The organism is Rhodospirillum sp. A1_3_36, assembly GCF_047263945.1.
GTDB lineage: Bacteria > Pseudomonadota > Alphaproteobacteria > Rhodospirillales > Rhodospirillaceae > Rhodospirillum.
Map to the genome: position 1 here is coordinate 460,410 of NZ_JBLAVB010000001.1, position 115,343 is coordinate 575,752.

A 115,343-nucleotide genomic window follows, 5' to 3' on the forward strand; every position below is an offset into this window, starting at 1 on the left:
GACACCAACCGGGAAGACCGCGCCGGGCGCGCGTTCTGGTTTGGAGAGGATCCTGGTCCAGGCCGAGTATCCCCTTGCCCCCGGTTCCGGGGGGCATCCGGCCCCAAGCGTGGTGTTTCGCCCGCTCCCATCCCCATAGACGGGGTGCGTGGCGCGCCCGATTCAGTGGAAGCGTTCCGAGTTGAGCAACAACACCCCTAAGCCTATGGATTCCGATATTTCTCTCGTCTCTATCGAAGACGAAATGAAGCGTAGCTATCTCGATTACGCCATGAGCGTGATTGTCAGCCGCGCCCTTCCCGATGTGCGGGATGGTTTGAAACCGGTGCACCGGCGGATTTTGTTCTCCATGAAGGAGAATGGCTACGACTACAACCGGCCCTACCGCAAATCGGCGCGCATTGTCGGTGACGTCATGGGTAAATATCACCCCCATGGCGATTCGGCGATTTATGATGCCATGGTGCGCATGGCGCAGAACTTCTCCATGCGTCTGCCGTTGATCGACGGCCAGGGCAACTTCGGGTCCATGGACGGCGATAAGGCCGCCGCCATGCGGTATACCGAGGCTCGGCTGGCCAAGGCGGCGCATAGTCTGCTGGATGACATCGACAAGGAAACCGTCGATTTCCAGGCCAACTATGACGAGACGACCCGGGAACCCATTGTCGTTCCGGCCCGCTATCCGAACCTGTTGGTGAACGGCGCGGGCGGTATTGCCGTGGGTATGGCCACGAATATCCCTCCCCATAATCTGGGGGAGGTGATCGACGCCTGTTGTGCATTGATTGATGATCCAACCATAACCGACGAGGCCATCCACCAGATTGTGCCGGGTCCAGATTTCCCCACGGGCGGAACGATCCTGGGGCGGTCCGGCATCCGTGCGGCTTTCATGACCGGTCGCGGATCCGTGGTCATGCGCGGGAAATGTCACTTTGAGGACATTTCCCGGGAGCGCCAAGCCATTGTGGTGACAGAGGTCCCTTACCAGGTCAATAAGGCCTCCATGGTGGAGAAGATCGCCGAACTGGTCCGTGACAAAAAGCTGGAAGGCATTTCCGACATCCGCGACGAATCCGACCGTCAGGGTGTTCGTGTGGTTGTCGAGTGCAAGCGCGACGCCATGGCCGAGGTGGTCCTCAATCAGTTGTATCGGTACACCCCGTTGCAGACCAGCTTCGGTGTCAACATGCTGGCCTTGAATGGCGGCAAGCCCCTGCTGATGAACCTGCGGGAGGTCCTCGAGGCCTTCATCGCGTTCCGTGAAGAGGTGATCCGCCGTCGCACGATCTACGAACTGGGCAAGGCTCGGGACCGGGCGCACGTCTTGGTCGGCTTGGCCATCGCCGTGGCCAACCTGGACGCGGTGATCAAGATGATCCGCTCGGCCCCCGATCCCCAAACCGCTCGAGAGCGGTTAATGGCCGAGAACTGGCCGGCTGCGGATGTCGAACCGCTGATCATGCTGATCGACGAGCCGGGTCGAACCGTGGTGGAGGGGCATTATCGCCTGTCTGAGACCCAGGCTAAGGCTATCCTGGACCTGCGTCTGCACCGCTTGACCGGGTTGGAGCGGGACAAGATCCACAGCGAATTATCTGAGATTGGCTCCCAGATCGAGGAATACCTGCATATTCTGCGCTCCCGGGAGCGGCTTTACGAGATCATGCGCGCCGAACTGGTGGAGATGAGGGAGGCCTATGCCACCCCCCGCCGGACGGTGATTGAGGAAAACGAGTTCGAACACGACATTGAAGACCTGATCCAGCGCGAGGACATGGTCGTCACCGTTACCAGCACCGGATATATCAAACGGGTGCCGCTCACCACTTACCGGGCCCAGCGCCGGGGTGGCAAGGGGCGGGCCGGCATGTCCATGCGCGATGAGGATTTTGTCACCACCATTTTCGTGGCGAATACCCATACCCCGCTGCTGTTTTTCAGTTCGACGGGCATGGTTTACAAAATGAAGGTCTATCGTCTGCCTTTGGGGACTCCCCAGGCGCGGGGCAAGGCCATGATCAATATTCTGCCCCTGGCCGAGGAAGAGCGCATCACCACCGTGATGCCCCTGCCCGAAGACGAGGAAACCTGGGGCGAGCTGGATGTGATGTTCGCCACGGAAACGGGCAACGTGCGGCGGAACCGTCTTTCGGACTTCACCAATGTGATGACCAACGGCAAGATCGCCATGAAGCTGGATCCCGGTGATCATCTGGTGGGCGTGCGCACCTGCACCGAAGCTCAGGATGTTCTGCTGACAACCAACATGGGCAAGGCGATCCGTTTCTCCGTGACAGAAGTCCGGGTCTTCGCAGGCCGGACCTCCACGGGTGTTCGCGGCGTACGTCTGGCAGAGGGTGACAAGGTTAACTATTTGTCGATCCTCTCCCATGTGACCGCCGATGCGGAGACCCGATCGGCCTACCTGAAACAGGCCAGCGCTCTGCGGCGGGCTGCCGGTGAGGGCGAGGAGGACATCACACTCGACGCCGAACCCAGCGGCACCCTGACTCAGGACCAGTTCGAAGTCCTGCAGGAGGCGGAGGAATTTATTCTGACCGTCACCTCGCGGGGCTTTGGCAAGCGCAGCTCTGCCTACGAATACCGGACTGCGGGTCGGGGCGGGCAGGGCATTGCCAATATCGAAATGAGTGAACGCAATGGCTCCGTCGTGGCCTCTTTCCCCATTGGGCAGAAGGACCAAGTGATGTTGATCACCGACGGGGGCCAGTTGATCCGCATGCCCGTTTATGACGTTCGCATTGCCGGACGGAAAACCCAGGGTGTGACCCTGTTCCGCCTATCCGAAGGGGAACGGGTCGTGTCGGTCGCCCATTTGTCAGACATGAATGGGGACGACGAGGACGTGGATGGATTGGAAGATGGGGGGGATCTTCCAGCTATCACCGAAGGCGGAACAGACGGGGATGTCAAATCCCCCGGTTCCGACGATACAGCCCCCGAACGGACGGATGGTGATGACGACTAGACGCCTAGCCGTATATCCGGGAACCTTTGACCCTGTGACCAATGGGCATTTGGATATTATCGGGCGCGCGGCCCGCATGGTGGACCATTTGACCATTGGCGTGGCTGTCAATGCGGGGAAAGGCCCCCTGTTTTCCCTGGAGGAACGGGTGGATATGGTGGCCGAAACCACCCGTCCCCTGACCAAGGAGAGGGGCATTGAAATTGATGTCGTGCCCTTTTCCAATCTGTTGATGGATTTCGCCGTTGAGCGGAACGCCACGATGATCATACGGGGGCTTCGCGCTATCTCGGATTTTGAATACGAATTCCAGATGTGTGGCATGAATGCCCGCTTGAATACCACTGTGGAAACCGTCTTTCTAATGGCGTCGGAGCGGTGTCAGTTCATATCCTCGCGCTTCGTTAAGGAAATCGGGCGCCTGGACGGGGATATATCGGGTTTTGTCTCTCCCTTGGTCCGGGAACGCCTGTTGGATAAATTCCGGGAGTTGGATGGAAACAGCTCAGCTTAGCTCTTTTCGCCCAATCGTTTAAACCGAGGTTCAAGGAAAAGCCTTATGCGCCGAATCCTGCTCGCCTTTTTTGCTTTACTCGCATACATGGGAGTCGTCATGACCGAAACGAAGGCCGCCGATCCTGAAAACACCCTCTACATGGACCTCAAGGACGGCCGCGTTGTCATCGCGTTGCGCCCAGACTTGGCACCCAAGCATGTGGAGCGCATCAAAAAATTAACCCGAGAAGGTTTCTACGACGGCACTCCGTTCCATCGGGTGATCGACGGGTTTATGGTGCAGGGTGGGGACCCCACTGGCACGGGTCGGGGAGGTTCCGAACTGCCGGACCTTCCTGCGGAGTTCAGCCCGCCGTCGAAGGCACGCCATTTGGAAGGTGTGCTGTCCATGGCTCGCACTGCGGATCCGGACAGTGCCAACAGCCAGTTTTTCATCATGTTAGCCCCATCTCCTCACCTGGATGGCCAGTACACCATCTGGGGCCAAGTGGTCGAAGGCATGGAATACGTTCATATGATTAAAAAGGGTGACAAGCGCGCCAACGGGTCCGTTGAGGATCCCGACCGCATTATCAAGATGCAGGTTGCGGCGGACGCCGACAAGTAAGCTTTTGCCAGCCATACCTGAAAATGGACGCCGCGCGCTAGATCACGATGAATTTAGGTCTGTTCGGCCTAAATTCATAAACGTGATCTAAATTATATAGTTAGAGCGGAATGAGACGGAAAACCGCACACACTTTTCCTCATTCCGCTCTAGGACGAGACTTGGCGCGCGGTGTCGTCCGTTTGATGGGAGACCTGGGTCGGGCGGCTCTGCTGGAGGTTCCCCTTGCCAATGGCCGTAGGGCCGATGTTATGGCGGTGGATGCCAAGGGCATGGTTACGATTGTCGAGGTCAAGTCCTGCCTTGCCGATTTTCAGTCGGACCACAAGTGGGAAGACTATCGTTCTTTTTGCGACGTCTTTTTTTTCGCTGTCCCCGAAGACTTTCCTCAGGACTACATCGCTGGCGATTGTGGTTTAATCATCGCTGATCGCCATGGCGGTGACCTCCTCCGCGAGGGCGTTCCTCACCCCCTGAGCGGTGCTCGGCGTAAGGCCATTCTCATTCGATTCGCCCGCATGGCTGCGCTGCGCTTAACACGGCTGGAAGATCCCTGAGGGACGCACTCCCCTCCTATCCCGCCATGGGGCCGGTTGTGCAGTTCTGCCGTTTCCCTTGGGGGCGCTTTTCGAAAACAACCACACTATCGTAAAAGGTCATGGAATCCGTTCCCGTCGTAAAAGGGGTCACGGGAACTTCGCCATTGGTGTAAAGGGCGTTCATTTCATCGATGAGTCCCTTGCACAATTCGATGAAAGTCCCTGGTTTTCCCACTCCTCCTTCGTAGTCAGGCAGATAGGCGGTATGCATGTCTTCGACCAAATACACCCCATTGGGGCTGATCGCAGGATAGAGGGCGCTGAAGGTTTCTGTGACATGACTCATCATATGGCTTCCATCATCGATGACGATATCCGGTCGGCCAAACTCTCCTAGAACACGGCCCAGGAACGCAGCGTCTTGTTGCTCCCCAATTCGAACGGAAATGGTCCGGTCCCCCAGCGTCGCGCATTTGGGATCATTGTCGATTCCCAAGATGCGGCAACCCGGGCCGAAATACTCCTTCCACATACCGAGGGACCCCCCTTTCGATACGCCTATTTCAAGGACTAAAGGAGATTTTCCTCGGAATCTCTCGAAATGTCTTTCGTAAATATCAAAATAATGAAACCATTTATACAAATCTTTATTTGAATTATTAAGGTAGTATCGATGTAGAAATCCATCCATTTTGGCGAAGCCTTTTAAGTACACGCTAATTTCAAAGGAAGTCTGGGTCTTTGAGGGGTGATGGTAAGAGGGATGACGGCAAGGGGGAGCGAGGAGCGGGGCGAGACCACTGGACTTGGGCAACAGTATCGAAAAGGCGGCGGACAGGGAACAGGGAAGGGCGGAAAAACATGTTTCCTGGCAACTCCCCTATCCAAATGGGCATTGGAAGGCTTATATCGGAATCGCGCCGTGTCGAAGCCAAGCCCAAGCCCACCTTCCACAAGCGGCCCCAATCTTTCGCGAGGTTTTGATGTCAGGGATTCCCAATCCGGGACGACGTTCCATCCTGTCCCTTATGGCGGCCGCGACGGCCTGTGGCCTTCTGCCCGCATTTCCTGCCAGTCTCCTGGCTGCCCAGGACGAGATCGTTCCCCTTGGCCCCGCCGAGCCCTTTTCCTTCGAGGGATTGATTACCCGGGCCAAAGAAATGGCCGGGCAGCCCTATGCACCCACACCCGTCAACCCGGCCTTGGAAAAGGCCCTGAAGGGAATCGACTACGACGCCTACCAAAAGATCGTCTTCCGTCCCGAGAAAGCCCTTTGGAAAGATCGGATTGGCGCGCCCGCCATTGCCCCCTTTCACATGCATGAATTTGCCCGGGAGCCGGTGGGTTTGCATCTGGTGGATGGGGACAGCGCCCGCTCTGTTCCCTATGATCCCAAAGTCTTCCGCTTTGGCGACATTGTCCCGCCCGAGGTCGAGGGGATGGGATGGGCTGGCTTCCGGGTACTCCACGCGAAAAACCCCGCCTCGGATTGGTTGGCCTTCATGGGCGCGACCTATTTCCGCTCCGCCGGCCCCCTGGACCAATATGGGCAATCGGCCCGGGCGGTGGCCGTCGACACCGCGATGGCCGATCGGGCCGAACGCTTCCCCCGGTTCACGGATATCTGGCTGGAACCCCTGGGCGAAGGGGGGTTGACCATCTGGGCGTTGATTGATGGAGAAAGCCTGACCGGCGTCTACAAGGCCCAATGCGCGGCGCCGGGGGCGGAAAGTGTCGACATGGATATCTCTGTCCGCTTTTTCACCCGGACCCCCATTGGTCGCTTGGGAATCGCTCCCATGACCAGCATGTTCTGGTTTTCGGAAACCAACCGCCACGAAGCCACCGACTGGAGGCCAGAGATCCACGATACCGATGGCTTGGCCCTTTGGACGGGGACCGGCGAGCGCCTTTGGCGCCCCCTGGACAATCCGAAGGCCATGCGGGTTTCCACCTTCACCGATAAAAACCCCAAGGGCTTTGGTCTCCTCCAACGGGACCGGGACTTTACCCACTACGAGGATGATGGCGTTTTCTATGACCGTCGCGCGGGGATCTGGATTGAACCCAAGGGGGATTGGGGAGAAGGGGGGGTCCAACTGGTGGAGATCCCCACCAATGATGAGATCCACGATAACATCGTTGCCTATTGGACGACGGACAAGCCGATCGAGGCCGGGACGGAGTTGAGCTACGATTACATTTTGCGTTGGGTGGCCGCGCCTGTCCTGGGACCCATGGGAGTAGGACATGTGGTGGCGACCCGACAGGGGCGACCTGGGGTTCCGGGCCAACCTCGACCCAGCCAGGGCGGGGCCAAATACGCCATTGATTTCGAAGGCGGCGACCTTGCGGCTTATACCAGCCAAGATGGCCGGGTGAAGGCCGACGTCAGCGCAGGAAACGCCCGAGTAGACAATCCCTATGCCCTACGGGTGGTGGGAACGGACCGTTGGCGTCTGGTGGTCGATATTTATCCTCACGGTTTGGGGGCGGTGGATATCCGCGCTTTCCTAAGGGACGGGGACAAACCCCTGACGGAAACCTGGATTTACCGGTATCGGGAGCCGCGGTTTATCTGACCGAAAGGCCCGGACAGCGCGGCTCAACCGATTGGCCTGACTTTTTTGCTAGAAAATCTTGACAGGGAGCACCTAAACGGATTTTATGCCGCCTCCCGAGGGGGCGTGATTCGCCGAAACGACAGATCGCAAGCCTTCGGGATCCATGACGTCATGGATCTTTTGGGCCCGTAGCTCAGTTGGTAGAGCAGCTGACTTTTAATCAGCGGGTCACAGGTTCGAATCCTGTCGGGCTCACCATGAAAAGCCGTTCACCTCACAGAGGTGGACGGCTTCTTGGTTTGTGTCCTTTCGTTGAGGGCTTGAAATTTCTCCGGATACCCGCATCTTCCTTTCAAAGGATTCCGCATTGCGGAAGACCGGCCGGTAGTTTGGTTGCGACCGGTCGACTTGTGGGATATGACACGTTTGGGAGATTGGTCTGGCCCAGGGTCCCCCTAATCGAAAAATGGGGGGAGAGGGTCATACCCAAAGGCCTGACACACGACGCGCCCCGTCGAAAAGGCGTGAGTCTGGAGGAAAGTCATGAAGAAAGTTTACGCATCTGCGGCTGACGCCCTGGATGGGCTTCTGTTCGATGGGATGTTCATCGCTGCAGGTGGGTTCGGCCTCTGCGGGATCCCCGAATTGCTGCTTGGTGCCATCAAGGACGCAGGAACCAAGGACCTGACCTTCGCGTCGAATAATGCCGGCGTTGATGATTTTGGCATCGGCATCCTGCTGCAAACCAAGCAGGTGAAGAAGATGATCTCCTCCTATGTGGGCGAGAATGCCGAGTTCATGCGCCAGTACCTGTCCGGTGAGCTGGAGCTGGAGTTCAATCCCCAGGGCACCTTGGCCGAGCGCATGCGTGCCGGTGGCTGCGGCATCCCCGGTTTCTATACCAAGACCGGCGTGGGCACCGTCATTGCCGAGGGCAAGGAACACAAGGATTTCGACGGCCAAACCTACATCATGGAAAAGGGGATCTTTGCCGATCTGTCCATCGTGAAAGCCTGGAAAGCCGATACGACCGGAAATCTGGTCTTCCGCAAGACCGCCCGTAACTTCAACCCGCCTGCGGCCATGTGCGGCAAAGTTTGCGTGGTTGAGGTCGAGGAGCTTGTTCAGCCGGGCGAGCTGGATCCGGACACGATCCATCTCCCGGGTATTTACGTGCATCGCATCATCAAGGGTGAGCACGAGAAGCGGATCGAACAGCGCACCACGCGCAAGACGGCGTAAGGGAGGACACGGATATGGCTTGGGACCGCAATCAGATGGCCGCTCGCGCGGCACAGGAGCTTCAGGACGGATGGTACGTCAACCTGGGCATTGGCATCCCCACCCTGGTGTCCAACTACATCCCCGAGGGGGTGAACGTCACCCTGCAGTCGGAAAACGGCATGCTCGGCATGGGGCCCTTCCCCTATGAGGGCGAGGAAGACGCCGACCTGATCAACGCTGGCAAGCAGACCATCACCGAACTGCCTCATTCCGCCTATTTCGATAGCGCCACCTCCTTCGGCATGATCCGGGGTGGTAAGATCGCCATGGCCATCCTGGGAGCCATGGAAGTGGCCGAGAATGGTGATTTGGCGAACTGGATGATCCCGGGCAAGCTGGTCAAAGGCATGGGCGGAGCCATGGATCTGGTGGCTGGTGTGGGTCGCGTGGTCGTCGTCATGGACCACACCAACAAGCAAGGGGACTCCAAGGTCTTGAAGGAATGCACCCTGCCGCTGACCGGCCAGGGCGTGGTCGATCGAATCATCACCAACTTGGGCGTGCTCGACGTGGTCGATGGTGGTCTGAAGATCGTTGAAACCGCCGAAGGCGTGACCGAGGATGAACTGAGGGCTGCCACACAGGCGACCCTCGTCGACTAGAGTGAAACTGGGCCAGCTTGACTCAAGCTGGCCCAGTTTCACTCTAATTATACACCGTTTCCTCGAAAATCCGGAAACGGCGCTCCCAGTTTCTGGGCTCTGCCCAGGCCCGCAAAGGGTCTGCGGACCCTTTGTTGATACCAAATGGGGATCCGTGGCCTCAGGCCCCGCGTTTTTCGGTTTTTCAAGGAGACAGAGTATATAGTGATTTTAGAGTGCTCCGTCTCCACCAAGCCTCTCAGGAAGGGCGGTTGATTGACCGCCCTTTTTCAATTTTCCCTTAGGTCATATGGTTAGAGCATTATGGAAGCCGGATCCATGGAAAAAACCATCCTGCGTGCCAGGGTTCTGACCTTTCACCGGGCCCCCTTTGGCCTGGAGGACGGGGTGTTGAAAGAGGGGGGCGCCTTCACCTACCTGGAGGATGGAGGGATCACCCTATCAGGCGGGCATGTGACCGCTCTGGGGGATTTCTCGACAATGGAGACTTCTGGGGAGACTTCTGGAGCGCAGGTGATTGACCACCGGCCCCATCTGATCCTTCCGGGCTTCATCGATACCCATATCCACTATGTGCAAAGCCAAATCCTCGCATCCTATGCCGGGTCGCTTCTGGAATGGTTGGAAACCTATACGTTTCTCGAGGAACAAAAGTTTGCCAGTCCCGACCATGCAGCCCGAATCTCGTCGTGTTTTTTCGATGAACTGGTGCGCCACGGTACCACAACGGCGGTGGCTTATGGTTCCGTTCACGCGGCCTCTGTCGATGCCTTCTTCGCCGAGGCCGAGCGACGCAATCTGCGTATGATCTGCGGTAAGGTCATGATGGACCGGGAAGCGCCCGACGCCTTGCGGGACACGGCCCAATCTTCCTACGACGACAGCAAGTCGTTGATTGACCGATGGCACGGGCGGGGCAGGGGGCTCTACGCCATCACGCCCCGATTCGCCATCACCTCCACTCCGGCCCAGCTCGAGGCCGCAGGCGCCCTTCTCGCCGCCCATCCGGATTGCTACCTGCAAACCCACCTGGGAGAAAACGCTGAGGAGATCCGCTATTCGCAAGACCTGTATCCCGAAGCGCCGGACTATACGGGTATCTACGAGGCCTTTGGCCTGCTCGGCCCGCGGAGCTTGCTGGGACATTGCATTCACTTGACAGACCGGGAGATCGGCGTCCTCGCGGAGACCAAGTCTGTTGCCGTTTTTTGTCCCACCTCCAACCTCTTCCTGGGCAGCGGGCTTTTTGACCGGGCTGGGCTTCAGGCTCAGGGGGTCCGTATCGGAATTGCAACGGATGTGGGGGGCGGAACGAACTTCGGACTCCTGCGCACCTTGGACGAGGGATACAAGGTCCTGCAGCTTCGGGGGGAGCGTATGGATCCCTTCCAGTCCTTCCACATGGCGACGCGGGGCAATGCGGAAGCCCTGGGGCTGTCGGATAGGGTCGGCTCCATCGCGCCAGGGATGGAAGCCGATTTGGTTGTTTTGGACGCCCGGGCCACTCCGGCTATGGCCCTGCGCATGGAAACGGTTTCGACCCTGGCCGAGGAGCTGTTTCTGTTGCAGACCATGGGCGACGACCGGGCCGTGGTGGAAACCTATGGCGGCGGTCGGCCCCTCAAAAGCGGTAGGACGCGGCCCTAGGCGTCCCGATAGAATTCCATCAAAACCCGTGGCCTGTTCTTCCCAGGAGTGCGTTCCGAAGCGCCAGTGGCCTGTCCAGGCCAAAGCGTCCGGATTCCAAGTCAGATCTCCGGCCAGGACGGACGAATCAGGGGCTTCTGATACCCTCGCCTCCCTGGATTTTGGCAGGGCAACGCCGAGCCCCCGTTTCCAAGTGGCATCCAGGATTGCCTCCCGGTGACTTTGACCGGTGGTGCCATCCCTGCTCACGGGATAGTGCCGCTCGCCAAAATGCACCTCCACGGTTAGGAACAGGGTTGGGCCCGTTTGAAGCCAAGGGGTGTAGCCGAAGTGGGTAATGGCCGCATTCACCTGAGTCGGATCAAAATGAACCGTTAAATCATTGGGACGATCGACACTTTCACCAGACCATCTTCCAAACAGGGAGAGAGGGCGGGATCCCGGGTTTCTGCCCGGCGTCCGGTTACGATGATTCTGCCCGCATACGCATCGAAGGACTCCGGTGACACAACGGATCCGTCTTCGACAGCGAATGCCGGAATAGTGGGACAGAAGACAAACCCTTCCATCATCAAGCCAACAAGGGTCGACAAGATGGCGCTCGTCCCTTGCCCCAGTTTAACCTTTGTCTTCCTCGATGCCATGTTTCCCTCTCTCAATTTCAGGACGGTGAGCCAAAGTTATCAAGCCCCCCTTCTTGGGCTGCAGAAAAAGCCAACGAAGGTCCGTTCCTTTTGCTCCTGGGCAATGGTACTGTTGCCGATAGGAACAAACCGGCAAGGGTGGGTAATTCCGCCGGTTTTTTTAATCGGTTACGATAGGGTGAGGAAAATCGGCATGGCAACGGATCGCCCCCGCAGGACATTTGCGATCGAAAGATACATGCAGCGGCAAGCCGCGACCCAATCCCTGGCTATGGACGAAGCCGCCTTGGAAGCGGCCGGTGTCGGTGAGGGCGGTGGATCAGGCGTTTCGGCTGCAGCTCTTGCGTTGATAATGAATGAAATCAAGGCATTACGTGCTGACGTTAAAACTCTGAAGGCCAGTCGGGGTGGTCAGCAACAACCGCCTGGGGATGCCGACGAAGCGCAATTGCTGCGCATTGAAATCGCCCGCATGATCCGATCTCTGGCCTCGGCCAAACGTGAGATCGCCGAGATCAAGCACCCCATGTCCGACGAGGATCGGGTCCAACAGGCCACAAGCGAACTGGACGCCATCGTGGGGGCCACGGAAAAGGCGACCCACACGATTCTCGATGCGGCTGAACGTATCAGTGAACTGGCCAACAAAGTTCTGGAAGTCCTAGGGGAAGACGACGACCTTTCCCCCTACGCTCACAGCATCAATAATGAAGTCTACACGATCTTTGAATCCTGCAACTTCCAGGACATCACGGGGCAGCGCGTCACCCGTGTGGTCAAAACCTTGAATTTTATCGAGGACCGGATCAAGAAGATCATTGCCGATTGGGGGATTGAGGCGTTCTCCGAACTGCCCATTCCGACGACGGAATTGGAAATCCACGCCACAGATGATTTGGTCAACGGCCCTCAGGTCGAGCAGGTGGCCTTGTCCCAGGATGATATCGATGCCCTCTTTGGCTGATCCATTGCGCTCAAGAAAATCAGAGAAGGGCCAAGCCATGGAGAGAAGTTTGACGCATCGCCAAGTCCGTCGTCTCTTGGGTGGGGTGGCTCTTCTGTCCTTGGGAGGGGTGGGGGGCTGCTCCTATGTCAGTGCCTACGCTGCCGTCCAGGACCTGATGGGCGGGATCGCGACGGAGGGAGATCGGACCCAGGAGGCTTGTGCCCGGGCTCGAACGAATATGATCAACGCCGCCGATCCCATTGAATCTCGTCAATGGGCTATCCTCATGGAAGATCTCGATTGCCCCACGCAGAGGGAACTGATCGAACGGAATTAGGGGTATTTGATCCTTGGCGAGATAAACAGAGAAATTGGTAACCTCTTGTTTACTCGTATGGGTGATCTTCACTGAAAAGGGGGTCGTTCCCTTATCGACATAAGTATGAAAAAGCCGGGAAAGACAAGACCATGAACCGAGATCTTCACGGAATTCGCGATGGGAAGCGACGTCTGGCCGGTGGTTTGGCCGCCCTCTTGCTGACCTCTTCCATATTGGGTGCTTGCGCCGATGGCGGAGGCGGGACGTCGCCAGGAGCGTCGGTCGATGCGCCGACAGGGACGGCAACCATGGCGCCTGCGTCCCTGCCCATTTATGCCGTGGGGGATACCTACACCTTCGACAATCCCCAGGAAACCTGGACGGTTGCCGGTTTCGACGAGAAGGGGCGGCTGGTTTGGCGCAGTTCTTTGGGGGCCGAACGGGTTTCCAGTATCGATCCCATCTTGCCGAGCCTGAAACATGTTGCTGCCGATGGCAGGGGCATTACACGGATCATCAACCGTGACAACGAACTCTTTCCCCTGCGGTTGGGATCCGCAACCAAATTCTCCGAATCCGCGGGCATGGATGAGCCCCCTTACAGCAAATCCTATGAATGGTCCTGTAACGTCGATCAGGAGGAGCGGGTCCAGGTTCCCGCCGGATCCTTTGACGCCTACCGTGTCGCTTGTATGAGGGATGACGGCCTGAACGTCATTTCCCATTACGCGCCAGAGGTTGGGTATGTGGTCAAACGGGAAATCGCCATGCAAGGCCAGCCAACGGAGGTAAGATCGTTGGTGTCGAGTTCGCGGGGGAATGGCAGCAGTACCGCTCCGGCTTCCCTTCCCAGCGACCAAGGGACCGGTAAGGGGGTGGAGATGACCTCACACCCCCTCCCTGCACCAACGGCGAATCCGGCCAGGGCTTCCTCTCCGGTGCCCTCCATGGCTCCAGCACATGCACCGGCACCTGTCGCTGCGTCGACGACTCCCATGGCGGCTCCAGCCGGTGCCGTCGGCCTACAACTGGCCGCCTATAAGAGTGAGGCGATGGCCAAAGTCGGATGGGGGAAGTTTATGAAGTCGGATGGGGCTACCCTCAATGGCCTCAGTCCCGCCATCAAACGCGTGAATATCCCAGGCAAAGGGGTGTTTTATCGCCTTTTCGCCGCGCCCATGACGCCAGATCAGGCCAAGGCCCTTTGCGCCCGCCTTCCGGCCTTAAAAGGACACTGCAGTATCGCCCCGCTGAATTGAACCGGTCCGGTTCCGCTCCCCCGGTGGACCTTCGGGTAACGGGGAGGCGGAACCGGAGCTCCTTCGGAGTGAAGGTCCCCATGCGTGCCCCCGCCGTACTGGCTTTCTCTATTGTGGTTCTGGTGTCCAGTTTGGTTATCGGCTCCCTTTGGGCATACCAAAGACTCGCCGAAAAGGACCGCATGGTGGATTATCTGCTGTCCGATCTGGATCGGATGCGAACCGATAAGGAACAGTTGAGCAAAGAGAACGCCCAACTGAGTCAGGATATCGAAACCCTTTCCGAGCAATTGGATGGCTTGAAGACGGAAGTCGCCTCCGCCAAAAAGGACGCGGAGGATTTTCTGGTCCCCCAGGAAATTGGAGGCACGGCCGATTTCCCCATCGAGCGGGGCATGGCCAAAGGCAGCGAAAGTGTCGCGACCTTTGCCAAGCGGGAAGGGACCACTATTGAGGTTTTGAAAGCCCTCAATCCGTGGCTCGATCCCAACCAACCTCTCAAGAAATTCCAAACTCTTTGGATACCCGTCAAGTGACCATGGCTTGATCCGTCGGACTTGATCCCGTCGGATTCGCTTTGCTTTTCGCGGTTGCGGAACAAGATACCGCACTGCACGGAATGGCAGAAACCTGCGGGTCTTAGGACTCGTCTGGTTTTTGTCGCACGCGCGCCCTACTCTATGAGAGGATTTGGCGAACCAACTGCATGACAGATCATCTGTCCTGGTCCGTAAAACCCCTTCGAAAAGAACGTGAGGCGGGAGGGCTGATCATGCCAAACAGACGTCTGCGAGATGTCTTGAGCGACCATCCGATTGTGCGCCTGGACTCGGATGCCAGCGTTCGCCTAGCGGCGGCTGCCATGGCCGAACATCATGTTGGGTCCGTCCTGGTCGTCGAAGGCGATTGCTTGGCCGGAATCTTCACGGAACGGGATGTGATTGAACGGGTGGTCGCCAAAGGCCTGGACTCCGACGCGGTGACCCTGGCGGAGGTGATGACCCCGGATCCCGTATCGGTGACCGATGGGGCCACGGTGATGCGCGCCCTTCACGCCATGCGGGATGGCGGTTTGCGGCACTTGCCGGTGACCGACGAACAGCATCACATTCTGGGCATTGTTTCCATGCGCGACTTCGTTGATGACGAGGTCAAAGCCTACGATCAAGAGTTGGAATTTCGTCAGTCTCTCACCGAGCGGATCGGATAGAGCGGGGCAGAGAAACGCGTCCCTATCGATATTCAGGTCGGCTGGCCAAACCTTGTCGCAGGTGGCGGATCATCATACGCACCTTCGCCGGAACATGGCCCGCCTGGGGATACACCGCCCAGACCTCTGTGTTCGGGGGGCGGTGGTCGGGGAGGAGCGACACCAACCGCCCCTCCCGAATGGGTTCTCTCACATAGTAGTCGGGCAATTGGCAGAGCCCGAACCCACGCAAGGCGGCATCAAGAACGGCGTGACCGCTGTTGCATTGAAACCGACCCCGGGGCCGGAAGTGCCAGTCGGTCCCGCCACCCTCACCCCGATCATCAAAGGTCCAAAGCTCCGAGGTGCCAATCACGCAGTCGTGGTTGGCCAGATCGCCCAGGGTGAGGGGGGTGCCCCTGCGTTCGAGGTAGGCGGGGGCGGCGCAGAGGTGCAGGACCCGGGGAGCGATGCGGGTGGCGACTTGCCCGCTATCGGCCATGCGGCCCAAACGCACGGCCAGATCCACGCCGTCTCGGACCAGATCCAGCATGTGATTGCTCAAGGTCATCTCCACCCGCAGATCCGGGTGACGCTCCAGGAAGTCATTGACCAAGGGGACCACGAACAGGTCGCCATAGGCCGTTGGGCAGGTCATGCGCAGCAGCCCTCGGGGAACGTCGTCCCGCTCCCCCACGGCGCGGAGGGCTTCGTCCCGCTCTTCGGCCAACCCCCGGAACCGTTCGAGCAGCAAACGTCCGGCCTCTGTCAGCGCGACCCGACGGGTGGTTCGGTAGAACAGGCGCGCCTTCAGCCTGTCTTCCAGCCGGGCAACCTGACGGCTCACCCGGCTGGAGGACACCCGCAGATGCTCCGCCGCCGTCGAAAACCCTCCGGTTTCCGCCACGGCGACGAACTCGTCGATGCCATCCCAACCCGACACAAGCCTCTCCGTCAATTATCCCATATTTGCAATAATGCTCTGCGAGAACGTTGTTTTGTCAAGAGAGAGGAATTTGATAGCCTTCGGGAAACCTCGGGGAGCCCTTTCCCGAGGGATGATGGATTTCTTCTCCAAGGAGCATTTGCATGATCAAGTCCCGCGCCGCCGTCGCCTGGGAAGCCCAAAAGCCCCTGAGCATCGAAGAGGTGGAGGTCGCCGCTCCCAAGGCCGGGGAGGCTTTGGTGCGTATCGTTGCCACGGGCGTTTGCCACACGGACGCCTACACCCTTTCGGGCAAGGATTCCGAGGGCAAGTTCCCCTGCATCCTGGGGCACGAGGGCGCGGGTATCGTCGAGGAGGTCGGACCGGGTGTGACCAGTGTCGCCGTGGGCGACCATGTGATCCCCCTTTACACCCCGGAATGTGGCCAGTGTGAGTACTGCCTGTCGGGCAAGACGAACCTGTGTCAGGCGATCCGGGCCACCCAGGGTCAAGGCCTGATGCCCGATGGCACCAGCCGGTTCTCCCTGGGCGGGAAGGAGATCTTCCACTACATGGGCACCTCGACCTTCTCCGAATACACCGTGGTGCCGGAGATCGCCCTGGCCAAGATCAACAAGGATGCCCCGCTGGAAAAGGTCTGCCTGTTGGGCTGCGGTGTCACCACTGGCATGGGTGCGGTGCGGAATACAGCCAAGGTGGAGCCCGGCTCGACCGTGGCCGTCTTCGGCCTGGGCGGTATCGGTCTGTCAGCGATCATCGGCGCCGTCATGGCCAAGGCCGGACGGATCATCGGCGTGGACATCAACCCGGAGAAATTCGAGATCGCCCGCCAGCTCGGCTGCACCGACGTGGTGAACCCGAAGGATTATGACCGGCCCATCCAGGAGGTCCTGGTGGACATGACCAACGGTGGCGTGGATTACTCCTTCGAATGCATCGGCAATGTGAACATCATGCGCTCCGCCCTGGAATGCTGTCACAAGGGCTGGGGCGAGTCGGTGATCATCGGCGTTGCGGGCGCGGGCGAGGAAATCAGCACCCGTCCCTTCCAGTTGGTCACCGGTCGGGTCTGGCGGGGATCTGCCTTCGGGGGCGTGCGCGGTCGCTCGGAACTGCCCGATTACGTGGAGCGCTACCTGAAGGGTGAGTTCGAGCTCGACACCTTTATCACCCATACCATGGGCCTGGACAAAATCAATGAGGCCTTCGACCTGATGCACGACGGGAAAAGCATTCGCTCCGTCATCCTGTACTGAGTACTGATCCCTCTTGAAGGAGACGGCCCCATGTTGACCCAGGTTTCCCAAACCCTCGCCTTTGGCGGCACACAAACCCGCTATAAGCACCAGAGCGCGGTTCTGAACTGCGACATGGTCTTCGCGGTCTTCCTGCCGCCCCAGGCCACGCCGGAAACGCCGGTTCCGGTGCTCTATTGGCTGTCGGGGCTGACCTGTACGGACGAGAACTTCACCCAGAAGGCGGGCGCCCAGCGCATGGCCGCCGAACTGGGGATCGCCATCGTTGCCCCGGACACCAGTCCCCGGGGCGACGACGTCCCCGGGGACCCCGAGGGAGGGTGGGACTTCGGCCATGGGGCCGGATTCTATGTCAATGCCACGCAGGCGCCCTACGACCGCCATTACCAGATGCATGATTATGTGGTCCGGGAACTGCCCGCCCTGGTGGAGGCCAGCTTCCCGGTCACCGACCAGCGGAGCATCGCGGGTCATTCCATGGGCGGGCATGGCGCCTTGGTCTGCGCCCTGCGCAACCCGGGACGCTACCTGTCCATCTCAGCCTTCGCGCCCATTGCCAATCCCATGGACTGCCCCTGGGGGCATAAGGCCCTGGGCAACTATCTGGGGGATGACCGGGAGGCCTGGGCCGAATGGGACAGCTGCGCCCTGCTGGCCAAGGCCGAGGAGAAGCTTCCCTTGCTGGTGGACCAGGGGCAAGCCGATGGCTTCCTGGTGGAGCAACTCAAGCCCTGGGCCCTGGATCAGGCCGCGCGGGAGGCAGGATATCCCCTGACTCTGCGCCTGCAAGCCGGATACGACCACAGCTACCATTTCATCGCCACCTTCATTGAGGATCACCTCCGCTTCCATGCGGCGGCGTTGGGATAAGTTTTACGGGGGGATAAGTTTTACGGCTCCCGTTTCCTCTCCCTTCACCTTTCCATCCCTATAATTGCCCCTATGATTGGCTCCCCTCCCGAAGCGAGGGGGGGAGTCAGCCGGGAAGAAGGGATAAAGGTGGGTTATGGATGACTTCGAAACCTATTGCCGAGACTACTTGAACGGATGGGAAGAGCGATCCACCGTCCGCGCCATGACCCGCTATCGCCCCAGTCCGGAGGAGGCCCATGTTCTCCTGTTACCCGAGGGGTTTGTTCCCCTGGTCGATGAACCCGAAGTTCGGGCCATGGGACCGGAGGTCAAAGCCTATCTGGTGACCCAGGCCTGCTATCGGATCATGGACGGGATTGCCCTGATCGAAACGGACATGGTCTGTGAAGGCTGCCGTGATTTGGCTCATCGGAGCCAAATCGTCGATGTCTCCACCTTGGCCCGGCAAGTGGCCCTGACGATCCATACGGACGAGGGGTACCATTCCTTCGCCGCCCGGGAGTTCATGGACGGTTTGACGGAGATCACAGGCATTCGTCCGGACGGCCGTTTGGAGGAGTGTTATTCGCGTCAAGGGTTGGATTTGGCCCTGGAACGCCTGCCTTCCGAACTGCATGGTGCCTTTCGCATGGTCGCCCTCTCCTTGACCGAAAACCTCGTCACCGAAGAGGTCATCGGACTGGTCAAGGAAACGGAACTCACCAGCCCATTCCACTTGAACCTGCGGGAACATTTGGTGGACGAGGCCCGTCATCAGGCCTTTTTCCGCCGTCTGTTACGCCGGATTTGGGCCGATTTCGATCCGGAGGTTCGAGCGTCGTTGGCCCAAGTCCTGCCGCTTTTCCTGGACTACCTGCTCGAACAGCCCATGCGGGCGGATGCGCGGGCGCGATTGGACAGCGTCCGGCGCCTGGGCCTGGGGGGGGAAGATCTGGAGCGCCTGCGCGTGAAGGAGGAGGCGCGTCTGGTGGCCAAGACCGAAAACCCCACTTGGCTGAACGTGCGTCGGGCCATGGGCGATGCGGGCCTGTTAAGCGCGCCCGAGATCCAGACTGCCCTTTATGACGGGGGATGGCTCGCCGCGTAATCCATGACAGATGGACGGTGCCCTAAGGATTTCACTTGAAAGCCCGGGCAAAGTCCCAATTCTAAGGGGACTCATCTGTTACGGGGAAGGCAGTGACCATGCGGGTACTCACCATCGGCGGCGCCATGATCGATACGATCGCCATTATTGACAGCGATCGGATCGAACGCATGTCCATGTTCAACGCCGAAAGCTCCTACCTGCTGCTGGAGGAAGGCGGCAAGACCGAAGCCCAGGAGGTCTCCACCCATACGGGCGGTGGAGCCGTCAACTGTGCCATCTCCATGGCGCGCTTGGGGCTTGACGTGTCCACCCTGGTCAAACTGGGGCAGGACGAACGGGCCGAGACCGTCATGGCCCGTTTGATGGACGAGGGCGTCTCCACCCGCTGGATCTCCCGGGATGGTCGGGCGCCGACGGGGGCCTCGGTGCTGATTTCCTCCCACGACCGCAATGCGGCGATTTTCACCTTTCGGGGCGCCAATTCCTTCATGGAGCCCGTTGACCTGCGCGACGATGCCTTCGCCGTCGATGTGGTCTATATCGCCAGTTTGACCAACAAATCCGCCGAATGCTTCCCTCTGATCATCGAAAAGGCCAAGGCTCAGGGCGCCAAGGTCGCCGCCAACCCGGGGATCCGCCAACTCTCCGCCTATGGACCCGCCTTTCAAGAGTGTCTGAAGGGCATTGATATCCTCTCCATCAACCGCAAGGAAGCCGGCGCCCTGGTGCCCCATCTGGTCGCCCGGGTGGGCGAGGGCGGCCCCAGCCTTCCCATGGGGCAGGACGAGGATCCCCCCTTGATGGCCGCGCGCGGCCTGAATGGGGGGGGATTCGACATGAGCCTCTCCCGCTTCTGCCAGGCTGTGACCGCCATGGGGCCAAGCCATGTGGTCTTGACCGACGGGGGGCGGGGCGCCTTCGTGGCAACGGAAGAGGAAATCCTCCATTGCCCGGCCATGAAAGGGGATGTCGTGGGGACGGCAGGCGCGGGGGATGCCTTCGCCTCGACCTTCACCGCCTTCCTGGCCTTGGGCCATGACACCGAACTGGCCTTGCGGGCGGCCACCTACAACGCCGCCTCCGTGGTGGGCCATATCGACACCCAGACGGGCCTGCACCGGAAAGAGGATATCCTCAACGCCTTGGAAGGAACCAGCGCGGTCCCCCGGGCACGGCGATGGGCGCTTTGATCTAGGAGGAGCGCTGGCCGTTTGGGGGCGACTGCCCCCAAGCCCCCGTTCGGGAGGCATGCCTCCCGAACCCTCCTTTTTCTCCTTCCCAGTGTTGACGGGGATGGGAGATGACTTCAAAGTGTTTCATCGGTTTCACACCTGTGGGAGTGTCCCGCGATGGAAGAGCTTTGGACATTCCTTGGCAATGCCCAGAATCAGGCCACTCTGGAATGGGTGGGCGCTGCGGTGGTCGCCATGGGGGGCGCGGTCTGGACTGCCTTAAAGGTTCTTGGCAATCGGAACGAAGGGGGAGAGGAAGGAGAGCAGGGGACCGGGACTCCGGTCCCTTTGAGTATTGTCCTGGTCCTGGGAATCCTGGCATTGGGGCTGGTCGGTCTGGGATTGTTCTCGAAGGGCGACACAATAACGGTTACCGATCACGGGGTCGCCGCACGCCATATCAACGGTAGCACTGTGACCATCCAAGGGACCACGCCCGCCCAAGGGACCACCCAATGAGGAGCCGTTCGAACTCTCTCCGACGGCTCGCGGCATTCGGTCTGGTTTGGCTGGCGGCCGTGCCCCTTGGGGCGGAACCAGCCCGGGCCCTGGGGGACAGCGTCTCTGCAGAGGGCTGCGCCCTGGCGGTGGGAGGAGACATTTCCGAGAGTGATATCAAGGTCGTCTGCGGCATTCCTGCCGAACGTCTCAAAGAGCTCGTCGCACCATGGTTCCAGGATCTGAGGGATCTTTCCGACAGCCAGAAGGAGCTTTTGGGTCTTCTGCGCGAAAAACTCCGGATCAACGAGGCGCAAATCCGGTCAGCCCTGGAAGCAGCCGGCGAAACATCCGTGCCGCCGGAGCGGATCGCCGCCCGTCTGGTGGAAATCGCCCAACGCTACCGGGATCTTCAAGCGCAACTGGCCGCCTCCCCGGGTGACGCCCCCGAAACGGAAAAGCTGAAGGCAGCCGCCCGGGACGCGGTCGAAGCGGGAGACCTGGATCGGGCCGACCGCCTGCTCGAGGCCCTGGTCGACGTCGAGGACGCCCTGCTGGACAAGCGGGCTCTGGCTGCCGCTGCGGCGCGGTCCAAAAGGGCGGAGGTCGCCCTCCTGCGTCTGCGCTATCTGGACGCTGCGGATCTCTATGGGGCCGCTGCCGAGCGAGTCCCACCCGGCCATGACGCGGAGCGGAGAGACTACCTGTGGAAGCGGGCGGATGCGCTCTATCGCCAGGGCAGGGAATTTGGAGACAACGAGGCGCTCGCCCAATCCATCCAAGGGTGGCAAAAGCTTTTGCTGGAAACCGACAGAGCCTCGGCACCCGATTCCTGGGCCATGACCCAGAACAACCTCGGGAATGCGCTCTGGGCCCTCGGCGCGCGGGAAAAGGGGACGGCGCGCCTTGAGGAGGCGATTTTGGCCTACCGGTCCGCCCTTGAGGAACGGACACGGGACCGCGTGCCCTTGTACTGGGCGACGACTCATAACAACCTTGGGAATGCGCTCCGGGCCCTCGGCGCGTGGGAAAAGGGGACGGCGCGCCTTGACGAGGCGGTTTTGGCCTACCGATCCTCCCTTGAGGAATACACTCGGGACCGCGTGCCCCTGAACTGGGCGGCGACCCAGAACAACCTCGGGAATGCGCTCCAAACCCTCGGGGAGCGGGAAGAGGGGACGGCGCGCCTTGAGGAGGCGGTTTTGGCCTACCGGTCTGCCCTTGAGGAACGGACACGGGACCGCGTGCCCCTGGGTTGGGCGGCGACCCAGAACAACCTCGGGAATGCGCTCCAAACCCTCGGCGTGCGAGAAAACGGGATGGCGCGCCTTGAGGAGGCGGTTTTGGCCTACCGGTCCGCCCTTGAGGAATACACTCGGGACCGCGTGCCCCTGTACTGGGCGACGACCCAGAACAACCTCGGGAATGCGCTCCGGACCCTCGGTGAGCGGGAAAGCGGGACGGCGCGCCTTGAGGAGGCGGTTTTGGCCTACCGGTCTGCCCTTGAGGAACGAACCCGGGACAGCGTGCCCCGGGACTGGGCGCGGACTCAGAAAAACTTAGGGCTGGCTTTGATGGCCTTGGGAACGCGGACCCAGTCGATCGATCGTCTTCACAATGCGCGGGACGCCTTGGAAAAGGGGCGGGCGGTCTATCGCGAGGCCTATGGGGAGCGCTATGACGCGTATTTCACCAATAAATTGGCGGAGCTGGACAAAGTGATCGCCGGGCTCTCGGATTAGCAGTGACGGCGGGGGGGTGATTCCCTTCAAACCAATGGGATCAAAGGGTCCGTGACCCTTTGCGGGTCTGGGCGGAGCCCAGATCTCCAACCTGTCCGAACCATGGCTCCCGCTTTTGGAGCATCGAGCGGAAAACACCTTTTCCGTCGTCCCCGCGCAGGCGGGGATCCAGGGTTAATTTCGGAGGCGTCAGTGAAGTGCGCTCCTGTTGCGTCAACCGCATAGGTCCGTTGTCCCCACCCTGGATTCCCGCGTGCGCGGGAATGACGAGTAAAAACAAAACGTTACGTCCGCACAACAGTGTACTCGGGAAACGGGCATCCCTTAGCGCCTGTGCGGGAATGACGACTCAGCTATTGACATAATGAGAGTCATTCCGCTCAAATCACGGACCATCCAGAGCCCCCTTTCCCCTTATTCGTCCTTGTCATGTTGGGCCCGCCAGAGGGAGGGGCGTTCGAAACGTCCCTGCCACAGGCCCAACTTCTTGTCCCGGGCGTGCTCCACTTCGGCAGCGTAGGGGCCGCCGTCGCCAACGATGGGCAAGGCCCAGCCCAGGTCCACCATGGTCCGGTTCAACTCAAGGCCATTTGCATAGCAGACAGCAACCAGATCCCCGTTCATATCGGTCGCGTTGCCTTGGCAGGTGACGGTCTGCTTCTTGGTCAGCTCCAGGAGGACATAGGCCGCCCAGCGTCCACAGTCCCAGGGTTTCCCCTTCGGGTCCTGGCAGGTTTGTTTGATGGTCGGCGCGTCGATATTGACCAGAACCGTCGGAGTTCCTCCGGAACACAGGCCATAGGACCGATGTCCATTGATGGTGAGATGGCCGCCATCGGTTACACAAGCGGGGCCGGACACATCGGCCTTGGCGAGAGGTGCCCCCAACAGAACGGCCCCCATCATGGACAAAGCGAAACAAAGGGTGCGGTCTACGCTGCGGTGATGGAAAGGATTGGCGCTCATTGTCATCTTCTCCCTGTTTCGGCTTGATTGGGGAGAGTATATCATGTCCCTGCCGCCAAATCCCTTGGCGGGCGGGGATAAACGGGAGACTTCATGAACGCCGCGCACTCATCGGACCCCACAAAGGGCGGGCCGTCCATCCACATGACCTTCGCGGCCCGATTGCGCGCCTATTTCTTCGCGGGCGTCCTGGTTACGGCACCGATTGGCATTACCTTTTTCGTCGCCTGGACCTTTATCGAGGTGGTCGACGGCTGGGTGATGAGCCTGCTGCCTGCGGCTTACCGCCTGGATTTGCCCCTTCCCGGGGCGGGCCTCCTCTTGCTGGTGGTGATTCTGATCGCCATTGGTGCCTTTGCGGCGGGCGTTTTGGGCCGTCTGATGGTGCGCGCCGGGGAGAATCTGTTGCAGCGGGTTCCCGTGGTCCGGAATATCTATGGGGCACTCAAGCAGATCATCGAAACCATTCTCGCCCAACAGTCTTCGGCCTTCCGGCAGGTGGTGCTGGTCGAATATCCCCGGCGGAACATGTGGGCCATCGCCTTTATTACCGGCGTGACCGAAGGGGAGGTGCAGAACCTGACGGAAAGCGAGACGATCAACGTTTTCCTGCCAACAACACCCAATCCCACCAGCGGCTTTCTCCTGTTCGTTCCCAAGGAGGATTTGATCGTTATGGATATGACGGTGGAGGAGGGGATCAAGATGGTGATCTCTGGCGGCATTGTCACGCCCCCGGATCGGCGGGCCGAGGAGGTGCGCAAGATGCCCCTCGTGACCGGTGGCACGGATGTGCCCGAGGTCTCCAAGCGCCGTAAGGTGGCCCCCAAGGCGGAAAAAGGCAGCGCCCCTATCCGGATCGAAGAGTCCGAACCGCCGCATCCCGCTCGAACAGATAGAGAAGAAGCTTGAGGGCCTCGCCTCGGGGGGAGGACAGCTCCGGATCCCGGGCAACGATGACTTCGGCGTCCTTGCGGGCCATTTCGATCAGGTCCTGAACGGCCAAGGGGTCCGGGCACAGGCGGAAATTGGGCATACCGCTCTGGCGGGTGCCCAAAACCTCGCCTGCTCCCCGGAGCCGAAGGTCTTCCTCGGCAATCTCGAATCCATCATCGGTTCGGCGCATGGTTTCCAGTCGGGACCGCGCCGTCTCCCCCAGCGGGCTGGCGTAAAGCAGCAGGCAGGAGGACTTTCCGCCGCCGCGACCAATTCGCCCGCGCAACTGATGGAGCTGGGCGAGACCGAACCGTTCCGCATGCTCGATGACCATGACCCGGGCGGTGGGAACGTTGACGCCCACCTCGATCACGGTCGTCGCCACCAGAACATCCAGGTCGTCACCGGAAAAGGCAGCCATAACAGCGTCTTTTTCGGCCCCTTTCATACGACCGTGAACCAGTCCCACCCGGGGACCGAGCAGCTCTGTCAGCAGCAGATGCCGCTCCTCAGCTGCGGCCATATCGCCGGTTTCGGATTCCTCCACCAAGGGGCAGACCCAATAAACCTTGGAGCCTGAGGAAATGGCCCGCCGGAGTCCGGCAATCACATCCTCCAATCGCTCAATGGGCAGGGCGCGGGTATCGGCGGGCTCCCGCCCCGGTGGTTTCTCGTCCAGGCGGGAGACATCCATGTCCCCATAATGGGTCAATGTGAGGGTCCGGGGGATGGGCGTCGCGGTCATGACAAGCACGTCCACCGCACGGCCTTTGGCAGACAGGGCAAGACGCTGGTGCACGCCGAATCGGTGCTGTTCATCGACCACCGCAACGGCCAGGTCATGAAAGATCACGTCCTCTTGGAAGAGGGCATGGGTCCCCACCAGAAGATCGATCTCCCCCGCCGCGAGTGCCGCCAGAATGGCCGCCCGGGGCTTGCCCTTATCCCGACCCGTCAGCAGCCCCAGACGCACCCCCGCCGCCGTGCAGAGGGGCGTGAGGGTCTCCAGGTGTTGGCGGGCGAGGATTTCCGTCGGCGCCATGATGGCGGCCTGGGCGCCGATCTCCACGGCATTGAGGACGGCAAGCAGGGCAACCACCGTCTTGCCCGACCCCACATCCCCCTGGAGCAGGCGGAGCATCCGCGCGTCCGCTGCCATATCGCCGTCGATTTCGGCGATGGATCGCTTTTGGGCGCCGGTGAGCTCGAAGGGCAGGGCATCGAGCACTTGTCGGCGGAGCCTCCCCGTTCCCTTGATGGCCCGCCCCTTGATTGAGCGGGCCGCTCGACGCACCAGCAGAAGGGCCAGTTGGCTGGACAGCAATTCGTCATAGGCCAGCCGACGGCGGTTGGGGTTTTCCGGAGCCAGATCCTCCGCTTCAAGGGGCGCGTGGACCGCAGAAAGGGCTGCGTTGAAGGGGGGCCAGCCCTCCCGTGCGACCAGGGGGCCGTCCTGCCATTCGGGGAGCGCAGGGACGGCGGCCAGGGCCTGTTCCACCAACCTCACCAACATTTTCCCGGAAACCCCTTGGGCCATGGGGTAGACGGGCTCCACGCGGCGGACGGTCTCTTCCTCCGCCAGGGGGACCATATGTGTCGGGTGGACGATCTGGGGCGTGCCGCCGTAGCGCTCCATCTTGCCCGAGACCACGCGGATCTCGCCGATGGGCAGCATATCCTGGATATATTTGCTCCGGGCCCGGAAGAAAACCAGGGTAACGAACCCGGTCTCATCCCGGCAGATGACCCGATAGGGCGCCGGGGAGCGGGGCGCGGGCTCCTGGTGCGCCTCCACCGTGACCGTCAGCGTCACCAGGGCGCCGTCCGGGGCCTCGTCGATGGGCGGGGAGAACCGCCGGTCCACCCGGTTGGAGGGAAGGTGCCACAGCAGATCCGCCACCTTGTCCCCGCCAATCAGCTTTTCCACGAGGGGCGCCACGGCCTTGCCCACCCCTTTCAGGGCGGAGAGGGGACGAAAGAGAGCGTTTAGGGAGTCCGGGCGCATGATTTGGTTGCCTTGACGGCTGACAGAAGGGGGACGGAGGCTTTATATATCAGCAGGGCGATCCTACCAAAAGTCCTCGCCCTAAAGTCACTGTGTACTTCTTTCGTTCTTTTTTCTATCCTTCTCGCCTTGCCAAAGGCCCCAGCATCGGTTCCCGTCCCATGGATCTCGCTTCCCTCGACCCTCGCCGCAAGCGCACCCTCTACCGGGCCCAGCACCGGGGGATGAAGGAGGCCGATATCTTCATCGGTGCCTTCGCCGAAGCCAAGATCGCCACCATGGAAGAGGACCAACTCGTCCGCTTCGAGGCCCTTTTGGAAGAGTTAGACGCGGATATCATGGACTGGATCATGGGGCGACAGCCGACTCCGGCTCCCTACCAGACCGATGTCATGGACCTGTTGAAAAACTTCAAACTGCACCCTTGATCCCTTGAAAACGCTCCTGAAATCCCTGCGCGAGGGCAAACGCGTTCAGGCCGCTGGCCTGCCCGACGGTCTCGATGCCCTGGCCCTTGGCGGGCTCGCCATCGAAGGCGGTCCAACGGTCTTGCATGTGGCCCGGGACGACGTTCGACTCGCTCGCCTGGCTGAGGCCGTGGGCTTCTTCCATCCCCAGGTGGAGATCCTCGAATTTCCCTCCTGGGACTGCGTGCCCTATGACCGGGTCTCTCCCAACGTGGAGGTTGTCGCCAAGCGTCTCGATACCCTGTCGCGACTCGCCGAACCAACACCGAAGGGAATCCGCCCCGGTCGGCTGGTGCTGACCACAGCGTCGGCGATCCTGCAACGGGTCCCCCCCCGGGAGGTCTTGGCGGCGGGCGTCTTCACGGCGAAGGTGGGGGAACCGCTCGACCTGGACGCCCTGATGGAGCACCTGGCCCACCATGGCTATGGCCGGGCCGAACAGGTCATGGAGCCCGGGGAATATGCGGTGCGCGGCGGCATCGTCGATATTTTCCCACCCGGAGCCGCAGAACCGGTCCGTCTGGACCTGTTCGGAGACGAGTTGGACTCCCTGCGTGGATTCGATGCGATCACCCAACGGACAACGGGAACCCTCAAGGAATTGATCCTCCGCCCCATGAGCGAGGCGGTCCTGGACAAGGAGTCCATCAGCCGCTTCCGCTCGGGCTATCGCGAGCTGTTCGGGACGCCCTCCCGCGATGACGCCCTCTACGAGGCCATTTCGGCGGGCCAGAGTTTCCTGGGGATGGAGCATTGGCTTCCCCTGTTCCATGACGGCATGGATACCCTGTTTGCCTATGTGCCCGAAGGGCCGGTGACTCTGGACCATGGGATTGAAGCCTCCATCAGCGGTCGGGTCGAGCAGATCTGGGAGTATTTCGAGGCCCGGCGTCAGGTGGACGAATCCGCCGAAGCCCAGAAGCGGGGCGGAGAAGGGGGCATGGTCTACCACCCCCTTCCGCCGGACCGCCTGTTCCTGGAAGAAGCGGAATTCGCCCGCCATTGCGCCGCCCGGCCCGGTGGTGCCTTCAGCGCCTATGCCGCCGTGGATGTGGACAGCACCGCGGGAAGCGCCCTCGATTTTGAGGGAAAGCCTGGGCATGACTTCGCCGATGCGCGAGCGCGGGCGGGCGACAACGTTTATGATGCCGTACGTCAGCAGGTAGAGGCACTCCGCGCTGAAAACAGGACGGTTGTCCTGACCACGGCCACCCTGGGCAGCCGGGAGCGGATGACCGGCGTCTTGCGGGAACATGGGGTGACGCCGATTGTCACCGCCGAATCCTGGTCCGAAGCCCTAAAAAAAGGGCAAAAGGCGGCGGTTGTGGTCGCTCTGCCCCTGGAACGGGGGTTCGAAAGCCCCAATTTGGCGGTCATCACCGAATCCGATATCCTCGGAGACCGTCTGTCCCGTCCGGTCCGCAAGAAAAAGCTGGGCGCAAAGTTCATTCCCGATGTTTCGGCCCTCTCCGAGGGGGATCTTGTTGTTCATGTGGAACACGGCATTGGCCAGTATGACGGCCTGGAAACGGTCACTGCGGGCGGGGCCCCCCACGACTGTCTCCGGGTGCTCTATGCCGACAACAACAAGCTCTTCGTTCCCGTTGAGAATATTGAGGTTCTCAGCCGTTACGGCTCCGAACAGGCGGGGGTGCAGCTCGATAAACTGGGTGGGGTGGCCTGGCAGGCCCGGAAAGCCAAGCTCAAGCAGCGCATCCGGGACATGGCCGAGCAACTCATCAAGGTTGCCGCAGCCCGCCATCTGAAAGCCGGAGAGGTGGTCACGGCGCCAGAAGGACTCTACGACGAGTTCGCCGCCCGCTTCCCCTATGCCGAGACCGACGACCAACTCCGCGCCATCATCGAGACTTTGGACGATCTGGCCTCTGGCCGCCCGATGGACCGGTTGATCTGCGGAGACGTTGGCTTTGGCAAGACCGAGGTCGCTTTACGTGCCGCCTTTGCCGTGGCCATGAGCGGCAAGCAGGTGGCGGTGGTCGTGCCGACAACCCTGCTTGCCCGACAGCATTACCGGAACCTCAAGGAGCGGTTCGAGGGTCTGCCCGTGCGCATCGGTCAGCTCTCCCGTCTGGTCACCCCCAAGGACGCCAAGGCGGTGAAGGAGGAGATGGCCCAGGGCACCATGGATATCGTCGTTGGCACCCATGCTCTGGTTGCGAAAAGCATCAAGTTCAGGGACTTGGGCCTGCTCATTATCGACGAGGAACAGCATTTTGGAGTGGCCCACAAGGAACGCTTGAAGCAGCTCCGCGCCGATGTGCATGTGCTGACCCTGACGGCGACTCCCATCCCCCGGACCCTGCAACTGGCCCTGACCGGCGTGCGGGAGATGTCGATCATCGCCACGCCGCCCGTCGATCGCTTGGCGGTGCGGACCTTCGTCCTGCCCTTCGATCCGGTGGTGGTGCGCGAGGCGATCCTGCGGGAACGCTATCGGAATGGTCAGTGTTTCTACGTCTGTCCGCGCCTGACGGACATTGACCGGGTGGTGGAACGACTGACGACCCTGGTTCCGGACCTGCGGGTGGTGGTGGCCCATGGCCAGATGGCCCCCTCGCGGCTGGAGGAGGTGATGACCGCCTTCGCCGACGGCCAGTATGACGTTTTGGTGGCGACGAACATCATCGAAAGCGGCCTCGACATGCCGCGCGTCAACACCATGATCATCCACCGGGCGGATATGTTCGGCTTGGGGCAGCTCTACCAGTTGCGGGGCCGTGTGGGCCGGGGCCGGGCGCGGGGCTATGCCTATCTGACTCTGCCGCCGGGACGAACCCTGTCGAAGGCCGCCGAAAAGCGCCTGGATGTCATGCAGACCCTGGACACACTGGGAGCGGGCTTCACCCTGGCCAGCCATGACCTGGACATCCGAGGCGCGGGCAACCTGCTGGGCGACGAGCAAAGCGGCCACATCAAGGAAGTGGGGATCGAGCTGTACCAGCAATTGCTGGAGGAGGCCGTTGCCGCCGCCAAGGAAGGCCAGGGCCTGGAGGAGGGCGAAGGTGAATGGTCGCCGCAGATCCAGATGGGCACGCCGATCCTGATCCCGGAGACCTATGTGAAGGACCTGGGTCTGCGTTTGGGCCTCTACCGCCGCATCGCCTCCGTCGAAAACGAAGCGGAGATCGAGGATATGGCGGCGGAGATGATCGACCGCTTTGGCAAACTGCCGTTGGAGGTCGAGAATCTGCTGAAGGTGGTGACCATCAAGGTCCTCTGCCGTCGGGCCAATGCGGAGAAAGTGGACGCCGGCCCCAAGGGGGCGGTGGTGACCTTCCGCGACAATCAGTTCCCAAATCCCGGTGGGTTGGTCCAGTTCATCAGCCGCAACGTGGCCACGGTGAAACTGCGCCCGGACCATAAACTGGTCTATCGCCGGGATTGGGAAGTGCCCAAGGACCGGATCGCGGGCTTGGACAAGCTGATGCGCCAACTGGCCACCTTGGCCGACGAGGGGAGGGCGGCTTCCGCTTGATGGAAACGCGGCGGTCGCCCCCTGCGGTCCAGGGCCTTGCTTGGGGGCTGTGACTTAAACCGGAGAGGGGCCTGGAGACACGGTAGACGACAGGGGGGCCAGTCACGGGGCTTTGCCCCGTCCCCCACTGGGGCCGAAAGGCCCCAGACCCCAAGCTGTTATTTGTAAAAGAAAAAGACCATTTGGGAGCATATGCCCCAAATGGTCTTTGGCAATCGCCCCAAAAAGACGAGACACTGTCGTGTACTGTAGCCTGGAGGACGAATAGACCTCTTATTCCTTGTTTTTTCTGGAGAAGAATTTCTTGAGGAAGACAATCGGTCCGAGAAGCAAGATCCACGCTTTCTTCAGAAAGGCGAGAATGATCGCCATGACCCCCAGGCCAGCCGCCTTGCCATATTTCACGCCCACCAATGTCGCTAAAACGCCCAAGGCGCCCCCGGCTGCGACCTTGTCACCCGCGGTGAAGGAGGCATAGGTCTCGATTTTTTTTGGTGCATACAACCGGGTAACATCGGTGACTAAATGAGCTAGGGAAGAGCCACTTGCTGTGCTATCTTCTGGAATAATACGAAATGCAACATACCCCTTTCTGTCGAACAAAGATGCTTTTATGTTAACCACCTCATTGCCGTCCCAATTCAGCAATATGGCGTAATATAAGATAGAATTCTCTTTATCAAGGGTAGGATAGGTTACCCATTTAACGGCTTCAATTTTTTGATTTAATCGTTTGCTTTGATCTTTGACGGCGTCCTCCATGCTACTCCATATTTCATCGATACTGTCTTTCAAATGTGGTGAATCCCAATCCTCTAATTCGACATGGCCTTCGGAATTCGGTTTATCGATGATCACGGAATTGACACCTGGCACCGGTGACAAAATAACATTTTCTATGTAGTCGCACTCCGACCGGTTCCAGGCCATTTCCTCGACCAGAACAGTACACGAGTCCGCATGGTCGAAATATCCAGCATATTGATCCGTCGCAAAAAATGTTCCCCTAGACAACGAAAGTGGTTCGATAAAATTTCGCGTTTCATACGTTGGCTTCTCCTCCACCGCCAAAGCCGGGTCCACGTTAAAGAAGCAAAATGATACGATAAGAAAGGCTATATTGTCGCGAATGTGTCTGTTTTTCATAAAATACATCATTTTCTCCGTTGCAATTGAGGCACTTTGGATAGCCCTGAATAAAACAGGGGTGTCCTTTAATCAGGTTCTTTAGATAATGCAATTAGGGGATTCCCTCGATAGATCTGCCGAAAGGGGAGTGTGGAGAACAAGGTGGGGACCCATGGCGGAGCCATGATAGAATAACGCACCCACGTGGCTGAACGGAGCCCCCCTCATGACCACCCTCATCGTGATCCTCGCGCTGATCGTTGCCCTCGTTCTCTATGCCATTACCCTCTACAACAGCTTGGTGAAGGCCCGGCAGATGGTGGAGGAGGGATGGTCTGGCATCGACGTTCAACTCAAACGTCGTGCCGACCTGATCCCCAACCTCGTGGAAACGGTCAAAGGCTACGCCAGCCACGAGAAATCCACCTTCGAGGAGGTGGTTAACCTGCGCAATAAGGCCCAGTCCGTTGCTAGCGGCGATGTGGAGGGCCGGGCCAAGGCGGAAGGGGAGCTGACCCAGGCCCTGGGCCGACTCTTCGCCCTGACCGAGGCCTATCCGGACCTGAAGGCCAACCAGAATTTCGCCGACCTCCAGGACTCCCTGGAAACCATCGAGGGCGAAATTCAGATGGCCCGCCGCTACTACAACGGTGGCGTCCGGCAGTACAACATCAAGGTGGAAACCGTGCCATCCAACCTGATTGCCAGTCGGTACGGCTTTGAAAAGGCCGCCTATTTCGAAATCACCGACGCCGCGGAACGAACCGCACCCAAGATCGCCTTTTAAAAAGAGAAGAGACCGGACCCCATGGCTGCTCTCAAACACCGCGCGGCATCCCTGCTGATCCTCGCCCTGCTGGCACTGATCCCCTGCCCCAGCTTCGCCAAGGAGGTGATCCGGAGTTTTGAGTCGGCCATCATCATCCACCAGGACGGCCGCCTGACCGTGCGGGAACGGATCTCCGCCCGGTCGGAAGGGGTGGAGATCAATCATGGCCTTTTCCGGGATTTCCCCCTGACCTTCAGGAAAGACGATGGAAGCCTTGGCCGCGTTGACTTTTCCCTGACCGACGCCGCCATAGACGGCCAGCCCGCAGCCTGGCATTCAGAGACCATCTCAGGGGGCATTCGCATCTATCTGGGCGACGCCCAAACGGTGCTCACCCCCGGTCGCCATGACTTCGAGCTGACCTATCAGGTCAACCGGGAAATCCGGTATTTTCAAGACCATGACGAACTGTATTGGAACGTCACCGGAAACGGCTGGGCCTTCCCCATTGACCATGTCTCGGCCAGGGTGACTCCTCCGGGTGGGATCCAGCCCACCGGTGTATCCGCCTACACGGGTCCGCTGGGGGCAAAGGGACAGGACTACACGGTGACCCGCCAGAGCGGAACAGTCCTCATCGAGACCACCCGGCCCCTGGGCCTTCACGAGGGCCTGACCATCGCCCTGTCCTTCCCCAAAGGAGCCATCGCCGAGCCCGACGCGACGGAAAAGACCCTCTGGGCCCTACGGGATAGGGCCGCCCTAGTGATCGGTTTCGGCGGGTTGGCTCTGGTCCTGGCCTATTACCTGTGGGCCTGGGTGCGGGTGGGTCGGGATCCGCCTCCCGGTCTCATGGTCCCCCGTTGGACCCCACCGGACGACCTCTCTCCGGCCCTGGTCAACTATGTGGAGAACAAGGGCTTCCGGGGCCAAGCATGGGCGGCCCTGTCGGCCTCGTTGATCGACCTGGGGGTGAAGGGCTATGTCACCCTCGACAACCGGAATCCCAAGCGGATGGTTCTCACCCGGACAGACAAGACAACTGGCCTCGCCGACCTGCCGACGGGGCAGCGGGCCATCTTGGAGCAGTTGGGACGGGCGGGAGAGACCTTCACCCTGGAGAAAGCCAATGGCACCGGAGTTGTCGCCCTCCACGCGCGCTTCACCAAAGCCATAGAGGGGGAGCACAGGGGCCGCTACTACAAAGCCAACAGCGGTTTCGTCGCTCTGGGCATCATTCTGTCCGTGGTGGTGCTGGTCAGCCTTGCCCTCTTCGGAAACCTGAGCCCGGACATCATCCCCTTTGTCATACCGGTCGGCGTTGTGACCATTATTGCGGTGATCCTGACCCATCACCTGCGAAACCTGTTCATCACACGAGAAACCCTCGCCAAACGGATTATCACCCTGGCGGGCTTTGGCGGCTTGCTGTTCTTCCTGGTCCAGGGCCTGCTGATGGGTGCCATGCACGGCCTGATGGAAGATCTCAGCCTTACGGACATGATGGCCATCATCGCGTTAGCCGCCATCATCCTGGTCAACGGCCTCTTCCTGGTCCTCATGGGGGCCCCCACCCCCCTGGGCGTCAAAAAAACCGCCGAAGTCGAGGGCTTACGCACCTATCTTGAGCTGGCCGAGAAAGACCGCATGAACATGGCCGACCTGCCCGAACTGACCCCCCGGCATTTCGAAACCCTGCTGCCCTATGCCGTGGCCCTGGGCGTGGAAAAGCCCTGGTCCAAGGCCTTCCGCGACCACATGGCCTCCGCCCGGGTGGAGCAGGACTACCACCCCCTTTGGGTCCTGGGCGGAACATCCCATGGGTTTGATGCCGGAGACCTCTCCTCCTCCATGAGCCAAAGCTTCACGTCCAGCCTGCCGGACCCGCCCAGAGGAAGCTCCTCCGGTATGGGCGGGGGGGGATCCTCCGGAGGTGGCGGCGGCGGAGGCGGTGGGGGCGGCTGGTAAAGGGCGTTGTTACTCCTATGGCCTGACGGCCAGCGTGGGCTTCCGCCCACACCCGACCGGGGACACAGAGTGTCCCCGGACCCCTTTTAGCAGAGTGCGGAAGGACTCTTTTGTCGTCATCCCCGCGCACGCGCTAAGGGCGGACGTAACGTTTTGTTTTTACTCGTCATTCCCGCGTACGCGGGAATCCAGGGTGGGAAGAACCAGCGGCGGCGATTGACGTATCCTGACGCGCTAAGCGCCAATACCAGAGAAATCAACCCTGGATGCCCGTTTTCACGGGCATGACGAAATAAAAATGGTCAGCCCTAAATAAAAGATATGTGCATCCCTTGGCACGAGAACGGGGATCCAGTGTGTCAGTCGGTGCCGTTTTGAAGGCGTTGAAGCACTTCGTTGATCGGTCCCCAAAAAGCCTCGTCGATTGGCAGAGACAGCTTTTCCGCCAGTTCGAAATAGAGTTGGGCAAGAGTTTCCATGAGAGAGGCATGGGCCTGTGGAAGATGATGGAAAAAGGGGGCGAGCAGACGCGCGCCCTCTTCGAACTGGCCTGCCGCATCCCGGTCTTTCCCCATCCCCATGTAGACCATGCCGAAAACGCCCAAGGACATGGCCAAGTCCGGCGTGAAGGCATCGGGGCGCGCAGCGGCCAGGGTCCGTCTGATCTCCACGGCCTCCCTGGCGATCCCCAATGCCTCTTCCCGACGACCAAGAGCCGAAAGAAAATTCGCCAGATTGCTCAGAGACCCGGCCAAGTTCGGCGTGAAGGCATCGGGGAGCGCAGCGGCCAGGGTCCGCCAGATCTCCACAGCCTCCCTAGCGATCTCCAATGCCTCTTCCCGACGACCAAGAGCCGAAAGAAAATTCGCCAGATTGTTCAGGGACTTGGCCAAGTCCGGCGTGAAGGCATCGGGACGCGTAGCGGCTAGGGTCCGCCTAATCTCCACAGCCTCCCTCGCGACCTGCAATGCCTCTTCCCGACGACCAAGATCCGACAGCCTATTCGCCAGATTGTTCAGAGACATGGCCAAGTTCGGCATGAAGGCATCCGGGCGCGCAGCGGCCAGGGTCCGATAGAGAGCCACGGCCTCCCTCGCGACCTGCAATGCCTCTTCCCGACGACCAAGATCCGACAGCCTATTCGCCAGATTGTTCAGGGATCCCGCTAAGTACGGCGTGAAGGCATCGGGGCGCGCAGCGGCCAGGGTCCGATAGAGATCCACGGCCTTCCTGGCTGCCTCCACTGCCTCTTCCTGACGACCAAGATCCGACAGACTATTTGCCAGAGTGTTCAGGGATCCCGCTAAGTACGGCGTGAAGGCATCGGGGCGCGCAGCGGCCAGGGTCCGATAGAGATCCACGGCCTCCCTTGCGACCACCACTGCCTCTTCCCGACGACCAAGAGCCGAGAGAAAATTCGCCAGATTGTTGAGCAAGCCGGCCCTATCATCGTCTAGAATATCGGGCTGCCCCAGCAAGGCGGAACAGACAGCCACCTGAAAGGGAGCCAGCCAAATGGCTTCCGAGGAAACAATCGAAGCAAAGCGCTCTGCCCGTTCTGGGTTTCGCTCCACCATATGGCCGAAGGCCTCGGACAGGCTATCGAGGGCGCCCCTGTCGCCCAGGCTCGACAGGTCATAAAGGAGGCGGTTCAGGCGGCCCGTTAGCCCGTCTTCGGCCCTGTCCAGGACCGTAAAGAGCCAATCGGGCAGGTCCTCCCGAGTCACGGGGTGTTCTCCTTCGGGAAGGAGAGCTCGGCGCAGGAAGGCCACCGCTGGCAGGTCGGGGCGGAGGGCGGGAAGGGACTGGCTCTCCTTGTTCCACCAAGGGGTGTCGGACAGACGGTCGAAGACATCTCGTCCCGCCAGACTGTCGGCGGGATAGGCGTGCTGCCCCTCCAAGGCGCGGATTGTTTTCCCCCTCAGACCATCGCCCATCACCGCAAGGCCGATCAGGGTGGCCAATCCGTCTTTGCCGAAACCGGCTTTTTCAGATATGCGCCGGACCCGCCGCATTTCCCGGTCCGCCAGAGCCAACAGGAGGTCTCCTCGAGTCAGGGTATAGGCATGCGTTGGATCAATCACCGCATGTACTGCCGCAGCCATGGCGTAGAGGGGCAGGCCATGAACCTGGGGATCCTGTGCCAGCCAAGCCTCCATCCTGTCGCGGTTCAGGGCCGGTTCGACCGCTTGGCCCAGCCTATCGGCGAAGCGAGTCGCAGCTTCGGCGATCAAGTTCCAGACCTCGTCGACGGGCAGGGCGGACGGTTGGGCAATGGCTTGGCGACCGAAACGGGGTCCCAGCAGGTCCGACCACGCGTCCCAATCCCTATGGCGCCTCCGGGATACCAGCAGCAGACGGACGGGGTGGGACGTTGCTTCTGTCGCTGAGACCCAATCGAGAAGACGCTGGGAAAGGGCAGGGGCCTCTTCCGGATAATCCAGGATCAGAAAGAGAGGGCCATCCTTGGTCGTATAGACATGGGTCTCCTTAATGAAACCAGCCCGCCAACCCTCCGCCTGGAGGGTATAGGCAACTTCGGAGGCCAAGCGCGTCTTTCCCACGCCGCCCTCGCCCGAGAGGAGACGGACGGAAGGAACCTCCGGCTGACCGCCCTTGGCCCAGGCCAGAATCGCCTGTTTCTCGTCGGTCCGCCCAAACAGGGTTTCGGTGAGGCCCACCTGCCAATGGAGGGCTTGAATCAGATCCGCCTCCCGCCCCATTGGCCCATCGAAGAACGCCCGGGTCAGGTCCTTTTTGGGGAGAAGCGGGGTATCCGAAGCGGGAAGGACTCCCTGTTCTCCGTAATAGGTATTGGAGATGCTAATTGTTTGATGGATATCGCCAATGAAGGTCTTGGCCCAGTTCTGTATTCCTGGGGGATCGGATGGATCTTTCACTGTCAGTCCTCACCCGATCGCCACTAAGGAGATGTAGATGCTATATCCCGTGACAGCGATACCAACCACGCCAATGATCAAACTGACTATGGCTAAGATGTCGACTCCTCTATCCCGCCGGACCGGTTCGGGTGATGGCGTTGCGACGGTGACGTGATCCTGATTTACGGTCTGAGTGATGGATCCGAAAAACGTATTCCCCACATTCAGGCCACGGGCGCCTTGGGAACCGTTGTTCACAAACATGACAATGGCGAGGACCACCATCCCGATCCCAATCCCGGCACCCATGATGATCCATCCCCCCTCCAGCATACTCACTCTCCATCCGGGAACATCAGCACACAGCGTATCTCAAGGGGATCTCCCCGTAAACGGCGGAACCCGGTCGTGTCTTCCGCTTACAGATACGACAAAAAACAACGTCCTGCCAAACAGCAGGGGGTCCGGGGGAGGCTTCGCCTCTCCCGGGCGGGTGTGGGCTGTGGCCCACCGGCTGAAAGCCGTTTTTCCCCTCTGAATCAAGCCTACGTCTGAATGGCTAGGGGGCTGAATCCGAAAAATCCAACTAATACAGATTGTATGGTTGGGCTAGAATGATTAAAACTATCCCCATCAAAGGTTGATGTATCCGAAAAGCTCATTGGAGGTTTGAAGCGACATGTTTTCGTCAAAGGTCAATCAGGCGGATGTGGCGGATGCGAATAGGCTTCGCGCTTTTTTATCCAATGGAGCCATCGGATTCTGGGACGCGCGGCTCTATTCCGAAGATCCTATGGAGGCCAGAAGCCAATGGCGATGGTCGGAGACATTCAGGGAACTTCTTGGTTTTGATGGGGGAGATACCGAAAGCATTCCCAATCAGTTCTCAACCCTTCGAAACCTGGTCCATCAAGACGACGCCAAAACATTCTCCTCAGGAGTCTCGGACTTTCTTTCGAACAGCAAAAGGCGGGAGGCTGGCAATACGCTGAACATTGTCTGTCGCTTGAAATGTAAGGATTCCATCTATCGGTATTTCCGCATCATCGGTGGAACGAGCCGGGATGCGAAGGGAGACTCGGTTTGGGCCAGTGGTGCTTTGATCGATGTGGATTCCCAGATGATCAATGAGGTCCGTTTCGAACTGCTCAAGCGATATTCTGGAGTCGGTCTTTGGGGCGGCACACTCTTCAACGGAGAGGCGACCCACGAACTCAGTGAATGGTGGTTTTCTGGGCAGGCGCGGCAAATGGCAGGCTATGCCCATGACGACCTGACGGGATACCCGGATGATATCCAGGTCTGGGCGAGTAAGGTCCATCCGGATGAAGTCGCGAAGACCTTTGAAGTATTTGGTGAGTTTCTATCCGATCGGACCGGCAAAAGCACCTACGACAGAGTCTTTCGCTTCAAGAAGAAGTCTGGCGAATATTTTTGGATCCGGGCGTTCGCCGGGGTGGACAGGGACCAGGATGGTCGCGCGCTGCGGGTCTGCGGAACCTTTATCGATGTGAGCCAGGAAGTGGCGGCAAAGGAGCAGCGCGCAAAGGAAGAAGCCGATAACAAGGCGACGCTCGCCTCCCTTGCCGATACCCTGTCTTTAGACCTTCAAAAGGATACGGATTCCCTGTCGGAAGCCACCCGTGTGGTCGGGACAGCAGCCGAACATTTGGCCTCCTCCGTCTCCGACATCTCCGAACAAATCGTCTCGGCAGCCGAGTCGTCAAGTGGGGCGGCGCAAGAGGCCAAAACGACGGAAGGCATTGCCTCCAATCTGAGGACGGCGGCCGATCGGATCAACGACGTCGTAACCCTGATCGAGAATATCGCCTCCCAAACCAATCTGCTGGCCCTGAATGCTACAATCGAGGCTGCGCGGGCAGGAGATGCCGGAAAGGGGTTTGCCGTCGTGGCCAACGAGGTGAAAACCCTTGCCCAGCAAACAGCCCGCGCCACGGGAGAGATTGCGACCCAGGTCGGTATGCTGCAGGACGCCAGCCAAGCCGTCTCCTCGGCCATTGTCCGCATTGGCAGCGTCACGAACGCCTTTCAAGAAAGCATGGAAACCATAGCAGAGGCGGTTCGGCAGCAGGGAGCGTCGACCGAGGAAATCTCCCGGCAGATCACCCAGACCGCCGTGGATACGGACGCCATCAAGGACAAGGTCCGGGCAGTGGCTGATAACATTCGCCAATCGGCGAAGTGACGGATGGCCCCACTTCGCGCTCATACTTGGTAGGGGATTTTTCCCTTACCGGGCGGGCATTTGAACCGGCCTATTCATGTTCAGCTTCAATACCGGTGGCGCATCATCGACGCCCTTGACGAGCCAATCATAGACCATGAAGTTCTTGTATCCCCGGGGTCTGGCGGCTTGGGGATTACCCGCATAGGGCATGGCGTCTGAGACGATCCGAAACTTGCCACGCATTTCCAAACCGGTTTCCGTAATGCGTGCCCGGTCCCCGCTTTTCAAGCTTGTCGAGCGGATCTCGACTGTGCCGTCTCCATTGGATTTCAGGGTGATGATGGGGTTGTTCGACCGGGGGAAAATGAACTGGTCCTTCGGATAGAGAAACCCCGTTCGCTCATAACGCACCTTGAAGCGACCATTTCCCTGGTAGGTCACCTCCTTGAAGGACTCATCCCGGGTCAGGTCGCGCGTCAAGACGGCGATCTTGTCTTCCAGCTCTTTCCCCTCGATCTCGTTGGCTCTCAGGGCCTCGACCAGGGGAACCCAGACCATATCACCGTCAAAGGTGATGGCATAATCGCCGTTGCGGGCCAAACGGACTTCGGCAACGAATTGGTCAGGTAGCCAGCAGGAGGCGACGACAAGCGCCATTAGCCCCGCAAGAAGCAATCGTGCAGCCAGGAAAAGATGGGAACCGGTCAGCTGACGCTCTCCCGTTCCAAGCGCTTGGCTTCCGCCCATAGCTCTTCCATTTCCTCCAGAGTTGACTGGTCCGGGGCGCGGCCGTCTTCGGCCAGACGGGCTTCCACATGGTGGAAGCGCCGTTCGAACTTCAGGTTCGCCCGTCGCAGGGCTGTTTCCGGGTCAACTTTCAGTTTGCGCGCCAATTGCGTCACAACAAAGAGTAAATCGCCCATTTCTTCAGCGATTTTCTCCTGATCATTGGCTTCCACCTCAACGCGGAGTTCGTCCAACTCCTCGTTCAATTTATCGATGACCTGCTCCACATTCGGCCAGTCGAAACCCACCCGGGCCACGCGTTTGCCGATCTTTTCGGAGCGGGTGAGGGCGGGCAGGGTGGGGGTGACGCCGTCCAACACGCTGGCGACTCGGCCCTCCGCCTCCGCCTTGCGCCGCCGCTCCTCTGCCTTCTGGGTTTCCCAAGCGGCCGTCTGGGCGTCGGTGTTCTCGACGGAGGTCTCGCCGAAGACATGGGGATGGCGGCGAATCAGCTTCTCCGCGATGGCCGTGGCCACGTCGTCGAAGGTGAAATGGCCTTCTTCCTCCGCCATGCGGGCATGGTAGACGGACTGGAAAAGCAGATCCCCCAATTCGTCCCGCAACTCGCCCATGGCGCCCCGTTCTATGGCGTCGGCAACTTCGTAGGCCTCCTCAATCGTATGGGGGGCGATGGTGGCGAAGGTCTGTTCGATGTCCCAGGGGCAGCCGCTTTCCCTGTTGCGCAATTGGGCCATGATGGCCACCAAACGGTCCATGGGGCGGGCCTTGGGATCGGGAGGAGAGACACCCATGGGTCAAGCGCCCAAGGATGCGGTTTGGCGGATGTCCTGGATGAAGCCGGGCAGGGCGAAGGCTCCGGCATGGACGCCCGGGGAGTAGTAGCGGCAGGTCAACCCCGAGTCGCGAAAGCGCTTCTCCAGGGTTGCCGGTTCAGGCACTTTGCGGGTGGGGTCGTTGGACGCCCATCCCAGGGTCATCATGCCTCCCACATAGGTGGGTACGGTGATGGCGTAGAAAGTGGTTTCACGGAAGTTGGCCGCCAGGGTCCTCTGGATATGGCTCAGCTCAGAGGGCTGAAGGAAGGGCACACCGGCTTGAACCACCAGAACGCCGCCGGGGGTCAGGATCTTCTCGCAATGGCCGTAAAATTCGGCGGTGAACAAGCCTTCAGCCGGGCCAAAGGGATCAGTGCTGTCGATGATGATCACATCGAAAGGCTTTTCCACAGCCTTCACGAATTCGATGCCATCGGCGATGACCAGATTGCAACGGGGATCGTCAAAGGCTCCGGCGCTGACGCTGGGCATATGCTCCTTGGCCATCTCCACCACGGCTCCGTCGATCTCCACCATGGTGCAGTGCTCGATGGAGGGGTGTCGGAGAACCTCTCGGAGGGTGCCACCGTCGCCACCGCCGATGATCAGCACCCGCCGTGCCAGGCCATGGCCCAGGATGGGCACATGGGCGATCATCTCATGGTAGATGAACTCGTCCCGTTCGGTCAGCTGGGTCACGCCATCGAGCATCATCACCCGACCGAAGGTGTCATTTTCGAAGATGACCAGATCCTGATGCTCCGTCTTCTCCCGGAACAACACCTTGTTGGCAGCAAAACCTTGACGCCAATGGGGGTGCAGGGTTTCAGAAAACCATTCGGTCATCAGCTTGTTCCTCCAGTGAAATATCTCATTCGTCCCCGGTAGAAAAGCCCAGCCGTGATCATCTTGCAACGACCGGAATTGAAAAATGTGAAATTCATCGAACTGCCCCCGAATTTCACTTGCATTGGGGGGCATGGAGCGTATGGTCGCCCCTCGAACGCGATTGCCCGTCGATCCCGAGGCGCCTGGAGGTCACATGACCAGGTATCACGGGGTTTCTTCGGGGGTCGCGATTTCTTTTGGCTAATCCATAGAGAGGCTTGTTCTCAAGAAACAAGACCCTTCGGGTTCAACGCTGGTTAGGGAGAACGAAAGATGCGTTACGCGTCCCCCCAATTGGCGGTGAATACTGAAGCAGAGGCCCATGAAGCCCGAGCAGAGGTAAGATCCGTTCCGCCCGTCACCCTGAAAGCCGTCGAAGGCGGCCATTTGAGTGACGATCGCCTCGACCATTTTATCCATGAGAATGGTCTTACATTCGCCGGCAGGCATTTGATCCTGGATCTGTGGAATGCCGAGGGGCTCGATGACATCGAGTTGATCGAAAGCGCCATGCGCGATGCGGTCGATGTCGCCGGAGCAACCCTGTTGCACATTCATTTGCACCATTTTTCCCCCAATGGCGGCGTCTCTGGCGTAGCCGTTCTGGCGGAATCCCACATCAGTATCCATACGTGGCCCGAATGTGGCTACGCCGCGCTCGACATCTTTATGTGCGGGGACGCGAAACCGCTTGCGGCCGTGCCCGTGTTCAAGAAGGCCTTCAGTGCCGGTCACGCAAACCTGACCGAACATAAACGTGGCGTGATCTGACGGAACTCCGGTGACCGGGGAGGGATGCCCCCTCCCCGGGTCGCCCTGGGTCCGTCTTGAGTACCCTTTCCAAGAAAATTGGCGCCTGTCCGCCATTTTATCGCCAGTGGATGGTTACAAGCCAGGGTCGGCCATCCAGCCTTGTGGAGCTGCACGAGATGCACAATCACGCCTTCCGCGCGGACGTTCCCGCCGCCATCGACCCCGCCTTCTCCCGTGAGGAGGCTAACCACGGCCTGACTCTCGTTGGCCCCGCACCCCAATGGGTGGCTCCGGGTCTGACCGGGAAAATGGCCGATTTTCTGGCCGAACAGCCGCAGACCCCCTGCCTGGTCGTGGACCTGGACGTGGTCGAGGTGAACTACCGGGGCTTGCGCGATGCCCTGCCGGCTGCCGAAGTGTTCTACGCCGTGAAAGCCAACCCGGCCCCCCCTTTCGTCGCCCGTCTTGCCGCCCTGGGCTCAAGCTTCGACACCGCCAGCTTGCAGGAAATCGACCTCTGCCTGGGTCTGGGTGTTGAGCCGCAGCGCATTTCCTTCGGCAATACCATTAAGAAGGCCCGGGATATTGCTGCGGCCTATGAGCGGGGCGTGCGCCTTTATGCCTTCGACGCCGAGGAGGAGCTCGAGAAGATCGCCGAGCATGCTCCGGGATCCCAGGTTTTCTGCCGCCTGTTCGTGGACAACGTAGGCGCCGAATGGCCCTTGTCCCGCAAGTTCGGTTGCTCCGTCGAGATGGCCCGCGATTTGCTGGTCAAGGCCGTCGGCCTGGGTCTGGAGGCCCATGGGGTGTCTTTCCATGTTGGCTCGCAGCAGAGGGACCTGGGACAGTGGGACGTGGCTTTGACCAAGGCCGCCGAGCTGTTCCGCGACCTGCGGGATCACCATGGCATCGAGTTGAGCATGGTCAACATGGGCGGCGGCCTGCCGACCCCCTACGGCCAGCCGCTTTATACTGTCCATGAATATGGCGCCCACATCCAGGCTGCCGTTGATCGCCTGTTCGACGGTCAACGCCCCCGAATGATCGTTGAGCCCGGTCGTTACATGGGCGGCAATGCCGGCATCCTGGAGACCGAGGTGGTTCTGGTGTCCCGCAAGGGCGATGCCGATGATCGCCGTTGGGTCTATATTGACGCGGGTCGTTTCAACGGCTTGGCCGAGACGGAAGGCGAGGCGATCCGCTACCCCATCGTTAGCGACAAAGACGGCGAGGCGACCGGCCCGGTCATTATCGCCGGTCCGACCTGCGACAGCGTGGATATCCTCTACGACAAGGCCAATTACGCCCTGCCGCTGAGCCTGAAAGCAGGAGACCGCCTTCGCCTGCTTTCTACCGGCGCCTATACCACCTCTTACGCGTCTGTCGGCTTCAACGGCTTCACGCCAATCCGGGCCCACTACCTGTAAGGTCGCAACCGTCCCTCAAGGGAGCTTCACATCCAAACGCCGTGCTTTCCCACTTTAAAAAAAGGGAAAGCGCGGCGTTTATTTATACGACGAGCCTCCCAAGCAAGGCCTTCTGGCGCGTAAAGCCCCCGCGTCTTCTGCCGCACAAAAGCCTGCGTGGCATTTGAACGCATGAAAAGCGGCGTGGCTTTCCCCCGCCTCTGCCGCTAGAGTGCTTCGAGATCGAATGGGCCACTTCTTGGCCCATTCGATCTCGAAGGCGCTCTAAAATCTATATACCTAACTTTCTTTCAATACCTGACGGATAGCCGTCACGGCGTCCAGGATCTGTTCCCGGCTCACATCCAAATGCGTGACCGCACGCATGAGCTTCGAATTTTCAGTTCCGAGCCGAACGCCGTGTCGGGCAAGACGCTCCGCCATCACGGAGGCGCTGGGCGCTCCGTCCCCTAACTCAACGAAAAGGATGTTGGTCTCGGGGACCCGGGGATAGACGGAGATCCCGGGACTCTGAGCGAGTTCTGTCGCCAAAAGCCGGGCATTTTCATGATCTTCTGCCAGTCTGTCGATGTGATGGTCCATGGCGTGGAGGGCCGCTGCCGCGAGCACCCCCGATTGCCGCATGGCCCCCCCCAACCGATGTTTCCACGTCCAGGCCTCCTCAATGAAGGCGCGGGATCCGCCGAGGGCTGCCCCGACGGGACAGCCAAGCCCCTTGGAAAAGTCGATCCAGGCGCTGTCCATGCTTGCGGTGTGGTCTCGCGCCGGTCTACCAGACGCGACGGCTGCGTTCGGTAGACGGGCGCCATCCATGTGGACAGCCAGACCCGCAGCGCGCGCGGCTTCCGCAACCGCTGTAATTTGGTCAACGGGCCAAACCGTGCCACCGCCGCGGTTGGCCGTTTGCTCCAGGCACAGCAGGCGACTGCGCGGGGAGCGGTGACGCGGGACGCGGATAAGGCTCTCCACCGCAGCCCCATCGAAGAGGCCATTCCGGCTGTCGATGACCCGGAACTGGGCACCGCCAAGGGCCGCCGCTCCAGCGCCCTCTGATCCGTACACATGGGCGTTGGCTGCAGCGATAATCTCATCACCGGGCCGACAATGGATCAAGAATGCGATCATGTTGCACATGGTGCCCGAGGGCAGAAACAGGGCATCCTCCATCCCCAGATAGTCGGCCACCCGTTCGCACAAGGCACGCGTCGTGGGATCCTCCCCCCGTTGTTCGTCTCCCGTAGCTGCCGCTGCCATGGCCGCGAACATCGCCTGGGTCGGGCGGGTCGCAGTGTCGGAAACGAGGTCAATGGCAATGGCGTGACTCACGGTCTGGTCCTTTCCAGGTGGAATTGAAGCCGTTCTAAAAAATGACGGATGTCGGTCTCATTGTTGTAAAAATGCGGAGAAATCCGCAGATGTCCATCCTTACTGGCCACACGGATGCCCTCGTTGGCCAATGTCGCTTCCATCCAATCGGCGGAGACGCTGGCCAAGTCCAGGCTGACGATGGCCGCCCGCTGGTCCCACGGTTCGGGCGTCCGCAGGGTCACGGGCAAAGAGCGAACCCCCTCGAACAGCATGTTTGTCAGGTGGCGAACGCAAGATTCGATGGCATCCAAGCCGATATCTTCGACCATGCGGGCGGACTGCCCTTGGATTGCCAGACCAAGAAAATTGGGGTTGCCGTATTCGAACCGCCGGGCACCGGGCGCCATGCCGGGATTGTCTACCCGACGATCCAGTGTATCAAAGCTGAACTTGGCCATGAACACAGGATGGATGCGGTCCAACACCTCGGGGGAGATGTACATCAAACCCGCTCCCGCCACGGACAATTGGGCCTTATGCCCACCGGCGGCAACCACATGGGCGCCCAGGCTATCAAGCCGTCGGTTGAGAATACCCACCGCCTGGATCCCATCCACCAGCAAGATGACATCGCGATCCCGGCAGGCCTGAGCCAACAGGTCCAGGTCCATGCGTTGACCAATGCCATAGGTAACCCAAGCCACGGAGAGGACGCGAGTCCGCCCATCCATGGCGGCGATCAGGTCGTCAACCTCCACCAAACCGCTTGGTCGCTCGGGAACGACGCGGATCTCCACCCCCTGCCGAGCGAGGGGCCGCCATGGGAACGTGTTGTTCTCGTGTTCGGCACCGGAGATCACCACGTTTTCCCCCGCCTTCCAGGAGATTCCATGGGCGACGATATTCACCCCCTCGGAGGTGTTTTTAACCAGGGCGAGGGTTTCCGGGGGCGCTCCAAAGGCCTGAGCGACGGCAGTTCTTGTCGTTTCGGCATTCTCCATGGAAAACGCATGCCCCCCGGCTGCGGGAGATCCGATGTCGGCAAACCAATCCGCAGCGGCAGTGGCGGCCTGCGTTGGCGGCAACGCCTTGCGGGCCATATCGAGGTAGGTTACGGACTCCGTGGCGGGAAAGGAAAGGCGCAGACGGTCCCAATCGGGCATGGGGCGGCCCCTTTGGCTGTACAAGGACGAAACGGGCAGGGAGTCAGGCGCCATGGTGGGCGATTTGACCAACGAAGGTGCGGGCTCTGGCGCTGGTTGGCGCCTCGAAAAACGCATCAGGGGGAGCGGCTTCGATAATTTCCCCCTGGTCCATGAACACCACCAGATCGGCGACGCGCCGCGCGAACCCCATTTCATGGGTCACCACGATCATGGATTGTCCCTCGGCGGCCAAGCTCTCCATCACGTCAAGAACCTCGTGAATCATTTCCGGATCAAGGGCGGAAGTGGGTTCGTCGAACAGCATGACCTCCGGTTCAAGCATCAATGCCCGCGCAATTGCCACCCGTTGGCGCTGGCCGCCAGACAATTGCCCCGGGTATTTCCAGGTCTCCGGAGTCAGGCGGACCCGCGCCAGAAGCGTCTCCGCCCGGGAGATCGCGGTGTCTTCCGGCTCTCCGCGAGCGTAGATTGCCCCGAGGGTCAGGTTATCCATGACGGTCAAATGGGGAAACAGATTGAAATGCTGGAAGACCATGCCCGTCGATTGGCGGATCCGCTCGACAGAGCGTCTTGTTCCATCCATGGCGATGCCTCGCACCGTCAATCTGCCTTCTTGAAACGATTCCAGACCGTTCACGCAGCGGATTAACGTCGACTTTCCTGATCCAGAGGGACCACAGAGCACCATCTTTTCCCCCGAAGCCAGTCCCAGCGAGATATTGCGCAGCACATGGTGGGATCCGTACCATTTGTCGAGGCCGCTCATCTCCACGATAGGCACCGGAGCGGACTCCATCGTTGTGGATGCCATCAGCTGTCTCCTCGGTCAAGGCGGGTCCTGTTGCTTCGTTCTATGGCCGCCCCATGGTAGGTCAGTCCCAGACAAAACAGGAAATAGAGAAGGAAAACAAACAGGTAGCCCTCTAAGCCGTAGCGGACCCAGGTGGGGTCCTGCAGGGCGGCCTTGGTTGCCCCCAACACATCGAACAGTCCAAGAATGCTGAAAAAGGTGGTGTTCTTGAACGCGCGAATGATGTCGTTGAACAGGGCAGGGACGGATATCGCCAGCGCCTGGGGGAGCACGACCTTGCCCATGCGCAGCCAATAGGGCATGCCCAAAGCCTTGGCTGCTTCCTCCTGACCGGAGGGGACGGCTTGAAGGCCACCGCGCACGACCTCTGCGGCGTAGGCGGCGAAAAACAAGATCATGCCGATTTCCGCACGGATCAATTTGTCCATGGTTAATTCGGGCGGCAGAAACAGCGGTAGGATGAGCGCGGCGAAAAACAGGACGACGAGCAACGGAACCCCGCGTACGCCATCGATCAGAACCACACAAAGGCGGCGGGCGATGGGGAGCTTGGAACGACGCCCCAGGGCAAGCAGAACCGCCAGGGGGAGGCCTCCAGCGACGGTTCCCCCAAAAATGAGGAGCGTCAGGGGAAGCCCGCCCCAGTTGTCTGTATCCACGAGGGGGAGCCCTGGAAGACCTCCCCGCATGAGAACAAGCGACAGGATGGCCACAACAGGCCAGCCCCACAGCCGCCACCGCAGGGGAACGGTGCGCCAAGCTGTGACCAGTCCCCAGAAAACCCATAGGCCCGTCACAAGTGCACCACGCCATTGTTCTTCATAGGGATAGGTTCCGAAGAGGATCACCCGGTGCTTCTCGGTGATCACGGCCCAGCAGGCGCCTAAGGCCGCGCGGCAGGCCTCACCCTCAGGTGCAACCCAAACAGCGTCCAAAATTGCCCAGCGAAATCCCTCCCACGCCAGGAAAAGCAAAGGAGGAACCAGAAGCAGGGTTGAGATCCCCAATGGGACAGAGGGAAAATACCGCGCCCGCAGATGGGCGATCCACCCTCTCTGCCCAAGAGGGGGAGGGCGGCGGGGGCTGGAGGAGGGCGTGGCGAAGGACAGGGGAGGGTGGCTCATGGGGTCAGCGCTCCCGAATCTGGACGAAGCGATTGGCCATATTGCTGACCGCTCCGATACAAAGGGACATGAACAGGTAGACCAAAGCCATCAGGGACAGCACCTCGATCGTCCGCCCACTGTAGGTCAACATGGTATTGGAGACACTGAACAGGTCAGGATAACCGACGGCAACGGCCAAAGAACTGTTCTTGAGCAGACTGACATATTGTGCGGACAAGGGCGGAATAATCACCCGCAGGGCCTGGGGAATGATCACCTTGCGGTACATATCCGCGCCATTCAGGCCGATCGCTTTGGCTGCTTCAATCTGCCCACCATCCACGCTGAGAAGGCCACCTCTGACGATCTCGGCAATGAAGGCAGCGATGTAGAAGGTCAACCCGAAATAGATCGCGAGGAACTCAGGCGAGAGGATAACGCCCCCCTGAAAATTAAATCCCTTCAGGAGCGGAACGGACCAAGCCGTTGGCGCACCGGCCAAAAACCAAACCAGGACGGCCGGTCCGACAAGGACCAAAACCCGTACGCTGGGCATCCAGGACCATCGCTCTCCCGTTCGGCGCCGGTGACGATCTGACAAAACCCCCAGACCGATCCGCAGCAAAAGCCCGAGAACCAGAGCCAGCAGCACCGACAGGGCCGCAGTCCCGTCTTCTGGGACGGGCAGGGCAACGCCCCTGTTGGAGGCGAAAATACCCAAGCCCGGGTTCCAGGCCTGCCGCGCATTGGGCATCAGGGTAAAGAAACTATACCAGAAAACAATCTGCACCAGCTGTGGGCTGTTGCGGAACACTAAGACGTAGATGCGCGACAGGCCGGAAATCAAGCCGTTGCGCGACAGGCGAGCCAAACCGAGCGCCCCGCCCAGAAGCGTTGCAGAGAGAATGCCGAGAATGGACAGCAGGGCCGTATTTCCCACCCCAACCAGCAGGGCCCGAAGATAGGTCTCTCCCTGTTCAAAAGAGAAAAAGCCATCGCCCAGGGGAAACGACGTGTCCGTGAACAAGAAATCGATCCCCGACGTCATCCCCCTGTCCTCAAGGGCACGCGAGGCATTGACGCCCATCCAGATCAAGGGGGCGAAGACAGCAACCAACAACAGGATTTGCCAGCCAAGGGCAATAACCTTTGGATCCCGCCAAACCGGGGGGACGACGGATCTGGTCCAACGGAGACGGTCGAGCAGCGCGATCATGAAACGGGCATCCTGTTTTCTTGTCCTGGAAAACAGGCCTTTTCTTCCCAAGCCCAGCAGTTAGCAAACAACGGGAAGGAGGGGAGGGAGGCCCAAGATAACCAGAACCATCCGGAGCCCCGTTCCAGGACTCCGGACCATGAACGATGTGGGGATAGAGGTGGAATTAAAGGGGAGGCGCGTAGATCAAGCCGCCGTCCGTATACTGGGCATTCAAGCCCCGCTCCAGTTTCAGCGGAGAGCCTTTGCCCACGTTCCGATCGAACACTTCACCATAGTTTCCGACCTGTTTAATGACCTGGTACCCCCAGTCGCCTGACAGGCCCAGACCGGTGGCGCCCGCCTCGTCGACCCCCAGAAGACGGCGCACGGCCGGGTCGGCGCTGTTCGCTTTCATCTCGTCAACATTTTCCGACGTCACACCGCTTTCTTCAGCTTGAAACAGGGCGTAGACGGTCCAATTGACGATGTCCCGCCATTGGGGATCATCCTGGCGCACGACCGGCCCCATTGGATCCTTGCCGAACAACTGGGGTAGAATAAGGTAGTCATCGGGGTTCGGGGCAACCGACGCTCGGGTTGAGCTGAGGCCGGAAGAGGATTGGATGGCCACATCACACCGTCCACCAAAGAAGGCCGTATTGATCTCTTTCTGGTCTTCGAGCACCACCAATTTGAGTGTGATGCCAAATTTCTTCTGGATGTCTCCAGCCACCCGTTCGGAGGTTGAGCTGGGACGCACACAGACACTTGCACCGTCCAATTCTTCGACCTTCGTGACCCCCAATGCCTTAGCCACCATCAGGCCCTGACCATCGTAGAATGTCGGGGTGACGAAATCGAGGCCGAGGTCCGTATCCCGCGACCGGGTCCAGGTGGTGTTGGCAGCCGTCATATCGACTTCGCCCGTTTGCAGGGCGGTCAGGCGGGTTTGATTGTTGGTCTTGAGGAATTTGACCTTTTCGGCATCGCCAAAGACCGCAGCTGCGACGGCTCGGCAGGTATCAACATCCATCCCGGACCAGGCGCCCTTCCCGTCCACGGTCGAAAAACCGGGACGACTGCCATTGACGGCGCAGGTCACCACCCCTGCGGCCCTGACATCATCTAAGGTCGATGCTGCGGCCTGCTCCATGGGGGCAAGTGCGACCGCCCCAAGGGCCGTCAGGCCCGCCGCAATAGCATATTTCATTCCGAGGTCTCCTTAAGGGGTAGGGGGGAAGTGGGGAGGGAAATGCCTCGTCCCGCCGAGGCTTCCATTTTCACGCGGAGGTCCAAACCCCGCTCCAGATGCGCAGCCATCAGGCGCGCTGCGCGAGGTGCATCGCGCGCCTCCACCGCTTGAAGAATGGCGATATGTTCACCCAAGGTCGCGCGGGCGAGATCGTGGTCGTAGTAGCGGGGGAGGTGGAACACCAGTCGCGCGCGCATCCGTAAAACACGCAAACTCTCACGCAAGGCTGGGCTGTTGGAGGCATCGACGAGCCGCTCATGGAAATTCGTTCCAGCGTCGTCGATCTCCCGCGCCTGGAAAGCGCCGCTCTCCTGGGCCATGGTCCGCAGGATCTGACCTTGAGCATGTAGTTCCGCCGTTTCTCCGTGGGTCGCAGCCAATTCCGCTGCCAGACATTCAAGCGCGCCGCGAACCCGATAGGTATCAACGAGGTCATCGGTGGTCAGGCGGCGGATAAACGTCCCCCGCGCCGGTTTCACTTCGACCACGCCTTCCTGTTCCAGTTGGCGCAAGGCTTCCCGGACCGGCATGCGCCCCATGTCGAGCTGGTCAGCGAGCTTCCGTTCGGACAAGGGAACCTGGGGATCCAGTCCGGCGGAAAAGATCAGATCGATCAGTCGATGGTAGGCGCGATCACGCTCAAATTCGAATGGCTGTTTCATGCCGGTATCCTGGAAGACCGGTATACCAGTTGGCAAGCTCAAAGTTTACGCGAAGGAAAATTTTTGCCCATTCAGTGATCAAATCTCGTTTCATTCTCGTGAATATGCCGCTCTTCAGTGGTCTTTTTCCCTGATCTCGGCACCGTTTCCGCTAATACCAATTAATGGTTTCTAGCGGTGTGCCAGTTTCGCGGATAACCAGGTTGCGGGCAGTCATACCCTTTTCCAGGTATGCGGCGACCTGGTGGGGCAGGGTGGCGGGGTCATCAAATCGGATTTTGACGGCTTTTTTAATGGCTTCGTATTCATCAAGTTCAGCGGCACGGAGCCTGTACTGTCTCGCCCGATTTTCCAAATCGGTGGCGATTGATCACCGTTACATAGGGTGTAGATCGGATCACGCTCATCCATGCATGTAACGTACTGTTTGAGTTGCAAATACCCAGTCAACAGGGGGGAAGGGTGATATTAACAGGTGAGTTTGTGGCGTTGCTCATGGAATATCTTTTTTTATCAGGCGCTTAAGCTGCTCTAGCTGCTTTCTGCGCCGCCCATAAGTCGCATAATGTATATTATGGATACAGAAAGACAGAAAACGGCAGCACAAGCACAAACGGCCTTAACGACATACGTGGTTTCCGTGTTTCCCACCACACAGGCCCTGAGGGCCGTGGAGTGGAGTCGCCTCCTGACCGCCCCCTGAGCCGTCTCCTTCTCGTGCTGGAAGACCTCAAACGACCTCCGTGTTCTGGTTTGTTCGGAAGAGCTCAGGTCGAGCAGGGAAGGCCCCCTCCTCCACCCATCTTTCCTCAACAACAGGGCCAATTCAGGAGGAATCACGGTCACAGAACAGCCCCTGAGGAATCTCTGAACTAAAAGCATCTAAAGGTCGATAGTTGCAATTTGAGATCCAGGCGATACGGTATTTTCCATATTTGGCCGCAATACACGCAGAAGAGGAAAAAATAATGACAAAGATCTCGCGCATGCTTGGACTAGAGCCTAAAGTTGAAGCTGAGTTTTCTAATATGGCGCTATCGAGTGCGCCACCTTCCAAAGAAAGCATGCGCTACATCCAGGTTACCGAATTGGATGGTGCAAAAACCGTTTTCAACCCCAGGAGTGGTGCCGCGCCGGAGATCGTGACCAAGCGCGTAACGGTTTCCGGTCTCAGGATCATCCTGGAAGATGCCCCCGCCACCCCTCTTTTCGACCAATTGAACGGTCGTGAAAATATCAGCAGTCTTGTGATCGCTGCAGATGAAGTGGTGATCCGCAGTCCCTTGGATCTACCGGGAACGTCCGTGACCATTGTTGCACGGGCTTTGACCTTCGTCGGTGAGGGGCGGATTAGCACCACGCCGCGCGCCTATGAAATTGTCAGTGACCAACATCAAGCCGCCGATGGACAGGCCGGGGGCTCTATTTCTCTCTTCGTGCGTGACCTCGAAGCTCCGGGAAAGACCAAACGCTTCTTCACAATGGGGGCTGCCGGACAGGCGGCCATGCAGGGCGAGAAAGGGGCGGACGGTTCCGTGGTAACGCCCTGGGACGGTGTTGTTGCCAACACGCCAACCGGGTACTTGGGACACGAGGATCTGAGTTGGGCGGAAGAAATCGAAGGGAACAACAAAACAGACGGATACACACCCATTGGAGCGTCTTGTCAGCCCTGGTTTACCACGGGCCCGGGCTTCAAATGGCAGAGTCTGATCGACCCGATTTCCGTCGGAACATCGGAATTCCCCAGCGATGGAAGCAAGCCCAATACCATGCCTGGTATTCCCGGTTTGGGTGGAAAGGGGGGGGATATCCATTCCCGATTCGCTGAATTTTTAGGAAACCGGTGCTGCCAAAAGCTCGGCTCTCCGGGTAAAAAGGCGGAGGATCTTCCCGAGGCAAAGGCCGGAACACCGAATAAATCCTGTAAGTTGACTGTCGCCTATCAGATGTTCTCCGTTCCGCATTTCCAAGCGGGTCTCAATGGGAATGGCATCCTGAACAAAAAGTGGGATGAAAAATTCTCCCTCGATGAAACGCATGTGGCGAAGCCCTACCCCAGGGTCTCTGCGCCAGATCCCCGGCCAGACCCCGAAGACCGCTCGGGGCGTCTACTCGACATCCCTTGCCTGACACCAATCTTCTGGATCCACGAGCTCACCCTTGGCGCGGTGATCGCCTATGTCAGAGATGCCTTTCGCGTCGGACGGCCGACCGCCGCCCGCTCCCTCTTGGATACCTATCTTGACGCCCTGTCTGCGGCCGAGAGCGGCCTTGTCGAAGCCTTGAAGGCCGATGGTAGGACGGAAGAGGGGACGCTTTCGAACAATGAAAGCCCCCTGCCCCTCGAATTCGTCCTGGCTCGGACCGAACTGGCAAGCCTCGCCCAGCGGATCGATGGGCCGAATGATTTCTTCGGGAACCCAGCCGGTTGGGTGCCTGCCCTCTCCTTCCAAAGCAACCTGGCGGCCTTCAAAATCGAGACCAAGGACGCGATGGCCCGCCTCTATCTCAGCTATTGGATGGAGCACAATCAGGCGGACAAAACCAAGAGAATCGAGACGGCAAAATCCGCGCTCACGGAATTACAAAAGGAACTGCAGGCCGCCGCATCAGCCTATGCGACGGGCTTAGAAGAGCTTGAAGTTCTAGGGGCGGAGGAAGCACGACTCAGTCAGCGTATCAACACCTTCTTGACCGACCTTGGCAATCTGGAGGAGGACTTGCGCAGGGGAGCTCGTTTGGACCTTCAGGCCGAGAAACTTCTGCGGGCCGCAGGGAAAGTCCTGGGGGGCGTGGCCCAGATCATCCCGGTTGGACAACCGGCGCTGGCGGCTGTTGGCCAAGGGTTATCCGCCTTCGCCGATTGGGACAATGACGAGCCGTTCAATTCGGTCCTCAATATTGGATCCGCCGTCTGGGACAGCAAATTGGTGGGCGATGTTCTGCTTCCGAAAGTCACCAAGGCGGCGAAGGATTACCTGCAAATTGCAGAAGATTCCGGTGGCGAGAAAGACGCTTTCTCCGAGGCACTCGAAAAAAAGCAATTGTCCAATAAGGTCAAAAAGCACATCAAAGCCAAGGGTGACGCGCAAAAGCAGATTTCCACGGCATTCGGCTCACTTTCTGTTTCAGATACAGAACTTGAAGACGCCATGGCCAAGGCCGTCGCCAATTGCCCAGAGTACCAGGAAATGGCCGAGAAACTGGCGGACCTCAACGCCGAAAAGGCTCAGTTCGTATCCAGAACCCGGGCCGTCATGGCAGCCATAGAAGCGGCAGCCAACACCATCGTCGCCAACCAATTGGCTCGCATTTCCCTGCGTAACAGCATCGCTCAGACGGCCGCCGGTCTCAGCCCTGAAGGGCTCCGCCAGATTCGCGCCATGGGGGATCGGGCCTTGGAGCGGTTGCACCGCTATCAATATTATTTTGCCGTTTCCTACCTCTATCTATGGCTGGAACAACCGCCGAATTTCGACGCCAACGCCCAATTCCTTTTCGATGAACTCAAGACCGTTCTCAAGCCAGAGGAAGGGGCGATCCTAAGTGGCGACGCATTCGACCGCCTGGGTGTGGTCTTCGAGGAAAACTTAAAGTCCCTCGCCGACCATGTCCTGACTTACTATAATACCGTTTTGCCGCGCCGAGCGGACGGTGGCGGCGTCCAAAGCCGGGTCACCTTGGAGCTGTCCGAGCACCATCTCGCGACCTTGAACGGCCCCGACAAGCGCGTGGTCCTCAATCCCATGGAGCTCGGCAAGCTTCACCTCAGCCTTGAGGACGTGCGGATTTTCGACATTCGGGTCACCCATGCCGAACTGATTGACCCACCGAAAGAGGCCATCGATGTTCGGCTTCGCGTTCGGCACTCCGATGAGTCGGATCTGCGGCGTGATGGGCAGCATTACCGCTTCCGCAACACCGCACGGCAGTGGGGCGCGGTTGTCGGACATGCCCGGGGAGAGACCACAATCACCCCGGAACGGCCTGATCCGGTTGATCATTCGCTGATCCGCTATCTGATCGGAAGTTCGGATTCCGCTTCCCCCCTGTTTACCCGGCCATCGGCTTGGTCCGATCTTGTGATCGAACGCAGAGTGATGGATATGACCAGCGAATATCCCGCACATTTCAAAGCCTTGACCCTTGAACTTGACTATACGGCTCGGGACATTGATAGCAACTTTGTCTCCCTACTCGTCTCGGTTCCCGGAGAGATCACCCCACGGATTGAGTGTAGTCAAGCCGACATCAGCGGGCGCCAACAGGGGCGAGGAACGTTCCTGCGGACCTTCCGCCGGGGAACGGCCGTGAAACTTAGCGCTCCCTCGGCGTTTGGGCGGCATCTCTTCGCCGGTTGGAAGATGCGTGGCCGCAAAGGCACCTGGGACCCGAGCAGCCCCATGCCGATCCTGACGCCGGATTCCGCTGGGCAGATGGGCGATCCAGGACAATTGATCGCCGAAACCAGCCTCGACCTGGCGTTGCGTGAGCATACGCTGGTCACAGCGGTCTATATGCATCCCGCAGCCGGTCGGACTATCGATCCGGAGAGTTTCGGTCCTGACACCTGGCCCCAGGATCCGGAGGAGCAGGAGGAGCAGGAGGAGCAGGAGGAGCAGGAGGAGCAGGAGGAGCCCAAGGATCCGGAGGGCCCCAAGGGGCCTGAGGGATGGACGTTCAGCGATTGGCTTTTGGTCAACGACTCTTCGAATGACGTGGACATCACGAAAGTCGATTACACGCCTTGGAAAGGGGGAGTGAAGGGGTATGGTGTCTCCCTTGGAACACCAATGGGGAATGATCAGGTCAAGCTGACACTCGACCATGCAACGGTCGCATCCGGACAGGCCATACCGATTTCCGTCTTCACCAATCCCTTGGTCACGGGAAGCACTGACTTCCAGATCCAATTTGTTTTAACAGGGGGTTATTCTCCATTCTTCAACGGGAATGGACAGCTTGTGGCCCTGTCTCGATGGGATGGTGGGGGATGGGTCGATGCCGGATCGACCTTGACAGCAGATCTCGTAGCACGCGTCATCCGCTTCAATGGAACATGCTAAATTGTATACTTGAGTATCCCTTCTAAGGGGGAGGGGCGAACAACCACGGTACACGACAGTGTCTCGTGTTTTTTTGGGCGATTGCCCAAGCCTATTTGGGGGCAAATGCCCCCAACCCCCCCTTTTTTTCAATGGCCTGGGGTCTGGGGCCTTTCGGCCCCAGTGGGGGACGGGGCAAAGCCCTGTGACTGGAAAGCACCGGCTGTCGTGTACCGTGGCGGACAACACCTCGCCCCCTCCCCTTTTTGCAACCCCCTATTTCCAATCCCAAAGTTGGTGTTGGTCCCCCTTAAGAGCCGCCTCATACTTTCCCGTAACAAAAAAACCTCGGGCGATGGGAAGCCAGTTCATGCGGGAGACCTCCACCACATCAACCTTAGTGAATGCCACCATAAAGGGTCCGGATGGTGGCGGAGCGGGTGCTGCGCCTTCCGCCCTTGCTTCCACGGTTGAGCGCTTCTCCAAGGAAATGACCGATGGGCTCATCGGTCACGAGACCCTCGTCGAATCCCTGATGATCGGTTTGCTTGCTGGTGGTCATCTGTTGGTCGAGGGGCCGCCGGGACTGGCCAAAACACGGGCGGTCAAGCGTCTCGCTTCTGGCTTGGACGTCGGCTTTGCCCGGATCCAATGCACCCCGGACCTGATGCCCGGCGACCTGACGGGAACACAGATCTTCCGCCCAGAGAACAACAGTTTCGAATTCAAGCCGGGGCCTCTCTTCCACTCCCTGGTTCTGGTCGATGAGGTCAATCGGGCTCCCCCAAAGGTGCAATCGGCGCTCTTGGAGGCCATGGCGGAAGGGCAGGTGACGGCGGGGGGGGCCACTCACCCCCTGCCCCGGCCCTTCATGGTCGTCGCCACCCAGAACTCCATCGAACATGAAGGCACCTTCCCCCTGCCCGAGGCCCAATTGGACCGTTTCATGATGCATGTCCTGGTAGGCTTTCCCGGAGCGGCAGCTGAGCGGGCCATCATCGATCTGGTTGAAAGCGAAAGTGGCGGCCAAAGCCCCGCCCTCAGTCATGCCTTGGATCCGGACGGAATCGCTGCGGCCCGGGCAGAAGTCTCCTGCGTTCACCTCTCTCCGGCACTCAAGGATTATATCGTTCGATTGGTCGTCGCCACCCGCGAAGGGGAGGCGGCGCCGGAGGTTCGTGCGGCCATCGAACATCCCGTTTCGCCCCGAGGCAGCCTGTCCCTCGCTGTGGCCAGCAAGGCCCGGGCCTACCTCCATGGTCGGGATTATGCCCTGCCAGAGGACGTGGCGGCCCTCGCCCCGGATATTCTCTCCCACCGCCTTGTCCCCACCTGGCGGGCGGTGGCAGACGGACAGACGGCCCGCGGTTTGGTGCATCGGTTGCTGGACATCGTGGCCCCCCTGTAAAATCCGTCTCTTGCTCAGGAAAGGGGGGAAAGCCCATGAGCCAGTCCGCAAGCCCGGAGGAGAGGGCGATAGGGGCCTGGGTCGATCCCGGTCACCTGCTCCACCTGCGCCATCTGGTGGCCCATTGGCCGGAGATCGCCCTGGCCACCACGGGGCGGCCGGGCGGGTTTACCAGCAAGCGCCGGGGCAGCGGCCTGGAAATCCTGGAACTTCGACCCTTCGTCGAGGGAGACGATATCCGTCATTTGGACGCCCTGGCCACCGCCCGTACCGGTAAACGCCATGTCCGCGTCTACCATGACGAAAGGGAAAGGGCGGCCATGCTCATTGCCGACTTCCGCCCCTCCATGTTCTGGGGAACCCGGCGGCGTTTGAAGTCCGTGGCTGCGGCGGAGGTCTTGGCGCTGAATGGATGGCGGACCGTCGTGGCAGGGGGCAAGGTCGGCCTGATGACCCTCGCCGCAGACGGCACCTCAGGCCTGCCCCTCAAGGACCGGGACCGGGCCATGGTTCGGGTCGTCGGGGGGCTCGCCGGAGCCCATGCAACGGCCCTGGAGCAAGCCCGCGTGACCCGGAAAGGGCCAGGGGAGACTGAAGATGATCCGCCCCTTGATGCTCTCCTGGCCCGGGCCGGGAAACGTCTGCCTAGCGGGGCGAGTCTCATTCTGGCCACGGCCCTTGACCATCCGGGACCAAACTTTGCCGAAGTCCTCGGAACGCTGTCCCGTCGCTTCAGAGTTACCGTCAATTTGATCCGCGACGCCTTTGAAATTGCGCCACCTTCCGGGCTTTACCCTCATGGTGACAGGAACGGTCTCACCGGACGGGCCTGGGTCGGCCCCCGGGCCAAGGGAGTCAAAGTCGATACGGCCCCGGATTGGCTGCGCGACCTGGGAGCCAATGTCACCGTGATCGATTCCTCCGCCGAGGATAAGGCTTTGCTCGGAACCCTGGAAACCGCCGCTTGGGAGGGCGCCCATGGCCACCGACCCTAGCCCCCTCCCCCTGCCCAGCTTGGCCGAAGTCATTGAAGCCCTGGCACCCATCCGCATTCCTGCAGACTTCGCGGCCTTCAATTGGCGAGATGGTCTGGCCGCCTTTTCCCTGGGACTTCTGGCCGCTGTTCTCCTGTCCCTGATTCTCCGGCCCCTCTTCCACCGGACCCAGGATCCCTTGTCACGGATTAGGGAGGACCTCGCGGCCCTTTCGGAAAAACCCGTCCAGGAGCGCCTTTTGGGGCAGGCAGCCCTCATGACCGAGCTGGAGGTGGATCCTCCCCTGGAACCGTCCTATCGGGAGGCCCTCTATCGGCCAATCGGGGCGAATAGCCTGGATCTGGACGCCCTGGATCAACGCATCCTGGCCGCCGCCCGCTCGATTAAGACTCAGGGCAAGGGTAAGGCAGCAAGTGGTTTGAAACGATGATGACTTTCGCTCTCCCCCTGGCCTTCTCCCTCCTTCCCCTGCCCCTTCTGGTCCGCCTGTTGCCCAGTGCCCGGCGGGGCGGCGGCGGTTGGGTTCAGGTTCCCCCGTCCTTGGCTGGGCGTTTGCCGGGGGGCTCAGACGGCGGGCTCGCCCGGACGGTCGGGTTGGCGCCGCTGGTACTTCTCTGGCTCTTGCTGGTCACGGCCCTGGCGGGACCGCAGATCCTGTCGACGACGGCCCTGCTTCCCGCCTCTGGTCGGGATATCATCCTGGCCCTGGACCTGTCGGGCAGTATGGAGAAAGAGGATTTTGATCTGGATGGCCAGCCCATTTCCAGGCTCGACGCGGTCAAGCGGGTGGCCAAGGCCTTTATCACCCGACGGACCGGAGACCGGGTGGGATTGGTGGTCTTTGGCGACAAGGCCTATGTGGCCTCCCCCCTGACCTTTGATCTGGCGGCGACGGCCCAGGCTATTGAGGAAGCGGCAATCGGTGTATCCGGCCGCTCGACCTCCATTGGCGATGGCCTCGGGTTGACCCTGAAACGGCTTCAAGAGTCCGACTCCCCTGCCCGCGTGGTGGTCCTTCTTTCCGATGGGGTCAGTACGGCGGGATCCGTCCCCCCCCGCGAAGTGGGCGCCCTGGCCGCACGGATGGGGGTGACTGTCCATACCATCGCCCTCGGTCCCAAGGATCTGGAGACCGACCCCAAGGCCCGGGATGCCGTGGACGTGGCCACGCTGCGGGATATCGCGGAAACCAGCGGCGGCACCCTCTTCCGGGTCAAGACCCTGGCCGATCTGGTTTCCGTGGCCAAGGCCATTGACGACCTGGAACCCAGTTTGTCCGAACGCCCTCCCCTCGCCGTCCAACGGAACTATTGGACCGTTCCTGCGGCCCTGGCCCTGGTCCTTTGCCTGATTCTCATGGCCACAAACGGACGGAGGACGTGATGGGAAGTGATGGGGTGTTTGGAGGTATCCTGTTGCTTCGGCCCTGGTGGTTTGCCTTACTTCCGGCTGTCTTGCTCTTCGGCCTGTGGCGGGCTCGGCAGAGTAGCGGGTTGGCCGGGTGGGACGGAGTCATAGATCCCCATTTGAGGCGGGTTTTGACGTCACTGGGGCGGATCACGCCGGGTCGGGCCAATGGATCCTTGATCCTGTCGGGCCTTGTGGCTGCCATTTTGGCGGTGGCCCTGGTGGGGTTTGCCGTGCGCGACCGGTCCGCGCCCGCCTTCCGGAATTTGGACACCCTCGTGCTTGCCCTCGATCTATCCCCTTCGATCCTCCAAGGCGGGAGTCTGGACGACGTCCAAGCCGCTGCGGCCTTATTGACCCAACGGGCTGGAGGACGGCCCGTTGCCCTGGTCCTCTTCGCCCATGAGGCCTATCTGGCCAGTGCTCCGACAGTGGACCCCCAAACGACCGAAAGTTTGATCGCTGTCCTCGACGCCGATACCATGCCTGATACGGGGTCTGACCCGGCCAAGGCATTGGAACTGGCCCGATCTCTGTTGGCCAATGGGCAGGTGGAGGCTGGAGACGTGGTTCTGATCACGGATGGGGGCGGTCTGCCCTCTGCCCAGGTCCGTACCGAGGTCGCTGGGATCACCGCTCTGGGGGGGCGGGTGTCCACCGTTTTCGTCGCTCCCAAGATCCCGCCGCAGGGCGCCCCCCGGCCAGATCCGGAGGCCGCCCGCGCGGTGGCCAAAGCGGGCCAGGGCGAAAGTGTGACCTCCGGTGACGTTCTGGCTTTGGCCGACGATCTTGGGCGGCGGGCTTCGGGAAGCTTGTCTCGGCAGGATGATATGATCGCCCTTCTCTATACCGATTACGGGCGGTATCTGATCGTGTTGGCCCTGGTCCCGGCGCTGCTGCTTTTCCGGCGGAGGGGGTAGAATGCGCCGCTTCATACCACTCTTCCTTCTTGTTTTTGCCCTTGTCTGCGCCGGGATTGCCGGACCGACTGCCTGGGGTAAGCTCGCCCTGAGAGCGGGCCTACCCGAGTTCGCCCTCTCCTTTTTGGACGAACCGGTGCTTCGGGGAGTAGCCTTCTACAAATCCGGTCAATACGCAGCCGCCGACGCGGCTTTCGAAGCTGCGGGCCGTGCGGCAACCTTTGATCGGGGCAGCGCACTGGCGGCCCAGGGGAAATACAAATTGGCCGTCGCCTATTTCGACGCCGTCCTTTTCGCCAATCCCAAGGACGAAGAGGCCCAGGCCAACCGGACTTACCTTGCCAAGCTTCTTGACCCGGTGGTTGGGGAGGCCAATGCCAAGGGGGGCATCTCGGTGAGCTCCTACGATACCGATGGCCTGAACCTGCCCCAAGATGTGAAAGAGCGGGTTGTGAAAATCCGACAAGCGGCAAAACGGAAAGTGGACAGCCAGTTCACCAAAGCCAGTGACGCCTGGTTGGCGACCCTGTCGGATGCACCTGGGGAATACCTACGTAAGCGCTTGGCTGCGGAGTTTGAACGGCGGGTCCACCTTGGCCTCGCCGACGCGGAGGAGGCCCCGAAATGGTAAGGTTTTCTGTGGTGATAGGGGCTTGGGCTCTTCTCTTTGTTCTCCTTTTAATGGGTCCTTGGATCGAGGCTCCGCGCGCGGCTGAGCCTCGGGAAGATGCCTGGATCGAAACGATCATCGACCGTGAGGCAGGGGCTCCCCCTCCCTACCAGGGGGAAATGATCCTTGTGACGGTCAAGGGATATTACCACAACTTGCGGATCGGCAAGGAGACCCTGTCGACACCCTCGACGGCCTCGTTTGACTGGGTGCAGTTGGGACGGGATTCCTGGACGGACACCATGGTCGACGGCCGGAAGTACACACTGGTCACTCGAAAACTGGCGATGTTTCCCCGGGCATCGGGCAAGCTGACCATCGAACCTTTCCTTCACCACTTGACACTGATTGGTGAGGACGGGAAATGGTTCACCCGGAATATCACCTCATCACCGGTGACACTGGAGGTCCTACCGCCTCCGCCGGACCCCAGCCGGTCCTGGTGGTTGCCCGCACGCTCCATAACCTATTCGGACGTCTGGGACCGGGATCCTGCAACTTTGAAGGACAGCGAAACCGCAACCCGAACCGTGACCATAACGGCCCTGGGAGCCAATCCCCAGACCCTGCCCCCGGCCCCAGCCATGCGGGAGCGGTGGTTGATCACCTTCAACGAGCCAGAGCAACGGACCGTCCAACCCACTGAGGCGGGGCCGGAAACCACCGTGACCTGGATCTGGCGGCTGCGCCCGATTACGGGTGAGCCCGGCGTCATTCCCGAGGTGCGGATCCCCTGGTTCGATACAAAGGATCGGGTACCCAAAGAGATTGTCCTGGCCGCCGCGTCCATCGGCAATGTGGGGTTCGGCAATAACACAACGGCCCATTGGGTCAACCACTTCGAAGGCGCTCTTCCACTAACCTTGGTGGCATTGACGGGGGTGCTTCTCGGGCTTTGGCTGACCCTGTACGAACGCACTCTCGTCATCCGACTCCCTGATCCGATTGGCTGGGGAAAGGATATCTACAGAACCTGGTCGCACCGCCAAGCCCTGCGCAAGGCCCTTGTTTCCAAGGACCCGACTGGAATTCATCGTGCCGCCTGGCGCCTTCTCGCCAGCCAAAAGCGGACCCCCACATGCGCCATGATCCAAGCGATGGCGGACCTGGACCGGACGCTCCACGCTCGGAGCAGTCCGCAGGATGGTGTGGACTTCTATAAGGCGATCCGCAAAGCGTTCCTTGGTTATACCAAGGTGCGGTGAGTTTGCCTCACCGCACCTTGGAAGCGGCCAAGTGGCCGCAAAGCGATCCAACCTGATCTCGCGGAATACTCTAGAAGGACCAAATCCTCAAACAGGAGCCTCTATTTGCAAAATTCTCGCAAGACGCAAAATTTTTTGCGCTTTGCAAGGCATTTTAAAACATAAAAGCCGTCCCAGAAACCAGAAGAGAACAAAGCTCATTCTGGTGGATGAGTTAATTCTCTGATTCCATTCAAAACATCTTTTCGTTTCAAAAAAGAATCAATGTTCTCGATAGTTGGCGAGGAACTTGCTTAAAAGCCCTCAAGATCTCTTCTAGGACGTATAAAATGAAAATTTCTCCCTATCGATCAGTCGAGCTTCACAAAGGATTCTTTAACGGCCTTTTCGGATTGGAAAAACTTAGCGGTGAGAAAAAAATTCTCGACCGCCTTCCTACGAATATTCTTCTCTGCAATGAAGAGTTCATCATCGAATGGGCTAATCAGTCGGCATTGAAGACGCTTGAAAAGATGGGACATCTTTTACCCATTTCTCCCCAGCAGATCGTTGGATCCAGCATCGACATCTTTCACCGGAATCCAGAGCATCAGCGCAGGATGCTGTCCCAAGGCAAGAGCTTTCCCATCAAGGCCACGGTCCCCCTCGGGGGAGAATTCCTTGATCTTCATGTGGATTTGTATACGAACCCCGGTCCAAAACAAAAATATGTTCTGTCCTGGAGTGTTGCGACCCAGCGCGTTCGCGCGGAGCGTCTCGCCCAAACCCGTCGCCTGATGATGGATCAATTACCGGTCAATATCATGCTTGCCGATCCCACGACCATGGAAATCACCTATGCCAACGAAACCTGCCTGAAAACGCTGGAAACTCTCCAGGATCTCTTGCCAGTCAAGGCTCAGGAGGTTGTCGGAAAGAGCATCGATATCTTCCATAAGAATCCCCAGCATCAAAGAAATATCCTTTCGGACACCTCTAGGCTCCCCTTTCACTCCAAGATCAAACTTGGAAAGGAAACGCTGGACATGCGGGTCTCTGCTGTCATGAACGATGACGGAGAATACGAGGCGGCACTTCTCTGCTGGTCGGTTGCCACGCATATGGTCACCATGGCCAATGATTTTGAACAGAACGTGAAATCAGTCGCTGAGAGGATCGCCGATTCAGCCACCGAAATGCAGACAACCGCCTCCGTATTGAGCAGCGCGGCCGAGGAAGGGTCCGTCCAAGCCAATGGTGTGTCTGCGGCTGCGGAAGAACTGGCCGCGTCTGCCCGCGAGGTTTCGGGGCAATAGACTCGGGGCGAGGCCCTTGTCCGTGACATCAACGCCGCCGTCCAGAGCACGATTGACCGCGTGAACCAACTGCAAAGTGCAACCGACCAGATTACAACGGTGGTGGATGTGATCGGGGAGTTCGCGGGGCAAACCAACCTTCTTGCCTTGAACGCAACAATCGAAGCCGCAAGAGCGGGAGAACACGGCAAGGGTTTTGCTGTGGTCGCCGGCGAAGTGAAGAATCTGTCGTTGAAAACAGCCTCTGCCGCCTCCAACATCAATGGCGAAGTGGAGCAAATCCAGAAATGCACCAAGGATACCATTGACAGTATCCAGTCGGTTTCCAAGATCATGGCGAATATCGACAGCATGTTCAATGCTATGGGAGAAGCTGTCACCCTGCAGCAAGCCGCTACGGGCGAAGTAGCGATGAACATCAATGGCGTCAGCGAGGCGGCCAAGGTAACCCGTGATGGGGCCACAGACACCCATAACGCAGCGTCGGAACTGGCCGAAACGGCCGAATTCATGCGCTCAAAGGTCGTGGAATTCCTAACCTACGTCAAAACCCTTTAATCCCCGGCGTTTGGCAGGATGACCATCCCATCGAAAGCGGGACGCACATGGCACGGTAAGCGGGCCGACAATTCTCTGTAGTCCAATCCTGGCCCCATATGGGTCAGGATGGCCTGCCGGGGCTTTACCCGCTCTAGCCATTCGAGCACCAACTCGACATGGGCATGGGTTGGATGTTTGTCTGGCCCAAAGCAATCGACAACCCAGGTGTCCACCCCCTTCAAGGCTTCGAAAGCAGCGTTATCCAGTCCCACCACATCCGTGGAATAGGCGAAAGGGCCAAAACGCAGTCCAATGGTCGTCGCCCAGCCGTGGTCCTGGGTGAAGGGAAGCAGTTCCAAGTCATCCCCCTCAATCGGACGGACCATCTCACCCGGGTTCAGTATGCGTTTATTCAGAATAGGTTTGTAGACGGTGGTTGCCCCTGGCGCCAAGGGCGTGAAGCAATAGCCAAACTTCTGCTCCAGAACGTCCAAATCCTCTTCCCTGGCCCAGAGATCCAGAGGGCCTCCCATGGATCGGTTGATCTCCCTCAAGTCATCCAGCCCGTGGACATGATCGGCGTGGGCATGGGTCACCACGAGGGCGTCCAGCCGCCGGATCCCGACGGACAAAATTTGCTCCCGAAAGTCCGGAGAGGCGTCTACTAGGAGATAACGGTCCACCTGACCGGCGCCCCTCCATTGAAGGAGGATGGAGGCCCTACGGCGGCGGTTCAAGGGATTGGTTGGGTCACAAGCTCCCCACCCGGCGCTGATGGAGGGGACGCCACCGGCGCCACCGCAGCCCAGGATCGTGACGCGGAAATCCTCCATAGGGTCTACCTCGCCACCACGGAGGAGGCCAGGATCGCTTCCCGGTCCGGATGGTCACATTTGGTGAAGAGGCGAAAAAAGTTTTCGGTCGTCGCGGTCCAAAGAGCCTCCTTCGAAACCCCCTTCACCTCCGCCACCTTGGTCGCCGTATGAACCGTCAAAGCCGGCTCATTGCGCTTACCCCGCTTTGGGACGGGAGCCAGGAAAGGGGCATCCGTTTCTACTAGGAGACGGTCGAGGGGGACGTCAGCGATGGCATCTCGCACCGATTGGGCTTTTGGGAAAGTCACAATTCCGGACATGGAGACATAAAGACCAAGTTCCACAGCTACATCAGCTACTTCTTTACCAGAGCTAAAGCAATGGATTAGGCCACTAAATGGACCCTTTTCATGTTCTTCTTTAAGAATTTTAATGGTCTCATCGTCGGCGTTCCGGGTGTGAATGACCACCGGTAAACCCGTTTGACGGCCCGCTTCGATATGGGCTCGGAAGGCCCGCTCCTGTTCGCCCCTGGGAGCATGGTCGTAGAAGAAATCCAAACCGGTCTCCCCCAAACCAATCACCTTTGAGTCCTGAGCCATGAGGACGAGAGTCGCCGCATCCGTCTCTGGCTCGCTTCCCGCCTCGTGGGGATGGATGCCCACGGTACACCAGACATCGGGATACCGATGGGCCACGGCGCGGACTTGATCGAACTTGGTCACATGGGTGCAGATGGTCAGCATCGCTCCCAGGCCCGCCTCGCGCGCGCGCCCGACGACCCCATCCAGATCTTCGGCGAAATCAGGGAAATCAAGATGACAGTGACTATCGACCAACATGGCATTCACCAATCTACTAGTAGAAAACCGAAGGGGGCTTACTCCCCCTCTTCCGCAATATACCGGGGGAAGACCCCGCTGGGCTTGGGCAGGGGCAGTCCGGGTTGCAGCATGATCTCCGGAGCCAGGGCGGCGAAGGATCGGGCGTCCTCTCCCTGCCCCACCTGCTCCAGCATCCGCCCTGCTGCATCGGGGGTGACCGGCTGCATCAACAGGGCGACGCGTCGGATGACCTCGGCCAGGACATAGAGCACCGTGGCCATGCGGTCGGGATCGGTCTTGCGCAAGGCCCAGGGGGCCTGATGATCCACATAGGCATTGGCGGCACGGATCACGATCCAAATGCCCTCCAGTCCCTCGTGAAAGGCCTGACGGTCCATGGTAGAGCGCAGGCTGTCCAGGAGGCCCTTGGCGGCGTCCAGAAGAGCCGTGTCTTCCTCCGTGAACGGCCCCGGAGTGGGGGCAACGCCACCGCAATTCTTGGTGATCATGGATAGGACCCGTTGGGACAGGTTGCCCAGGTCGTTGGCCAGTTCGCCATTCATGCGATTGATCATGGCCCGCTGGCTGAAATCGCCGTCATTACCAAAAGGGACTTCCCGCAGCAGGAAATAGCGCACCTGATCCAGGCCAAAAGTCTCAATCAGGTCCACCGGATCAATGACATTCCCCAGGGACTTGGAGATCTTCTGGCCTTCGTTGGTCCACCACCCGTGGGCGAAAACCCGTTTGGGGGGCTCCAGACCCGCAGCCATCAGGAAAGCCGGCCAATAGACCGTGTGGAAGCGGAGAATATCCTTGCCCACCATATGCAGATCGGCGGGCCAATAGGTGGTGTAATCGCCGTCCTGGTTCGGGAAGCCCAAGGCAGTGATATAATTGGTCAGCGCGTCCAGCCAAACATACATCACATGGGCGTTGTCGCCGGGCACGGGCACGCCCCAGGAGAAGGAGGCCCTGCTGATGGACAGGTCCTTCAGACCGCCCTTCACAAAGCTGATCACCTCGTTCCGGCGACTTTCCGGAGCAATGAACCCCCGATTGTCCTCGTAGTATTGCAACAGGGGCGCGGCCCATTTGGACAGGCGGAAGAAATAGCTGGGCTCTTCCATCCATTCCACCGGCGCGCCCGAAGGGGCGGTCAGGGTCCCATCGGGGCCGCGTGTCAGCTCGTCTTCGCCGTAGAAGGCTTCATCCCGAACGGCATACCAGCCTCGGTAAGCGTCCAAATAGATCTCGCCCCGCTCCACCAGCCGGTCCCACAGGGCCTGACAAGCCATCTTGTGGCGATCTTCGGTGGTGCGGATGAAATCGTCGTTGGAGACGTTCAACACCCTGGCCAGATCCCTGAAATTAGCCGAAACCCCGTCGGTGAAGGTCTGGGGATCGATCCCCTTGGCCTGGGCGGACTTCTCCACCTTCTGGCCATGTTCGTCGGTGCCAGTCAGGAAGCGCACGTCGTACCCGTCCAGACGCTTGAACCGCGCCAATACATCGCAAGCCAGGGTCGTGTAGGCATGGCCGATATGGGGCTTGTCGTTCACGTAGTAGATGGGCGTGGTGATGTAGAAGGGCTTGGGCCCGGACATGACGCGAAACTCCCCATGATGGGATAAGAATGAAATGGTGTATGGCACCGAAACGGGGGTCAGGGCGGGTGACAAGCCGCAGGCTAGGTCCGCCCCAGGGTCTGTTCCACGGCCAAAAACGCCGATAGGACCGTTTGTTTCCGGTCCAGATGCACGGCGCGCGCCCGCTCAAACAGGGAGCCGACCTTTTCCCACACCTCGATCCACCGATCAAGGGGAGCCGCGCCCAGAAGTCGCGCAGCCACCTCCGCCTCCCCGGTGATGACCTGGGCCGGAGGCTGTCCCAGGGCGCCAGAGCGGGTCATCCGGGCCAACCACCAGGGAAACAGATCGGCGAGGGCCGAAAAAGCCTGATCATCCCGGGCCACCTTGTCGCCCAGGGTATGCAGACGGGTCACGTCCAGACGCGGTAAGGCACCCAGCATGGAAATCACCTCTCGGCACAGGTCCAAGCCTCCCTGCCCGGCCAGATCAATGGCCCGGCCGATACTGCCTTCCGCCAAAGCCACCAAGCTCTGCCTGTCTTCCGCTGCCAAATCCGGGAGGTGGCGGGTAATCAGGGTCGCCAAGACATCGTCCTCCAATGCCCGCAACTGCAATCGTCGGCAGCGTGATCGGATGGTGGGGAGAAGGCGGGCGGGATTGTGACTGACCAGGAACAACATGGCCCGACCTGGGGGCTCTTCCAAGACCTTCAAAAGGGCATTGGCGGCATTGCGGTTCATGGTTTCCGCCTCATCAACGATCACCACCCGCCAGCCCCCTTCCGAGGGGGTCATTCCCATGAAATGGGCGAGGTCTCGCACGTCTCCGACAACGATTTCCGTCTTCCGCCGCCCGGTCTTCTCATCGGCGATGGCCCGCTCAATCACCCGGAGGTCGCCATGGGACGCAGCGGCGACCCGGCGGAAGACAGGATGTTCCGGATCCATGCCCAATCCTGCGTCCGGCGCGAGCTGGATCGGTGGCGCCTCGGCACCGAACAATCCGCCCCCCCCGTTTTCCCCCTCCTCCGGAGAACCCAACCGGCCAGCCAAGATATGGCGGGCGAACCGATAAGCCAGAGTCGCCTTTCCGACACCCCGGGGACCGGAGATCAGCCAAGCGTGGCCAATCCGACCAGAGGCTTGTGTTTCAAGGATTTCCCGCTCGACGTCCCCATGGCCCAGAAGCTCGGGATTGGTCCGGGGCGACAGCTCCATCATGGTTGAAGAGCCAACAGGTCCGGGAAGCGGTCTATCAAGACTCCTTCGATGCGCTTTCGCAGCGAGTCCGCATCTCCTCGGGCATCCAAAACCACACACCGATTTGGGTTATCCTGGGCGATGGCGAGAAAGCCCTCGCGCAGGCGTTCATGGAAGGCCAGTCCCATGCGCTCGTAGCGGTCCTCTGCGCCGCCCCGGGACGCAGCCCGCGCCAGTCCTGCGGCCACGGGGAGGTCAAGGATCAGAGTCAAATCGGGTTGGAAACCATCGCAGACGAAATGATGTAGCCCTTTTATGTCCCGTAGATCCAGCCCATGGCCATATCCCTGATAGGCCAAAGTGGAATCCGCGAAACGATCGGAAAGGACCCAGGCCCCTCGCTCAAGTGCGGGAAAAACGGTGCGCATCAGGTGATCCCGGCGGGCCGCCGCATGAAGCAAGGCCTCGGCTCGTGGGTCCCAGCGATCTTCTGCACCTTCCACCAAGAGTCCACGAATGGCTTCTGCCCCCGTGGATCCGCCGGGTTCCCGGGTTTGAACCACCTCAGTGGGATGGGAGGCCAGGGTCTCTGCAAGGAAGCGGAGCTGCGTGCTTTTGCCCGCGCCCTCGCCCCCTTCCAAGGTAATGAATCGCCCCCGCGCCACGCTTTGGCGCCTATTTGGAGGGCTCTGGGGCCGCTTGGGACGCCTTGTTCAGATCCTCGGGAAGGGCCTCCTGGGCCATTCCGAAAATGGCGTTCTTGATCGAGGCCATAACCCGCCCAAGCAGAGACAATTCTTCGACCTTCTTTCCAGCCACCAAAGGATATTCCAGACGCTGCATATCTGGCCCCTCGATCACCAGGGTGGCCAAGGGATCCCCTGCGTTGATCGGAGCGGCCAAAGGACCGTCATAGACAACCCTGACCACCATGTCCCTGCGGGCAGCCCTTGGCAGAGACACCACCAAATCCTTGGCGGAAACCAAGGGAACGGTATCATCTTCACCCAGCCAAACTTCCGCATTGCTGATGGGCTCCCCCGCCTTGAGCAGGTTCACATCTTCGAAATTGCGGAAGGCCCAGGCCATCAGACGTTCGGCTTCTTCCGAGCGTTCCTTGGTGCTTTTCAAGCCATTGATAACCATAACCACCCGCCGATCGCCTTCCTTAGCGGAGGCCGTCAGGCCATAGCCTGCCACGCTGGTATGTCCGGTTTTCAAACCATCGGCGCCCATGTTCTTGTAGAGCAATGGATTGCGGTTGTGCTGAGTGATTCCATTATAGGTAAATTCAGTTTCCCCATAGAACCGATAGTATTCAGGGAAATCGCGAATGATGTGTTCAGCCAGAATCGCCAAGTCATGCGCAGTCATATAGTGCTGAGGGTCGGGCAGACCCGTAGCATTCATGAAATGACTCCCCGTCAGCCCCAGTTCCTGGGCTCGTCGGTTCATCGCATCGGCGAAACTGGCCTCGTCTCCGGCCAAGTTCTCAGCCACCACAATACAGGCGTCATTGCCCGATTGAATGATAATCCCACGCAGCAGATCCTCTACCCGCACGGTAGAGCCGGGCTCCAAAAACATCGTCGAGCCCCCGCTTGCCGCACCGCCCTTACGCCAAGCGTTCTCGCTCACAGTAAAGGTGTCGTCCAGGGAAAGGGAGCCTTGTTTAAGACGATCAAAGACCATGTAAGCAGTCATCAACTTGCTCATGGACGATGGTGTCATCGACACATCCGCAGCTTTGTCAAACAGAACCGTATTTGTTCCTAAATTGATCAGCAGCGCATGGTCCGCCTTTGTTTCAAAGGCCTTTGCGACATCTGTCATCAGTGGCAATGCCACAACGAGGCCCAACCCCGCTCCCAGGGCAAGACCAGTGGCGCCCCATCCACAGGGCGCGAAGGAACGGAGGGCGGTCATCGCGGGGCGGGTTCGCTTGGTCAAAACCAAAAGCTCCATATCCAGAAACGGGGGACTGTTACGTTCGTAAGCCGTATTTGAACGGATCCAATTCATGCACCTATCCGGGCACTCTGTTTTGTTTCGTCGAGACCCTTCCATACCCGGGTCACAACCGGATTTTTGCCACATCCATCGTTTGGGAGTGTGCCCACTCGAAATCCGATCCCTTGGTCTCACTTGGGGTCGAGGGTCAATCCTCGTCGACGATCCGGGCTTCTGGATAGCCCGAAGCGAGGGTTGCCCGCAAGGCCTTCTCCGCTTCGAACCGATCATGGAACGGCCCCAAACGGACCCGATGAAGCACATGATCTCCCATGGTCACCGGCACAACCACCGTTGTCCCCAACCGGGACAAGCGGGACTTTAGGCGATCAGCGTTAATGGGATCCGAAAAGGCCCCGACCTGAATATATTGGCTGGGAACCATGGCGGAATTTTGGGCGCTATAATAACTCCGAGGCGGCGCTGCAGGAATCAGGAGCCCTCCCTGCCCACCGGAGGAGATCGTCCGGACCGCCCCGGTCCGGGGTGAGGACGGTGGACCGAGAGCAACCGTTTCGACCTTTGAGACAGGCGGCGCGGCGACCGGAGCGGGAGCCTCAGCCACCACTACTCCGCCCTGGGCTTGAATCTTAGCCTGGCGGCTTTCCTCGGGAAGGATGTCCACCCGGACCTTGGTTCGTCCCTGTTTCTCGAATCCCAGGGCCCGCGCTGAAGCGCGTGACAAGTCGATGATCCGATCGTTGGCAAAGGGGCCTCGATCGTTGATCTTGACCTTTATCCGCCGCCCATTTTGCAAGTTCGTCACCTGGACGAAACTTGGCATGGGCAGGGTCGGATGGGCTCCGGTCAACTTATTCATGTCGAAGATTTCGCCGTTTGCCGTGCGCTTTCCATGAAATTTTGGCCCGTACCAAGAGGCCTCGCCCACTTCCGAATAGAAATAGTTCTCCTTGGGCTGGTACCAGCGTCCGCCAACCTGATAGGGTTTCCCGATTTTGTAGGTACCCCTATCCTGATCATTGCCCAACCGGCCCAGTTGTTTGGCCGAATGAACTACCATCGCTGTTTCAGAGCAGGCGCTAAGACTCAAGGCCACGCCTACCACGGTCAGATAGCCCAAAATGGTTTTCAATGGGCGGTGAACTCTGGTCATGACATGGGTCCTTTGCTTCGTTCCATCCATTCCGAGGACCGCCGCAGGGACCCCGGAATGGACTCCCTATCCATCAAACTGCGTACGAAGGTCGCGGATGAGTTCAGGGTCTGCATGCCCGTCTGCAGGGTACCCTTTGGAGGCTTGGAACCGCCGAATAGCGGCTCGCGTCTGACTTCCGACCAAACCGTCGGCTGTGCCAGCGTCATACCCAAGCCGGTTCAGCGAGTTTTGAATTTCCATCACTTCCGAGACTCGAAGGGGCCGGTCTCCAGCGGGGGGTGGGGTTACCAAACCCGGCGCTCCCATAATACGATCGGCCAGATATCCTACGGCGAGGGCATAAAGCAAGGACCGATTCCAGTCGAGGATCGTGAAGTAGTTGTCCCTGACCAGGAAGACCGGCCCCTCATGCCCTGCGGGTAGGATGACCGATGCCATGGCTCCCGGCGTATTGGGCAGAATCCGCCCATCGGCCAGACGCACTCCCAGGGCAGACCATTCAGACAGAGATCGCTTGGCGTCGATGCCCGTCATGGTCAGATCCATGCCCCAGGGCAGCTTAACCTCATATCCCCAGGGCTCCCCTGCTTTCCAACCCAGGTCTGCCAAATATTTGGCTCCAGACGCCAGGGCATCTGCCGTGCTGTTCCAGGGGTCGATCCGCCCATCGCCATCGAAATCCACCGCATGGGCCAGAAAGGTGGAGGGCATGAATTGGGTTTGCCCCATGGCCCCGGCCCAAGAGCCCACCATGCGGTCTACGGATATATTGCCCGCGTCAATGATGCGCAGGGCCTCGATCAGTTCCTTGCGGAAAAACGCCCCTCGCCTCCCCTCGTAAGCCAGAGTTGCCAGGGTGTCGATAATCCGGAAATTTCCGAGATTGCTTCCGAAATTGCTTTCCAGTCCCCAGAAGGCCACCAAAATAGCCGGGGGTATGCCGTAGGCATGCTCGATACGACTCAACAGGGCTGCATTGGCCGCAAACATTTCCCGCGCTTTGGCGACACGAGATTCGGGCACGGCAATATCAAAATAGGCGCCGAGGGTTTTGTTGAACTCGGGCTGTTTGCCATCCAGAACGATGGCGCGGTCTTCAATCTGAGCACCAGAGAGGGCGCTTTCCACGGTCCCCGACGAGATGCCTGCGGCCAGGGCCTCTGCCTTAAGATCGGAAAGGAAGGATTGCCATGATTGAGTGGGCCCAGGACGAGTCGCAACCCGGGAGACCCCCGGTTTGGCGGGAGGGGCATTATTGGGCACTCCAGCGTTGGCTCCCCCATTGGAGGCACAGCCTTGAGTGAGCAAAGTACCCGCCAGAGCCAGAGCAAACAGATGAACGCGTGTCATGTGACCCCTTCCGGAACCGAACCATCAGGGTATGTGGTGCCACAATTGGGGGGGAATGTCCAATTATCGTGGCTTCTGGACCTCGAAGACACTCTAAAATCTATATAAATAGGGTGAAACTGGGTCAGCTTGACTCAAGCTGATCCCGTTTCACTCTCGACAGAGGCGATGATTGAAAGCGATGTGGAACCGTTGACAGGCGACTTATAGGATCGTATCAAACGGCCTTCTGGAAGGGTGGCAGAGTGGTCGATTGCACCGGTCTTGAAAACCGGCGTGCGGCAACGCACCGTGGGTTCGAATCCCACCCCTTCCGCCATTTTACATATCTCACGGCAGTGCCCTTCGGGCACGCCTCCGATGGGGCGGGCTTCGCCCGGCGACCGGTCGGCCGCTTACTTCGGGTTTGGACTTCGTCCGGCTCCCTCCGCCATTTTACATATCTCACGGCAGTGCCCGTCGGACGCGCCTCCGATGGGGCGGGCTTCGCCCGGCGGCCGGTCGGCCGCTTGCTCCGGGTTTGGACGTCCTCCTACCCCTTCCGACAGCTCTCCTTTTCGGGGTAAGAACCAGTCTAACATTCTTCTGAATACAACAGACACTTTCGGGTTGAAAATACCCTTTTTGTGACGATATGAGAGTTGGTCGGAGAAGGTCAATTTCCGCACTGTGTGACGCTGTGCGATGGTACCCTTTTTTCCAATATTGACACCGGTTTGCGAGAGTGGCGTGGTTTCAATCCGCGCCTCTTGGTATTCCGCCCCATTCCGTGCGTTTCAGATGCCCCGCAGAGAAGTCTCTTAAGGATACGATTGTGGGCTCCCGACGAGGTTTCGGGGGCGGTTGCCCCCGAAACCATGAGCATTTATGCCACCGCTGCTGCGGGGCCCTTCCACCAGCGGAGAATTAGGAACCCAATGGTGGCCGAAAGAACCGAGCCTCCAAGCACGCCAATCCTCACCCCAGCCTCGATGGCCGGATCGGCGGGGAATGCCAGAGTGCCGATGAACAGGCTCATGGTGAAGCCAATGCCCGCCAAGAAAGACAATCCGGCCACCTGCCCCCAGGAGGTTCCCTCCGGCAGGCGACAGACCCCTGTGAACACCGCAGCGCCAACCGAGAGCAGGATCCCCAAAGGCTTGCCGATGAGCAGACCGAACAGGATGCCCATGGGGATAGGGCCAGTCACCGCATCCGGCCCCAGACCCGACAGGGGAACGCCTGCGTTGGCAAAAGCAAAGATTGGCAAGACGCCGAAGGCCACCCAACGGTGTAAGGCGTGTTCCATATGCTCCAGCGGACTGTGACCCTTGGTATCCTTGGCCATGGGGATGGCCATGGCGATGATGACTCCCGCAAGCGTGGCATGAACACCGGACTTGAGGACTGCGATCCAGAGGATCAACCCAACCACCAAATAGGGTGCCGTTGAACGTACACCGCCGCGGTTGAGGGCAAACAGTGCGACAATAGCCACGGCAGCAATACCCAGGGCCGGAAGACTTAGGCCATCCGTATAGAAGAGGGCAATGATAATGATGGCCCCCAGGTCATCGAAGATGGCGACCGCTGTTAGGAACACCTTGAGCGCTAAGGGAATTCGAGATCCCAGTAGAGCGAGAACACCCAAGGCAAAGGCAATATCCGTCGCCGCAGGGATGGCCCATCCCCGGGCCGTGAGGGGATCTCCCCCGGCAATGGCTAAGTAGACCAGGGCTGGCGCTGCCATCCCCCCGACAGCGGCAATGGCTGGTAATAGCGCCTTTTCCCGCGAGGACAGCTCGCCGGCCAAGAACTCGCGCTTCACTTCCAGACCAACCAGGAAAAAGAAAATGGCCATCAAACCGTCGTTGATCCAAAGCAAAAGTGGCTTGGACAACACGAGGGTTTCCCCGAAACCAATGGTGAAGGGGGTCCAGAACACAAGATCGTAGGTGTCGACCAGAGGAGTATTGGCAACAATCAGGGCTAGGGCGGCCATGGCCATTAGGACGAGTCCGCCGGAGGCCTCCATCCGCAAAAAATCATCAATGACCTTCCCTATTTTGTCCATATCCACCTCCGGTTTATGTGAAAAACGTATCCGTTTTCCCCATATGGGGCGAAAACTGGCCCTTTCCAGAATAATCCTCGGAAATTTCACCGAACTCTTGCAAATTTTACATTACTTAATGAGATTCAAATGATTGCACGATATGTATAGATTGGAACTTTTGGGAATTTTGATATTTATAAAAATATGGTTGGGAGGATTTAATGGAATTAGCCTCCTTCATTTCATGATCAAGACATGTACAATCCCTCTTGTCTAAAAATTGTCCATTCCCTTTAGTCATGGGCTTTGACCCCGCGCCCCTGGGTATATGCACATGGGGTCAGAGGCATGAGCCCCCTTCGTGGCTCATTGTGGCCAAGAAGACACCTAAAATTTATAAGACGAGAGTGAAACTGGGCCAGCTTGACACAAGCTGATCCAGTTTCACTCTCTTATGATTGACCGATTCTGCCTGTTCCGTGGCACGGAATAGGTCGTTGGTTCGTTCTGCGACAGCCCATCGGCACAGTCCGTCGGAAAGGCGTCAATGCTTTTCAAACCCGCCCAGAATATGGCGTTTTCCGCTCCTACTCGTGTATGATGCCTCGCGTCACGGTCCTCCGGAGAGGCAAAATCGATGAGGGGCTGAAAAAACTGCTCCTCCCTTTCCGTCAGACCAGAGCATTTCCATCTGAGGGAGTGGGGAGAGCAAAATCCTATGGTCTCATCAGGTCAAGATCCCTTTGGGCGTGAGCATCTCCTCTCCCTTTGCGCCATTTACGACGGGGGGGCGAACTGGGCGAGGAACAGGGCCACAGAGGGGGGAACCTCCGCCTCAGCAACCGGTTCAGGCTGTCCCGCAACCAAGGTGACCGGAAGGACGCCGGACCATTGGGGGCCAGTCAGGTCTTCTTTGGCCTCTACCGGTCCGCCGGTCCGTGCCTTTAACGACGCCTCCGCCAAGGACAGGCGTAGAACACCCGTTGCATTGATTTCCGCATCCGTGGCCGGACGACACTCATCCCAACGCCCAGGAACGACCCGGTCGGTAATGGCGGCCAGAGCTTTGGCCTTTTCCTCGAAGTCACTCACCGTCTCCGCCTCGCCATGGACCATGACGCTGCAGAAGTTCATGGAATGGTGAAAGGCGCTTTTCGCCACGACCACACCATCGACACGGGTAACAGTCACGCAAATGGGCAGGGCTTTGGTCTTCCCCACAGACATCACCCGCGAAGCCAGAGCCCCATGGATATAAAGCCAATCCCCGATCCGGCCATAGCAGGTTGGGATGCAGAGGGGGCCATCGGGTCCTTGGAAGGCGAAGTGACAAAGGAATTGACTATCGAGAAAGGCCCGGATGGCTTCCGGGTCGTGGTCCCCGCGTTCGGGATGCCGACTTAGGGTCGTGCGAGGGCTGCTGGGAGGAGGTGTGGTGGTCATGAGATCCAATCTTTCTTGCTGGTCCATTGGGTGAGACAGGTTTTGCCGGGAAAAACTGGTCGCGGAAAGATCCAGTTTTTGAGCATTATGAGAGTCCAATTCAAACGGATCTCTGCCCATGACCCTGCCCCCCCTGTCCCAAGATCTTCCGTTGGCCCGATCGGTGGCCGACACCCTGAGGGAGCGGATTTTGCGTGGCGTCCTACCGCCCGGAGCGCGCCTGCCCTCCTCCAGACGCCTCGCCGGAGACCTGGGCGTTTCCCGCACCACGATCTTGACGGCCTATGAGAGCCTGAAGGCGGAGGGCTATCTGACCTCGCGAACCGGATCTGGGCATTTCGTGGCCGAGGATTTGCCCCTGCCTCCGGCCGTCCCGAGACAAGTCGCTCCGCCCGCCAAGTCGGATCGAGCCGATTGGGCCGCTCACCGCCTGTCCCAATGGGGGATGCGGGCCGTGGAGCACTCGTCACAAAGGGTTTTGGCGGGACAGGCCGGAATGCGGCCCCGAATACGGTACGACTTCCTCTTCGGCCTGTCTCTCACGGATAGTTTCCCCCATGCCGCCTGGAAGCGGGCGGTGAAGGCGGTCCTGGATGACCGGCGGCGCTGGCCGGACCTGCTGCGTTACCAGCAACCGCAGGGTTCCCCTGCGCTGCGAAGCGCCGTGGCCCAATGGCTGCGGGACCACCGGGGTATCGCCCCCGAGGGGCGGGAGGTGCTGATCACCAATGGGTCTCAACAGGGCATCGAATTGTCCCTGCGTCTGCTGGTTGACCCCGGGGAGCGGGTTGCCATGGAAGATCCGGGATATGGCGGCTTTCGAGAGGTCCTGAACGCCTTGGGGGCTGAGGCGGTTCCACTGCCCGTTGACGATCAGGGTCCGCGGATTGATCTCTTGCCCGATCTGGAGCCTCCCGTTCGAGGGGTCTGTGTGACACCCTCCCACCAATTCCCGACCGGCGTTGTCCTGTCCCTGAATCGGCGCATGGACTTGCTGCGATGGGCCAGGGAGACCAACGCCTGGATCCTGGAGGACGACTATGACAGCGAATTCCGCTATGGGGACCGCCCCCTGCCCGCCCTGGCCGGCGCCGATCTGGAGGGGCGGGTGATCTATCTCGCCGGTTTCTCCAAGGCCCTCTTCCCTGCCCTTCGGTTGGGGTTCGTCTCGGCGCCCCGATCCCTTTTCCCCGCCTTCGTCCGGGCACGGGAGGTGGTGGATCGCCACGGGCCGGGATTGGAGCAGGAGGCCCTCGCGCGATGGATGGCCGATGGGGCCTTTGGTCGCCATCTGCGCCGGATCCGCACCCTTCAAGCGGCCCGGCGAGAAGCCCTGGTTATAGCCCTGAAGGACCACTTCGGCGCCCGGATCCGAATCACGGGGGCCGAGGCCGGGATCCATCTGGTGGCCTGGTTCCCGGAACACGACCAGTCCTCCATGGCCCTCTGGTCGAAGCGGGCCGAGGCGCAGGGGGTCCGAGCCTTGCCCATTGGTCGCCATTTCGCGACCGTCAACCCGCCCGCAGGCTTCATCCTGGGGTATGCGGGCATCGATCGGGAGGATATTGCCGAAGGCATCCGCCTGCTCTCCTCGATCGAGCCTCCTCTCCCCCCCCTGCCCTCAGTCAAGGTGCGGGAACCAGAGCCAGAGACAGGCTCCGCATCTGGTCGGTGAAGGGACCTCGGACCGGGCCAGAGATTTCCTGGAAGGTCTCGGGCCAGGATCGCCCTTGGGCGGCCACCCAGGCCTTCACGGCCTCCGTCGCTTCACTCGGGGCACGGGGATCCAGGACCACCGCCCAGAGTCCTGTTCCCGCCCCTTCTGTGCCTGGAGCAGGATCCAGATTGGGCACCACCAGGGTACTTCCGGGGAAGCGACTGAGCAGATTGGCGCCCCCATCCAGATCATTGGCCACCAAGGTGCCCTGGGAGAACCCGCTTTCCCGCAGGGCTTCGCTCCAAGCGGCCACCGGCAGGTCGGTCAGGCACCGCCCACAGGTCATGGGCCGGATCAAAGCCATCCCCCCGAGCAATCCCAGTCCCATGACCAGGGCCCCCCCCCCAAGTGCGACCCCGATCCGAGAAAGGGTCTTGCCCTCAGGCGCCATAACGGAGACACGCAGCCCCAGCCACAGGGGGACCACCAAGACTGCAGGCATCATATAGTGGTCGCGCAACTCAGACCCCCCCAAGGCCAGGGTGACCAGCGTGGCCAGGGTCAGGGAGGCGACCAGATAAACCACAAGAAAACGGCGCCAGGGGAGAGTGGGATCCTCCCCCTCTGCCCCTGGGCTGGAGCCTCGGACGAAGCGGAGGGCAAAAACGCCAGGAGCGGCCAAAGCCACCAGTATCAGCGGTGTGATCACTCCGGCGATGGGGTCGACCCAGGCAGTCCTCAGGATATCAGGCAGACGGTCTGTCCAGGCCAGCGGCTTGGCTTTCAGGATACCTGCCATCTCTCCGGCGATTCCGTGATCGGCCAGAAGCATCCATACCCCATGGGGCAGGACAAGAAGAACCGCCAGCCCCAAGGCCCAAAGGCTCCGCCGATCCCAAAGCCGTTTGCGCAGCTGTGGATGGACCAGAACCGCAGCCAGCAGGGCCAGGGCGAAGAGCGCAAAGCTGTATTTGGAGAGCGCCCCCAGCCCCAAGGCGCTTCCCACCAGCAGATAGGTGCCCGGTCCCGCCTCTGGCCGGGCCAACCGCGTCAACGTCCATAGACAAAAGGCCAGGGCCGCCAATAACATCAGGGAATGAGTCAAGTTCAAGAAGATCTGAAGGCCGAAGAGGACCGTGGTCAGGGCTCCAAGAACCGTTACCGTAGCGGCCAGGGACCGTCCCCCGGACATGGACCGGGCCGAGAGGCCGAGAAATAGCAGCATGGCGCCGATGGTCACCACGCGATTCAGGCCGAACAGCGCGGGCGAGGCGCCAAACATCTCCATCAAGGCAAGGGCGATCCAGTTGTGGAGAGGCGGCTGCTGAATATCATATCCCAAGGCCCAGCCCTGCCCCCAATAAACCGATTCCAGCTCATCCCGGGGCAGGCCAGTAAAGACGAAGCCATGGAGGGCCGCATGGGCCGCCAACAGAGTAAAGACACCTGCCACCAAAACCCACGGATTGGCGACGAGCATCCCCCAGGGCCGTGCAAACCGGTCTACCTGAGCCACAGCGGCCTTTACCCTGGGGCGTTTCAAGACTGACAAAATGTTCATTGGGCCGCTTTCTCCCGACGAATCAGCACCAGATTACGCACATAGATGGCCAGTCCCAGACCCTGGCCGAAGATGAAAACGGGGTCCTCCTGATGGATGGCATAGGCCAAAAGAGTAGCGCCCCCGATGATGCTGAAATACCAGAAAGCCACGGGCATCACCGATTTGCGCGCCTTCTCCGAGGTCAACCATTGGACAATAAACCGCATGGAGAAGAAAAATTGCCCCAGAAAGCCGATGGCCGTCCAGACGCTTAGGGTGAAGGCAATCAAGCCAAGATCGATGAGCATCGGTGGGATGTCCGAAGAAGTGGTAGGAGGAGGAAGGCGCGCACTATACGCGGGGACCCTCCCCTATTCCATGCCCCTTCTCCGCGCGGCACCGTTGACCTTGACGAAGGGGAGCGTTACATCCTGATGGCTGGATTTGGCGGAACAAGAATAGGGAACCTGACCATGGATATGGACGTCATATTCGATACCGCCTGCCCCTGGTGTTTTATCGGCAAGCGACGCCTCTCCTTGGCTCTGGCGGAGCGTCCGGCCATCCAACCCCGGTTCCGCTGGCGCCCCTTTCTCCTTAATCCGGACATGCCCAAGGCCGGAATGGATCGACGCCAATACCTGGAGCGCAAGTTTGGCGGCCCGCGCCGAGCCCAAAGGATGCTCGAAGCCGCAGAAAGCGCCGGGCGCCTGGTGGGGATTCCTTTCCACTTCAACCGCATTGAACGGACGCCGAACACGGTCGATTCCCACCGTCTGGTGCGCTTGGGCACCACTCAGGACCAGCGGTCCCGCATCCTCGACAGCTTGTTTGAAGCCTATTTCGTCGAAGGCCGGGACATTGGAGATCGGGATGTCCTCGTCCAAATCGCCACAATACATGGTTTGGACGCGACCCAAACACGGGAGGCCCTGGATGGTGCCCAAGATCTGGCTGATGTTTCGTTGGAGAACAATCGGGTCCACGCCATCGGCATGAGCGGTGTCCCCGGCTTCATCTTCAATGGTCGCTTCGCCATTGCCGGAGCCCAAGAGTCGGCGATCTTCCTGCGCATGCTCGACCTCGCCCTGGAATCCCAAGTGGCCCAACCCGTCACGAACACCTAACTTCCCGCAAAGGGGACTCCCTACTAGTAGACCATTTCCCGCCCATCTAGTAGATGAAAAATGGACACTAAACCTTTGTTTACGCATCGCCTTTCCAAACTCTGGCTAGAGTGCTTCGAAGCACTCTAAAATTATATAACGAAAGTGAAACGGGATCAGCTTGGCTCAAGCTGATCCCGTTTCACTCTGAAGCCTTCGTTTGGGTCGATGCCTTAATTGGGAACGATCCCTCCAGCGCGGGCAATGAACGCAACGGCGTTCCACTCATCCTCGTTCGCTGCCATCACCGGTACGCCCAGGTTCTGTGTCGGGGCATAAGTCTCATCGGACAGCAGACGGGCAACGCCCCCCGCTTCCCGGTGGATGAGGATGCCGGCCGCATGATCCCACGGCTTCAACCGGGTAAAAATTGCGAAGTCCCCCTCCCCCCGACTCAAGGAGAGGTAGACATGGGCCGCAGACCCGACGCGTTCGACACGGCGCGTGCGTTGGCGAAATAAGTTCACCAGGGCTTTGCCACCCAAATAGCAGTCCATCTCCGCCAAGGATTTGGTCGACCGGGGCGTCAGCGAGACCGGTTGTCCCGCGCGCTCGACCCCGCCCCCCTTGACGGCGACCGTTGTCTCCCGCTCCAAACAGTGGTCGATCCAGCCCATTACCGTTTCGCCCCCCAGGGATAGGGCGACAATACACCCAAACAAGGGGTTTCCGCGGCTGTAATTCGCCGTTCCATCGACCGGATCGATGATCCAGACGGGACCGTCGCCCTTGAGGCGATCGAGAATGCTGGGATCGTCATGGACCGCCTCCTCTCCCACCACTTGGGAGCCGGGCAAGAGGTCCCGCAACCGGGCGGTCAGGGCAATTTCGGCTTGGATATCCGCTTCCGTCACCAAATCCATTGGACTGGTTTTGCTGCGAATGTCTCCTTCGGACAGGTTTTGGTACCGGGGAAGGACCTCGGTATCCACCACCTCGCGAATGATGTCCGTTACGGCTTTTGGGTCGATCTTCATGGATCGCATCATCAGGATGAAAGGGTCATTCCGCAAGGGGAAAGCGGCCGGTAGGTGCAGGAAAAGCGCTCAGGGCGCGTAGATGTCCCGATCTTTCATATAGGCATCTCGATAAATATCGAGCAAACGCTTGGCTTCCGGGTTGATCGTCGCATGCTGCCCCAGGGCCATTACCACAAAGGTGGAAAAAGTCACGGCTTCGCCTTTTCCGCGCAACCCATTGGCTGCGGCGACCTCCTCAAGGGTGTCATGGACGAACTTTCGGGCCATGACATTCAACTGCCGCTTGACTAGATGATTCTTCTGGCGCCAGCGATTCTGGCTGTTTGGCGTGGCCATTGGCTTCCAAGCCCCCCGACGACCCCGTTCCCCCCCTTGCGGGAAGGTCTGATTCGTGGTCTACTAGCGTTAACTCTAGTAGAAAGCTTAGCCTTAACCGGTTAACAAACCCTCTACTAGTAGTAAGTGGGGCTTAAGCAAGAACCCCGCTCCTGATCTTTGAGCGGCCTTCGGATAATCAACCTATAGTAAGTCCCATTCCTAGAAATTTGAAAACTTGTGTCGAAAAAACTTGACGTGACTTTCTAACGGAAAGTGTAAATTTAGTATTTTGCAGGCAGAAGGACTTTCTCTTAAAAGGTGCATTTCTTATATTTTGTGATCTTTGGGAGATTTAACCCACAAAAACAGTCGATGGTTTTCGTTTTCTATTTTTTTGAATGCTCCCATTGGCGAATGCCATATCGTGCTATTACGTGATCCGTAACACCATATATGTGCCTTTTTTGGACTTCAGAGGCAAAGCGTAGACAAAAAAAAGAGCGCCTTTCGGCGCTCTTTTAACTGTTTTTCTCAGGTATCCAGGAACTTTGGATCGACCCGTCCGGCATCCGCAGGATCCAACCTGACGGTGATTCGCACAACTTCCTCCCCATCTTCTCTGGATAGGACTTCCCCTTTTCGATAGAGCCAAGCGATCATGGCACCGTCACTGATCGGGACTGTCACATCGATCATCACCCGGCTCTCAGCCAAGCGCGCATCGATCCGTTCCAATAAAAGCCGGGTTCCTTGCCCTGTCACCGCAGACAGTGGAACCAAGTCCGAACGGGCCTGGGTTTCCTCTGCAAGGCGGCTCTGGGCCTCAGGATCGAGAAGGTCGGTCTTATTGAGGGCCTCGATCAGACCCCGCTCCACCGCGTCATCCAGATCCATGTCCTTCAGGACAGCTTCCACGTCGGCTTTTTGCGCCTCCGTATCCTCCATGGCGATATCCCGCACATGGACCACGACATCCGCAGCCTTGACCTCTTCCAGGGTTGCCCGGAAGGCAGCCACCAATTCGTGGGGCAAGTCCGACACAAAGCCCACAGTATCGGATAGGATCACCTTCCGCCCAGACGGTAGGCTCAGGGCCCGCATGGTTGGATCCAATGTGGCGAAAAGCATATCCTTGGCCAGCACCCCACCTGTCGTCAGGGCATTGAACAGGGTGGATTTTCCCGCATTGGTATAACCGACCAGCGCAACGATGGGATAGGGAACACGAGCACGCGCCTCTCGGTGCAAGCCACGGGTTCGGCGCACCTCCTCCAGATCTTTCCGCAAGCGGGTGATTTTATCAGTGATCAGACGGCGGTCGATTTCTATCTGGGTTTCGCCCGGACCGCCCATGAATCCCACACCACCCCGTTGCCGTTCCAAGTGAGTCCAGCTGCGAACCAATCGGGAGCGCTGATAAGAGAGGTGCGCGAGTTCGACCTGCATCCGCCCTTCTGCGGTGCGGGCCCGTTCGCCGAAGATTTCCAGGATCAGACCGGTGCGGTCGATGACCTTGCACGTCCAGGCCCTTTCCAGGTTGCGTTGCTGGATGGGGGACAATTGGGTGTCCACCACGACAAGCGTGATGTCCTCGGCCTCGACCAGAGTGGCCATCCGTTCGACAGCACCGCCACCGATATAGGTCGCCGGGACGATCTTAGCCAACGGAACAGTTTCAGTGAGGACGATATCCAGCTCGATGGCCTGGGCGAGGCCAATAGCCTCCTCCAGCCGGACTTCCGGGGTCCGGGAGCCGGATGTCGCCTTGCGGAGAAACGGATGAAGGACCGCGGCCCGATCAGCAGGCGGCGGTCCCTCGTACTCGAAACCGGATGACACGGTTTGTTAGGCCTCGGCCTCTTCTTTCGACGGATCGAACAATTGGACTGGCGAAGCAGGCATGATAGTGGATATCGCGTGCTTGTAGACCAACTGGGTATGACCGTCACGCCGCAGAAGCAGCGAGAAATTATCGAACCAGGTTACGATGCCCTGCAGCTTCACTCCATTAACGAGGAAGATGGTAACCGGAGCCTTGTTCTTGCGAATGTAGTTCAGGAAAACGTCCTGTACATTTTGATTCTTTTCGGCCGGCATAGAATGCCCCTTTTCTATCGTTTTTGTCCCGAAGGGAATTGGGCGGTCCTTTTCGGTCCGCCAAGCCTTTGCGGCTGCCCCACACTCTCGCCGTCTTTCATCCATGCCACCCTTGGGAAAGACTGCCCTCGGGAAAGATCCAAAGGATTCCGCAGCGCGGCATGGACCGGCAGATTTCTTCGTATCACCGATTGGCCTATTTGAAAACCAAGATCATTTGGTTGGTACGACCATCGGCATTTCTTCCATCATAGCTCTCGACAGAATGGCTATCCTTTTGGCAACAGGCCAATGAAGTCCAAACACCCCGACAGATGGTGGGTTAGAGGACATTCGATGAATTCTCCCGGAGCGGGGGGGGCAGGACGCAAGAGAATGGCCGTACACCCCGACGCCTTGGCACACATCAGATCCACCTGGGTGTCGCCAACGAACCAAACCTCCGGCCCCGGCGCCATGCGGGCCGGCTCCAGGGCCATAAGGACGGGATCGGGAGCCGGTTTGTCCCTCATGGCGTCTCCCGCCCCCACCAAGGCGCCGAACAGACCAGTCCACCCCAGGGCGTCTGCCTCTTCGCGTAAAAAATCCCCTGTTTTATTGGACACCACTCCCAAGTAGATCCCCCGCTCTGCAAGGGTTTCCAGCATGATCTGCGCCCCGTCCAGTGGCACCAGCATGTCCAGGTGGCTTTCCCGGAAAGCGGTGTAGAAAACATCGCGAGCCACCTCCCACCGGTCTCCAAAGAGACCGGGGAAAGCGTCGCGCATGGACAATCCAACTCGGGCACGCGTCTCCTCGAAGGTCCAGGCCGGATGGTCCATGGCCTTTAGGGCCGCGTTCATCGCCTTGTGGATACAGGGCCAGCTATCGATCAGGGTATTGTCCCAATCGAAAAGGACCGCCTTGGGACGAGGCATCGTCGTGCTAACGACCATACCAAACGGGACCTTCCAGGGTGTCAAGGAAGTCCAGGTATTTGCTCCTGAGATCGGTGGTCACTCCGCCGGGATGACCATTTCCGATGACCGTCTCGTCAAGCTGGACAATGGGCATGCAGAAATTGGTCGTAGAGCTTAAAAACAGTTCCCGTGCCTCCTTCGCTTCTTCCAGGGTGAAGGACCGTTCTTCCACGGGTATGCCCGCCTCCTTGGCGATCTGAATCAGCCTTTGGCGGGTGATGCCCCCCAAGATGTCATTGCTGAGCGGCCGTGTCACAAGCGTACCCTCCTTGGACACCATCCAGGCGTTGGAGGAGGAACATTCCGTCACTATGCCATCTGGTGTATACAAAAAGGTCTCGCTTGCTCCCTGTTCATGGGCCCGCTGTTTGGCAATGGCATTTGGCAGCAGGGACACGGTCTTGATATCCCGTCGTCCCCAACGGATATCCGGCTGGCTGATCACTTTAATGCCCCGTTCGGCTGCAGCGCCGCCGGTATTCGGGTTGTTTCGGGCGGTCATCACCAGGGCTGGCGGGGTGTTGGCTGGGAAAAGGTGATTGCGCGGCGCAACACCGCGGGTCACCTGAGTATACAGAATGCCATCGCGCACCATGTTCCGGCGCACGGTTTCCCGGGCCACAACAGTCAGGGCTTTAACCGACATGGGCATGGCGATTTCCAGTTCCCGCAGTGACCGCTCCAGACGCACCCAATGGCCCTCCAGGTCCACAGGCCGACCTTTCCAGATGGCTGTAACCTCGTAGATCCCGTCGGAGAATTGGTACCCCCGATCCTCGATGTGAATGGCGGCCTCGGCGTGCCGGACATACCGACCGTTGACATAGGCGACGCGGGACATGGCACCTCGCTCCTTACAGAAAAAGAATGGCTTGAACAGTGGACGACTGAGATCACGGTGAGAGCATCGAGTGAGCCGGAAAGCCCGGTTGTCCGCTCCGCGTTCCCTTCGGCCCCCACTTTTCCGCTCAATGCGCTAAAAGAACTCGAGACGGACAGAGAACATTTTCTCCACTTTCTTGATGGCCGAAGCCGAGGCAAAGAGGATCACCCGATCACCGCCCTGGATGACCGTATTGCCCCGGGGGCTGATCACGTCGTCACCGCGAACCACCGCGCCCAACAGCACGCCGGCCGGCAGGTTCACATCCTTCAGGGGACGCCCGACCAAGGGCGAGGTTTCCAAGGCATCAGCCTCGATCAACTCGCCAAATCCCTCGTGCAAGGAATGGACGCTATGAATACGCCCCCGGCGCACATGCTGGAGGATCTTGGAAACGGTGATCGTCCGGGGATTCACCACCACATCCACCCCAAGGGTGCTGACCAGGGTATTGTAGGTCCCCTTATTGATCAGGGTAATGGCCCGCTGACTGCCGTAGCGCTTGGACAGAAGCGACGCCAGAATATTGGTCTCGTCGTCATTGGTCACGGCGATGACCGTCTCGGTCTGCCCCACCCCTGCCTCGTCGAGGATTTCCGGATCCAGGACATCTCCGTGGAGCACCATGGTTCGCCCCAGGGTCTTAGCCACATATTGGGCCCGCTCCCGGTTCATCTCGATCACCTTGGCGTTGACCTGGGGGAAATCATTATCCAGAGTCTGCGCCAGGAACAGGCCAATATTTCCGCCCCCCAGGATAACCACCCGACGGGCCGCCGTCTCCTCATGCCCGAAGGCCGCAAGGGCGCGTTGTGTCTGGTCGGAGGCAACAACAAAATAGACCTCATCCCCAGGCAGCATCTGATCTTCAGCACTGGGCACCATCGCCTTGTCCTGGCGGACGATGCCGACGACAACGATTTGCAGATCCGGGAACAATTGGGTGAGCTGACGCAGGGGGGTGTTGACCACAGGCGTCTGATCCGAACACCGCACGCCCATCAGGCGAACCCGGTCCTCGGCCAGCGGAATCACATCCATGGCGCCAGGCACCTGAAGACGCCGGGTGACCGCGCGGGCCACTTCGATTTCCGGACTGATGATCACATCAATGGGCATGTTCTCGCGCGAGAACAGGTTGGCCCAATGGGGTTGAAGGTAATTCTGGTTCCGCACCCGGGCAATTTTTGTGGGCACATTGAACAAGGAATGGGCCACCTGACAGGACATCATATTGACTTCGTCCGCATGGGTGACCGCAATCAACATGTCGGCGTCCTCTGCCCCGGCCTGTTCCAAGACGTTGGGGTGTGACGCATAGCCAACGAAGGCCTGGACATCCAGGGTGTCAGAAATGGACCGAATCAGCTCCGGTCTCTGATCGACCACCGTGATATCGTTGTTTTCGGCTGCGAGATATCGGGCAATGGAAAAGCCCACCTGTCCAGCGCCACAAATAATGACCTTCATGTCTTCTCCTTCCCTAGCGCCCTCTGCCGTCTCAACGGGAGCCGCGCCAGGTTGTTTCGCTGGCTGGGCCGGTTAAACTTTCGTCCGCTCCACACCGCCTACACCCAGGCTTTTCAGCTTGCGGTGCAGGGCAGAGCGCTCCATACCGACAAATTCGGCGGTCTTGGAGACGTTGCCGCCGAACCGTGTCACCTGGGCGATCAGGTAATCCCGCTCGAACACCTCTCGCGCATCGCGCAGGGGCAAGGTCATAATTTCTCCGGATCGGTCCAAACGCAGGGAATCCGGAGTCACGGCACTCACTTCCGCAGGCAGCATGTCAGCGCGAATGGGATCGTTCACCTCCCCCGGCGCCATGATCAGCAACCAGTCGATCACATTGCGCAACTGCCGAACGTTACCCGGCCAGTCGTAGCTTTGCAGCGAGGCCAAGGCGTCCTCCCCCAGGATCCGTGGGGATACCCCAGCGCTTTGGGCTGCCCGTTCCATGAAATGGATGGCCAAGGGAATGATATCCTCCCGTCGCTCCCGCAAGGAGGGAAGGCGAATAGGCACAACGCTCAAGCGATAATAGAGATCTTCCCGGAAACGCCCCTCAGCGATTTCATGGGTCAAGTCCCGGTTGGTACTTGCCAAAACGCGCACATCGACCCGCACCCGTCGCGCCCCACCGAGGCGCTCAAAGCTTTGGTCCTGCAGCACACGGACGATCTTTCCCTGTGTTTCCAGGGGCATATCCGCCACTTCGTCAAGGAACAAGGTGCCGCCGTCAGCCTGTTCGAACAGGCCAATCCGCAGACCTGTATCGGCGGTGGGTTCGGATCCCAACAATTCACTTTCCATGCGGTCAGGATGCATGGCCGCACAATTGACAACAACAAAGGGGCGCTGGGAGCGGGGAGACTGAGCATGGAGCATGCGAGCGACCACCTCCTTGCCCGTACCCGGCGCGCCGGAGATCAAAACCCGCGACCCGGTGGGGGCCACCTTCTGAATCGCCTGCCCCACTTGTTGGATTATCGTAGAGCTGCCCACCAGATCCATTTCCGGCCCGGCGCGCATGCGTAACTCGGCATTTTCCCGCTTCAACTGAGCCGTTTCGATCGCCCGTTGAATGATCAACAGCAGACGGTCGGCCTTAAAGGGCTTCTCGATGAAATCATAGGCTCCCTGCTTAATGGCAGAAACCGCTGTTTCAATGGTGCCGTGGCCGCTGATCATCACCACCGGTAAGAGGGGATGGTCCCGCATCAACAATTCCAGGACCTGCAGACCGTCCAGCCGACTGCCTTGCATCCAGATGTCGAGAACAACCACCGCAGGGCGCTTTTCGTTGATGGCCCGTAGACAACTGTCTGCGTCTGTCGCTTCCCGGGTTTCATATCCCTCGTCCTCGAGAATACCCGACAACATCATACGGATGTCGTCTTCATCATCGACGATGAGAATATCGTGCGCCATGAATTGAATCGGCCTAACTAGTGACAACGGGGTGCGCGGTGGGCAACGCCTTCTGGGAAGAAGGAGACGGGAGAACGGGAAGGGTCAGGCTCACGCAAGCGCCCCCACCCTCGGCATTCGTAAGTACCAGATCCCCTTCATGATCTTCCAGGATTTTCTTAACGATGGCCAGCCCCAGACCGGTTCCTTTGCTTCTTGTCGTGACGTAGGGTTCGGTGAGCCGTTTGACCTCCATGTCGGGAAGCCCCCGGCCATTGTCAACAAGGGTGATGACCGCCAGCCCATCCTTCTCAAACAGGGCGACCCGAATCCGGCCTCTTTCAAGGGGAGGGTCATCGGGTCCTGGTTTGTCCCGTCCCTCGATGGCCTCTACTGCGTTTTTAAGCAGATTGGTCAAGGCCTGGGATATCTGCCTGGAATCACAGGGAACCTTGAGCGGGCTCTCGGGCAATTCGGTTTCGAACGTAATCCGCGCCCCATAGGCGTCCCGCTGCAGATAAACGGCCTGGGAGACAACTTCCCGCAGGTTGGTCGGCAAGATCTCCGGTGCAGGCATTCGGGCAAACGAGCTGAATTCATCCACCATCTGTCCGATATCCCCCACATGGCGGATAATCGTCTCCGTGCAGCGCAGGAAGGTCTCTGGATCGTCCGTGATCTGTTTGAGGTATTTGCGCTTCAGGCGTTCTGCGGAAAGCTGGATCGGGGTCAGGGGGTTCTTGATCTCATGGGCGATGCGCCGGGCCACATCCGCCCAGGCAGCCTTGCGCTGGGCATCCTGCAGGGCCGTTATGTCCTCGAAGGTGAAGACGAACCCGGTAATCTCGTCCTCCGCCCATTCTGCAGAGACGCGGACTAACAGGATGACCGTCTGCCTTTCAACTTTCAGCTCCAATTCACGGGTGACGGGCTTTTCCGGGCGGCTCCGGGCCAGATCCAGCAGGGGGCCAAACTCTGGCACGACCTCTGCGATGGATCGGCCGCGCCAAGCGTCCAAATCCCGATTCAAAAGACGCCGGGCTGAAGGATTGGGCAGATTCACCCGCCCTTCGGAATCCAGACCGATGACTCCCGAGGAAACCCCGGCCAACACAGCCTCTGTAAAGCGGCGGCGTTCGTCGAGTTCGTCATTGGCCTTAATCAGACTCCTTTGCTGGTCTTCCAGGCGACTGGTCATGCGGTTGAAGGCCCGGCCTAAATGCGCGACTTCGTCACTTGCCGCCAGCTCGGGGACGCGAACGGCCAAATTCCCTTCCCGAACCTTTTCCGAAGCGTCAATCAAATCCATGATTGGGCGGGCAAGGCGGGTGGCGATGGTCAACCCCACCCAAATGGCGGCCATCAACATCAGCAGGGAAACGACAATATAGGTTCCGAAGTAAAGGATTTGCAGCTTGGAGCCCTGTTCCTGGAACGTCCGGTATTCTGCAACGGCGGCGTTGGCCCGCTGAATATGTTCCCGAACCTTGGCGTCCACAAACCGACCAACGAACAAAAAGGTATCCGGCACCTGAAGCTGAACCAGGGCCCGTACCCGGTCATTGGCCTGCCCAGGCATGACCACCACTTCGCCCTCCTTGGCCTTTTCGATCAGGAAGGCGGGAATTTCCTCGAATTGGAGGGAAAAAGTATAGCCTGCACGACCAATCACCGTCCAATCCCCATTGAACACGACCACCTCAGACAGGTTGCGGAGCAGGGTTTGGGTCGACAGAAATTGATTCAGAGCCTGACTGTTGGGAATACGGCGCCATTCCCGGTTCAGGTCGTTGGCCATCAGGGCCGCGTCCCCGGAAATCGCACTCATATTGGCATCCAGATAAGCCTCGGCCACCTCCTGGGATTCATTGATTGCTGTGGAGACCTTCTCATCGAACCACCCCTGAAAACTGAGCTGGAAGGCCAGGGAGGAAAAGATTGCGAGCAGAATCGCAGGGGTGATGGCCACCGCGCTGAATAACACCGCCAGACGCACATGCAGCCTTGTGCCGGCGCCCTTGGAGCGCCGTTCCGACCACATGCGCACCATGGTCCGAGTAATCAGCACCCCCATGGCGAGCAGAATGACAAGATCGACGTTCAAGAGGATCCAGATGGCCCGGGAATTGGGTTCAGGGCTGGACAGAACGAAGAACGTCACTGCACCGGCGACCATCGCCGCAACGGAAAGAGCAACTGCAAGTTGCCGAGACAACCGAACCCGACGCGCCCAAAGACCGATCCGCAAGACGGACCGGCTAGACAGAGGGCCTCGATTGGACAGCCCCTTACGGAACCGCATGCGGGAGGTCATAAACTGCTACCCTTTTAGCCCACGCACGACCTGAATATCCAAATCTCGGATTTTCTTGCGCAGGGTATTGCGGTTCACCCCAAGCAATTGGGCAGCTTTGATTTGGTTGCCCCGGGTAGCCTCCAGGCAAAGGGTGATCAGGGGGCGTTCCACTTCTCTCAGGATCCGTTCATGGATCCCTGCGGGGGGCAGGCTTTCCCCATGGGCATCGAAGTAATGGCGCAGATGACGTTCCACCTTCTGGGACAGGCCCTCACCACTATCATCGGCTTCCGCGGAAGAGACAGGAGTGACCGTGGCGAGTTCGGCTTCGATCACATCCAGGCCAATGACCTCCTGAGAATAGAGAGCCGCCAGACGGCGCACCAGGTTTTCGAGTTCACGCACGTTTCCAGGCCACCGGTACTTTTTCAGACGATCCATGGCCGCCGTTTCAAGAACCTTCGGGGGCAGCCCCTCCCCCTCCGTCGCCAGGGTCAGGAAATGGCGGAGCAATTCCGGAATATCCTCCGCCCGTTCCCGCAAGGGGGGCAAACGGATGGGCACCACGTTCAGGCGGTAATAGAGGTCTTCCCGGAACAAACCCTGCTGGATCAGTTGACGCAAATCCCGGTGGGTTGCGGCGATGATGCGCACATTGGCGCGCATGGTCTGGCGCCCCCCGACGGAGGTGTATTCGCTTTCCTGGAGAACGCGCAGCAAGCGGGTCTGGGCTTCGAGCGGCATATCACCGATTTCGTCGAGGAACAGGGTCCCGCCATCGGCCTGTTCAAACCGGCCAACGGCCCGGCTATGGGCGCCGGTAAAAGCCCCTTTCTCGTGGCCGAACAGCTCACTTTCGATGAGTTCCCGGGGGATGGCGGCCATATTGACGGCGACGAAGGTGCCGTTTCGCCGCTTGCCGTAATCATGCAGAGCCCGGGCGACCAGTTCCTTGCCCGTTCCCGACTCGCCATTGATCATCACGGTCAGGTCCGTGTTCATCAAACGGGCGAGAGTGCGATAGATCTCCTGCATGGCCTGGGACCGGCCAATCAGGGGCAGCCGCTCATCGTCGTCATCTCCCGCAGTTTCGTCGATCGGTCCACCTTTGGGCAGGGATAAGGCCCGGCGGACCACATTGACGACTTCGGTCAGGTCGAAGGGCTTGGGCAGGTATTCAAAGGCTCCCCGCTCTGTGGCCTTGACCGCTGTCAACAGGGTGTTTTGGGCGCTCATGACGACAATGCGCAAATCCGGGCGGATCTTTTTGATGCGCGGGATCAGGTCCAGGCCATTCTCGTCGGGCATGACCACGTCGGTGATCACCAAATCCCCCTGGCCGTCAGCCACCCAGCTCCACAGGGTCGAGGCCGTCCCCGTCGTCCGCACCTGGTATCCGGCCCGGGTCAGGGCCTGGCTCAGGACCGTGCGGATACTACGGTCATCATCGGCCAAGAGAATCGTCGCCATTTCACTTACTTCCAAGAACTGAACCTGAATTTACCAAGGGGTAGAGGCAGTCATGCCCTTCGCCATGGGAAGAATGATGGAAAAGACTGTCCGCCCTGGCAAGCTATCGAATTCGATAATACCACCATGGTCGTTGATAATCTTTGCCGCCAAGGGCAAACCCAAACCGCTTCCCTTGGGTTTAGTGGACACGAAGGGGTCGAATAGATTGCCCTTCAGGTCTTCGGGGATGCCGTCCTCCCCATTATCCCGCACACTGATCACCAGAGGCAGATCCGTCACCGAACCTCCCGGTACCCGCAGACGCAGACCATGCTGATAGGCCGTGGACAGGACGATTTCCGCCCCATGGGAGGGGCAGGCCTCTGCCGCATTTTTCACCAAATTCAGAAGCACCTGAATCAACTGGTCCCGATTGCCCAGGACCGGTGGCAGGGAGGGATCGTAGGACTCCACGAAGCGCACATGTTTGGCGAAGCCGTTCTCCGCCACCATGCGGACATGCTCCAGAACCCGGTGAATGTTCACCGCTTCCCGTTCCAGGGGGCGGTTATCGGAGAACACCTCCATACGGTCCACCAGGGCAACGATGCGATCCGTTTCGTCAATAATCAGTCGCAGAAGCTGGCGGTCCTCCTCCGGCATGCCACTTTCCAGTAGCTGTGCAGCGCCCCGAATGCCGGACAGGGGGTTCTTGACCTCATGGGCCAGCAAAGCCGCCATGGCCGTCACAGACCGGGCGGCATCCCGATTGTTCATGCGTTGGCCGATTTTCAGGGCCATGGATAATTCATGCAGGGAAATGGCCACCCAGTTTTCATATTCCGTCAAGGGAGAAACCCGAACGGTGATGGTCCTCTGCCCCGTGCGGGGCGTGTCCAGAACCACGCCATATTCCGAGAAGGTGGAATGGTTCATCCGGGCCATGTCGATCAAGCCATAGATGGGATTGTATTCGGGAATCAGGTCGGTCAGTGGCACGCCGCGCAAATGGGCCGACGTGCTTTCAAACAGCTGCTCTCCGGCGGCATTGACCATCTGCACCCGGTTTCCCGCATCGACGCAGATCACCGCAGAGGCGATGGCATTCAAAACCGTACCCGGATCGATGGGAGGGGGCTGGCCACGACGACGCAGGGGGGAAAAACTCACCATAGCTCAGGCCGCCTTTTCCAATGGTAGGGCATCTTCCCCCTCCGTCCGCAGACGATCAAGGAAGGTCTTGAGAAGAATCCGTGCACTCTCCGCCTCTCCAATAGCCATATAGGCCTGTCGGAAGGGGCCGCCACCGGAGAGGGAGTCCGCGTACCAGCCCATGTGTTTGCGGGACACCCGAAGACCCCGTTCAAGACCATGGAGCTCCAGTAATCCTTCGAAGTGCTCAGCGATGGCATCCAGTCGCTCGGCCAAGCTGGGGCCTGGCGGCGGTATGCGCCCTTCCGCCTCGGCAACCAATCCCCGGGCGATCTGGCCCGGCAACCAAGGCGCACCCTGGGCCGCCCGACCAATCATCACCCCATCGGCACCGGTTTCCCGCAGGATCCTCCGGGCATCATCAAGCGTCCGGACATCTCCGTTGGCCAGAAGAGGGAGGCTGGTAGCTTCTCGCACGGCGCGAATCGCGCTCCAGTCCGCATGCCCCCCATACAGGCTCTCCCGAGTCCGCCCATGGATGGTGACCAGGGCGATCCCTGCGGCCTCGGCGACACGCGCCAAAGAGGGTGCTGTCAGATCCCCCTCCCCCCAACCCAACCGGGTCTTGAGGGTCACGGGGATATCGACTGCGTTTACAACAGCTTCCATAATCCGACCGGCCAGGGCTTCGTCGCGCATCAGGGCCGCGCCACCTTGCCCCCCCACAACCTTCTTCACGGGACAGCCCATGTTGATATCGATCAGGGCAGCCCCCCGGTCGGCATTGAAGCGGGCAGCCTCGGCCATGATTTCGGGGTCGCACCCGGCCAATTGCACGGCAAAGGGCGCGCCATCCCCGTCATTGGGGTCACACATACGGAGACTGCGCGCTCCATTGTGCGAGGATCGACTGTTGCCCTGAGCACGCAGCAACTCACGGCTTGCGATCATCTCGGACCAAGCCAAATGACAGCCAAAACGCCGGGCGAGACGGCGGAAGGGGCGATCCGTGATCCCTGCCATGGGCGCCAAAACAACTGCGGGCCTGGGAAGGGTGACGGATCCAAGGACAAGGCTCATTGGGGACGGCTTCCTTGGAATGAATGTGACCAAATCTTAGGCAACATTGCAGGGAACCACAAGGACTCCTTCGCATCCGCGAAGGAGAAAGAAAAAATATCGAATTATAAGGAGCTTACAGGATGATATCCGTAACGAATTTGACGCCCAAAAAGGCAAGGGTGAGCAAGAGATAGGCGAGAAGCATCCAACGCGCCGCTGCTCGGCCCCGCACGCCCCACCAGCGGCGGGCCAAAAGGATGCCTCCGATGGCCAGAAAGGCCAGCCAGGACAGCAGGGTTTTGTGGTCGAAGACGAAAAAGCGGTGTCTTTCCAGGTACAACAGGGCTGAACCGGTCGCCAACCCGGCACCCAGAACCACCTCGGTTGAGACCAAAAGTGCGTGGGCCATGCCATCGGCCTCCGCCGCAGCGGGTAAGCGACGGGTGAGATGGCTGGGACGTTTGCGTTTCAGGGCCCGTTCCTGCAAGACTCCCCCCAGTGCTGCAATGGCCGCGAGGGTCAGCAGGGCATAGGTGACCAAGGCGATGGCAATATGCAGCATGGTCCAGAAGGGCGGCGCCCGCTCATCCAGCGGCGGCCCCTCCGCCCCGGCCCAGAGGGTGGCCATCGTCCCGAGAACCACCAGATAGGGCATGAGAAGTGGACTCAATTTCCATGCCGCACTTTCCACCCGACACAGCAGGCCATAGAGAAGCAGGGACATGGCGGTACTGGCCCAAAGGGCGCTGGAAAAGCTGGTTCGCCAATGGCCCGCAGCCAGGGCGGGCCCTGCGGCCAAGGCGAAGGTGGCCGCCAAGGCCAGGAGTAGCCCTCCCCAGAACAGACCATCCCGTTCCGGCTCTCGCCGCAGGGGCGCCAGGGTTGCGGGGGCCAGAGCGGCCAGGGCGATCAGGTGAAGGGATAGATGGTTTCCGAGCATGGCCAGGACTATACAGCCGCCGCCTAAGGGAAAACAATCGCCCGCGCACAGCGACCCTGGTAGGGTTCGAGCCTTTCGGCCAAAAAGGGCGGAAGATTGGGGTTCATAGGCGTCCATGAACCGAGACGCAGCAATACAAAGGAATAAAGAACGATGGCCAAAGTCGCCGCTTTGATCGTGGCCGCCGGGCGCGGCAAGCGCTTCGGCGGGGATATGCCCAAGCAATATCTCAGCCTTGGGGGCCGGTCCATTCTGCGGCACTCCCTGGCCCGCTTCACCGCCCATCCGGATGTCCGCTGGACCCGCGCTGTCATCCACGGCGACGATCGGGACCTCTACGACGGCGCGGCCAAGGGCCTGGCCACCCTCCTCGAGCCCTGCCCCGGTGGCGCGGAACGTCAAGACTCCGTGCGCCTGGGCTTGGAAAGCCTGGAAGAATTCGCACCTGATTACGTCCTGATCCACGATGGGGCCCGGCCCCTGGTGGACAGTGCCCTGATTGACCGTGTCATCAGCGCTCTGGACGATCACGTTGGTGTCATTCCCGCCCTACCCGTGGCCGACACTCTGAAGCGCGGCACCGATGGCCTGATCTCCGGTACCGTTGACCGGGCCAACCTTTGGCGCGCCCAGACCCCGCAAGGCTTCCGCTTCAAGGAGATTCTGGCGGCCCATCGCGCCGCTGCCGGTCAGGTTCTCACCGACGATGCAGCGGTCCTTGAGGCCGCAGGCGGCACCGTTGCGCTGGTTGAGGGTGCGGAGGACAACACAAAGGTGACCACACCCGGGGACCTGGACCGGGCAGAGCGACTCTTCCGGGGTCCCGGTGAACCCCGGGTCGGCTCAGGTTTTGACGTACACCGGCTAGGCTCCGGGGACTTCGTGACCCTCTGCGGGATTCAGATCCCCCATACCCATGGTCTCATTGGCCATTCGGATGCGGACGTGCCCATGCACGCCTTGACCGATGCCCTGCTTGGCACAATCAACGCCGGTGACATCGGCCGCCATTTCCCGCCCAGCGATATGCGGTGGAAAGGCGCGGACTCCAGTATTTTCCTGGCCCATGCCGGAAACTTGGTGGCAGCCCTCGGCGGCCGCATCCAGAACGTGGATATCACCATCATGTGCGAGCAGCCAAAGGTGGGGCCCCATCGCGCCCGCATGTCCGCTCGCCTCGCCGAAATTCTCCGCATTCCCGGCAGTCGAGTCGCTGTAAAGGCCACCACCACCGAGGAATTGGGATTCACCGGCCGGGGGGAAGGCATCGCCGCCCAAGCCACCGCACTTGTTACCCTACCGTACTGAGGAAGGGGTAGCGCAGGTGGGCATAGTGAAACTGCGGGGGGCTTCTGCCCCGTCCCACCGCAGGTGGGCATAGTGAAACTGCGGGGGGCTTCTGCCCCCCGATCCCCCTGATTGGGAAGCAATCTTCCCAAACCCTTCTTTTTTTGACTAATCTAGAATTCACTGGATGTTGGATCGTGTAGATTCTGGATCTAGAAAAAGAAAAAAATCAATACCATAGGTATTTATTTTCAGATCGGATCAATTTCATTTCATAAAAATTGGGGGTTCGGGGGCATTGGCCCCCGAATGGGCGCGGGCGATAGCCCGCCTTCCCTCCCCATCCTCTCCCTCACCCTGGCCGAGCCACCTTCTTCCGAATCGCGACGGGGCATAGAGATAAGACATTGGGCCATGGACTCCCTTCTTTCCTCTCCGTACCATCCCTTTCGACTCTTCAAACTGATCTTAGGAGGCCCCCAAGAATGGCGCAGGCGACCACCGCTCAAAAACCGGCGTCCCGCTCCCGTTCCACGTCGTCCTCTTCCAAAACCATCAAGCCAACCGAACCCCAACGGAAATGGCTTGAGCGCGGCTTGAGTCAGCCGGGTGGGAAACTTCCTCTGTTTGACGAAAACGGCCGCCGGGTAGATGGACGCATTATCCAAGCCTGCCTGGATAAGGGCTGGGCAGATCATTGGTTCACCAATCCCCTAAAGCCTGACTGGCAGGTCTGTAAGTTGACCGAAGCGGGCCGGGCCGTACTAAATTGAACCACACCCCTTGACCTCGCCGACAAGGAGGAAGCCAGAATGGCGCGGATTCATTTAAGTCTGCAGAATTTTTCCAATGAAACGGGCCACCTCTTCGGCACCCGTAGGGGCAATCGGTCGGGGCGCTGCCTGCGCGATCAACATATCCAATTCGGAACCGATCCTTCCCTCGGCCAGGGCGGCTTCCGTCAAACGCCGTCCCCGCGCGTTCTTGAAGAACCATTCCTCCAGGTATGGAGCCTCGGGCCAATTTGACCGCTCGACCATCAGCATGGGAATGCCCGCAGTTGCGCAGTCGGCCAGCATCCCATAGCCCGCCTTGCCGACCACCGCATCGACAGAAGCCAGGATGTCCGAAAAGGACCTTCCACTGGCCCGAGCATCGACCAGAACCTCCCGCTCTGCAGACACCGGGTTAAAGGCCAGCAGCGCCCAGTCCCCAGCTTGCCGCACCCATTGGCGGGCGTCCAAGCCGGAGGACAGGCCGCCAAAATTCACCAGAGCCAGCGGACGCGCCGGATCGAGCCCCAAAGCCTCCATTAATCCCCGCCGATCCCGTTTCCCGGGCCGGGCGATCACTCCCACGGGAATTGGGTTCGGCAAGTCTGGCTGAGGCATGGAAGGCGTGGGGATGAACCAACCGTCGGCCAGGGCGTAGCTTTCAGCCATGCGGTCCAGCACGGGCGTCATAGATGGATCACCGTCGAACAGAAACCGTCCGATCCCTAACCAATTTAACGGCCCCAGTCCCAACACGGGGATACCAAGCCGATGAGCTGCCGCCACGGCCAGATAGCCGCTACAGGAAAGCACCAAATCTGGAGTATGAGCTGCCATGACGGAACAGACACGGGCCAGAGAACCGTCCCAATCGCCGTGGAGATCGCGGTAGCGATCCGCGCTGGCTTCCCGGTCTATGGTTCTCGCGTCCCTCATTACTAGGCCGAAATCAAAGCTTCTGGACTCGTGGGTGATGTCTCGGAAGAAGGGGGATGGATCCAGGGCGCAGTCCACAGTCACATGAACCTGTGGCAAACGGACGCGCAGGGCCTCGGTCACAGACGCGCAAAGGGAGAGATGACCAAAACCGTGGGACGTCACGACCAGATAAAGACGGGGTATCGGGGACATGGAAGGAATGCTTCGAGGAGAGGATAACAGGGTCGTTCATCTTCCCCCGTTCAGACCAGGGCGTCCACCTCCGCAGTCGGTTCAGAACCAAAACTCTTTGGTCCGAGATCCATCCTCCAGGCTCAATCCTTGGCAGGAATCGTTTCGGAAGCGGAGACAGCCTCGTGCTCCTGACAGGCCCGCTCGATTTGATCCAAGGCTTCTTCCAGGGTGTCTCGGGTGACTCCATGCAGGAATTCGCCACCGACAATGCGCAAATTCGGCCCATGCTGGCAATATCCGAAGCAGGTGGCCCAACCGACTGTCACGCGCTCCGTCAGTCCCCTGGCGGCCAACCCCATGCGCACCAACTGTCCAAGCATCTCGGCGCCCCCGCCAACGCAGGAGATTCCCATGGGACCCCGGTCCTTCCGGCAAAGCAGGACTCGAAGGGGAGAGGGATCGGCAGATGAAACAGTCATACGGCGGCTTTCTTTGATGAGTCCACGACCCTTAACGTCGTCTTGTCCAGGGGTTCGTTCAAGGGCCAGATAGCAGGCGTTTGGGGTAAGAGAGGCATACTGATCATGGGAACAGTCTATTTTACCGGCTGTCCACCCGAAGAAGGAAGAGTCACCTCCTCCGCCAATGAAAGACTTTGTCCGACCAATAGGGCCTCGGCCTGGCGCAGACTCAATTCCGGATGGATTGCACGTAGGACAGACAGGGCCCGCCCCCGATCCCGTCCCAAACGACGGGAGTCCCCTTCGCTGCCGATCGGCCCGCGTGCGGATTCGGCAGAACCGCTTTGTTCTTTGCCCATGCGATCCATGGCTTTCCGCGCCAATTGGGCTAAACCCGCCGCGTCGAACATCTTAGCCTTCCCCTTTTGTTCCACGAACCAGCGGCCAAAGTAGGCGGGGGAGTCTGAAAAAAGTCTAAAGGATATCAAAGTGATGTCTGCCCTTCCGAGGGGCAAGGCGTTTACCGCCTGGGATTCCGGCGAGTCGGAGATATTGATCTCGCCCGAGCATAGGGAAAACCCTCATACGATCGGGAATAGACATTCCAACTTTAGTCGACAAGGAGTCTTCGACTCCGTTCATACACGCGGCAATCGGACCGCTTCCTCATTATGCAGAATTTTGCATAACATCGCGAAACGTATCCTGCCCTAACAGGAATCACGGCATCACCAATGTATATGGTATTAACAATAGAAAGGGGATCGAAACTTTCTTTTGGGACCCAGCCTCCCAAGGCGAACGTCACTTCGCCAATCGATGACACCTATTTTCGCGGTGTTGTCGATACGCGGCCATCAGAACCGCCGAGAAAAATTGGTCGGAGCGGCGGGATTCGAACCCACGACCCCTTGACCCCCAGTCAAGTGCGCTACCAGGCTGCGCCACGCTCCGACCAATTTTTCACCGATTGAGAAGTCGTTGAAAACGCTGCTCTTTTCGGTGATGGGGCCGGGACACTGTGTTGTGTGCCCCGGGAAGAGGCCGCAATATAGCCGCGGCCCCCCTAGTCGGCAAGAACATTTTTTGGCTTTTTCCAACTTTCTATTTTTTGGAAAAAATCCAAGAAAAACCGCCACTTCCGAGAGGATGTGGCGGTTAAAACAGCCCGACATTGCCCGGGCACATCACCAAACTGAGCAGACCAGCAGAGAGGCTCCCTACAAATCCACTTGTCGCAAAATCCGCCGCAGATCTTGCAAGTCCGACAGAACCACTTCCAGTTCCAAACGCTGATCATCGCTCAGCCCCGTCACGCTCGGCGCCTCCCTTTCCTCCGGGGAGGTCGATAGCAGCGACGGATTCCCATCAGCCACGGGAGTCCCTTCTCCAGATTGCGAAAGGCGCTCTGGCTTTGTCGGTATGTCCTCTGGTTGCCCCGTCACATCCATGAGCGGTGAAGACCGAAGGGGATCTTCCCCTGACTCGTCTTTTACTTGTGCACCGGCGGCCTCTTCCTCGTCCAGGTCCTCCGGATACCCTTCTTCTGGGGACGGATCGTCTTTCTTGGGCTCACTGTCAAAGGAAAAAGTCGGCTCACGATCGTCTACGTCATCTGGAGCTTCCCCTTCTCGCAGACCTTCAGTATGGGAAATCACAGACTTAACGCCGTTTTCCCGCAAAAGCTTCTGCGCCCCTTTGATCGTATAACCGTCGTTGTAGAGAAGATCCCGGATTGCGGCGAGCAGGGTCACATCTTCCGGACGGTAATACCGGCGTCCACCGCCACGCTTCATGGGACGGATCTGGGAAAACTTGGTTTCCCAGAACCGCAAAACATGCTGCGGAACATTCAGTTCATTCGAAACTTCGCTGATGGTGCGAAATGCCGAGTCTGATTTACCCGACCGACGCGAGGACTCCTCCACGTCACCGGCCTCGCCGTTGGTACCGGTACTCACGATTTTTTACCCATCAAAAGAACATTAACCCAGGGTCTGCTTGCCAACAGGGCCGTCATTGATACGAGCCTTCAAAAGCTGGGATGGCCGGAAGACGAGAACACGACGGGGCAGAATGGGAACTTCCTCTCCGGTCTTGGGATTGCGCCCGACCCGTTCCCCTTTCTCCCGCACTGAAAAGCTGCCGAAGCTCGAAATTTTCACCGCCTCTCCGCGCACGAGTGCCTCGGACATCTCGCTGAGCACCATTTCAAGCAGGTCGGCGGACTCGTTCCGGGACAGGCCCACTTCTTGGTAGACAGCCTCACTCAACTGAGCGCGGGTAATGGTCTTAACGGTCATGATCGCGATCCCCGTCAGTGGTTTCCGGATACCTTGCCTGCAGACGGTCCGCAGGTCTCTCCAGACAACAGGTTCCTCCCCAGGCCAATCATGGAGAGGGACAGAACGCCAAGAGTTGAACCTAGACGGTAAAAGAGGGGAAGAAAAGCGTCAATATCAAAGCGTTGCCACATAGCGCCAAGATGGCGTGTGAGGCCGCATTCGAACCAAAAGTCCGTAATTATCTGGGATGGAGAGCGCCTTAAAGCCGCACCAGAGCCGATCCCCAGGTGAATCCGCCCCCCATGGCTTCCAAAAGGACCAAATCTCCCACCTTGATTCGGCCATCGGCCCGGGCGGCGGAGAGAGCCAAGGGCACGGACGCAGCTGAGGTATTGGCGTGCTGGGAAATGGTCGTGATGATCTTCTCCAACGGGACGCCCAGTTTTTTGGCTGTCCCGTCGATGATACGCTTGTTGGCTTGGTGGGGAACCACCCAATCCAAATCATCGACGGTCAGGCCCGTGGCATCCAGGGCCTCCAAAACGACGTCGCGCAGATTCACAACCGCGTGACGGAAGACCTCCCGCCCATGCATGCGCAAAAAGCCCGTTGTCTGGGTAGATGACGGGCCACCATCCACATAAAGCAGATCATGCTGGCAACCATCGGCATGCAAATGTGTGGACAGGATTCCCCGATCCGCGGTTGTCCCGTCCCCATTCTCGGCTCGCAGCACCACCGCACCTGCGCCATCGCCAAACAGGACACAGGTCGTCCGGTCATTGAAGTCCAAGATGCGTGAGAAGGTTTCCGCGCCGATCACCAGAGCGCATTTCGCCTGGCCCGCCTTAACAAAGTTGTCCGCAACGGTCAGGGCATAGAGGAATCCGGAGCAAACCGCCTGCAGGTCGAAGGCCGGGAAGCCGGGACGGCAGCCCAGCTTCACTTGAACCTTCGTCGCCGTGGCAGGAAAGGTATTATCTGGCGTCGCTGTTGCCAGGACGATCAGGTCAATGTCCCCAGCATCGAGACCGGCATCGTCAAGGGCAGACTTGGCTGCGGCGGTCGCAAGATCAGAGGTCGTTTCCCCGTCGGCTGCAAAATGCCGACATTCAATACCAGTCCGTTCGCGAATCCACGCGTCGGATGTGTCGACCCGCTTGGCCAAATCGTCGTTGGTCACCCTGTTCGCGGGCAAATACGCACCGCAGCCCGCGAGAACGGAACGCAACATACCGATTGTCCTTAGCTGTCTAAAGCCGTGATGCGGAAAAGCGGCACCGAATTTCCGGCCCATACACGGCTCGAAGATTTGACCGAGCCCCTCAGACGGACGCGGGGACCTGTGGAACTTGGACCTTCTCGAATTCACCTTTGATGGATTCGTTAAATCCCTGCCTCACCAGATCGACGGCCACACCAAGGGCATTGGCGAAGCCCAGTTCGTCGGTTCCGCCGTGGCTTTTTACGGCCACGCCGTTCAATCCGAGGAACATGGCACCGTTATAACGGCGCGGATCCGTCCGAGTCCGAACCTTGTTCAAAGCCGGGCGCGCCAGAAGATACCCCATCTTGGCAAACAGGGAACTGCCAAAAGCATTGCGCAGGAACTGGGAATAGAGCTTTGCTGTCCCCTCCGCAGTCTTGAGCATGACGTTTCCGGTGAACCCATCGGTCACGATCACATCAACGGTACCCTTGGCGAGATCATCGCCCTCCACGAAGCCGTGAAATTCGATGGGGAGGGTGCTATCGCTCAACACCGTAGCGGCACCGCGAACGGCATCCGTCCCCTTTCCCGCTTCTGACCCCACATTCATGATACCAACCGTGGGTCGTTCCAGAGCCAGCACCGTGCGCGCGAACACCTCCCCCATGATGGCAAACTCCACCAAGTTGTTGGCGTTGCATTCAGCATTGGCGCCAAGGTCCAGCACCACGCTTTCTCCGCGCTGTGTCGGCAAAAGCGTAGCAATGGCCGGCCGGTCAATGCCCGGCAGGGTCCGCAAGATAATCTTTGCTACGGCCATGAAAGCACCGGTATTCCCTGCAGAGACAACACCGGCCGCCTCTCCATTCTTTACCGATTCCGTGGCGAGCCAGAGACTCGACTTTCGGCCTGTGCGCACAACCTGGGAGGGCTTGGCATCGGCCGACACGGCATCTGGTGCATGTCGAATTTCCGAAACTTCGGCCACCTCTGGCAAACGCGTGACCAAAGGCTCCAGGCGTGCCCGATCCCCGAAGAGTAGGTACTGCACATCCGGAAATCGCTTACGGGCGAGGCCTATACCCTTGACGACCATGTCGGGGGCTTTATCCCCACCCATGGCATCCACGGCGATGATGATATCACCAGCCACCGAAGGAGTTCCACTTGCTAGGGGAAAACAAGGTCATGGGGGATTGGGTCCGGAAACGAAGCTTACGCCGCGTCCTCGGACACCACCTCGCGGCCATCATAATGCCCGCAGGATGCGCAGACGTGATGAGGGCGCTTCAGCTCGCCACAGTTCGGACATTCGCCGTGGGCGGAGGGCTTCAGGGCATCGTGGGACCGACGCATATCGCGGCGGGATTTGGAAGTTTTCTTCTTAGGAACAGCCATGATTCTATGTCTCTTAAATGGGACGGACCCGCACGCGTTTCCTAGTGCGGGAGAGCGTGGTTATGTAACGAAAAACCCCCAGTCGGGCAAGCGTCACGGAGCTTTTTTTTATTTTTTCTTCAGATCTGCCAAAACAGCGAAAGGATTTGTCCTCTCCGGCTCATTGGCATCAACGTTCAGATCGGCGCTCGGCTCGAACCGCGCCCCTGGTGCGCGGGGAAACGGATCTATGGCCAGGGACAGGTGCTCGGCAACGGCCTCGCCCAGATCAATGCGGCCCGCAGTGATGGGTTCCGGGGGATCAGATTCCTCCATATGCAACTGAATTTCCTTTCCCCCGGGGACACTCTCTTCCTCTTGTCCCGGTGGACCGTAGGTCAGGACAAAATCCTCACTCACCCGGGTTTCAATGGGGACCAGAGTAATGGAACATGTCTGCCGAAGGGATGCGTCGAAATGCCCCTCAACCCGAATCAGCGGCGTACCACCCATGGGAGTCGCCTTGACCTTGGCGGTCAGAGACAGGATGTCCAAGACGCCCAGGCGTATGGCCAGAGCCTTCCGCTCGTCTTCTCGGGCTTCCAGAATGTGGGTTCGGCCCTTCCCCGGCAGGGCCAAGGGATCAATGGGTCGATGAAACTCGGATATGGGGCCATCCCCGGGGGGCGGACTTGGTTCGGCTGAGGTCTCGTTCATGGGGTCGCCCTTCCTGATCAGAATGCGTCATCCTCTGGCGTCTCTGCGCCGAGGGGCGGGCCGAAGCTCATCTGCCCGGCCAACAGGCGCTCTTCAGGCACGGATTCCAAGGCTTTGGCCTCTCGTCTCATGTAAGCGGCCAGAAGCGCGACCTTGGCCGGATCTGCTTTGGGATTTGCCGCCCTAAAGACGTTCTCGGTCAGCGCCTTCTCCAGGGAGCCATCCTTGAAGCCTGTTTCATAGGACAGGGCTCGACCATAATAGGCTCGAGCCATTTTTTTTATTTCCTTGCCAACTTTGTAGTCGGACACGCCCATTTCCCGCAGGTTTCGGTCCATGTCCTTAAAGAGCAGATCAAACAGCTCCTGGGCCAGCCGAGCCGAAGGCGACCGTCTGTTCGCAGTCACATCCGGCTGTACAACGGAGAGGCGCCGCAGGATCAGAGCCGCGTGGACGACCAGCATGTCATAGCGCCCATCCACGGTGTCGGGAACACCCATTGCCTCGTAAAACGCGGGCTGCCGTGCCTGCCCCACAAGAATACCATACAGGGCATGGGCAGCGTCCTCATACTGGCGGCGGCGCTGAAAAAAGGGGAGATGCATGGATGGGGAACCTTTTGGAACAAACGACAACGGACTCGCGACAACGGGTTGTTCGGCAGCGATCAGTTGGAAGTCGGCTCAAAATGGCTTCCCTGACCCCAATTGGCAATGGGGAAGATCGTCCTTTTGTTCCAAAAGCCCGATAAGGTGCTTTCGTTTCTCTGAGTCATCTTCCGTTTCCCGTCGCCTGCCTGTAGGATCGCGCGTTCCCTTGCCGAAATGCCCTGGAGACTTCCGAGATGACGCCCTCTACCCTGTTTCGCCCTGGCGCTCCCCGACGCAGATACGGCATCTGCATGGCGCTGATGCTCGCCATTGGGACATCGGGACTCCTTGCGGGGTGTTCGGATACCATTATCGCCCATGGGAACCTGCCCAATTCGGAAAGCATGTCCATGGTCGAGACGGGGACCCATACCCGGGCGGACGTTCAGGCCCTTTTGGGAACACCCTCGGCCACCTCCATGTTTGGTGGCGAAACTTGGTATTACATCAGCAGTCAGACCCAACAGGTGGCTTTTCTGAAAGCCGACGAACTGGCCCGCACCGTTCTCGCAGTGCAGTTCGATCCAACGGGAACGGTAAGTGATGTACGGACTTTGACCAAGGAGGACGGTCAGAACATCACCATTGTGAGCCGGGAAACCCCGACGCGGGGCACGGAAACCAACATGTTCCAGGAACTGTTTGGCAATATCGGTCGCTTTGCGCCCAATACCGACAACTTCTAGAGCATCGAGCGGAAAAGTGGGCACCGGTTTTCCGGTCCACTCGATGCTCAACCTGTTGAATCTAGATCAAATTGGCGCGGGGCTTTGCCTCGCCCCCCCAAACCGGGGCCTGAGGCCCTGGCCCCCCTGTTGGGATCAAAGGGTCCGCCGACCCTTTGCGGGTCTGAGCAGAGCCCAGAAACTGCGAAGCACAGTTTGCGGATTTTCGGAGAAACGGTGTATAAATAGAGTGAAATTGGGCCAGCTTAACTCAAGCTGAGTTTCACTTTCCCTTTCACTAACCCCGATCATTCCGATGGGCTTCTTGCTCTACAAACCATTGGTATGTCTTGGCCAACCCATCCTCCAGGTTGGTGCTGGGCTTCCAGCCCATGGACAAAAGACGGCTGCTGTCCATCAACTTGCGCGGCATGCCGTCAGGCTTATCCAGATCGTGCACAAACTCCCCTTGAAACCCAACCACCTTAGCCATGATCGCCGCAACCTCAGCAATGGACACATCGGTACCCACACCGACATTCACATGCTCTTCCCCCGAATAGGCCTTCAACAGAAAGACCAAGGCATCGGCGAGATCCTCCACATACATGAATTCCCGCAAGGGTTTGCCTGAGCCCCAGATGGTAACGGAGGCCGCTCCGGCCAACTTCGCAGCGTGAAGCTTTGCCATTAATGCAGGTAAAACATGGCTGGACATCAGGTCAAAATTGTCACCAGGACCATATAGGTTGGTCGGCATGGCGCTGATGTAGTCCCGGCCATATTGAGCACGATAGGCTTGGCAGAGCTTGATCCCCGCGATCTTAGCCACGGCATACCACTGATTGGTCGGCTCGAGCGGACCGGTTAACAGGGCGTCCTCGGGGATGGGTTGCTGAGACAGCCGGGGATAAATGCAAGAGGACCCCAGATAAAGCAGCTTTTCCACATCGGTTCGATGGGCAGCATCGATCACATTGTTAGCGATCATCAGGTTGTCATGGATAAATTCTGCCGGACGGGTGCTATTGGCATGGATCCCCCCCACCGTGGCTGCGGCGACGATCACCACGTCAGGCCGGGCCTCGGCCATCCAGTCTTCCACCTCCACCTGACGCATCAGGTCGACTTCGGAACGCCCGACGGTGAGCAACTGGCACTCCTCACCGGCCAGACGCCGCATGACAGCGCTACCAACCATACCGCGGTGACCGGACACCCAAACCTTCTTGCCCGACAGGGAAAACGACATTCGGGACCCTCCCTTATCCTGATATCAGAACAGATCTGCTTATATACCGTCGGCCACCCCCATTTCACTCTCATTCTATAAGTTTTAGAGCAAATCCCGAGCAATCTGGAACAGATTGCGACGGGCGGAACGCACGCCGTAGGCGTGACGATTTGCTTCAATGTCAGAGGTTTAGAGCATGTTGCGTGAATCACATTTCACGCAACATGCTCTAGAGTATCTTCGAGGCCAAGTTTGGTCGCGAAACACACACAGTACACGACAGTGTCTTATCTTTTTTGGGCGATAGCCCACCCTCTCTTCTTCTTTTAAAAAGAGTGGCCTGGGGTCTGGGGCCTTTTGGCCCCAGTGGGGGACGGGGCAAAGTCCCGTGACGGAAAAACCCCGGCCAATACGACCGGGGTTCCTCTCAGGGCGTGAGGCGGTGTTGGCAGGTTTGGTGAGTTTGGCTCACCAAACCTTGGAAGTGGCGGGGGTTTCGATCCTCGCCGCTCGATACTCTAAGTATATGATTCTAGATCAAATTATCGGCCTTAAATCGATTCGGATTTAAGGCGTCACGGTACACGACAGTGTCTCGTCTTTTTTTGGGCGATAGCCCAAGCCCATTTGGGGGCAAATACCCCCAAACCCCCATCTCTCTTTTATAAATAAAAGCCTGGGGTCTGGGGCCTTTCGGCCCCAGTGGGGGACGGGGCAAAGCCCCGTGACGGGAAAACACTCCCTGTCGTTTAGCGTGACCGCAAAGTGGCCCAACTTGATCTCCGAGCACTCTAGTGCGCCATAACCGCCAACAGCAGAAGGGCGACGATGTTGGTGATCTTGATCATGGGATTCACCGCTGGACCTGCGGTGTCCTTATAGGGATCCCCCACGGTATCACCGGTGACCGCAGCTTTATGGGCTTCAGACCCCTTGCCCCCGTGATGGCCGTCCTCGATGTACTTTTTGGCGTTGTCCCAAGCACCACCGCCCGCAGTCATCGAGATAGCCACGAACAACCCGGTGACGATCACGCCGAGCAACATGGCCCCCACAGCAGAGAAGGCAGCGGAGCGGTCGGCAATGGCCTCGATGACAAAGAACAGGACGATGGGAGCCAGAACGGGCAGCAAGGAGGGAATAATCATTTCCTTGATCGCCGCTTTGGTGAGCATGTCAACGCATTTGCCGTATTCGGGCTTGCCCGTACCCTCCATGATCCCGGGGATTTCCCGGAACTGGCGCCGGACCTCTTCCACCACACTCCCTGCTGCCCGACCGACGGCGGTCATGCCCATGGCGCCGAACAGATAGGGCAAAAGTCCCCCAAGGAACAGGCCAACCACCACATAGGGGCTGGACAGGGAGAAGTTCACATCCACGCCCGCGAAAGCAGGATAGTCCGTCACATTGCCTTTAAAGAAGGCCAAGTCCTCCGTATAGGCGGCAAAAAGCACCAAGGCTCCCAAGCCTGCGGAGCCAATGGCATACCCCTTGGTCACCGCCTTCGTGGTGTTGCCAACGGCATCCAAGGCATCGGTCGTGTTCCGAACGCTTTCTTCCAGCTCCGCCATTTCGGCGATGCCGCCCGCGTTATCGGTCACCGGCCCATAGGCATCCAACGCCACCACCATGCCTGCCAGCGCCAACATACTGGTCACGGCAATGGCAATGCCAAAGAGCCCCGCCAACTGATAGGTGACGATGATCGTCGCACAAATCAGCAGGGCCGGGACAGCGGTGGCCTCCATGGAGATAGCCAACCCCTGGATCACATTGGTGCCATGCCCCGTGGTCGAGGCCTGGGCCACGGATTTCACCGGGCGGTAGTTGGTGCCCGTGTAATATTCGGTAACCCAGATGATCAACCCAGTGAGCACAAGCCCGGCGACGGCGCAGGCGAACAGGGATCCGCCGGAATACACCGCGCCTTTGGCGGCGGCAATCTCACCGAAACCGGGAACCCAGGCAGTCACCAGGGCAATGCCCGCCAACGAGAACCCCGCAGAGGCGAGAAAACCCTTGTACAAGGCGCCCATAATGTTGGTGGACCCCTTACTCAGCTTCACGAAGTAGGTTCCGGCGATGGACCCTGGAATGCAGATCGCGCCGATGGCCAGGGGATAGGCCATCATCGACGTCATAGCGTCGCTTCCTGCGAAGAAGATGGAGGCCAGAACCATGGTGGCAACCACCGTGACAGCATAGGTTTCAAACAGATCCGCAGCCATGCCCGCGCAATCGCCCACGTTGTCGCCAACGTTATCGGCGATCACCGCAGGATTGCGGGGGTCATCTTCGGGAATGCCCGCTTCCACCTTGCCCACCAGATCGGCGCCAACATCAGCACCCTTGGTGAAAATACCGCCACCCAGACGGGCGAAAATGGAAATGAGCGAGGCCCCGAAGCCCAAAGCGACAAGAGGGTCGATCAGGCTTCGCCCCTCGGCCCCAAACACCAGCAGGATGACATAGTAGGTCGCCACGGCCAATAAGGCCAAGCCCGCCACCAGCATGCCCGTGACAGCACCGGATTTGAAGGCGATGTCCAACCCCCGGGCCATCCCCTGTCGGGCGCCTTCGGCCACACGCACATTGGCGCGCACCGAAATGTGCATACCAACGTAACCTGCCGCCCCGGAGCAGATGGCCCCCAGAAGGAAGCCCACGCCCACCGCGAAGCCTAAGGTGATGATCAGAATAAGGAAAACAATGGCACCAACGATGGCGATGGTGCGGTATTGACGATTCAGATAGGCCCGGGCGCCTTCCTGGATAGCCCCGGAAATCTCTTGCATCCGCGCTGACCCGGCGTCTGCGGCCATAACATCCTTGGCCGTAAGGATGCCATAGGCCAGAGCCGCCAAGCCACAGGCGATAACGAACAGATAAATGCCAGCCATAGTTCTTGAACTCCCTCCCGTGCGATTACCGTCATGGTCCGCTGGGGCGGAGAGGGCCGGGGCTGTTTAGCCCTTCTTATAGTGCGGTCTTCTCCGCGCGCAGGGAAATCCTGCCAGAAGCAATCGGTGCGGGCAACCAGGCAAACAAAAAATCCGCTTGAAATCAAGATCCTGTCACGCTCGCCGGGGGCGCCACCCAGGGGGCAAGGGCGCCCTGACTCCGCTCTAACGCTCGAAATACCCCTGAATGAGAACGTCTTTTACCTTTCCCGGACCCATCACCTGTTCAGCCACCCGGCGCATACGTTGTTTAACGGCCATCAAGTCCACCGTATCGCGAGTCTCCAGGTTGCGAGGCAGAAAGACCATCAGGTCCTCCAATATTTTGGACTGCAGCTTATCGAACAAATGTCGAACCTCGACCGTGTCCTCGGGCTCGATCTGGACGCGGAAAGCAAAACTACAGCGGCGGATGATCTGTCCATTGGAGATCACGGGAATCTCGATGGGATTCAGCGAAATCAGGAAGGGAGGCTGTCCAAGCCGTTCCAAAGGAGAGAGGGCCTTGGGTTCTTCGACAGGGGCCTCGGGGGGCGAAAGCCCCAGGAAATCAGGGATGAAACCGAACTTGATCCCGGCCACCACCCCCCCGCCCACAACGAGGAGGAGGACGATCACAATCAATCCGATTTTCAGGTACTTCTTCATAGCCCTTCTCGCCCTCTTCGCTTATCCGTCATGGCTCCATCCCGGTTTAGCCAGGGCGATCTCAACCCCATCAATGTCCAGAATCCGCGCCCCCGCGCCCTCCACAACTCGGCCCAGGCGAGTCACCAGCGTATCCGTCCCCTGCCCCGCCGCTAGAATGGCCTCCCGGTTTTCGGGTGGAGCGGTGAAGAGCAGTTCATAGTCATCCCCTCCGCCGAGCACCAGATCGAACAGAGTCGGGTCATCGGCCACCAAATCCGCTGCAGCCTCGGACAGGGGGAGGTCAGGCGCCCAGATTTCCAGTGCCACGTCAGACGCCTTGGCCACATGGGCCGCATCGGCCAGTAGACCATCGGAGATATCCATGCAGGCCGTGGCCAGCCGCCCCGACTTCTCTTCTGTCCCTCCGGATAGCATCAAGCCTAAAGCGACCCGCGGTTGGGGTTTACGATAGCGGTCGATCAGATGCATTCGGTGAACCTCGGGCAGTCCGAACAACGGTCCCTGGAGAACCCGCAGCCCCAGGGCGCCATCCCCCACGGTGCCGGAGACCCATAGGTCATCCCCCATACGGGCCCCGGAACGACGCAGGGCAGCTCCTGGTGCCACAGATCCGAGAATGGTGATGGAGAAGCTTGCTGGCCCTGGAGTGGAGGTGGTGTCCCCACCCAGCAGGGAGAAGGAATAGGTCTGCAGATCCGCGCGCAACCCTTCGGTAAAGGCCTCCAGCCACCGGTCATCCAGGGTCGGGGAAAGGCAAGCGGACAGGAAGGCGGCTACCGGTTTGGCTCCCATGGCTGCCATATCCGACAGGTTTACCCTCAGACATTTGGCTGCGATGGTCCCCGGTGGGTCATCGGGCAGGAAGTGAACGCCGGATACCAGGCCATCAACACTGACCACCAGATCACCCAGCCCTTCGGTTCCCAGAACCGCCGCATCATCAGCCAAGCCGAGCGCCCGGGAGTCCCCCCTGGTCAAGGGTGCAAACAGGGTCTCGATCAGGGCGAATTCCCCCCGTCGCACCATTTGCCTTACCCTTCCTTAAGACCGAAGGCCTCTGGACGAGCCGACCGGGCAACCCGATCAAGGACAGCGTTGACCATCTTGGATTCCGCACCGCTATAGAATGCGAGCGCAATATCCACGTATTCCTTGATGGCCACCTTTGGGGGGGTCCGCTTCCGCTCAAGAAGCTCATAGACTCCGCCTCGTAGCAAATTCCGTAGCACCGCCTCCAGGCGCTCCCAGGGCCATTCCTTGGACAAGCATCCCCGGATGACCTCGTCAACGCGCTTCTGCTCGGCCCAGGCGCCCCGGGTCAACATGGCGAAGAGCTCTCCATCGGGAGCTTCCAGGGGGGTTATTTCCTCGGTGGGATCGAAGATCCCTTCGGGATCGGGCACATCAACAATAGCCATGCCCCCCATAGATCCATTCATGAAGTCCAGGACGACACTATCTACCCTGGCGTCCTCACCGGCCATGTCCAGGACATAAAGCGCCTGCACTGCAGCCAAACGGGCCGCACTGCTGCGGATCTGACGACCGCTCCGCTCTTTCTTTGGTCCGGGCTTAGACGGGGGTCCGGCTGCCACGCCCGAGCTCTCGCCACCATTCATATTCGAGGTCATGACCCTCGTTCTCCTACAGACTCTATCGTAATGACCCCAATCAATGGGGTCAATCTGCCCCCCATTTGGGGCCTCACCTTGAAAAGACCAAACCCCCGGGCGGGTCCCGGGGGTGGCATAGAGTGAACCTGCTCCAAAGGAACCAGTGGCCTTACAGGCCAAGCTCCCGCTTCACCTTCAACATACGCATGCAAGCACGGGCGGCCTGTCCGCCAAAGTCCCGTCCCTCCGGATCAGACCGGTCCAGCGCTTGTTCCTGATTTTGACAGGTGAGGATGCCATTGCCCACCGCCAGGGAGTATTGCAAGGTCAAATCCTTGACCCCGTCCATGGCCACCCGGCAGGCATTTTCATAGTGGTCCGTTTCACCCTTGATGGCGCATCCTAAAACCACATACCCGGCATAGCGATAATCCGTCGCCCGCAATTCAATGGAGCGGATCGCGTAGCGGATCACAGCGGGAATTTCGATAATTCCCGGCACGATCACCCGCTTAAAGCCTGCCCCCTCCTCGGTCAGAACCTGCAAGGCACCACGGACCAAGTTATCGGTGATATCGTCGTAGAACCGAGCCTCGACGATCAGAATACGCGGTCCACCGGCCATCCTCGCTTACTCCTCATCCGATAGGGGACGTTGAGCCACTACCTTAAGGCCATAGCCGTCCAGGGCAATAATGTTTTTCGGTGTATTGGACAGCAGAATCATGTCCGTGACACCCATATCTGCCAGAATTTGCGCACCGACGCCATAGTCGACCAACCGTTTCCCCGCCTTGGGTCCTTCCTCCAACCGGGTACGCAGACGCTCGGACAGGGAGGTGGACCTGGGCTCGCGGATCAGCACGACGACGCCCCGGCCTTCCTTGGCAATCAAGTCCATGGCTTGGTGGAGTTGTCCCCCATGGCCACTGTCCATGTCACCCAGAACATCCTCGACCACGTTCAGGGCATGCATGCGAACCAGGACAGGCTCCTTACCGCTGCGGGGATCGCCTTTTACCAGGGCAATATGCTCTCCATAGGTCACGGTGGAGACGTAGAGCATCATCCGCCAATCGCCCCCATGGAAGGACCGGAGATCCGTTTCCAATTCCCGCCGAACCAAGCGTTCTGTTTTGCGGCGGTAGGCGATCAGATCGGCGATGGTTCCCACCTTCAAGCCATGCTCCTGGGCGAAGGCAACCAGATCCGGCATGCGGGCCATGGTCCCATCATCATTCATGATCTCGCAGATAACGCCCGCAGGATGGAGACCGGCCATGCGTGAGACATCCACAGCCGCTTCCGTATGACCGGCCCGCACCAGCACCCCACCATCCCGGGCCACCAAGGGGAAGACGTGCCCCGGTGAGGCAATATCTTCCGGCCCTTTGCTGGGATCGATAGCAACCTGCACGGTCAGCGCCCGG

Annotated in this window: 102 protein-coding genes and 3 tRNA genes (1 of these 105 only partly in view); 44 read left to right on the forward strand and 61 right to left on the reverse strand. The window is 59.5% G+C overall.

Features of this window, described 5'->3' with window-relative positions:
* Window positions 1–181 precede the first annotated feature (181 nt).
* The 4 genes from gyrA to ACLIRY_RS01980 all read left to right on the forward strand — a co-directional run bounded on the left by gyrA (window position 182) and on the right by ACLIRY_RS01980 (window position 4,675).
* Window positions 182–2,995 (forward strand): DNA gyrase subunit A, encoded by a 2,814-nt coding sequence (gyrA, locus tag ACLIRY_RS01965; RefSeq protein ID WP_413203656.1) that lies wholly within the window; start codon window positions 182–184, stop codon window positions 2,993–2,995.
* Window positions 2,985–3,509, forward strand: a complete 525-nt coding sequence (gene coaD / locus ACLIRY_RS01970; protein ID WP_413203657.1) for a pantetheine-phosphate adenylyltransferase — start codon at window positions 2,985–2,987, stop codon at window positions 3,507–3,509. Before gyrA ends, coaD begins: the two co-directional genes overlap by 11 nt.
* 99 nt (window positions 3,510–3,608) lie before the next feature.
* A complete protein-coding gene (locus ACLIRY_RS01975) occupies window positions 3,609–4,118 on the forward strand; it encodes a peptidylprolyl isomerase (protein ID WP_413203658.1) in 510 nt (169 codons plus the stop codon).
* Between the two features lie 161 nt (window positions 4,119–4,279).
* Window positions 4,280–4,675 (forward strand): MmcB family DNA repair protein, encoded by a 396-nt coding sequence (locus tag ACLIRY_RS01980; protein ID WP_413203659.1) that lies wholly within the window; start codon window positions 4,280–4,282, stop codon window positions 4,673–4,675.
* A gap of 16 nt (window positions 4,676–4,691) precedes the next feature.
* Here ACLIRY_RS01980 and ACLIRY_RS01985 read toward each other — a convergent pair whose 3' ends face one another.
* Entirely contained in the window at window positions 4,692–5,372 is a 681-nt protein-coding gene (locus ACLIRY_RS01985; RefSeq protein ID WP_413203660.1) for a hypothetical protein, read from the reverse strand.
* 313 nt (window positions 5,373–5,685) lie between these two features.
* Between ACLIRY_RS01985 and ACLIRY_RS01990 the strand changes: the two genes are divergently transcribed.
* The 10 genes from ACLIRY_RS01990 to ACLIRY_RS02035 all read left to right on the forward strand — a co-directional run bounded on the left by ACLIRY_RS01990 (window position 5,686) and on the right by ACLIRY_RS02035 (window position 15,132).
* On the forward strand, window positions 5,686–7,239 hold the full coding sequence (locus tag ACLIRY_RS01990; protein WP_413203661.1) for a glucan biosynthesis protein: 1,554 nt from the start codon (window positions 5,686–5,688) through the stop codon (window positions 7,237–7,239).
* Window positions 7,240–7,403: 164 nt separating this feature from the next.
* Window positions 7,404–7,479: transfer RNA gene (locus ACLIRY_RS01995), tRNA-Lys, on the forward strand.
* A gap of 285 nt (window positions 7,480–7,764) precedes the next feature.
* Window positions 7,765–8,463: a CoA transferase subunit A gene (locus tag ACLIRY_RS02000; protein ID WP_413203662.1), complete on the forward strand. Its 699-nt coding sequence runs from the start codon at window positions 7,765–7,767 to the stop codon at window positions 8,461–8,463.
* Window positions 8,464–8,477: 14 nt separating this feature from the next.
* The gene (locus ACLIRY_RS02005; protein ID WP_413203663.1) at window positions 8,478–9,107 is read left to right on the forward strand and encodes a 3-oxoacid CoA-transferase subunit B; all 630 of its coding nucleotides are present in this window, start codon (window positions 8,478–8,480) and stop codon (window positions 9,105–9,107) included.
* Between the two features lie 318 nt (window positions 9,108–9,425).
* The gene (gene guaD, locus ACLIRY_RS02010; protein WP_413203664.1) at window positions 9,426–10,754 is read left to right on the forward strand and encodes a guanine deaminase; all 1,329 of its coding nucleotides are present in this window, start codon (window positions 9,426–9,428) and stop codon (window positions 10,752–10,754) included.
* Window positions 10,755–11,636: 882 nt separating this feature from the next.
* Window positions 11,637–12,362, forward strand: a complete 726-nt coding sequence (locus ACLIRY_RS02015) for a protein phosphatase CheZ (protein ID WP_413203665.1) — start codon at window positions 11,637–11,639, stop codon at window positions 12,360–12,362.
* Window positions 12,363–12,411: 49 nt separating this feature from the next.
* A complete protein-coding gene (locus ACLIRY_RS02020; protein WP_413203666.1) occupies window positions 12,412–12,681 on the forward strand; it encodes a hypothetical protein in 270 nt (89 codons plus the stop codon).
* 131 nt (window positions 12,682–12,812) lie between these two features.
* On the forward strand, window positions 12,813–13,922 hold the full coding sequence (locus ACLIRY_RS02025) for an SPOR domain-containing protein (RefSeq protein ID WP_413203667.1): 1,110 nt from the start codon (window positions 12,813–12,815) through the stop codon (window positions 13,920–13,922).
* Window positions 13,923–14,002: 80 nt separating this feature from the next.
* Window positions 14,003–14,458 (forward strand): LysM peptidoglycan-binding domain-containing protein, encoded by a 456-nt coding sequence (locus ACLIRY_RS02030; RefSeq protein ID WP_413203668.1) that lies wholly within the window; start codon window positions 14,003–14,005, stop codon window positions 14,456–14,458.
* A gap of 236 nt (window positions 14,459–14,694) precedes the next feature.
* Entirely contained in the window at window positions 14,695–15,132 is a 438-nt protein-coding gene (locus ACLIRY_RS02035) for a cyclic nucleotide-binding/CBS domain-containing protein (RefSeq protein ID WP_413203669.1), read from the forward strand.
* Between the two features lie 22 nt (window positions 15,133–15,154).
* On the opposite strand, the gene ACLIRY_RS02040 is transcribed toward ACLIRY_RS02035, so the two are convergent.
* Complete coding sequence (locus ACLIRY_RS02040; protein ID WP_413203670.1) at window positions 15,155–16,054, reverse strand: LysR family transcriptional regulator; 900 nt, start codon at window positions 16,052–16,054, stop codon at window positions 15,155–15,157.
* 146 nt (window positions 16,055–16,200) lie between these two features.
* Here ACLIRY_RS02040 and ACLIRY_RS02045 point away from each other — a divergent pair, with 146 nt between their 5' ends.
* The 6 genes from ACLIRY_RS02045 (at window position 16,201) to ACLIRY_RS02070 (ending at window position 22,688) form a co-directional block, all read left to right on the forward strand.
* Window positions 16,201–17,313, forward strand: coding sequence for an S-(hydroxymethyl)glutathione dehydrogenase/class III alcohol dehydrogenase (locus tag ACLIRY_RS02045; RefSeq protein ID WP_413203671.1), 1,113 nt, complete (start codon window positions 16,201–16,203; stop codon window positions 17,311–17,313).
* A gap of 30 nt (window positions 17,314–17,343) precedes the next feature.
* On the forward strand, window positions 17,344–18,183 hold the full coding sequence (gene fghA, locus ACLIRY_RS02050; protein WP_413203672.1) for an S-formylglutathione hydrolase: 840 nt from the start codon (window positions 17,344–17,346) through the stop codon (window positions 18,181–18,183).
* Window positions 18,184–18,319: 136 nt separating this feature from the next.
* Complete coding sequence (locus ACLIRY_RS02055) at window positions 18,320–19,273, forward strand: diiron oxygenase (RefSeq protein WP_413203673.1); 954 nt, start codon at window positions 18,320–18,322, stop codon at window positions 19,271–19,273.
* Between the two features lie 98 nt (window positions 19,274–19,371).
* Window positions 19,372–20,466 (forward strand): carbohydrate kinase family protein, encoded by a 1,095-nt coding sequence (locus ACLIRY_RS02060; protein ID WP_413203674.1) that lies wholly within the window; start codon window positions 19,372–19,374, stop codon window positions 20,464–20,466.
* A 159-nt stretch (window positions 20,467–20,625) separates the two neighbouring features.
* On the forward strand, window positions 20,626–20,967 hold the full coding sequence (locus ACLIRY_RS02065; protein ID WP_413203675.1) for a hypothetical protein: 342 nt from the start codon (window positions 20,626–20,628) through the stop codon (window positions 20,965–20,967).
* Window positions 20,964–22,688, forward strand: a complete 1,725-nt coding sequence (locus ACLIRY_RS02070) for a tetratricopeptide repeat protein (RefSeq protein ID WP_413203676.1) — start codon at window positions 20,964–20,966, stop codon at window positions 22,686–22,688. The genes ACLIRY_RS02065 and ACLIRY_RS02070 overlap by 4 nt, the downstream gene beginning before the upstream one ends.
* A 414-nt stretch (window positions 22,689–23,102) precedes the next feature.
* Here the strand turns inward: ACLIRY_RS02070 and ACLIRY_RS02075 are convergent, their stop codons facing one another.
* Window positions 23,103–23,654, reverse strand: coding sequence for a thermonuclease family protein (locus tag ACLIRY_RS02075; RefSeq protein WP_413203677.1), 552 nt, complete (start codon window positions 23,652–23,654; stop codon window positions 23,103–23,105).
* Window positions 23,655–23,747: 93 nt separating this feature from the next.
* On the opposite strand from ACLIRY_RS02075, the gene ACLIRY_RS02080 reads away from it, so the two are divergent.
* Window positions 23,748–24,566, forward strand: coding sequence for a DUF502 domain-containing protein (locus ACLIRY_RS02080; protein ID WP_413203678.1), 819 nt, complete (start codon window positions 23,748–23,750; stop codon window positions 24,564–24,566).
* Here the strand turns inward: ACLIRY_RS02080 and recG are convergent.
* Window positions 24,505–26,595 (reverse strand): ATP-dependent DNA helicase RecG, encoded by a 2,091-nt coding sequence (recG, locus tag ACLIRY_RS02085; protein ID WP_413203679.1) that lies wholly within the window; start codon window positions 26,593–26,595, stop codon window positions 24,505–24,507. The two genes, ACLIRY_RS02080 and recG, sit on opposite strands and share 62 nt — an antisense overlap.
* A gap of 161 nt (window positions 26,596–26,756) precedes the next feature.
* Between recG and ACLIRY_RS02090 the strand changes: the two genes are divergently transcribed.
* A complete protein-coding gene (locus tag ACLIRY_RS02090; protein ID WP_413203680.1) occupies window positions 26,757–27,023 on the forward strand; it encodes a succinate dehydrogenase assembly factor 2 in 267 nt (88 codons plus the stop codon).
* 4 nt (window positions 27,024–27,027) lie between these two features.
* A complete protein-coding gene (gene mfd / locus ACLIRY_RS02095; RefSeq protein WP_413203681.1) occupies window positions 27,028–30,558 on the forward strand; it encodes a transcription-repair coupling factor in 3,531 nt (1,176 codons plus the stop codon).
* A gap of 273 nt (window positions 30,559–30,831) precedes the next feature.
* Here the strand turns inward: mfd and ACLIRY_RS02100 are convergent, their stop codons facing one another.
* Entirely contained in the window at window positions 30,832–31,716 is an 885-nt protein-coding gene (locus tag ACLIRY_RS02100; protein ID WP_413203682.1) for a DUF2167 domain-containing protein, read from the reverse strand.
* A gap of 196 nt (window positions 31,717–31,912) precedes the next feature.
* Here ACLIRY_RS02100 and ACLIRY_RS02105 point away from each other — a divergent pair, with 196 nt between their 5' ends.
* Both ACLIRY_RS02105 and ACLIRY_RS02110 read left to right on the forward strand, forming a co-directional pair.
* Window positions 31,913–32,473 carry a LemA family protein gene (locus ACLIRY_RS02105; RefSeq protein WP_413203683.1) on the forward strand — a complete coding sequence of 187 codons (561 nt, stop codon included), beginning with the start codon at window positions 31,913–31,915 and terminating at the stop codon, window positions 32,471–32,473.
* A gap of 21 nt (window positions 32,474–32,494) precedes the next feature.
* A complete protein-coding gene (locus ACLIRY_RS02110; protein WP_413203684.1) occupies window positions 32,495–34,423 on the forward strand; it encodes a DUF2207 domain-containing protein in 1,929 nt (642 codons plus the stop codon).
* Window positions 34,424–34,782: 359 nt separating this feature from the next.
* On the opposite strand, the gene ACLIRY_RS02115 is transcribed toward ACLIRY_RS02110, so the two are convergent.
* Together ACLIRY_RS02115 and ACLIRY_RS02120 are read right to left on the reverse strand one after the other, a co-directional pair.
* Complete coding sequence (locus tag ACLIRY_RS02115; RefSeq protein ID WP_413203685.1) at window positions 34,783–37,323, reverse strand: tetratricopeptide repeat protein; 2,541 nt, start codon at window positions 37,321–37,323, stop codon at window positions 34,783–34,785.
* A gap of 9 nt (window positions 37,324–37,332) precedes the next feature.
* Complete coding sequence (locus tag ACLIRY_RS02120; protein ID WP_413203686.1) at window positions 37,333–37,638, reverse strand: hypothetical protein; 306 nt, start codon at window positions 37,636–37,638, stop codon at window positions 37,333–37,335.
* A 673-nt stretch (window positions 37,639–38,311) separates the two neighbouring features.
* Between ACLIRY_RS02120 and ACLIRY_RS02125 the strand changes: the two genes are divergently transcribed.
* Window positions 38,312–39,511, forward strand: a complete 1,200-nt coding sequence (locus ACLIRY_RS02125) for a PAS domain-containing methyl-accepting chemotaxis protein (protein ID WP_413203687.1) — start codon at window positions 38,312–38,314, stop codon at window positions 39,509–39,511.
* Between the two features lie 45 nt (window positions 39,512–39,556).
* Here the strand turns inward: ACLIRY_RS02125 and ACLIRY_RS02130 are convergent, their stop codons facing one another.
* The 3 genes from ACLIRY_RS02130 to speE are packed head-to-tail and all read right to left on the reverse strand — an operon-like array spanning window position 39,557 to window position 41,901.
* The gene (locus tag ACLIRY_RS02130) at window positions 39,557–40,240 is read right to left on the reverse strand and encodes a hypothetical protein (protein WP_413203688.1); all 684 of its coding nucleotides are present in this window, start codon (window positions 40,238–40,240) and stop codon (window positions 39,557–39,559) included.
* Window positions 40,198–41,031, reverse strand: coding sequence for a nucleoside triphosphate pyrophosphohydrolase (gene mazG / locus ACLIRY_RS02135; protein ID WP_413203689.1), 834 nt, complete (start codon window positions 41,029–41,031; stop codon window positions 40,198–40,200). The genes ACLIRY_RS02130 and mazG overlap by 43 nt, the downstream gene beginning before the upstream one ends.
* A 3-nt stretch (window positions 41,032–41,034) precedes the next feature.
* Window positions 41,035–41,901 (reverse strand): polyamine aminopropyltransferase, encoded by an 867-nt coding sequence (gene speE, locus ACLIRY_RS02140; RefSeq protein WP_413203690.1) that lies wholly within the window; start codon window positions 41,899–41,901, stop codon window positions 41,035–41,037.
* 315 nt (window positions 41,902–42,216) lie between these two features.
* Here speE and speD point away from each other — a divergent pair, with 315 nt between their 5' ends.
* Window positions 42,217–42,714, forward strand: coding sequence for an adenosylmethionine decarboxylase (gene speD / locus ACLIRY_RS02145; protein WP_413203691.1), 498 nt, complete (start codon window positions 42,217–42,219; stop codon window positions 42,712–42,714).
* Window positions 42,715–42,992: 278 nt separating this feature from the next.
* Entirely contained in the window at window positions 42,993–44,123 is a 1,131-nt protein-coding gene (locus tag ACLIRY_RS02150) for a type III PLP-dependent enzyme (RefSeq protein ID WP_413204182.1), read from the forward strand.
* Between the two features lie 279 nt (window positions 44,124–44,402).
* Here ACLIRY_RS02150 and ACLIRY_RS02155 read toward each other — a convergent pair whose 3' ends face one another.
* The 8 genes from ACLIRY_RS02155 to ACLIRY_RS02190 all read right to left on the reverse strand — a co-directional run bounded on the left by ACLIRY_RS02155 (window position 44,403) and on the right by ACLIRY_RS02190 (window position 52,692).
* Window positions 44,403–45,449, reverse strand: a complete 1,047-nt coding sequence (locus tag ACLIRY_RS02155) for a threonine aldolase family protein (protein WP_413203692.1) — start codon at window positions 45,447–45,449, stop codon at window positions 44,403–44,405.
* Entirely contained in the window at window positions 45,446–46,648 is a 1,203-nt protein-coding gene (locus ACLIRY_RS02160; RefSeq protein ID WP_413203693.1) for an aminotransferase class V-fold PLP-dependent enzyme, read from the reverse strand. The genes ACLIRY_RS02155 and ACLIRY_RS02160 overlap by 4 nt, the downstream gene beginning before the upstream one ends.
* The gene (locus ACLIRY_RS02165; protein ID WP_413203694.1) at window positions 46,638–47,408 is read right to left on the reverse strand and encodes an amino acid ABC transporter ATP-binding protein; all 771 of its coding nucleotides are present in this window, start codon (window positions 47,406–47,408) and stop codon (window positions 46,638–46,640) included. The genes ACLIRY_RS02160 and ACLIRY_RS02165 overlap by 11 nt, the downstream gene beginning before the upstream one ends.
* Entirely contained in the window at window positions 47,408–48,532 is a 1,125-nt protein-coding gene (locus ACLIRY_RS02170) for an amino acid ABC transporter permease (protein ID WP_413203695.1), read from the reverse strand. Before ACLIRY_RS02170 ends, ACLIRY_RS02165 begins: the two co-directional genes overlap by 1 nt.
* A gap of 4 nt (window positions 48,533–48,536) precedes the next feature.
* Window positions 48,537–49,730, reverse strand: coding sequence for an amino acid ABC transporter permease (locus tag ACLIRY_RS02175; RefSeq protein ID WP_413203696.1), 1,194 nt, complete (start codon window positions 49,728–49,730; stop codon window positions 48,537–48,539).
* Window positions 49,731–49,896: 166 nt separating this feature from the next.
* Complete coding sequence (locus ACLIRY_RS02180) at window positions 49,897–50,922, reverse strand: amino acid ABC transporter substrate-binding protein (protein WP_413203697.1); 1,026 nt, start codon at window positions 50,920–50,922, stop codon at window positions 49,897–49,899.
* Window positions 50,919–51,626 (reverse strand): GntR family transcriptional regulator, encoded by a 708-nt coding sequence (locus tag ACLIRY_RS02185; protein WP_413203698.1) that lies wholly within the window; start codon window positions 51,624–51,626, stop codon window positions 50,919–50,921. The genes ACLIRY_RS02180 and ACLIRY_RS02185 overlap by 4 nt, the downstream gene beginning before the upstream one ends.
* Before the next feature lie 826 nt (window positions 51,627–52,452).
* Window positions 52,453–52,692, reverse strand: a complete 240-nt coding sequence (locus ACLIRY_RS02190) for a hypothetical protein (RefSeq protein WP_413203699.1) — start codon at window positions 52,690–52,692, stop codon at window positions 52,453–52,455.
* On the opposite strand from ACLIRY_RS02190, the gene ACLIRY_RS02195 reads away from it, so the two are divergent.
* From ACLIRY_RS02195 to ACLIRY_RS02240, 10 genes are all read left to right on the forward strand, one after another.
* Window positions 52,691–56,695, forward strand: coding sequence for a hypothetical protein (locus ACLIRY_RS02195; protein ID WP_413203700.1), 4,005 nt, complete (start codon window positions 52,691–52,693; stop codon window positions 56,693–56,695). The genes ACLIRY_RS02190 and ACLIRY_RS02195 overlap by 2 nt on opposite strands.
* Before the next feature lie 349 nt (window positions 56,696–57,044).
* Window positions 57,045–58,082, forward strand: a complete 1,038-nt coding sequence (locus tag ACLIRY_RS02200; RefSeq protein ID WP_413203701.1) for an AAA family ATPase — start codon at window positions 57,045–57,047, stop codon at window positions 58,080–58,082.
* 35 nt (window positions 58,083–58,117) lie between these two features.
* Complete coding sequence (locus ACLIRY_RS02205) at window positions 58,118–59,077, forward strand: DUF58 domain-containing protein (protein ID WP_413203702.1); 960 nt, start codon at window positions 58,118–58,120, stop codon at window positions 59,075–59,077.
* The gene (locus tag ACLIRY_RS02210; RefSeq protein ID WP_413203703.1) at window positions 59,061–59,507 is read left to right on the forward strand and encodes a hypothetical protein; all 447 of its coding nucleotides are present in this window, start codon (window positions 59,061–59,063) and stop codon (window positions 59,505–59,507) included. Before ACLIRY_RS02205 ends, ACLIRY_RS02210 begins: the two co-directional genes overlap by 17 nt.
* Window positions 59,507–60,460, forward strand: coding sequence for a VWA domain-containing protein (locus ACLIRY_RS02215; RefSeq protein ID WP_413203704.1), 954 nt, complete (start codon window positions 59,507–59,509; stop codon window positions 60,458–60,460). Before ACLIRY_RS02210 ends, ACLIRY_RS02215 begins: the two co-directional genes overlap by 1 nt.
* Window positions 60,460–61,404 carry a vWA domain-containing protein gene (locus ACLIRY_RS02220; RefSeq protein WP_413204183.1) on the forward strand — a complete coding sequence of 315 codons (945 nt, stop codon included), beginning with the start codon at window positions 60,460–60,462 and terminating at the stop codon, window positions 61,402–61,404. Before ACLIRY_RS02215 ends, ACLIRY_RS02220 begins: the two co-directional genes overlap by 1 nt.
* Window position 61,405: 1 nt before the next feature.
* Window positions 61,406–62,035, forward strand: coding sequence for a hypothetical protein (locus ACLIRY_RS02225; protein WP_413203705.1), 630 nt, complete (start codon window positions 61,406–61,408; stop codon window positions 62,033–62,035).
* Window positions 62,029–63,279 (forward strand): hypothetical protein, encoded by a 1,251-nt coding sequence (locus ACLIRY_RS02230; protein WP_413203706.1) that lies wholly within the window; start codon window positions 62,029–62,031, stop codon window positions 63,277–63,279. Before ACLIRY_RS02225 ends, ACLIRY_RS02230 begins: the two co-directional genes overlap by 7 nt.
* A 329-nt stretch (window positions 63,280–63,608) precedes the next feature.
* Window positions 63,609–64,574, forward strand: a complete 966-nt coding sequence (locus ACLIRY_RS02235) for a PAS domain-containing protein (RefSeq protein WP_413203707.1) — start codon at window positions 63,609–63,611, stop codon at window positions 64,572–64,574.
* Between the two features lie 27 nt (window positions 64,575–64,601).
* Window positions 64,602–65,132: a methyl-accepting chemotaxis protein gene (locus ACLIRY_RS02240; RefSeq protein WP_413204184.1), complete on the forward strand. Its 531-nt coding sequence runs from the start codon at window positions 64,602–64,604 to the stop codon at window positions 65,130–65,132.
* Here the strand turns inward: ACLIRY_RS02240 and ACLIRY_RS02245 are convergent.
* The 8 genes from ACLIRY_RS02245 to ACLIRY_RS02280 form a co-directional block, all read right to left on the reverse strand.
* Window positions 65,129–65,947: an MBL fold metallo-hydrolase gene (locus tag ACLIRY_RS02245; RefSeq protein WP_413203708.1), complete on the reverse strand. Its 819-nt coding sequence runs from the start codon at window positions 65,945–65,947 to the stop codon at window positions 65,129–65,131. The genes ACLIRY_RS02240 and ACLIRY_RS02245 overlap by 4 nt on opposite strands.
* 5 nt (window positions 65,948–65,952) lie before the next feature.
* Window positions 65,953–66,771, reverse strand: a complete 819-nt coding sequence (locus tag ACLIRY_RS02250) for a TatD family hydrolase (RefSeq protein ID WP_413203709.1) — start codon at window positions 66,769–66,771, stop codon at window positions 65,953–65,955.
* 38 nt (window positions 66,772–66,809) lie between these two features.
* The gene (gene metG, locus ACLIRY_RS02255; RefSeq protein WP_413203710.1) at window positions 66,810–68,360 is read right to left on the reverse strand and encodes a methionine--tRNA ligase; all 1,551 of its coding nucleotides are present in this window, start codon (window positions 68,358–68,360) and stop codon (window positions 66,810–66,812) included.
* Between the two features lie 83 nt (window positions 68,361–68,443).
* Complete coding sequence (locus ACLIRY_RS02260) at window positions 68,444–69,565, reverse strand: DNA polymerase III subunit delta' (protein ID WP_413203711.1); 1,122 nt, start codon at window positions 69,563–69,565, stop codon at window positions 68,444–68,446.
* On the reverse strand, window positions 69,562–70,209 hold the full coding sequence (gene tmk, locus ACLIRY_RS02265; protein ID WP_413203712.1) for a dTMP kinase: 648 nt from the start codon (window positions 70,207–70,209) through the stop codon (window positions 69,562–69,564). Before tmk ends, ACLIRY_RS02260 begins: the two co-directional genes overlap by 4 nt.
* Window positions 70,210–70,219: 10 nt before the next feature.
* A complete protein-coding gene (locus ACLIRY_RS02270) occupies window positions 70,220–71,470 on the reverse strand; it encodes a D-alanyl-D-alanine carboxypeptidase family protein (RefSeq protein ID WP_413203713.1) in 1,251 nt (416 codons plus the stop codon).
* A gap of 232 nt (window positions 71,471–71,702) precedes the next feature.
* Entirely contained in the window at window positions 71,703–72,668 is a 966-nt protein-coding gene (locus ACLIRY_RS02275) for a septal ring lytic transglycosylase RlpA family protein (RefSeq protein WP_413203714.1), read from the reverse strand.
* 66 nt (window positions 72,669–72,734) lie between these two features.
* Entirely contained in the window at window positions 72,735–74,021 is a 1,287-nt protein-coding gene (locus ACLIRY_RS02280; protein ID WP_413203715.1) for a lytic murein transglycosylase, read from the reverse strand.
* A gap of 231 nt (window positions 74,022–74,252) precedes the next feature.
* Between ACLIRY_RS02280 and ACLIRY_RS02285 the strand changes: the two genes are divergently transcribed.
* Window positions 74,253–74,340: transfer RNA gene (locus ACLIRY_RS02285), tRNA-Ser, on the forward strand.
* A gap of 546 nt (window positions 74,341–74,886) precedes the next feature.
* On the opposite strand, the gene nhaA is transcribed toward ACLIRY_RS02285, so the two are convergent.
* Both nhaA and ACLIRY_RS02295 read right to left on the reverse strand, forming a co-directional pair.
* Entirely contained in the window at window positions 74,887–76,074 is a 1,188-nt protein-coding gene (nhaA, locus tag ACLIRY_RS02290) for a Na+/H+ antiporter NhaA (RefSeq protein WP_413203716.1), read from the reverse strand.
* Window positions 76,075–76,833: 759 nt separating this feature from the next.
* Entirely contained in the window at window positions 76,834–77,499 is a 666-nt protein-coding gene (locus ACLIRY_RS02295) for a pyridoxamine 5'-phosphate oxidase family protein (RefSeq protein ID WP_413203717.1), read from the reverse strand.
* Window positions 77,500–77,617: 118 nt separating this feature from the next.
* On the opposite strand from ACLIRY_RS02295, the gene ACLIRY_RS02300 reads away from it, so the two are divergent.
* Window positions 77,618–79,174: a PLP-dependent aminotransferase family protein gene (locus ACLIRY_RS02300; RefSeq protein WP_413203718.1), complete on the forward strand. Its 1,557-nt coding sequence runs from the start codon at window positions 77,618–77,620 to the stop codon at window positions 79,172–79,174.
* Here the strand turns inward: ACLIRY_RS02300 and ACLIRY_RS02305 are convergent.
* Together ACLIRY_RS02305 and ACLIRY_RS02310 are read right to left on the reverse strand one after the other, a co-directional pair.
* Window positions 79,125–80,717: a glycosyltransferase family 39 protein gene (locus ACLIRY_RS02305; protein WP_413203719.1), complete on the reverse strand. Its 1,593-nt coding sequence runs from the start codon at window positions 80,715–80,717 to the stop codon at window positions 79,125–79,127. The genes ACLIRY_RS02300 and ACLIRY_RS02305 overlap by 50 nt on opposite strands.
* Window positions 80,714–81,007, reverse strand: coding sequence for a lipid-A-disaccharide synthase N-terminal domain-containing protein (locus ACLIRY_RS02310; protein WP_413203720.1), 294 nt, complete (start codon window positions 81,005–81,007; stop codon window positions 80,714–80,716). The genes ACLIRY_RS02305 and ACLIRY_RS02310 overlap by 4 nt, the downstream gene beginning before the upstream one ends.
* A gap of 165 nt (window positions 81,008–81,172) precedes the next feature.
* On the opposite strand from ACLIRY_RS02310, the gene ACLIRY_RS02315 reads away from it, so the two are divergent.
* Window positions 81,173–81,826, forward strand: coding sequence for a DsbA family oxidoreductase (locus ACLIRY_RS02315; protein WP_413203721.1), 654 nt, complete (start codon window positions 81,173–81,175; stop codon window positions 81,824–81,826).
* A 212-nt stretch (window positions 81,827–82,038) separates the two neighbouring features.
* On the opposite strand, the gene ACLIRY_RS02320 is transcribed toward ACLIRY_RS02315, so the two are convergent.
* From ACLIRY_RS02320 to ccsA, 13 genes are all read right to left on the reverse strand, one after another.
* Window positions 82,039–82,854, reverse strand: coding sequence for an inositol monophosphatase family protein (locus tag ACLIRY_RS02320; protein ID WP_413203722.1), 816 nt, complete (start codon window positions 82,852–82,854; stop codon window positions 82,039–82,041).
* Window positions 82,855–82,911: 57 nt separating this feature from the next.
* Window positions 82,912–83,112 carry a hypothetical protein gene (locus tag ACLIRY_RS02325; protein ID WP_413203723.1) on the reverse strand — a complete coding sequence of 67 codons (201 nt, stop codon included), beginning with the start codon at window positions 83,110–83,112 and terminating at the stop codon, window positions 82,912–82,914.
* Between the two features lie 582 nt (window positions 83,113–83,694).
* Entirely contained in the window at window positions 83,695–85,002 is a 1,308-nt protein-coding gene (gene hflX, locus ACLIRY_RS02330; protein WP_413203724.1) for a GTPase HflX, read from the reverse strand.
* Between the two features lie 6 nt (window positions 85,003–85,008).
* The gene (hfq, locus tag ACLIRY_RS02335; protein WP_413203725.1) at window positions 85,009–85,260 is read right to left on the reverse strand and encodes an RNA chaperone Hfq; all 252 of its coding nucleotides are present in this window, start codon (window positions 85,258–85,260) and stop codon (window positions 85,009–85,011) included.
* A 269-nt stretch (window positions 85,261–85,529) separates the two neighbouring features.
* A complete protein-coding gene (locus ACLIRY_RS02340; RefSeq protein WP_413203726.1) occupies window positions 85,530–86,195 on the reverse strand; it encodes an HAD family hydrolase in 666 nt (221 codons plus the stop codon).
* Window positions 86,185–87,060: a D-amino-acid transaminase gene (locus ACLIRY_RS02345; RefSeq protein WP_413203727.1), complete on the reverse strand. Its 876-nt coding sequence runs from the start codon at window positions 87,058–87,060 to the stop codon at window positions 86,185–86,187. The genes ACLIRY_RS02340 and ACLIRY_RS02345 overlap by 11 nt, the downstream gene beginning before the upstream one ends.
* Before the next feature lie 135 nt (window positions 87,061–87,195).
* The gene (gene trkA / locus ACLIRY_RS02350) at window positions 87,196–88,572 is read right to left on the reverse strand and encodes a Trk system potassium transporter TrkA (protein ID WP_413203728.1); all 1,377 of its coding nucleotides are present in this window, start codon (window positions 88,570–88,572) and stop codon (window positions 87,196–87,198) included.
* A gap of 72 nt (window positions 88,573–88,644) precedes the next feature.
* Complete coding sequence (locus tag ACLIRY_RS02355) at window positions 88,645–90,033, reverse strand: sigma-54-dependent transcriptional regulator (RefSeq protein ID WP_413203729.1); 1,389 nt, start codon at window positions 90,031–90,033, stop codon at window positions 88,645–88,647.
* A gap of 13 nt (window positions 90,034–90,046) precedes the next feature.
* Complete coding sequence (locus ACLIRY_RS02360) at window positions 90,047–92,326, reverse strand: ATP-binding protein (protein WP_413203730.1); 2,280 nt, start codon at window positions 92,324–92,326, stop codon at window positions 90,047–90,049.
* Between the two features lie 6 nt (window positions 92,327–92,332).
* Window positions 92,333–93,778 (reverse strand): nitrogen regulation protein NR(I), encoded by a 1,446-nt coding sequence (ntrC, locus tag ACLIRY_RS02365; protein WP_413203731.1) that lies wholly within the window; start codon window positions 93,776–93,778, stop codon window positions 92,333–92,335.
* A gap of 30 nt (window positions 93,779–93,808) precedes the next feature.
* The gene (locus ACLIRY_RS02370) at window positions 93,809–94,933 is read right to left on the reverse strand and encodes a two-component system sensor histidine kinase NtrB (protein WP_413203732.1); all 1,125 of its coding nucleotides are present in this window, start codon (window positions 94,931–94,933) and stop codon (window positions 93,809–93,811) included.
* Window positions 94,934–94,936: 3 nt separating this feature from the next.
* Window positions 94,937–95,992: a tRNA dihydrouridine synthase DusB gene (gene dusB / locus ACLIRY_RS02375; RefSeq protein ID WP_413203733.1), complete on the reverse strand. Its 1,056-nt coding sequence runs from the start codon at window positions 95,990–95,992 to the stop codon at window positions 94,937–94,939.
* A 115-nt stretch (window positions 95,993–96,107) separates the two neighbouring features.
* Window positions 96,108–96,914 (reverse strand): cytochrome c biogenesis protein CcsA, encoded by an 807-nt coding sequence (gene ccsA, locus ACLIRY_RS02380; RefSeq protein WP_413203734.1) that lies wholly within the window; start codon window positions 96,912–96,914, stop codon window positions 96,108–96,110.
* A 153-nt stretch (window positions 96,915–97,067) separates the two neighbouring features.
* On the opposite strand from ccsA, the gene ACLIRY_RS02385 reads away from it, so the two are divergent.
* Both ACLIRY_RS02385 and ACLIRY_RS02390 read left to right on the forward strand, forming a co-directional pair.
* Window positions 97,068–98,222 carry a bifunctional 2-C-methyl-D-erythritol 4-phosphate cytidylyltransferase/2-C-methyl-D-erythritol 2,4-cyclodiphosphate synthase gene (locus ACLIRY_RS02385; protein ID WP_413203735.1) on the forward strand — a complete coding sequence of 385 codons (1,155 nt, stop codon included), beginning with the start codon at window positions 97,068–97,070 and terminating at the stop codon, window positions 98,220–98,222.
* 464 nt (window positions 98,223–98,686) lie between these two features.
* Complete coding sequence (locus tag ACLIRY_RS02390) at window positions 98,687–98,974, forward strand: hypothetical protein (protein WP_413203736.1); 288 nt, start codon at window positions 98,687–98,689, stop codon at window positions 98,972–98,974.
* Window positions 98,975–99,028: 54 nt separating this feature from the next.
* On the opposite strand, the gene ACLIRY_RS02395 is transcribed toward ACLIRY_RS02390, so the two are convergent.
* The 11 genes from ACLIRY_RS02395 to ACLIRY_RS02445 all read right to left on the reverse strand — a co-directional run bounded on the left by ACLIRY_RS02395 (window position 99,029) and on the right by ACLIRY_RS02445 (window position 106,742).
* Window positions 99,029–100,105 carry a hypothetical protein gene (locus ACLIRY_RS02395; protein WP_413203737.1) on the reverse strand — a complete coding sequence of 359 codons (1,077 nt, stop codon included), beginning with the start codon at window positions 100,103–100,105 and terminating at the stop codon, window positions 99,029–99,031.
* 122 nt (window positions 100,106–100,227) lie between these two features.
* Complete coding sequence (locus ACLIRY_RS02400) at window positions 100,228–100,566, reverse strand: hypothetical protein (RefSeq protein WP_413203738.1); 339 nt, start codon at window positions 100,564–100,566, stop codon at window positions 100,228–100,230.
* 116 nt (window positions 100,567–100,682) lie between these two features.
* Window positions 100,683–100,958 (reverse strand): hypothetical protein, encoded by a 276-nt coding sequence (locus tag ACLIRY_RS02405; protein ID WP_413203739.1) that lies wholly within the window; start codon window positions 100,956–100,958, stop codon window positions 100,683–100,685.
* Between the two features lie 467 nt (window positions 100,959–101,425).
* Window positions 101,426–101,502: transfer RNA gene (locus ACLIRY_RS02410), tRNA-Pro, on the reverse strand.
* A gap of 266 nt (window positions 101,503–101,768) precedes the next feature.
* Window positions 101,769–102,509, reverse strand: coding sequence for a MerR family transcriptional regulator (locus ACLIRY_RS02415; RefSeq protein WP_413203740.1), 741 nt, complete (start codon window positions 102,507–102,509; stop codon window positions 101,769–101,771).
* Window positions 102,510–102,533: 24 nt separating this feature from the next.
* The gene (locus ACLIRY_RS02420) at window positions 102,534–102,851 is read right to left on the reverse strand and encodes an integration host factor subunit alpha (RefSeq protein ID WP_413203741.1); all 318 of its coding nucleotides are present in this window, start codon (window positions 102,849–102,851) and stop codon (window positions 102,534–102,536) included.
* Between the two features lie 241 nt (window positions 102,852–103,092).
* On the reverse strand, window positions 103,093–104,067 hold the full coding sequence (locus ACLIRY_RS02425; RefSeq protein WP_413203742.1) for a beta-ketoacyl-ACP synthase III: 975 nt from the start codon (window positions 104,065–104,067) through the stop codon (window positions 103,093–103,095).
* A gap of 91 nt (window positions 104,068–104,158) precedes the next feature.
* Window positions 104,159–105,196, reverse strand: coding sequence for a phosphate acyltransferase PlsX (gene plsX / locus ACLIRY_RS02430; protein WP_413203743.1), 1,038 nt, complete (start codon window positions 105,194–105,196; stop codon window positions 104,159–104,161).
* 62 nt (window positions 105,197–105,258) lie between these two features.
* Window positions 105,259–105,441 carry a 50S ribosomal protein L32 gene (gene rpmF, locus ACLIRY_RS02435; protein ID WP_413203744.1) on the reverse strand — a complete coding sequence of 61 codons (183 nt, stop codon included), beginning with the start codon at window positions 105,439–105,441 and terminating at the stop codon, window positions 105,259–105,261.
* 108 nt (window positions 105,442–105,549) lie between these two features.
* Entirely contained in the window at window positions 105,550–106,137 is a 588-nt protein-coding gene (locus ACLIRY_RS02440; protein ID WP_413203745.1) for a YceD family protein, read from the reverse strand.
* Window positions 106,138–106,154: 17 nt separating this feature from the next.
* The gene (locus ACLIRY_RS02445) at window positions 106,155–106,742 is read right to left on the reverse strand and encodes a ubiquinol-cytochrome C chaperone family protein (protein WP_413203746.1); all 588 of its coding nucleotides are present in this window, start codon (window positions 106,740–106,742) and stop codon (window positions 106,155–106,157) included.
* A 239-nt stretch (window positions 106,743–106,981) separates the two neighbouring features.
* On the opposite strand from ACLIRY_RS02445, the gene ACLIRY_RS02450 reads away from it, so the two are divergent.
* Window positions 106,982–107,473: an outer membrane protein assembly factor BamE gene (locus ACLIRY_RS02450; RefSeq protein WP_413203747.1), complete on the forward strand. Its 492-nt coding sequence runs from the start codon at window positions 106,982–106,984 to the stop codon at window positions 107,471–107,473.
* A 277-nt stretch (window positions 107,474–107,750) separates the two neighbouring features.
* Here the strand turns inward: ACLIRY_RS02450 and fcl are convergent, their stop codons facing one another.
* From fcl to ribB, 7 genes are all read right to left on the reverse strand, one after another.
* Complete coding sequence (gene fcl, locus ACLIRY_RS02455) at window positions 107,751–108,704, reverse strand: GDP-L-fucose synthase (protein ID WP_413203748.1); 954 nt, start codon at window positions 108,702–108,704, stop codon at window positions 107,751–107,753.
* A gap of 773 nt (window positions 108,705–109,477) precedes the next feature.
* On the reverse strand, window positions 109,478–111,589 hold the full coding sequence (locus ACLIRY_RS02460) for a sodium-translocating pyrophosphatase (RefSeq protein ID WP_413203749.1): 2,112 nt from the start codon (window positions 111,587–111,589) through the stop codon (window positions 109,478–109,480).
* A gap of 225 nt (window positions 111,590–111,814) precedes the next feature.
* Entirely contained in the window at window positions 111,815–112,297 is a 483-nt protein-coding gene (locus tag ACLIRY_RS02465) for a hypothetical protein (RefSeq protein WP_413203750.1), read from the reverse strand.
* Window positions 112,298–112,318: 21 nt separating this feature from the next.
* Window positions 112,319–113,326 carry a thiamine-phosphate kinase gene (gene thiL / locus ACLIRY_RS02470; RefSeq protein ID WP_413203751.1) on the reverse strand — a complete coding sequence of 336 codons (1,008 nt, stop codon included), beginning with the start codon at window positions 113,324–113,326 and terminating at the stop codon, window positions 112,319–112,321.
* A 5-nt stretch (window positions 113,327–113,331) separates the two neighbouring features.
* On the reverse strand, window positions 113,332–113,931 hold the full coding sequence (gene nusB / locus ACLIRY_RS02475) for a transcription antitermination factor NusB (RefSeq protein WP_413203752.1): 600 nt from the start codon (window positions 113,929–113,931) through the stop codon (window positions 113,332–113,334).
* Window positions 113,932–114,082: 151 nt separating this feature from the next.
* Window positions 114,083–114,538, reverse strand: a complete 456-nt coding sequence (locus ACLIRY_RS02480; RefSeq protein WP_413203753.1) for a 6,7-dimethyl-8-ribityllumazine synthase — start codon at window positions 114,536–114,538, stop codon at window positions 114,083–114,085.
* A gap of 6 nt (window positions 114,539–114,544) precedes the next feature.
* Window positions 114,545–115,343, reverse strand: the 3' portion of a protein-coding gene (gene ribB / locus ACLIRY_RS02485; RefSeq protein ID WP_413203754.1) for a 3,4-dihydroxy-2-butanone-4-phosphate synthase. The gene runs 320 nt beyond the window's last position; 799 of the gene's 1,119 nt are visible here — the last part of the coding sequence; its start codon lies off the right edge, out of view — the gene reads right to left on this strand; its stop codon occupies window positions 114,545–114,547.

Coding starts and splice junctions, on each gene's coding strand:
- coaD (WP_413203657.1), top strand. CDS start 2,985: ATGACGACTAGACGCCTAGCCGTATATCCGGGAACCTTTGACCCTGTG.
- ACLIRY_RS01975 (WP_413203658.1), top strand. CDS start 3,609: ATGACCGAAACGAAGGCCGCCGATCCTGAAAACACCCTCTACATGGAC.
- ACLIRY_RS01990 (WP_413203661.1), top strand. CDS start 5,686: ATGGCGGCCGCGACGGCCTGTGGCCTTCTGCCCGCATTTCCTGCCAGT.
- ACLIRY_RS02000 (WP_413203662.1), top strand. CDS start 7,765: ATGAAGAAAGTTTACGCATCTGCGGCTGACGCCCTGGATGGGCTTCTG.
- ACLIRY_RS02005 (WP_413203663.1), top strand. CDS start 8,478: ATGGCTTGGGACCGCAATCAGATGGCCGCTCGCGCGGCACAGGAGCTT.
- guaD (WP_413203664.1), top strand. CDS start 9,426: ATGGAAAAAACCATCCTGCGTGCCAGGGTTCTGACCTTTCACCGGGCC.
- ACLIRY_RS02015 (WP_413203665.1), top strand. CDS start 11,637: ATGCAGCGGCAAGCCGCGACCCAATCCCTGGCTATGGACGAAGCCGCC.
- ACLIRY_RS02025 (WP_413203667.1), top strand. CDS start 12,813: ATGAACCGAGATCTTCACGGAATTCGCGATGGGAAGCGACGTCTGGCC.
- ACLIRY_RS02030 (WP_413203668.1), top strand. CDS start 14,003: ATGCGTGCCCCCGCCGTACTGGCTTTCTCTATTGTGGTTCTGGTGTCC.
- ACLIRY_RS02035 (WP_413203669.1), top strand. CDS start 14,695: ATGCCAAACAGACGTCTGCGAGATGTCTTGAGCGACCATCCGATTGTG.
- ACLIRY_RS02045 (WP_413203671.1), top strand. CDS start 16,201: ATGATCAAGTCCCGCGCCGCCGTCGCCTGGGAAGCCCAAAAGCCCCTG.
- fghA (WP_413203672.1), top strand. CDS start 17,344: ATGTTGACCCAGGTTTCCCAAACCCTCGCCTTTGGCGGCACACAAACC.
- ACLIRY_RS02055 (WP_413203673.1), top strand. CDS start 18,320: ATGGATGACTTCGAAACCTATTGCCGAGACTACTTGAACGGATGGGAA.
- ACLIRY_RS02060 (WP_413203674.1), top strand. CDS start 19,372: ATGCGGGTACTCACCATCGGCGGCGCCATGATCGATACGATCGCCATT.
- ACLIRY_RS02065 (WP_413203675.1), top strand. CDS start 20,626: ATGGAAGAGCTTTGGACATTCCTTGGCAATGCCCAGAATCAGGCCACT.
- ACLIRY_RS02070 (WP_413203676.1), top strand. CDS start 20,964: ATGAGGAGCCGTTCGAACTCTCTCCGACGGCTCGCGGCATTCGGTCTG.
- ACLIRY_RS02075 (WP_413203677.1), bottom strand. CDS start 23,654: ATGAGCGCCAATCCTTTCCATCACCGCAGCGTAGACCGCACCCTTTGT.
- ACLIRY_RS02080 (WP_413203678.1), top strand. CDS start 23,748: ATGAACGCCGCGCACTCATCGGACCCCACAAAGGGCGGGCCGTCCATC.
- recG (WP_413203679.1), bottom strand. CDS start 26,595: ATGCGCCCGGACTCCCTAAACGCTCTCTTTCGTCCCCTCTCCGCCCTG.
- ACLIRY_RS02090 (WP_413203680.1), top strand. CDS start 26,757: ATGGATCTCGCTTCCCTCGACCCTCGCCGCAAGCGCACCCTCTACCGG.
- ACLIRY_RS02100 (WP_413203682.1), bottom strand. CDS start 31,716: ATGATGTATTTTATGAAAAACAGACACATTCGCGACAATATAGCCTTT.
- ACLIRY_RS02105 (WP_413203683.1), top strand. CDS start 31,913: ATGACCACCCTCATCGTGATCCTCGCGCTGATCGTTGCCCTCGTTCTC.
- ACLIRY_RS02110 (WP_413203684.1), top strand. CDS start 32,495: ATGGCTGCTCTCAAACACCGCGCGGCATCCCTGCTGATCCTCGCCCTG.
- ACLIRY_RS02120 (WP_413203686.1), bottom strand. CDS start 37,638: ATGCTGGAGGGGGGATGGATCATCATGGGTGCCGGGATTGGGATCGGG.
- ACLIRY_RS02130 (WP_413203688.1), bottom strand. CDS start 40,240: ATGGGCGGAAGCCAAGCGCTTGGAACGGGAGAGCGTCAGCTGACCGGT.
- mazG (WP_413203689.1), bottom strand. CDS start 41,031: ATGGGTGTCTCTCCTCCCGATCCCAAGGCCCGCCCCATGGACCGTTTG.
- speE (WP_413203690.1), bottom strand. CDS start 41,901: ATGACCGAATGGTTTTCTGAAACCCTGCACCCCCATTGGCGTCAAGGT.
- speD (WP_413203691.1), top strand. CDS start 42,217: ATGCGTTACGCGTCCCCCCAATTGGCGGTGAATACTGAAGCAGAGGCC.
- ACLIRY_RS02160 (WP_413203693.1), bottom strand. CDS start 46,648: ATGGCGCCTGACTCCCTGCCCGTTTCGTCCTTGTACAGCCAAAGGGGC.
- ACLIRY_RS02165 (WP_413203694.1), bottom strand. CDS start 47,408: ATGGCATCCACAACGATGGAGTCCGCTCCGGTGCCTATCGTGGAGATG.
- ACLIRY_RS02170 (WP_413203695.1), bottom strand. CDS start 48,532: ATGAGCCACCCTCCCCTGTCCTTCGCCACGCCCTCCTCCAGCCCCCGC.
- ACLIRY_RS02175 (WP_413203696.1), bottom strand. CDS start 49,730: ATGATCGCGCTGCTCGACCGTCTCCGTTGGACCAGATCCGTCGTCCCC.
- ACLIRY_RS02180 (WP_413203697.1), bottom strand. CDS start 50,922: ATGAAATATGCTATTGCGGCGGGCCTGACGGCCCTTGGGGCGGTCGCA.
- ACLIRY_RS02185 (WP_413203698.1), bottom strand. CDS start 51,626: ATGAAACAGCCATTCGAATTTGAGCGTGATCGCGCCTACCATCGACTG.
- ACLIRY_RS02195 (WP_413203700.1), top strand. CDS start 52,691: ATGCGCTACATCCAGGTTACCGAATTGGATGGTGCAAAAACCGTTTTC.
- ACLIRY_RS02190 (WP_413203699.1), bottom strand. CDS start 52,692: ATGCTTTCTTTGGAAGGTGGCGCACTCGATAGCGCCATATTAGAAAAC.
- ACLIRY_RS02200 (WP_413203701.1), top strand. CDS start 57,045: ATGCGGGAGACCTCCACCACATCAACCTTAGTGAATGCCACCATAAAG.
- ACLIRY_RS02205 (WP_413203702.1), top strand. CDS start 58,118: ATGAGCCAGTCCGCAAGCCCGGAGGAGAGGGCGATAGGGGCCTGGGTC.
- ACLIRY_RS02210 (WP_413203703.1), top strand. CDS start 59,061: ATGGCCACCGACCCTAGCCCCCTCCCCCTGCCCAGCTTGGCCGAAGTC.
- ACLIRY_RS02215 (WP_413203704.1), top strand. CDS start 59,507: ATGACTTTCGCTCTCCCCCTGGCCTTCTCCCTCCTTCCCCTGCCCCTT.
- ACLIRY_RS02220 (WP_413204183.1), top strand. CDS start 60,460: ATGGGAAGTGATGGGGTGTTTGGAGGTATCCTGTTGCTTCGGCCCTGG.
- ACLIRY_RS02225 (WP_413203705.1), top strand. CDS start 61,406: ATGCGCCGCTTCATACCACTCTTCCTTCTTGTTTTTGCCCTTGTCTGC.
- ACLIRY_RS02230 (WP_413203706.1), top strand. CDS start 62,029: ATGGTAAGGTTTTCTGTGGTGATAGGGGCTTGGGCTCTTCTCTTTGTT.
- ACLIRY_RS02235 (WP_413203707.1), top strand. CDS start 63,609: ATGAAAATTTCTCCCTATCGATCAGTCGAGCTTCACAAAGGATTCTTT.
- ACLIRY_RS02245 (WP_413203708.1), bottom strand. CDS start 65,947: ATGGAGGATTTCCGCGTCACGATCCTGGGCTGCGGTGGCGCCGGTGGC.
- ACLIRY_RS02250 (WP_413203709.1), bottom strand. CDS start 66,771: ATGTTGGTCGATAGTCACTGTCATCTTGATTTCCCTGATTTCGCCGAA.
- metG (WP_413203710.1), bottom strand. CDS start 68,360: ATGTCCGGGCCCAAGCCCTTCTACATCACCACGCCCATCTACTACGTG.
- ACLIRY_RS02260 (WP_413203711.1), bottom strand. CDS start 69,565: ATGATGGAGCTGTCGCCCCGGACCAATCCCGAGCTTCTGGGCCATGGG.
- ACLIRY_RS02270 (WP_413203713.1), bottom strand. CDS start 71,470: ATGACCGCCCTCCGTTCCTTCGCGCCCTGTGGATGGGGCGCCACTGGT.
- ACLIRY_RS02275 (WP_413203714.1), bottom strand. CDS start 72,668: ATGACCAGAGTTCACCGCCCATTGAAAACCATTTTGGGCTATCTGACC.
- ACLIRY_RS02280 (WP_413203715.1), bottom strand. CDS start 74,021: ATGACACGCGTTCATCTGTTTGCTCTGGCTCTGGCGGGTACTTTGCTC.
- nhaA (WP_413203716.1), bottom strand. CDS start 76,074: ATGGACAAAATAGGGAAGGTCATTGATGATTTTTTGCGGATGGAGGCC.
- ACLIRY_RS02295 (WP_413203717.1), bottom strand. CDS start 77,499: ATGACCACCACACCTCCTCCCAGCAGCCCTCGCACGACCCTAAGTCGG.
- ACLIRY_RS02300 (WP_413203718.1), top strand. CDS start 77,618: ATGACCCTGCCCCCCCTGTCCCAAGATCTTCCGTTGGCCCGATCGGTG.
- ACLIRY_RS02305 (WP_413203719.1), bottom strand. CDS start 80,717: ATGAACATTTTGTCAGTCTTGAAACGCCCCAGGGTAAAGGCCGCTGTG.
- ACLIRY_RS02310 (WP_413203720.1), bottom strand. CDS start 81,007: ATGCTCATCGATCTTGGCTTGATTGCCTTCACCCTAAGCGTCTGGACG.
- ACLIRY_RS02315 (WP_413203721.1), top strand. CDS start 81,173: ATGGATATGGACGTCATATTCGATACCGCCTGCCCCTGGTGTTTTATC.
- ACLIRY_RS02320 (WP_413203722.1), bottom strand. CDS start 82,854: ATGATGCGATCCATGAAGATCGACCCAAAAGCCGTAACGGACATCATT.
- ACLIRY_RS02325 (WP_413203723.1), bottom strand. CDS start 83,112: ATGGCCCGAAAGTTCGTCCATGACACCCTTGAGGAGGTCGCCGCAGCC.
- hfq (WP_413203725.1), bottom strand. CDS start 85,260: ATGCCGGCCGAAAAGAATCAAAATGTACAGGACGTTTTCCTGAACTAC.
- ACLIRY_RS02340 (WP_413203726.1), bottom strand. CDS start 86,195: ATGGTCGTTAGCACGACGATGCCTCGTCCCAAGGCGGTCCTTTTCGAT.
- ACLIRY_RS02345 (WP_413203727.1), bottom strand. CDS start 87,060: ATGTCCCGCGTCGCCTATGTCAACGGTCGGTATGTCCGGCACGCCGAG.
- trkA (WP_413203728.1), bottom strand. CDS start 88,572: ATGAAGGTCATTATTTGTGGCGCTGGACAGGTGGGCTTTTCCATTGCC.
- ACLIRY_RS02355 (WP_413203729.1), bottom strand. CDS start 90,033: ATGGCGCACGATATTCTCATCGTCGATGATGAAGACGACATCCGTATG.
- ACLIRY_RS02360 (WP_413203730.1), bottom strand. CDS start 92,326: ATGACCTCCCGCATGCGGTTCCGTAAGGGGCTGTCCAATCGAGGCCCT.
- ntrC (WP_413203731.1), bottom strand. CDS start 93,778: ATGGCGACGATTCTCTTGGCCGATGATGACCGTAGTATCCGCACGGTC.
- ACLIRY_RS02370 (WP_413203732.1), bottom strand. CDS start 94,933: ATGGTGAGTTTTTCCCCCCTGCGTCGTCGTGGCCAGCCCCCTCCCATC.
- dusB (WP_413203733.1), bottom strand. CDS start 95,992: ATGAGCCTTGTCCTTGGATCCGTCACCCTTCCCAGGCCCGCAGTTGTT.
- ccsA (WP_413203734.1), bottom strand. CDS start 96,914: ATGCTCGGAAACCATCTATCCCTTCACCTGATCGCCCTGGCCGCTCTG.
- ACLIRY_RS02385 (WP_413203735.1), top strand. CDS start 97,068: ATGGCCAAAGTCGCCGCTTTGATCGTGGCCGCCGGGCGCGGCAAGCGC.
- ACLIRY_RS02390 (WP_413203736.1), top strand. CDS start 98,687: ATGGCGCAGGCGACCACCGCTCAAAAACCGGCGTCCCGCTCCCGTTCC.
- ACLIRY_RS02395 (WP_413203737.1), bottom strand. CDS start 100,105: ATGTCCCCGATACCCCGTCTTTATCTGGTCGTGACGTCCCACGGTTTT.
- ACLIRY_RS02400 (WP_413203738.1), bottom strand. CDS start 100,566: ATGACTGTTTCATCTGCCGATCCCTCTCCCCTTCGAGTCCTGCTTTGC.
- ACLIRY_RS02405 (WP_413203739.1), bottom strand. CDS start 100,958: ATGTTCGACGCGGCGGGTTTAGCCCAATTGGCGCGGAAAGCCATGGAT.
- ACLIRY_RS02420 (WP_413203741.1), bottom strand. CDS start 102,851: ATGACCGTTAAGACCATTACCCGCGCTCAGTTGAGTGAGGCTGTCTAC.
- ACLIRY_RS02425 (WP_413203742.1), bottom strand. CDS start 104,067: ATGTTGCGTTCCGTTCTCGCGGGCTGCGGTGCGTATTTGCCCGCGAAC.
- rpmF (WP_413203744.1), bottom strand. CDS start 105,441: ATGGCTGTTCCTAAGAAGAAAACTTCCAAATCCCGCCGCGATATGCGT.
- ACLIRY_RS02440 (WP_413203745.1), bottom strand. CDS start 106,137: ATGAACGAGACCTCAGCCGAACCAAGTCCGCCCCCCGGGGATGGCCCC.
- ACLIRY_RS02445 (WP_413203746.1), bottom strand. CDS start 106,742: ATGCATCTCCCCTTTTTTCAGCGCCGCCGCCAGTATGAGGACGCTGCC.
- ACLIRY_RS02450 (WP_413203747.1), top strand. CDS start 106,982: ATGACGCCCTCTACCCTGTTTCGCCCTGGCGCTCCCCGACGCAGATAC.
- fcl (WP_413203748.1), bottom strand. CDS start 108,704: ATGTCGTTTTCCCTGTCGGGCAAGAAGGTTTGGGTGTCCGGTCACCGC.
- ACLIRY_RS02460 (WP_413203749.1), bottom strand. CDS start 111,589: ATGGCTGGCATTTATCTGTTCGTTATCGCCTGTGGCTTGGCGGCTCTG.
- ACLIRY_RS02465 (WP_413203750.1), bottom strand. CDS start 112,297: ATGAAGAAGTACCTGAAAATCGGATTGATTGTGATCGTCCTCCTCCTC.
- thiL (WP_413203751.1), bottom strand. CDS start 113,326: ATGGTGCGACGGGGGGAATTCGCCCTGATCGAGACCCTGTTTGCACCC.
- nusB (WP_413203752.1), bottom strand. CDS start 113,931: ATGACCTCGAATATGAATGGTGGCGAGAGCTCGGGCGTGGCAGCCGGA.
- ACLIRY_RS02480 (WP_413203753.1), bottom strand. CDS start 114,538: ATGGCCGGTGGACCGCGTATTCTGATCGTCGAGGCTCGGTTCTACGAC.